Below are 115343 nucleotides of genomic sequence, written 5' to 3' on the forward strand. Positions count from 1 at the left end.
CTGCTTCTGACCGCTCGGATAATTCGCTTCAATCGCTGCCCTGTACGCCTTCTTATATGTCTCAAGCGCGCTGGTGTAATCCTGATTCTGGAAGTGGATATCACCTTCCTTTATGACTTCTGTCAGCTTGGCGACCGCCTCACTTCGCTCGATTCGCGCCTGAATATCCTCTACCTTGAACGGCTTGTACTTCTCCGCCTCACCCAGCGCTTTTGTATAACTGTCCAGTGCCATATCGAAGCTGCCGTCCTTCACGTATTCGTCCCCATCCGTCATGGCTTGGGCCACGCGCTGCTTGTTGCGAAGCAGTTGGAAATGCAGCTTGTCCTTCAGCTTGCTGGCCGCGTTCTTCGCTTCACTGTAAGCCTTAAGCGCCTTGGGGTAATCGCTGGCGGATGCGTATTCGTCACCCTCCTGCTCAAACTCGGTCATCTGCACGACCGTCTCGGCCAATTTAGCCGCCTGTCTAGCCTTCGCATACCAGATGCCTCCCCCGGCGATCACCATGGTGAGCAGCAGTATTGCGATGCGTATGATCCATTTCTTCCGGTTTTTGGGCTTCTCGATAAACGTCTTATTAGCGTAAACAGCGGCTGCAGTATAATTGTTCACCGTCTGCTGCTGCTTGCTGAGGACAATGTCCTCCAGCGTATCCGTCAAGCTGTCGGGATCACTCGATTCCGCCAGTGCATCGAGCATTTCCGGCAGCTCGACCTCTTCCCAAATTCCCGGTGTGCACAGAAGAAGCACATCTCCATCCGAAAGCGGAGTTTTATTTGAAATATAGGGTTCAAAACGATCTGGCCGCCCCATATAACTCAACAAATTTCCTCGCTCCTCATGGCCGGAAAATCCTTCCTCGGACACCCTTCCGTCCTCCAGAAGCAACTGCGCCAGGCTCTGATCTTTGGAACGCAAATTCAGCCGACCGCCGCGAAAATGGTATAATCGCGCATGGCCACAGGTCGCCCACACCATCCGCGTATAATTCGTCACAACAACGAGCACGCTGGCTTTAAGCCGGACTCTGCGGCTTTCAAACTTCAACCACTCATGAGCTGTCTCCAAATCCTGCCGGATTTTTCTCCGTGACAAGGATGGCTTCTCCATAAAATTCTCCAGGATGACACTGACTGCCATTTTTGCGCTATGTGCCTCTCGATCCGTATCGAGACCATCCGCAATAACGTAGCAAGCCATGTCCTCAAGCTCCACGAAGGCAAAATAATCTCTGTTGTCGATATACGAACCCGCTTCGGAGACAAATGCGGTCTTGAAATCGCTGTTCTCCTTTCTCATGTGTTCCTCCGTTTCCCCCGACCTGCTGCGAGAATAATGATGTGTTAATCCATTTGCAAAATAATGACCGTTGCATTGTCCTGATGCTTGTAACTCTTGCGCTCAATCAAGCTGATCATCTCTTCCGCGGCATCCTGCGGCGGCAAGCCCCGCATCAATATCTGCTCCATCTCTACCTCGGTCAGCGCATCATAAACCCCGTCACTGCACAGAATGATCGTGTCATTTGCTTGCAAGGATACCGGATCGCCAACCTCCATGCTTTTAAAACCGCCATATCCCAAATAGTTAACCAACTGGTTGCGATTCGGATTCTCCTTGGCTTCCTCCTTGCTGATTTCGCCGGATAGATACTTTTCCTCCAGCACCGTCTCCAGGGTATGCTTGGAATTGATCGGAATAAATTCGCCATCCCTAAACAGAATAATCATGCTGTCTCCAACCGCAGCCCAATGCAGTAATCCTCCGGACACGATGCCCACGACGAGCGTCGTTCCTCCGGTTTCCCCGCCAAGCTGCTCCAGGATTGCCCGGTTGCTGATCAGTGCCGCTTTGTGAAAATACTCGGGAATATCCGCCGGATCGTCCACCTTTAAGTACTCTCTCGAGAACACCGTAACGGCCAGCGTACTAGCCATTCGTCCATGCGACAACCCGCTAATGCCGTCGGCTATCACAGCCATCGTACCGATTTTCGTTGTCGAGCTTGAGAAGTAATCATCCTGCTCTTCCCGCTTGCCGATCGTCTGGGCATTCCCAATTTTGTTCGTTTCAATAATGTCTGGAATATACAGAAGTTCGCTATTCTCGGGCGTAGTTTCTACAGCGGGGCTCGTACGCAGCTTTTGCCGCATAACAAGCAATACGGCGACGGTGATCAGTGCAGCCGCAACGATTCCGTACGATTCGAAAAAACTCAAATCCTCCATCGTTACCATCCGTTCTTAACTGTTATCCCACTCAAAATGGGGTCCGCATAAAGGCACGAATACAAATTTACTGCGCCCGAGCTGGATTAAATCATAGGCGTTAAGCTCAGCCGGCGTGTATACCGCTTCGTTGTTGTGATAAGCAAGCCCTGAGGCATCGCCCGGCAGCAAATAAAAATTTCGCTTCTTCGGATCGTAGACGATCACGGCATGATTGCGTCTGGACACCGCGTTATCCCCGATAAGCCGAATCTGCATTTCCTCCGCGCGGCCGATGAAATTTTTCTCAGCCATAATACGGTAATCCTGTCCCATCTGCGGGCCCTCGACACATACCAACCAGCCGGTTACCGGCTGAATTCCCGTCGTCTCCCCCAGATAAGGCATCGTCTTCTCTTCCATATCCTCCGCGACCTGGGGTCTGCGTGATTCGTTCCGCGAAGGCTGCTCTAGCGTCGTATTGCAATATGGACAAGTGTTGCCATGCTTTCTCGTACTGAACATGTGTCCATTCAGGCATCTCGTCAAGCTCATCTTCGATTCAATCCCCCATTTGTAGGTAAGTGTGTTCTCCGTTATTTCACTAACAATCGCGTATTAGCAATAAAGATCATATCCCCTGTACCAATCTCTACAGGCTCTTCGACAACAAGCCGATTCGCTTCGCTGCGTCCTGCTTTACGGATACCTGTCCCGCTGTGGGAATCCGCATCTTCAATGAACCACTGATCGCCAACACGATTCAGGACAGCATGCTCGGAGCTGACAAGCGACGCATACTCGCAGTCCGACAAATCTATGTCAACCTCGCCGCGCTGCGTGTTTTTTCCGATCAGGACTGAGGTTTCTCCCTTGACGTACCATTCCTTCACGCGCTCTCCGTCATCATCGAGCAGCACGATTTTCACGACAGCTTCCCTCGCTACCTGTGGTTTATCGTTGGAACGACCACTGGTCCAAATCAACACGCCTGCAATCACGGCCGATGCCGCGACGATGGACATTTGCAATGTATAATGCAAAGGACGGAGCAGGGCATACAGCACCATACCGGCTAATATTCCGTATATCAACAGATCAATAAGTGTAATCCATTTGTGGTTCTCCGGCTTCAAGTCGCTCCCCCCGTCAATGTATGTAGGCAATATCGGTTATTTTTTATAGCCAAAAAATTGATTGAACATCGCTGAAGTATCCAGCGGATTCTTATCGTTTGCTTCCTTATCCTGCGAATCTGACCGCCCCTTGGGCGACGACATGCCAAAAAACTGCTCGAATTGCTTGTGTATCTCAGCTGGATCAAAGCCTTCCGACTCCACCTTCGCCGACGATGTGCCAGACGATTTCCGTCCGCCCTGTCCTGCCTGCGACCTGCCATTTTGCTGCCCTGAGGATGGATTGGCACTAGTCTGCCTCTCGTCGTAAGCTGCACGAAGCTGCTCATCGCTTAAGGTCTCGTAAGCCTCGACAATCAGCTTGAACTTGGCTTCCGCTTCTGCATTCCCGGGATTGACGTCCGGATGATAACGCTTGGCCAGCCTGCGATAGGCTTGCCGAACCTCGGCTGTCGTGGACTGCCTAGAAACTCCGAGCTCTGTGTAGTAATCGGTACCATTCAACGCGATTTCCCCGCTTTCGCTTATGCCTTTATCGGCCTGATCAAAGAGCACCTGACTTTCTTTCGTGCTTTTTCCCACTGTCGGCAGGTTGTCACTACTGCAGCCTTTCTTATCTCAAGTGGGCGTTCGCACAAGGTATAGTAAATCTCAAGGGGCCTGGCCCCTTGAGATTACTTGCTGCCCTGGTACTATGAGTGCAATGAATTAATTGCTTGCGTCGTAACCGCCGTTAAGCTTAGCCAACTCGGTTTTGTCTTTCTTCTGCTTCACGTACAGCTCGAAAGTACCTACACCTTCGGTGTCGCCGAATGTTTCTTTGTAATCCACCACAAAAGCGTTAGGGAATGTAATTTCCCGAACCACTTGATCCGCTGCGATCACTTCAAGCGTCAGCTTACGGTAGCAATCCGCCTTTTCTGCAGGAACCAAAGACCACAGCGCCAGCTTCAGCGTGTCATCCGCTTTGTCACCGTCCGTGGCAGTGATGATTTTACCGCTGATTTTCAATGTGGAACCAACATCAGTTGATCTAGCATTTGAATCATCCGGTGTATCCGTGTCATAAACCACTTTCTGAATGTTGTCCAATCCGAGCTCGATCGTTTCGGCTCCTTCTACCTTCAATCTGAATCCCATACGTAAATCCTCCTTAGCATAAGTGAAATTATTTGTTCGGGCAGATGTTCTTGCCCAAAATTTATGTAACGAGACGAACCGTTGAAGGATCGTCTCCCACATACAGATTAAGTTGATGCTTCAGCACCGAGAAGGTTGAATGAAGCTAGGGACTGAGGAGCGGAGCGTAGGCAAAACCTACGTGAGCACCGGAAGTTTCGGCTGAATTCAATATTCGATGCCGAGTATTCCCTCAGTTCCCGCTTCGTGATCAAAAGTTGTTTTTTGAATTTCCCCTCTTAGGCTTTGACTGGACTGGTGCCTTTGGTAATCATAACTTCCAAATTCTTCACATTGCCGTTATAGATCAGATCAATGTGACACAGGTTGTTCTTCTCGTCGATCACATAATTCATGTCATCGCCGTCATGAATAATTGAATTTATGAAACCGCGCTTGGCCAGCCACATGCTCTTCTGGCTGCTCGGATTGTTACTGAAAAATTTAATGATGTTCTCATGCTTGAAGTCGGCCGTCTGGAAGCGAAGAATCCGCTCTATGTATGTGCTGACCAGTGTTTTGTAAATGGAATCGAACCCGTCCTCCGACGCAGCTAGGCTTCTCGCCTTGTACACCGTAATCCGGCGGATATCCTTGCCTTGCAGCTGAGCGTTCTCCGAGGAGAAAATAAAGCCGAAGTTCTTCCGGTTAATCGAATCCTTGATCGTATTCGTAAATCCGGTAATTTCCTTCGCCATCGTCGTGACCGCCCGCAGGCTGTTCTCGCCAGCTTCAATGTCAAAACGAACGCCAGGGAACTCTTTGCTCGTGTTCTTGAAGGATTCCTTCAAGTACTCCGGACATTGATAGGCTGAGACGATACCCGCAGCCACATACGAGGCCCCAACATAAACACCCTCGATCCAGAGCTTGAGTATGTCTTCCTTTTCCTTGGAGAGCTGGGCTCCATTCTCGGTCTGAACCATGCGGCTATCGATGATTACGCCCGACTTTTCCTTCGGAATGACCGTAAAGTTCGGAATACATGGAATTGCATATTCACTGTACTCTTTACGGAGGAGCGGCGTGCATTTATCGATGTATTTATCGATTCCTGCAGTAGCCATATTGTTGAACGTCGTCTCTTCTCCCGATTCGAAGCTGAAGAAGATTTGCACCTTGAAGTCTTTGACAACCTGCATGAGCATCGACAAGGATTCCATGGTGTTGCCGTCCTGCTTGGCAATTTTCTCGTTACCCTTGAAGCGCTCGCGGGTTACCTTCACCTTGCCGGCACTCTCCAGCTCTACGGAAGGGACGATGCCGAACCAGATCGTATCCGAGAAATCATTCTTGGAGTTGACCGTGTTCAAATAAGTCTCCAAACGAGGGATATTGGCGCTTTTCACGATCATGTCCAGCTTCGTATTCGTCACGAGCAGCGAAGGTGCCATCCCTTTGTTCTTGACGGCATATTGATCAAAAAACATTTTGACGCCGAGAATTTTCTCCACCAGCGGCTTCACGGTTTTGACAAAATCATCCTTGGCCGTTTTGTAGAATTCCAAATACGTGTTGTAGTTCTGTACCTCTGTCTCAAGATTCACTTCCGTGCTTACCGCCGGCAGCGGACTAAAGGTTCGTACAACCAAATCCTTAACATAACCGGATGGAGTTTCCGTGATGGAGTTGTAATCGTCTTCGAAGACAACTGCCAAACCATTGGAGCTGTTCTCGTCCAGCAGCACGAGTTCCGTGCTGTCCCCCTTCGGAGCCTCGATGATTTTTAACTCCCCGCTCTCCCCGATCGTCAGCATCCCGATTTGCACCGCTTCGGAATCGCTTTCCTCGTTGGAGCTGCCGAGCAGCAGACGCGTCTTAATATCCTCGATCGCCAGTGGAAGCATAGCCATCACGTTGTTGTAATTGGCACTCGCCTCTTCGAACATCGCGTTCAGTTTGTCGCCCATATCCAGCTTTTTCGGATCCTCGTCATCCAGCTTCTCGTATTGTCCGTACATGTAATGGATTTCCTTACGAACCTGACGAATGTCATCCATGACCTTCTTCGGCGAAATCATGTCGAGCAAATGCTCAAACTTGAAATCGACGTTCGTCATTCCCTGGCTGCGTTTCGTGTCGATCAGTGTGAACAGCATTTTCAAGAAATCATTGTGTTGATCAATCCGGATTTCGGAAATCGCCTCCTCGGCGATTCCATCGGGCTTCTTCAGCATGTAGACGACTTTTTGGTTAGCCGCATTGAAAAATGAGTACACCGTCGGCGAGAACTTGTCCAAAAATTCATCGAAGTTTCGCACTAAAAGCTGGCTATTGATCTCCTTGATTTTGTCGTCGCTCAGACTATCAATGCCTTTAACATCGCCCACAATGGTGATCAGGTCCAGCTTCTCGGGATTGATCTCTTCGAACAGCATCGTTCGATTGGTCTGATTGATAATATCCATTGTCGTTATTCCTCCTCCCGTTTCTAAAAAGCGCAGCCGGCCTGATGAAGACCCCGGATTCTTTCCCATGCCGGACGCTTGCACTACTTATTTTTTCGACGATATCCGACTATTGTACGGGATACCTGGGTCGTATGACCGGGACGAGTTTCACTGTACCCGGGTCTCGAGGGTAATATTAAACATCGCTCCTATCAATTGTCAATATCTTGAATTGATGATGAATATAGGGACTTAAGAACCTTTCATTCATTCACATGAGGAAAATATATCCAATCAAAGACCTATTTTTTGGAATAATATACAATAAACAAGGCCCAATTCCGATATAAGTTTGAATATACATATTTGAGCGACTATTTCCGCTCTATTCCAATACTATATAGTACATAAGGCGGGTATCGGTAAATGAAGAAAAAAAGGCAAAAACAGACTCCAGGCACTTTTTTATTCACTAGGACTTTTATCCTGATTTTTGTTTTCATGTTTTTTACGACAAATTTTCACAATCCATTCCCTGTTTCTGCAAATTCCTTACAAAAAAATCACACCGATGCTTTTGATGCGGTCTTTGTTCTGGATACAAGCTATTCTATGAATCATGCTGACCCTAACAAAATGGCGAACGAAGTGATTCATATGTTCATGGACATGAGTGAAGCGAGCCGGACGAGAATCGGCTTTGTAGCCTACAATCATCAAATTGTGGATTCCAAACCGCTAACCTCCATTTCGGTAGCGGCTAATAAGACAGAGCTCAAACAAAAAATAGCCGGACTCCGCAGAAGCGGATATACCGATTTAGGATTAGGACTAAACACAGGCGGGAACTTGATCTCATCCAAGTCGTCTGAAGGAGAGGGCAGTGGACGTAAGCCGTTCGTCATTCTTCTTTCTGACGGAGAAACAGATTTTGGGCCAGCTTCCCGGTCTCAACGAACTGCTGCCGATTCAGCTAAGGACGTAGACAAAGCTATTTCAAAAGCGAAGAAGGATGGATACCCGATCTACACGATCGGACTGAACCACGACGGCACCGTCAATCCTGAGGAATTGGAGCGCATCGCGAATGAAACTGGCGGCGCCTCATATATGACCAGCAGTGCTGACGATTTGCCTGAAATTTTCAACCGGATATTCGCGACGCAAATGAGATCCGTGCTGCTTCCGGTAGCTGGCGTTACGGCGACGGGGCAGCTGCAAGAGGTACAAGTCGACATTCCCAATTCAAGTATGGGAGAAGCCAACATTATTTTGCTTTCCGAGCATCCACTCAAGGAGACGCAGCTTTTCTACAGCTCAGAGAATATACGTATGTTCAAGTCAGGGAGCTACACGCTGATCAAGGTATCTCAGCCCAAGAAAGGCACGGCCAAGCTTAAATTTAGGGGCACATCAGGGGATCTTGTAAAAATAAATTTGCTCGGAAGCTATGAGCTGGAAGCCAAAGCGGCAATCACGAGCAAAGCCGCCATCAAGGGTCAGCCTACGGGTATCGAGGCTTATCTCATCCATCCGGCTACAAATGAGCAATTAATGGAGCAGGAAGTGTATCAGTCTCTGCAAGGACAGCTTGTCGTGACGAATCTGGAGACGAATAAGGAAGTTGTTGTAGATATGAAGAACGAGGGCACACGCTTTTATGCGGAATACATCTTTTCCACCTCAGGTAAATACACATGGCAGGTAAAAATGGATGGTCCGAGCTTCTATCGGCACAGTATCGTCCAAGATCAGAATATTGTGAATATAGCGCCCTCCGTCCACGGCAGAGAACAACTAGAGGTCATCAAAGAAGATGGTCAAGTCGTACTGGACATGAACGATTTATTCCTTGATGAGAACGGGGATGATTTAACTTACACCATGAACAGCGGCCACAAGCCAAATAAAATGCTGACCCCTGAGCTTAAGAACGGGGAACTGCTTTTGTCTCCGCTTCAAACGGGGCAGACCCAAATTACGGTAACTGCTGCCGATTCGGAAGGCGGCTCGGCTACGGCGATATTAACCGTTAACGTCAAATCGAAATACACGGTGCTTAAATGGTCTATCGCCGGAGGAATTGTTCTTCTTGCCATTGCCGCCGGTTTATTTATGTGGCTGCGTCCGAAGCCGGGCTTTGCCGGCAAGCTGGAAGGATATTTTCTGGCAACGGCCAGCGGCAGTGAAGTGCCGGTCAAATCATGGCCGCTCACCTCTTTTGGGGGACGTAAGGTAAGTCTGCTGGAGCTGTTCGTGAGCCTTGATGTACATGAGCCGCTTCCGGAAGCGCAACAAATTGTATTCACCCCGGGCAAAGACGGTAAGCTGATCGTAAAGAACACATCACGTTGCTCACTTGTTCGCAACCGTACGCCGCTGCCGATGAATAAAAAAGAAATCCTCGAATATAATGACAAATTGTACATTACATTCGAGGACGGTATAACTGAAATCGAGCTGCGTTACAAGGCCATTAAGCCGGCTACAAATATTTTTATCCGGAACGAATCCACCGGCGAGCAGACGGGCTAGTCACATATTCCATCGTAATCGCAGCCTTGAACCATTTAAGAGAAGAACAGCGTTTGTCCGGCTCAACGATCAAGCCGCGTCGGATGGCTCGGGACAGAAACGGCCAACGGCGCTTCAACCCCGTGCCCATCGGCTCCAGCCGATCATCGAACAATCGCTTGCGAACATCTGTGGGCGCCGTGCCGCGGCAGCAATAATACAACAATGCAGCCAAGCTGTATATATCGCTTACCGGCCCTTGACGAGATTGTTCGGAATAAAGCTCGAGTGGCGAATACCCGGCTGTTGTCAGAATCGGGTAGCCGCCGCTGCCGTCAAAACGAATGGCTGAACCGAAATCGAGCAGCTTTGCGCGCCTCTGGTGATCAATGATAATATTGCCCGGCTTTAAGTCACGATGAATGATTCCTTGCTTATGCAGATGTTCCAGCGTCTCAATCAAGGGAAGCATTGTCTTGTACAGAAAGCCGGGCTCAACTCTATCTGGACGTCCCTCAATCATTTCTGCCAATGTAACCCCTTCTATAAACTCCATAACAATATAGACGGTCTCATTTTGTTCAAATTGACCCATAAAGCGGACAATACCGGGATGCTCACAGTCCTTCAAAATCTTTCCTTCATTAATAAATGCATTCCTTAAAGCTTCATACTTATCATCCGGCACTCCCGATAACCGGCGTACAGAGCTGCCATCTTTCCCTCTACGTACTAACGATTTAGGGAAGAACTCCTTGATCACGAACTTCATATCCTTCTCTTCGCATCTGACCGCGTATACGATGGCCAGTTCGCTTGCAGAAATCTTACTGCGAACCCGGTAAGTCAGTGACGATCCTGACTCCCTGCTGTACAATCTATAATTGCGGCGCAGTCCATTCCCCTCGTTTTCCATCATTGCTTTACTCACTGTCAACCTCCACGAACGTTTTAAAGAAGAACCTGGTTGTTATGTTTTTTGCGATAATATCAAACAACCTATATATGTAATATCCTCATCTTACCAATTTCTCAACAAATTGACCATGCATGATCTGATATATGTTCTCTCAAAATATCCCCCTCACCGACGAGTAAATATATTGAATTCTTCTTGCGCCCTCAAGGGTTTGAGTCAATATTCCGGGTGCGAAAGTTGAGTAACAATATACTCGTTATTTTTTCTCTTGAAAAACTCATAATTCCAAGTATAATACTTGGTATAAAGATAATTAGGAGTTTGCTAAGGGGGCTTTCAACTTGGATCCATGCGATAAAGAACCGACATCTCTGACCCTTGATGATTATCTGGATCTTCTCAGCTTGGCTATACGCTTGGAAGATCGGAAGTGGCAAGCGGACATTGTTCGTACACTTCGCCACATGCAGGAACCTCAGGGCGAGAAACAAGCGAAGTCGGAGGAATGCACGGAACATGAGCTGTGGCAATGCATGAACCAAATCAATGACCGCATGTTTGCCCTTTACAATGAACTGAAAGCAACGGATGATAAAGATAAACAGCGGAAGCTGCTCGACCAGATGTGGGAACTTAAAATTGCCCGGGTTGAGGTTTTCCGCAAAATACGCTCGATATATTAATAACAAACAAAGACGATAACTCCTTCTGGAGTATCGTCTTTGTTTGTTGTTGATGACCTTTCGCTATGATAAATCCAAATAATAATACGCAAATTCTTCATCCTGCACATACCCTGCGGATGCATACAATTGCTGAGCAGTCACGTTATGAAGCTGCGTGGACAGAGTCAGCCCCTTAGCTCCGGTCTGAAGGGCGTGCGCTTGGGCTTGATGGAGCAGTTTCCTTCCGATACCAAGTCCGCGATATTCGGAATCCACGTATAGATCATTCAAGATCCACAACCTGGACATCGATAGCGATGAGAAGGACGGATATAACTGCAGAAAGCCAGCCGTGACCAGGGTTCCCCCACTATTGTAATCCGCTAAATACATAACGGAATCGCCTCGAGTCAGTCTCTCCCTGATATATTCCTCGGCCCCGTTTAAATCATCTTCTCGCTTATAGAATTGACGATACTGATTAAACAGAGAGGCTGCCTTATCCAAATCCTTCAGCTCTGCTTGATATATATGAATCTCTGCTTTCAAATCACGCACATCCTTTACATCATACGTTATTCCAAGTTTACTGGATGCCGGTCAAGGTTTGGAATGCAGAAAACCACGAATGGTTTGCACGCAACTTCATTCTCAGGCAGCCAGGATGCTATTGCCCTTGGTGATACAGCGCCCTGTATTCCTCCTCCAGCATGCTCATTATTATAGAGTCATGGTAACGATGCTGGTAGTACAATGCGTCTCGCTGAACCCCTTCACGCTTGAAGCCCACTTTCTCATAAGCCTTGATGGCACGCTCGTTATAATCAAACACCTGCAGCTCGATCCGGTGAAGATGAAGGATTCCGAAGGCGTATTCAAGCAAGAGCTTGATGGCTTCCGGTCCGTACCCCTTGCCGAGATGCTCGCCCTTATCAAGGGCGATGCGAATATTCGCATTCCGGTTAACGTAATCGATATCCTGCAGCGCGATATCGCCAATAATCTGATCGCTATCCGATAAAGCGATTAGCAGCAGGATGGTGTCGTGATTACCGGATTTCTCCTCGATATACCGACGTACCTCTTCCAGCGTAAAAGCCCGCTTCGTCCCGGTCAGCCGCCGCATTTCCGGATTAAACAGCATTTGAAAATACTCTGCGGTATCCTCTTCTCCAAAGGGACGCAAGTAGATCCGCTCGCCTTCAAGAAACCGTACCGGCTTCGTATTTGTTATAGATGAGTTCATGTCGATTGTAACCTCCCGTTTCCTCTGGAACTAAAAATCCCTTATACTATATCAAGAAATTGACCATATCCAAATACGCAGATTCGAATATTTATAAAGGACAGATGAGATGAAACAGGTTCCGGTAAATCAAACAGAAATCACATTATTGCTGGATGATTCCAGCGTTCCCCTGTATGTACAATTGTATCGATATATGAAACAACAGATATCCGCCGGGCATTGGCTTCATGCAAGCCGTCTCCCATCGGTTCGAAGGCTTGCCGAGCTGCTTGGCATTAGCACCACCCCCATTGAAATGGCTTATCAGCAGCTGCTTGCTGAAGGCTTTATTGCGAGCAAGCCACGGAGCGGATATTTTGTGCAATGGCTAGCCGATGTTCCTTTTGCGCTTCCCGTGGAATCGGCTTATCCCAAGGGACCTATACTCAAACGACACCATTACTTTAAATATGACTTTCATATGTCCAAAAATGAATACGAATACTTCCCGATGACCGAGTGGAGAAAAGCCTATAACCGTTGCTTGCAGGAAAACAGCACGGCCAACATGCTGTTCTATGGGGATCCGCAGGGTGAAGAAGGGCTGCGTTGCCAGATTGCCGACTATGCCAAACATTTTCGCGGGGTAGCCTGTACGCCTGAACAGGTGATTATCGGCTCTGATCCTTTCCCTCTGCTTGATTTGATCAGCAGACTGCTTCTTCCTTACGGAAAGTCCATCGCTGTTGAGAACCCTTGTTATCCACAGCAGCCGGAGGTTTTCCGGCAGAAGGGGTATGATGTCATTCCAATCCCCGTGCTGGAGGATGGGATCAGTCAGCATGAATTGCAGAGCAGCGGGGCAGCATTCGTAACCGTCTCCCCCTCCCACCAGTTCCCCACCGGCGTCATTATGCCCATCTCCCGCAGGTTGGCGCTGCTGCAATGGGCACAAGAAACTGGAGGTTTTATTATTGAAGATGACGCTGACGGTGAGTTCCGATACTATGGAAGACCGATTCCGAGCCTCCAAGGGCTGATGCCCGACAGTCGTGTAATATACCTGGGCGGATTCTCGCAGGTACTGTCCCCTGCGCTTGGAGTCCAATATATGATATTGCCGAAGGTTCTGCTGCCGGATTATCACCGATTAAAGTTCCAGCTCTTTCTCGACTGTACGGCCTCTAAGCTGAATCAGATGACACTGGAGCGCTTTTTGCGGGAGGGCTATGTTGAACGACATTTGCGAAAAATGAGGATGATACTTCGTAGGAAGCATGATCGCCTGATCGGTTCTATTCAACGTCACTTTGGTGAACATGCTCAAATATCGGGTACAGGCTCCGGGTTTCACCTCATGCTTCATCTCAACCATCCGTTATCCGAAGAGGATCTGCAAACGTTAGCCGAAGCAAGGGGAATCCGCGTAAGCTCCGCTGCTTATACGCGAATGCTTCCTGCCAATGAGCAAAGCGAATCGGATCGTAGATCATTCATTCTTGGCTTCGGCGGATTAAAAGAAGATGAGATTGAAGCAGGCATAGAGCGGCTTGCTGACTGTTGGCTGGGAGCGGTCTCCCTCTAAATATCATAACAACATGAAAAAAAGCTGTCCTCTCATTTACCAAAAGGGACAGCTTTTTGATATGTTAGTCTGTATGCCCTTAAAGGCAAACTATAAATCATCCATTAACGTATCAGCACTTAAACTGCACGACCGACAATGACCAAGTCCCGCTTGATGCCGTCAAGCTCCGCAACCCCGGGGAGAAGCCCCCATTGATCAAAGCCAAACTTCTTCAACAGCTTAAGGCTTGGTTCATTATGGCCAAATACAAATCCGACCAGATTACTGACGTGAAGGCGCGGACACTCCTCGATTGCCTTCTGAATCAATATACTGCCGGCACCAATGCCGCGATATTTCTCGTTTACGTATATGCTGATCTCAGCTGTGCCGTTATAGGCCGGACGACCATAAAAGGATTGAAAGCTCATCCATGCAACCATCCCGTCATCGGACCGCATGACCCACAACGGACGAAAATCGTTGCTGTGCTCTTCAAACCACTCTATACGGCTCTCCACCGTAACCGGCTCCAGATCGGCGGTTACTTTTCTGCCTGAGATCGTCGAATTGTAAATGTCCACAATAGCCGGCAAATCCTCTTTGACGGCATAATCGATACGGTATTGTTGCGTCACGATGTCCTACCTCCGAATAGATGCGTAATCTTTTTGTACGAGATCTATTGTACAAGAGGAAGCGGAAAAACGCTTCTTTTTTTTCAAGCGGCATTAATTCACGAAAGTGTTGCGCACTCGCTTGGAACGGATAAAATAAGGAATCCAGATACAGGCGTATAAAATGGACCGGGTAACTTCACGCATGAATGTCCCATTATCCCCCTGAGCCAGGATTTCGATTTGGCTGACTGCGACATAGTCCACTATGCTGGTCAGCAGACTAAATAAAATATAACCGATCATCAATTTGGGAAACGCCCTTTTTTTGCGATACAGCAAAAATAAAGCAAAGACTAATGCAATAACAAACACCACATTAACCACGGTCTCAAAAAGGATTAGCTGGACAAGCGAACGATTATAAGCAGGTGACCCCTTATCGGTAAACATACTCCATATCTCCGGCTCAAACACCGGGAAAATATGATTAAACAGCAAGTATGTGATCGTGATCAATGAAAAATAAATGGAGATCTGGACCAAAACCAGCCAGCCTCCGAGCCCTTCAACACTCGGCTTTAAGAAATATTGAGGTGCCTGGCCTTGTGCTGAAGCAGTGTTACTCTCCTGAACTTGATTCGGATCCATTCGAGTGTAATTCCTCCCATATAGCATGTAATTTTTTACTCCAAAACATTATATAGGAAGATCAAGCCCATAATAAAGGAAAACTTTACTTACGCGATTGAACGCGATACCCTAACATTAATGGTATGACAACCGTCTTCGGGTGAAGAAAGGAATGAACAGGATGAACGAACGACTGCAAAGTTTGCAACAATCCATGAATACACAAGGCTGGGATCATGTCCTTGTGACAGACCCCAAGCATGTTTACTATTTGACGGGATTTGCGAGTGATCCCCATGAGCGTTTTCTGGGCCTGCTCCTCTCCTCAGTGAATGATCCGGTGCTGATTGTACCCGCATTGGATGCAGACGCAGCCGCGGCCGCTTCAACGGTTAAGCATATTGTAACGCATCAGGATACCGATAATCCGTATCTCTTGCTGAAGCAGCAGTTTCAAGGCGCAGCCGGTACGCTGGCCGTTGAGAAGGATCAGCTCACCGTATCCCGTTATGAACAGCTGCAGCAGCATGTGAACGCGAACCGGATCGAGGATGTTGGCGCTGTACTCCGGGAGCTCCGAATTCGAAAGTCGGCCGATGAAGTGAAGATCATCAAACATGCAGTGAGACTGGTTGAAGATGTGCTGACGCAAGGCCTGGCCCATGTAAAAATCGGCGTCACCGAGATTGAGGTTGTGGCAGAGCTGGAGTACTTAATGAAAAAAATGGGTGCGGATGCTCCGTCCTTCGCCACAATGGTATTATCCGGCCCCAATACCGCCTTGCCTCACGGTGTTCCCGGTACGCGCCGGATTGAAGCAGGAGATCTGCTCATGTTCGATTTGGGAGTGTATGCGGGTGGTTATGCTTCGGATATTACCCGTACCTTTGCCGTAGGCGAGCTGAAGCCTGAAGCCGTCAACATCTATGATACGGTTCTTGCAGCGAACCTGGCCGGTATTCAGACCGTAAAACCCGGCGTAACCTATGGCTCGATTGACCAAGCGGCTCGCAAAGTGATTGATGACGCAGGATACGGACAGGCATTTGTACATCGCTTGGGTCACGGGCTTGGCATGGATGTCCACGAATATCCATCCATCCACGGTTTGAACCAGGATATTTTGCAGCCTGGGGCGGTATTCACGATCGAGCCCGGCATTTATCTGCAAGGCGTAGGCGGCGTACGAATCGAGGACGATGTGATCGTAACCGAGGATGGCGTCGAGGTGCTCACCTCCTTCCCGAAAGAACTGACCATCATCGGATAAGCAATTTTCAGCATGAGAAAAAAAGCCCGGATTACCGTTTCACTCACGGTATTCGGGCTTTCTCTATGTACCAGAAAAGAGCCATCCTCGGCAGAAACAATGCCTGCGCAAGATGGCTCTCATGGATACGTTCTTATGCCTGAACCATATCCAGTTCAATATTGTCGTCGTTGTACACGTCTTTGTCCACTTCATTCATGACTTTCCCGGTAATCACACCGGCTGTCATGGAGTCATTCACGTTCAGTGCCGTCCGTCCCATATCGATCAGCGGCTCGACGGAAATTAACAGACCCGCCAAGGCAACCGGGAGGTTCATCGTTGAGAGCACGATGAGCGATGCGAAGGTAGCTCCGCCTCCGACACCCGCCACGCCGAAGGAACTGATCATAACGACCACGATCAGGGTAAGGATGAACGACCATGAGGTCGGGTCCACGCCGGCTGTCGGCGCAATCATGACGGCCAGCATGGCAGGATAAATGCCCGCGCAGCCGTTCTGCCCAATCGTGGCGCCAAACGATGCCGAGAGGTTCGCGATGCCTTCCGAAACGCCCAGCTTTTTGTTCTGGGTCTGCACGTTAAGCGGGATCGTGGCCGCGCTGGAGCGCGAGGTGAAGGCAAAGGTCAGCGTCGGGAATACCTTCTTCACATATTTGAGCGGGTTAAACCCGAATATCGCCAGCAGCACCAGATGGATAATGAACATGACGATCAAAGCCACGTACGAAGCAAGGACGAAATCGATCAGATTCATGATCACCGCAAGATCGGTCGTGGCGATCGTTTTGGCCATGAGTGCCAGAATCCCATAAGGCGTCAGACGAAGCACCAGCGTCACGATGCGCATAACTACGCCGTAGACCGCAGAGATCATGTTGCGGAACGTTTCCGCCTGCTCTTTGTTTTTTCGGTCCAACCCGAGAACGGCGATCCCGACGAATGCCGAGAAAATGACGACCGCAATCGTCGAAGTTCTTCGTGCTCCCGTCATGTCGGCAAACGGATTGCTCGGAATGAAATCCAGGATCTGCTGCGGCAGCGTACGGCCCTCAACATCCCCGAGCCGTTCTTGCAGCAGTGCACCTTGCTGCTCCTCCGCTGCACCGCCTTGGATATTGACGGCGGACAAATCGAAGGCCAACGCGGTCGTAATTCCGACAGCAGCGGCTACGGCTGTCGTCAGAAGCAGCACCGTAATGATAAGCCCGCTCATTTTGCCCAGATTCTTTCCGCCCTTCAGCTTCATGATGGCCGATATGATCGACACCATGATCAGCGGAATGACCATCATTTGCAGCAGCCTAACGTAGCCGTAACCTATCAGATTAAACCAATCGGTGGATTTCACCACCACATCGGAGGTCGAAGTATAGATGAGCTGCAGTGCCACTCCGAACAACACACCCAGTCCGAGTCCAGCAAACACGCGCTTGGTAAACGAGTAATGCTTTCTTTGCATCCAGTACAAAATACCGACCAGCAGAATCAGAACAAGGACATTGATGATAACCCAAAGCGTTTCCATCCTAATGATTCCTCCCATTCTTTAGATAAGGATATAGGTGCTCCATCCTCATGTCATAAGTGCGCTAGTATGTATTCATATCCATTACAGCCCACTCTAAACATATCATTACCCGATTGAGAAAATCCCTGCCCAAAATCGTTGTGTTCTCATCGATGCGGATTATGTCGACTATGTTGATCGGATTACAACCGATATTGCTCTACTATCATATCATGTAAACTTCAAAAGGAGAACCACAAATATTAACACAACCGTTTCAATCAGTTCATTGAGGGCCCCGTAAGTATCCCCCGTCAGTCCTCCAAGTCTTCGGGTCATCCGTTCTGCCGTTAAACTGCCAGCGGCCCAGGCTATGAATGGTATGACAAGGATTCCTCCGATTCCAATCATCCCAAGATTAGTCTCGCCTGCCGTGATCCATAGCAAACCTACAATAACTAGCGTTAACAGGACAGCCATTACGCCTGCCAGCGATCTCCTGCCGGCGGTCAATCCATGAAATAGAGCGGCAAGCCCCTCACTTCCCCGTGCCATCGGCCAGCGATACATCGCATGGACCATAAACCAGCGGCTCCAAACCGGAGCGAGCACCAGCAGCCATACCTCTTGTTTCCATGCCCCGGCTGACAAATCCCATATAGACATGATCAAGGAAGCTTTCAAAAGGAGCAGCAGCATACACGCCATGACCCCCATTGCACCTACACGGCTATCCTTCATGATTTCCAGCATCTTCTCACGCGACCGATGGCTAAGCAGCGCATCAGCACTATCCATCCAACCATCGAGGTGCAGCCCTCCCGTCAGCGCAACCCATACAACCAGCAGGATGACGGCAGCGGGAAAGGAAGGCAGCACAAAGCTTACGCCCAGTCCCAATCCGGCAACGATCATACCAATAACCGCACCCACCAATGGATAAAAAACGACGCTCCGTTGTTGCACTTCCGGCGTAAAAGGAATTTCCCTCCGCACCGGCAGCCTCGATAGAAATTGAAAAGCGGCCGCAGCCGCTTCGATTATCTTGCTCATATGAGATACTCCTTGCTCTTGATTTCCATCGGAATTCCCGCAGTCACCAAAAATACTTCATCACATATCTGAGCCAGTCTCTGATTCATGATCCCTGCCCAGTCGCGATATATTCGGCCTAGCGGATATTCCGGAACAATCCCCGACCCCACTTCATTTGTTACCAGAATGACCGTTCCCGGATAACCCTGTACCGCTCTTGCGAGCCTGCCGATTTGAAGTCCCAGCCGTTCTTCCATTGCAGCACTTCCTTCAGGCTCAGCTTGCAGCAGTACATTCGTAAGCCACAGTGTCAGGCAGTCCACTACCACCGCAGGAGCATTAGGTTGCGATTGGCCCAGCGTATCCAGCAGTTCCGGGAGGGCGACAGGCTCCTCGACCGTCTCCCAACCGTAGGCCGAATCATGCCGACGGTCTTGATGAATTCGGATCCGTTCCCTCATCTCATCGTCATAGGCTTGCGCAGTCGCCACATACGTTCCGGACTCCGAGCGCTTCATGCACAACTTCTCCGCGAATGAGCTCTTTCCGCTTCTGGCCCCACCCGTGACCAACACGCTTCCACGATGGTTCATACGGCCCCTCCGCTGATTCCGGCGCTCTCAAACGTCGCCATCTCATGCATGATCCGGCACGCCGCCTCGACCAGATGCAGGCACAGTACTCCGCCTGTACCCTCGCCAAGACGCATGTCCATTTGCAGCATCGGATGCAGCCCCAGCTCTTTCAACAGAAGCACATGCGCCTGTTCATGCGAAACATGAGAGGCAATCATATAGGAGAGGGCGTCCGGGCAGATGCATTTGGCAACCAGCGCCGCCGCACTGGATATGAAGCCGTCAATGATAACGGGACAACCGTGGGCAGCCGCACCCAGGATAAGTCCAGCCAACCCGCCGATCTCATATCCTCCAACTTTGGCGAGCACGTCGATGGGATCATCGGCATGAGGTCTATTAACTTGTATAGCCTGTTCCACAACTCGAATCTTATGTAGCAGCCGTTCATCGGTTACGCCCGTTCCCCTTCCCACGACTTCAGATGGCTGATTGCCGGACAGAACGGAGAATATCGCTGCACTCGGTGTCGTGTTCCCAATGCCCATCTCTCCGGTCACGAACATTTGCGTTCCTTGCGACACCAACTCGGCTGCTACCTCTGCACCGGTTACAATAGACTGCAGTGCCGCTGCCTTTGTCATCGCGGGCCCTTTGGCCATATTGGCAGTTCCTCTGCCAACGTTCCGCGACTTCAGCTTCTCATCCTTCAGCTCGATCGCGACACCGATGTCCACACAATGCACGTCCGCCCCCGCCTGACGCGCCAGCACATTCACAGCCGCCCCTCCATTCAGGAAGTTCATGACCATCTGGGGCGTTACCTCAGCCGGAAATGCACTGACTCCTTCTTCACAGACTCCATGATCACCAGCCATGACAACGACGGATTTTTTGGTGAACGACGGCTTCACATTCCCTGTAATTCCCGCTAATTGGATCGCTAGCGCCTCCAGCTTACCCAGACTGCCCGGAGGCTTCGTCAGCGTGTCCAAATAAGCGGCTGTTTCGTTCTGAACCTCGACATTCAGCGGTTTAATGTTAGCAATGATGTGATTTAAACGATTAACGATTGTATCCGTCAATGAAACGACCTCCTTGTATCTTGTTCCTAAATCTTACATCCTAAAGCGGAATATGCGGCAACATCGGTCAGGACCACGTGCTATTCGCCGTTAACAGCACCTGCGGAGCACCATTCTCGGGATGGGCCACAATCGAGGGCTCCACCCGGAAAATTTGACGTATATACGCCGCTGTCAAAACTTCTTCCGGCTTGCCAACCCCGGCGATCTTTCCCTGATCAAGCACCAGCAGTTTATCGCAAAATTGAGCCGCCAGATTCAAATCATGCAGTACGCTGATCACCGTAATCCCGGACGAGTTCCGCCACTCCGCCACCATATCCATGAACTGAAGCTGATAGTGGATATCCAGATAGGTCGTCGGTTCATCCAGCATCAGCAGCGAAGGCTCCTGGACCATTACCTTGCCAAGCGCGACACGCTGGCGTTGACCGCCGCTTAACTCGGTAAGCCGCCGTTCTTCCAGACCATTCAGATCCAGCTTTCGGATAATGGCCTCAATGAGCGGGGCTGCATCCTTATCTTCACGGCCAAGCCAGTTCAGGAAGGGGAACCTTCCCATCTCCAACACTTCCCGGACGGTAAAATCGGTAGGATCAAGCCCTTCCTGCTGAAGCACCGCCACGATCCGGGCCAGCGTCTTACGAGTATAGTGTGCAAGCGCCTTGCCCCGAAGCGTCACACTTCCTTGCGTAGGATTCTCCACACCGGATAACAGCTGCATGAGGGTGGATTTACCGCTTCCGTTCGGACCGATGATCCCCCACCATTCCCCTTCGGCAATGTGAAGGTCCACGCCTTCAAGAATCGGCACCTTGCCATATGCTTTGCCAAGTCCTTGAGCTGTAATCATGATAGACCCTCCCTGCGCCGTTTTTTGTTCCGGTATAGCAAATACGCAAAGAATGGAGCGCCTATGAATGCCGTAACCACACCAAGCGGTATTTCCGTTGGTGCCAGTACGGACCGTGCCGCCGTATCGCACCAGACCATGAATATCGCGCCGCCCAGAGCCGACAGTGGAACAATGACGCGGTAATCGGAGCCGGTGATCAGCCGGATCATATGCGGTACCACAAGTCCCACGAATCCAATCACGCCGGATACCGACACGGCTGCGGCGGCGAGCAGGGTAGCAACGATGAGCACGCTGGTCTTCAACCGATCCACATTCAAGCCCATATGGGCGGCCTGCCGTTCCCCCAGCGACAAAATATTAAGCGCCCGCGACCTGCTCCATAAGTAGATAAAACCTGCGATAAAATACGGGAAAAGGATGGCCGTATACGACCATCCACGCATGCTCAGGCTCCCCATCGTCCAGTACAGGATCTGGTTTACCGTATCTTTGGACATGACCGTCAGAAAGGAAACGACGGCGCCCAGAAACGACTGCATCACCACGCCGGACAGAATGAGCCCGTGGATCGGCAGTTTTCCTTGATCCCTCGCCAGCAGCAGAACCGCCCATAAGGTGCCTGCTCCGGTCAGAAACGCTACAAGCGGCAGCGTGTAACCTCCGGCAAAGGAATATTCCATCCCGAAAAAAATCAGGGATGCTGCGCCAAGCGCAGCACCCGAGGATACACCAAGCGTAAACGGATCCGCCAGCGGATTGCGCAATACCCCTTGAAAGGCGGCTCCGGCGACGGCCAGGGAGGCTCCTACGAGCATCCCCAGCAATATGCGCGGCAATCTCACCTTCATTAGGATTTGCTCGGATGAAGCTTCCCAGCTCGGAACGATGGAATCGCCGATTCCCGGCAGCCGGTGCAGCAGCATCGCCCCAATCTCTCTCACAGGCAGGTGCACGGAGCCGATTCCGAGACTGACAACCAAGGTTAACAGTAATAGGATGATGCCGGCCGCACCGAATCCTGCAAGTTTTTTACTCATGGATTCATCAGTTCCGGATAAACGGCCTTCGCCACTTCCACCAACCCTTGCGTCACACGGGGACCAGGACGGCTGAGCAGGTTCGCATCCACGGATATGACCTGATCGTTCTTGATGGCTTCGATCTGATCCCAGCCGCCGCGCTCCTTAATCAGCTGATCCAATGTTTTCTTGGTTGCTTCATCAACCACATCGTCCGTGTACAGAATGACGTCGGGGTTCGCAGCAATAATATTTTCCTCACTGATTTCGAACCAGCCTTCCGCATCGCCGGCTGCGTTGACGCCGCCAGCTAAGGTGATGATCTCATCCATAAACTCACCCTTGCCGACGGTCCATCCCGGAGAGAATTCCACATACACTTTCTTCTTGTCTTCATCCTTCACGGCTTTCACGGCTTCCGTAACGGTAGCCAATTCCTGCTTCATCTGATCCACGACCGCTTTCGCCTCCGCTTGACGGTCCGTAATTTGTCCGATCAGTTCGATGTTCTCCATCACGGCATCAATGGTTTTCGGATCATTGACGAACAGGGTAACGCCAAGCTCACGCAATTTCTCGGCATTCTGAGCATTCATCGAAGCCGCAAATACCACATCGGCATCGGCTGCAATAATAGCCTCTTCATTCACTTGGAACCCGCCCAATTTAGGCTTGGATTTGGCTGCTTCCGGATAATCGTCATTATCGGACACGCCAACGATTTCCTCATCCAGGCCCAAAGCGAACAGTTTTTCCGTCTCGGACGGTGTCAGGGATGCAATTTTGGCCGGAGCTTTCTCAAACGTCATTTCAACCCCGGTTGAATCCTTAACGGTCAGCGGATACGTCGTTTTAAGCTCTTCGCCGGAACCCGCCGGCGCTTCGTTATTCTGCTCTTCCTGCTGTGCAGGCTGCGTGGTATCCTTCGGCGCCGCTTCTTTGTCTCCACAGCCAATCAAGGCCAGAGCCATCAGTATGGCTACTAGAAGTACGGACCATGTTTTGTTTAATGCTTTCATCTCTTGAAATCCCCCTATGCATAATTGAGAACCTGGCGCTTTCGAGTTTACATTCCTTCAACCGATCCTTACCGGGAGAAAAACATCAATCGTCATACTCCAAAGAAAAGCAAAAATCCCTGACTCCTCGTAAACAAGGACTCAGGGATTACGTTTTAACATAAGGACATCTGGATAACCGTTCACAGATAGCGCCTTAAACTTCCGCCCACACATGCTGCATGGGTCCGGCAAACGTAATCCTCTCCTCGAAGGACCGTCATTCATTCGCCGAGGGCAGGTCTCCTGACTTGCAGGCTGTAACGACTTCTCCGCCTTCCCAAGCGCTATGGCTCAGTGGCATATGAAGAAGTCCCTGCTTCACAGTGGCGGGACCGTGCCGGACTTGCACCGGCTTCCCTATTAACCCGGCAGAAGGCAACAACGCCTTCTATCCGGGACCCTCGCAAATAATATGAATTTATGTATGTTAGGCCAAGCATGGTTTCTCTGCCCAAAATTATAGGCGATAAACCTTCCTCTTACAACCGAAAGAATCGGTCATTTCAAATGCCTTATGATACGGATTTATCCCGTTATCGCCCATTCCGCACCGATATCATACGATTTCATTTATTCGCTTAACCGCACGCCTTCCCAGCGGTCTCCATCCCATGTCAATTGCAGCTTGAGCTCCTCGCCCGGTGACACTTGCGTTTCCCAGAATTCCGTATGCGGAAGGGTAGCTGCCGCGATCTGCCGGATGACGCCCCCATGGGTGACCACAAGCACATCCAACTCGGCCCTCTGTGTCCCACAACCATAACCGGCTGCCTCTGCCTCTGCCTCTGCCTCTGCCTCTGCCTCTGCCTCTGCCTCTGCCTCTGCCTCTGCCTCTGCCTCTGCCTCTGCCTCTGCCTCTGCCTCTGCCTCTGCCTCTGCCTCTGCCTCTGCCTCTGCCTCTGCCTGCACAAGGGTATCCGGATCTTCCTCCACATGCAACAGTTCCTTCAAATCCAAATACAATCCGGTCAAGAATGCCTGAATCCGGGAACAGAACGCTTCCCAGCTCTCCCCATTTGGCGGCGCAACTTCTGCGGGGTTATCAATCCAGCGCCGATAGGAGATATCCGACTTCAAGTCCTCGTAGGTGTTCCCCTCCCAATCCCCGAAATCGAGCTCACGCAGCCGCGGATCATACTCGACACCTGGAATAAACCTGCCCGGATCTTCATCATCAGGAATAGCGGACTTTGTTGAATCCGGTAAGATAACATTCAGCGTCTGCCTGCATCGAAGGAGATCACTGCAATAGATCCGGACGAACTGCTTGGTACAAAACCTTTCCCGCAGCGGGAGGAGCTGCTGTCTTCCTTCCACCAGAATCCCCTGATCCTCGTGACCGAGATAACGGCGCTCCTCGTTCCACAACGTGCGGCCATGACGGACCAAATGCAGGGTAATCCTCATATCCATAAGCTTCCTCCTGCTGCGGCCACAAGTCCAAGCACCACGGTACCCAGTAACGTAAACAATACCGATACGCCCAGCAGCAGACGATTTGTCACCTGAATATCCTCCGCTTCAAGCGGTCGTTCGGGATCCCCCATGTAAGCCCGGAACGAGATCACGCCTTGATAGGAATTCTCGCCTCCCAGACGAATGCCCAGCGCACCAGCTACGGCCGATTCCGGGAAGCCGCTATTCGGACTGGGGTGCTTTCGCGCATCCCTTCTGACCATCTTGATCGCTTTTTTCCATTGCAGCGAAAACATCGCAGCCACTATGGTCAACAGTCCTGCGGTCAGGCGTGCCGGTATCCAGTTGGCGATATCGTCCAGCCTTGCGGATGCCCAGCCGATATGCTGGTATTTGTCGTTTTTATAACCGACCATGGAGTCGAGCGTGTTCACGGCCCGGTAGGCCATCGCCAGCGGCGCTCCCCCGATCAGGGCAAAAAACAGCGGAGCAATGACCGCATCCACGATATTCTCCGCAACCGTCTCCACCGTTCCCCGTACGATCTCCGGCTCATCCAGATGGCCGGTGTCTCGCCCGACAACCATGCTGAGCGCGCGCCTGGCCTCCGTGATATGGTCGGAGCGAAGATGGCCGTAGACCTCCAATCCTGCTTCACGCAGTCCCTTGATGGCAATCGTAGTCGCAATAAGCACGATCTCCACTCCCCACGCAAGCCAAGGATGAATCGCTGCACATAACAAGAGGAGCAGCCACGCCAGCACGAAGGAGCCACCGGCCACGATCACCGGCAGCAGAATGCCCGCCCACTTCAGGCTCTGAGCGGAAGTCGCCCAATGGCGTATCCAGCCTTCAACCCGGCGGATGGCTTTCCCCATGCCAATGACGGGATGGGGGAGCCATCTCGGATCTCCAATCAGCAGGTCCAGTACGAGCGCTGCCCAAATGACCCACACGACGGTCATATCCGGTCCTCTCTTTCGGAGACAATGCTTTCCGTAACACTCTCGTAGACAAGGCGGCCGATCATGCCGCCCAGATCGGTTGCAGTTCCGGCATAATGGTGGTTCACGCCATACGCTGCATTGCCGCTGACCCCAAGGACCATCGCGTCCGTCGTCGTTCCGGTCGCGACGGCTCCGGTTTCATGATCCTTCACGCCCAGATCATGTAGCGCCGCGGCTTTCGCTTCCGTCGCCGTCAGCATGGCGTTCACCATACAAGCCGGCGTCATCATCCCATCCACCATCAGCATGATATTAATCGTGCCCGGCTGGTAAGCGGCAAAGGTCGTACGGCTCGACCCAGCGCGGGCTGCATTGCCCACGCCGGCGGTGGTGCAGCACAGGATGGAAGCCTGTTCACTCCGCTCTTCCCGGATGGAAGCATATTTCAGTTTTACAGCCGTCATCAATCCAGCTGTAGATTCAGCCGGATAACCGTGAACAGCTATAAAGTTAGACATATCGTTCACGGGGTCGCTGCAATCATAATGCTTGTCCACATAACGATTCACGATATGATCCAAGCTTACGAATCCGCCGCCGTATATGGCGCTGCTATTGGACTCAGCTGGCTCCGGAAGCGATATCCGGATATGAGGCTGTTCCAGCTCTGATTCGAGGGACACCACCGCTCCCGGCCACGCATTCGAACGATGTAGGTGATTCTTGCCTTTCAGAAAAGGTACTGCCATGTTTCTCTCTCCCTGCTCTCTATGATCTAAATCTGCTTGATCCCGAGCTTCATTGGTATGTGACGTTTAATACCCTTAAGTTGCGTCTTCAGAAGAAATGCCAAGAACCTCCGCCATAATGGCAAGCAGCCTGTCGTTATCCGCGGCATGTTTAACGGCTAGCCGGATATGACGCTCACCAAGGCCCGGGTACATGGCGCAGCTGCGGACAAGCACGCCGCGTCTTCCCATCTCCGACTGAAACATCTCGGCACGCCATGGCCGCGGAAGCTCCATGAGTAGAAAATTAGCCTCGCCCGGCGTAACCTCCAGCCCCAATGCTCGTAAACCATGTATGAGCTTCTGACGCTCTGCGCGAATCAATTGCAGCGTATTCTGCTCGTAGTCCCTGCCGCTGCCAAGACAAGCCTCGCCCGCAAGCAGCGCCAGTCCATTGACACTCCACGTCACCTGCTTGCCTGCCATCTTGCGTATCACATCGGGATGCGCGGCCGTATACCCGAGCCGCAGGCCCGGAATCGCATAAAACTTGGTCATCGATCTGACAATCACGGTTCGAGGATAGTCATGAAGCTCTGGCATCAGGGTCTGTCTGTCTCCCAGCGGAATAAAGTCGATAAAGGCTTCATCCAGCACCAGCCAGGTCCCTTCTTGCTCTGCGCATGCCGCTATTTCGCGGATATCCTCAAGGCTGTACTGAACCCCATTTGGATTGTTGGGCTGTCCCAAAAACACGAGATCCGTGCAAGCTATCAGCTCCATCACATCCGCCTTGTCTGCTCGCCAGTCCCTCTCCGGATGTCCGCACACGGAGCGGATGTCCGAACCAAATTTTAAGGACAACTCCCGGTATTCGGAAAAACACGGGTCAACCACGCCCACAGTCCCTGGCGATAGCCCCATCAACAACAGCGCCATGCACTCTGCCGCTCCGTTGCCGACAAGGATTCGCCGGGGATCGGTGCCTAGCTCTGCTGCGAGCAGCTCCTTGAACTTGCGGTGTCCCGGATCCGGATAACGAATGACCGCACTCATTCCCTCTTGTAAGGCCGTAATAACTCCTTGCGGCGGTCCAAGCGGATTAATATTGGCGCTGTAATCCAGGAAAGCCGAGGCTTGCCTTCCGAATGCGGCAGCGGCCGTCTCCACGTCCCCTCCATGGCCGTACACCTCGATCAAGGGTTGTTTTTTGTCGTTCATAAGGGCTCCTCCTGTTCCATGCCCTGGACTCTTGCAAGTCCTGCCGTTATGTAATGCCATCATTATGTCGCTACTGTCCCTGACTCGTCAACATGGAATCCTTTGTCTCTGTCTTAAAATTGGTTTACAATAGTCTGGAAGCACCACATTTTGAATTGTGACGACGGAGGATACTATGCTATTTATCGATAATCAGGGGATCCACGATCCATCCATTAATCTAGCGATTGAAGAATATGCCTTGAAGCACTTGTCCATGGATGAGAGCTACCTTCTCTTTTATATCAACAAGCCTTCCATTATTATCGGAAAGCATCAGAATACGATCGAAGAGATCAACCAGGAATACGTTCGTGACAACAACATTCAGGTTGTACGCCGGTTGTCCGGGGGCGGAGCCGTATACCATGATCTCGGCAACCTGAATTTCAGCTTCATTACGAAGGATGACGGCCAGTCCTTCCACAACTTCCTGAAGTTCACGCAGCCGGTCATCGACTTCCTGCAAAAGATGGGTGTACCCGCCGAGCTGAGCGGCCGGAATGACCTGCAGGTCGGCGAGAAGAAAATTTCGGGGAACGCGCAGTTCTCGACGCGGGGACGCATGTTCAGCCACGGCACGCTCATGTTCGATCTGAACCTGGATGATGTACAAGCCTCGCTGAATGCCAATCCGGAAAAATTCAAATCCAAGAGCACCAAATCCGTCCGCAGCCGCGTGGCGAATATTAAGGAGCTGCTTGGTACGGATATGACCATTGAACAGTTCCGTGCCGAGCTGCTTCGCTCGATTTTCGGTATGGAGCCGGATCAAGTACCGCAATATGTCCTTCAGGAGAAGGACTGGGAGATCATCAACCAGATTTCAAAGGAACGCTATCAGAATTGGGATTGGAACTATGGACTCTCCCCTGAGAGCAATGTGAAGCATGCCAAGAAGTTCCCGGTGGGCATTATTGATATCCGCATGGACATCCGTGAAGGACATATCGGAGAGATCAAGATTTACGGCGACTTCTTCGGCGTCGGCGATGTCGCTGATATCGAGAACCTGCTTCGCGGCAAACGGTATGAAGAAACTGCTGTGCGCACAGCGCTATCCGGCATCAACGTCAAGCATTACTTCGGCAACCTTGAGCTCGACGATTTGATCGGCTTGATTTTTCTTGAGGAATAGAGCCGGCTCGTATTAAATAAGCCTCCCGCCCGTATGCTGCATGCATAAGGGTGAGAGGCTTTTCATTTCAAACAGGTATACCTCGGATCAAGATGAGGCCATAAACACATACCAAACAAGGACCAGTGTTAACACGATACATACATTCTCTACCGTGCGTCCCCATTTGCTTCCGGTGCTCATGATTTTCAGTTTAATTCTCCATTTGAACGGAGGAAGCGGACGGATTCCGCGATTGGTCAATGCATCTGCAAGCAAATGGATGGAGTAGGATAAACCGCCGGCAAACCATAAGCTTTCCCCGCCGATCTTGCCCTGCGATGCAAAATACAGCAGGCCCGTCCATCCGGCAGCGGCATAGACGGTATGGGTTAACCCCCGGTGGGTCACCAAGGAGCCTGCAATGAGCACGCTGCCTGCAATTGTGTTCCATGGGCTGAAGCCCTGCCCGAAGGAGATCAGTCCGAGACCGATCAGGAACATGACGATATGGCGCAGGGTCCGGCTTGGCAGGTACGAAACAACCCCGATCAGCCCGGCCAGGGCGATGTTCCATGGGGCATACTCCTTGCCGTAGAAGACAACGAAGATGGCTGCGCCAATCATCGCTAGCTGGAGGATTCGCAGCAGCCCGGAAGGAATGGCTTTGCGGACCAGCAGGGAGTTGGGCTCGTCGATGTCGGGAAGCAGTGCGCTAACCAAAGCCACTGCGGCAGCCGGCAACGTGACAGGCACTTCGCTCATGCCCATGACGGATAACGTAACCCCTGTGCTAATAATCAAATGAGCTCTGCCCATCATGATGACAATCTTCCTTTCTAAGCTCAATGCTGACTATGGGATCGATGGAGTTGCCGGTCTTCACGTCCGATAACCCAGGGTCATGAGAATATACGTTCGGTTCATTAGTATAGCAAAATCATCCTCTTTTTGTCTACCCCTTCCACTTTGGTTAGGCTTAAAAATGGTTGTCCGATTCTCTGATATGGGATACAATTTGATCACTTGCCCCAAGGTTACGACCGGGGACGAATGTACGGGAATCTCATCAGGAGTTTCACATCTTCAAGAAAGGATGACTTCCGAGTGAATCGCTCACGAATTGCCGATCTCAGCCTGCTTCTGGTGGCCATGATGTGGGGATCTACGTTCCTCATCGTTCAGCATGCGGTCCGCGTGCTCCCGCCGATGGCCTTCAATTCGGTCCGCTTTTTGGGAGCGGCCCTGCTCCTTGTATTGATCATTACCCTCTTTTACCGGAGCCAGTGGAAGCTAATATCCGGCAAAATGCTGCTGCATGCTTGCCTGCTAGGTCTTTTTTTATTTATAGGGTATGCCTTTCAAACCGCGGGCCTTCTGTACACAACCACGTCCAATACAGGCTTTATTACCGGCTTGTCCGTCGTGCTGGTCCCTTTCATATCCTATGCCCTGTTAAAGCACTCCATCTCCAGATTCACCTGGATCAGTGCCTTGCTTGCGGCAGCGGGTCTGTATCTGCTTACCTTCACCGGTTCCGGCATGAGCTTGAATAAGGGGGATTTGCTCGTATTCGTTTGCGCCATCGGTTTTGCGCTCCATATTGGTTATACGGGCGTTTATGCCGGTCGATACCCTGCTTTGCTGCTGGCGGCGCTCCAGATGGCTGTCGTGGGAGTATTTAGCTTAGCGGCATCTGCACTAACCGAACATGTCGGCAATGTGACCGACCTGATGGAGAAGCTGACCCAGCCGAACGTGCTGTGGGCACTGGCTATATCCATCGGACCTACCAGCGCATTCGCCTTCTGGATCCAAACCGTCTGTCAAAAATATACGACGCCATCCAGGGTGGCCATCATCTATGCAACGGAGCCGGTATTCGCCGCGCTGACCGGAATCCTGTTCGCGGGAGAGCGGCTTACGCTCATCGGCGGCATCGGTTGTCTGTGCATTTTGGCGGGAATGGTGATTGCGGAATTGAAGTCTGCGCCACAGAAGGTACAATAGAGTTAAAGACAGAGACAGAAACAAAAGGAGAGATACCCATGACAACTTACAAATTGATGGCCATCGACATTGACGACACCTTGATCAATGACGATAAAGAAGTAACCCCCGGCGTCCAGCAGGCGCTTGAGCAAGCCGTAGCCCACGGTGTCGTTGTGACACTGGCAACCGGACGTGCCTATGCGTCTGCTCAAGCAATTGCGCGTCAAACCGGACTCAATGTTCCTATTATCACCTACCAAGGTGCCTTAATTAAAAATCTGCTCGACGAGAAGGTTCTCTACGAACGCTTCGTTCCCGTCGACGCTGCTGTGAAGCTGTATGAATACTGCGTAGAGCATAATCTCCATCTGCAAACCTACATCGATGACAAGCTGTATGCCCGTGAAGAGAATCAGAAGCTGATCGATTACTGCGCCCTGAACCGGACGCCGTATTATATCGAGCCTGATTTTATGAAGATGGTTCAGAAACAGACCCCGAAAATGCTCATCATTGACGATCCCGACTATCTGGATGAACTGATCCCTGTATTCCGTGAGCTGCTGGGCGATGACATGCATATTACCAAATCCAAACCGCATTTTCTGGAGTTCATGCATAAGGAAGGCACTAAGGGACATGCCCTCACCTTCCTTGCAGATCATTTCGGCTGCGATCTCAAGGAGACCATCGCTGTCGGCGACTCCTGGAACGATCACGAGATGCTGGAAGCCGCCGGTCTAGGCGTCGCCATGGGCAATGCGATCGAGCCGCTTAAAGCGATTGCCGATTACGTTACGCTCGGGAATAACGAGGACGGCGTGAAACATGTCATTGAAAAATTCGTGCTCAACCAAGGTTAATATACGGGACAAATAGATCTACACAAACAAGCCTCCATGATATCCATGGGGGCTTGTTTGTGTCCATAAAAAACGCAGCCATTGCGTTCCCTAACCGGTCACCTGGGGCGGCGCAAAGGCCTTGCGCCTGTCCGTTATTCCCGGTCCGGGTTAAACGTTAAAATCGGCTTCAGAAGTGCCGCATCGTTAAACTCCAGCAGGCCTACCTCCATGCACAGCTCCATCAATTTATGAATGCCGTTGAATTGCTGCAGATTCCGCTTATGAATGACGGATAACGCTTCGCGAACCATTTTTTGTGCCTGCTCAATGCTCTGATGCTCCACGGCCTGAATAATCTCCTTGATACTCTCCAAGAAATATACAGTCCGCCTTAGCGAGCGAATCAGCAAAATCTGCCTCACTTGCGACGGGGTGTACAGCCGGTATCCATTCTCGGGGTTTCGATCCGGAGTGATCAAACCTTCCTTCTCCCAGTGACGGATGGCGGACGACTCCACGTTGGTCAGCTCGGCGACCTCGCCGATCGTCATATGGGCTTTGAGCTTTTTGTCCTTGATGATGTTAAGCTCGGGATTCTCAAGCAACGCAAGCGTTTCATCCGCAATGTTTTTTTCCTGCAAAAGTTTGACTTGCTCCCCATTCACGACCCAGAGGGCTTCATCCATCTCCCTCTTCTGAATGTGGCGAATCACATCATAAGTCACCGCGTAACCAAAGCCCGGAAACATGGCGCGCAGACAACGGAAGTAGGCCATATGCATTTGCGTGTATAAACGGTAGCCTTTCTCGTTCCGGGCAGGAGGGGGTACCACTCCCCAAGCTTCATAATGCCTTAAAGCACTCGTGCTGATGTGCAGCTCTTTGGCGATATCTTTCGGCTTGTAGTAATGCATGCCGTTCCCTCCCCAATCACGATTGAGAACCTACTTTACCAGAATCGCAAGCCATTGGCAAACCTTAAATTAAAACATTAAAGTGCTATGAGAAGGCCTGCGGGATAACACCGTTGACTTGGTTAGATTCGCTACAAGACATCTTCTCACTTGCATCAATGTTGTATATTGAGTGGTGTAGAGACGAGTTGAACTTATTCTTAACAGCGGGAGGCTGATTATGATGAACGTGCACATAACCGAGGATGTTCCACAGAATAAAGAATACATGGATCTTAGAGTAGATGCAGGACTGCCTGAGGTTGAGATTTCGGCCATAGAGACAGCGCTAAACCGCAGCGTGCTGTCCCTTCTGGCCAGAGACGGCCATGACCGGCTGATCGGGATGGGAAGGGTCGTAGGTGACGGCACTTTCTATTTTCAACTGGTGGATATTATGGTTGCGGCCTCTCACCTTGATCAGGGGGTTGAAGAGATGATTGTGTCCGAGCTGCTCTCCCGCCTGGAAAAAATAGCGCCAAGCGGAGCCGAGGTCACTGTCATCACGGACGTGCCCGGAATCAAGCTGTACCAACAGGCCGGCTTCAAGCTGCTGTACCCTGATCGATACGGCATGGCCAGGTCTGTGTAAGAGAGCGGCGCCTTCAAACCTGTGTAAGGCATCCCCACTGGGCTGCGTAATCGCTTCCGCTACATTTTCACGCCCCTAGTCACAAGAACTCATAATTTTCTTCACTTGCTCAGCTTTACTGTCATCCCCGCGATCGCCACACGGACTCCCTCTGGAAGAGGCAGCTCATTCCGAACGTCGACGTCGTGCGACATATGGGTATACACCGTTTGGCGAGGCTTCACCTCGGCGAGCAGCTCTGCCGCTTCCTTCATGTCATAAACGGAGCGCGTCTCGAATTTGGCAGTTTCATGAACAAAGCTCGTTCCCAGCACCAGGAGATCCACGTCCTTCAGCGGTTCCTTTTCCGCAGGGCTCAGATTAATCGAGTCTGAATTGTATACCCATGTGTACCCTTCCTTCAGGAACCGGTATGCGTAGGAGTACCCGTTCTGTCCATGGTTTACTTTCCAGCAGGAAATCTCCCAGCCGCCAAGCGTCATCCCATCGTCCACGGCCGTCATCTCTATCTGACGTGGAAGCCATGGATACTGGCGTACAATCTGCTCCAGCACCTCGGCAGGGGCGTATAACCGACCTTTTTCCCTCTGCCATCTGCAGGCATCACTCCATTCCGGAAGACCGCCGATATGATCAAAATGGGCGTGCGTAATCAGCATATCACTCATCTTCCGCTTTCTTAGCCCCTCCATCATAGAGCGCCAATCCGGGCCGCAGTCGATCATGAAAGTCGTTTCTTCGCCCCCCACCATCACGGCAGAGCGCAAACGCCGATTGATTCCCGTATTCCGAGCTTCCGTGCATACCTCGCAATCGCAATATACCCGCGGAACGCCCATGGCATCTCCCGTTCCCAAAAAAGTCAATGTATCCCCGCTCACATGACATCCCCCATTTGTGTTATCGATTCGTTCTTGGTTACGCAAACCTTGTCCCTATATTGTATAAGCGCACGAAGAAAAAACAAAGACCGCCCGGATCATCCCGAACGGTCTTTCGTCATTCCTGCCTAACGATACGGTATCATAGCCATTCACTAAGCAAAAGAGGGCTTATTATCGTCAACAGCTCCACTGATGACCTTGACGTATTTCTTATCTACACCTTCCACGGAAGGACCAACATATACACTGCTCTTGCTTGAGCGTCTGACCGAGCGCTTCCGGGTTTTCAGCGTACTCATCATCGGTACGGGTCCCCGAACCACCCAGCTGCTGCTATTGGCGGACCCCTGCGGATGACCTGACGTTCTCTTCTTCTCATTCCTGCTCACGACGAATCCCCTCCAACTAAATGCCTGATGGTACGAAGCAGCTCACGATTCTGTTCTACAACCTCCGCGAGATCTTCATCCGTAAGAATCTCATGTCCCGTAAAATGCACGGACAATACATGATTTACACCTAAAGGATAGCAGAACACATACACCTGCGCAACTTCCTCTTCGTGATAAAATGCCCATTTCCCACTATTATAGACATCTATCACGTAAATCGACTGGTTACTTGGCGAATGTTCCTTATTCCCATCGAACGGGAAATACCGTCCTCTACCTACATTACCCCCAATTTGGGCAATGCCTTCATCTCTTCGGCCCCAGAACGCGGCGCCGGTCACCCTGAAGTCCCCTGCAGCCGGTGGGAGCAAGGAGTTTCGGACAGCTTCACTCAGTGCATGATATTTTTCAGCTTCATCAAGCACATGCACATTTCGGTTATATTCCCAGAAAAAATGCAGCACACTTTGCTTGCGCTTCAGCTCCGCATCCTTCTGCTCAATCACGGTGCTCGGGTTGTTGTAGAACCCTTCGGTTTCGATCGCACTCAGAATATGCCCGCAAGCGACATCGACGGCCGATTTGTAATCGTCATCGCTTCGCAGTTCGTATTCGAGCAGCGTTATGCCCTGCAAGTCGGAGAGTAGATGGTATTCCTTAACGATAACATCTTGAACGGAACTGCTGTCTGCTTCCACTTGATCCGGGATGATGCAGTACACCCTTCGTCGCCCGAGCCTTCCCCAATACAGCCCCATTTCGAACAACGTGTTATCGCGGGTAACAAATACATGTTTGCCTCGAATGAGGGCCACATCATCCGGAGAAAAGACGAACACACCAAAATCACTGGACGCCAGCTGCTTCTCCAAAGCTTCCATCGTATACATGTTCGCCCCGAACGTCCCGCCGTACCAAGGTGTCACTTGAGCGGATCGTTTGAGCTGTTCGTGGATCGCCCGTGCATACTTGATGGCCTCTCTGGAAGAACCTATGAATAAATTCGGCTTCGGTATGGTCATAGGCACATCCTATTCTCCCTTTGTTATACATTTTAGTCTTATTCGACCATTATAACAAAGTTGCCTATTTTTGGGTGAAAATTATGGCAGGCGCATGTTGGTATAGTATATGCTAAGGTCTCAAAACAGACCCCATAAATAACCATGTGCCTGTGTCCCGATCTTCAATGGCAAAGAAAAAAGGGCGGTCAACATTCATGACGATCGGCTCGGTAAGCTGAACGGCTCCTGTCTCAACCATAACCGCTGTAATCGCGGCGGCCTCCGTGCCCTTCTCACTGACATCCACCACCGTTTTGTGTTTTACCTTTTCAATCCAAAATTTCTCTCCATCGTCTGCCATGGCGCTAAAATCAGCTGCATCCCTGTCGAATGCCTGAATCATTCCCAGGCTTTGAAGCGCATCCGGCAGCTCGAAGGTCTGTTCCACCTTAAATTTGGGCAGCCCAAGCTGGATGGTCTCATGCGAGAAATCGTCTTTCCAGGCGGACGCATCCTTCCACAACTGCTGCTGCAGCTCATCCATAGATGAGGTTTCCTTTGGCAGGATGACCAGCATGTGCATTCGGCCATCTCCATAAGGAATGCGGATGGCCTGCCAGGACGCCCCTTCTTTGTAACTGTATCGTGCTTCCCGCTTCATCATCGGAATTTTTTGCGTGGTGCCGTCAGAAAGCGTGAATTCTTCCTCTACGGTATTCGCCGGATCAAATTCATCCATCCACCCGCCGTTAAAATAAATGGCATTGATCAGAACCGCAACGCCGCCCGGAGGTTTATCATATATCGAAGGGATCATGCCGCTGGTCTTGTCGTTTACCCACTGGTTTATAGCATCCATGGCATCGGCATGCATCAAGTTGGCCTCCTTAACTTCAGCACGATAGCTATCCTTAACGGTCTGCAAATACGGCTTCTTCATCTCAAGTCCTTGCTGGTGCCACACGGAATTGGCCACGTTCAGCACGACCCCGCCCCCGTTCTCCAGCAATGATCGCAGCTGGCGGTTCCCATCGTTTATATCCGCATCATTCATGCCCTTCCAGCCAAGCATATCGGACATCTCGGCCGCCGTATCGCCGGCTGTGCCGTTATAGGCAAGTGCCAAAGCTTGCGTGATGCTGTATGGAGAAATAATCAGATTACCGTTCTTGTACTCAGGGCTATTCGATAATGCCTGGTGCAAACGTAAACCAAAATCATTCTGCGCTTTCACCATGCCGGTATCTACCTTGCCCAATACCTCTTTGCGTTCCTGAGCCGACAATTCCTTCACTTTGGGCTCCTTATGCACAATTGCTTGCGGTTCCCCTGACTGGATCCCGCTGCCCTGAGCGCAAGCGGTAAGCCCAATAAGCAAGCACAGGCCTGTGAGTACCTTTCTTTTTCGCATAACCTTGTCCCCCTTCAATGTCAGATTCTTTATCTGCTATTGACGGAATGACACCACCTAATGTTTCATATAAAGGATCATTTATCCAAATTCAGTTGGCAATCAACTTTATCACCGTTACAATGTAGAGAACTCGCACCGTACTTAAGGCATATACAGAATACAGAGCGAAAGGAGTTTCTACATATGCAAAAAATTCGTCTTGAAGGCAGCAAAGTTACGCTAAGATCCAGAAAACCCGAGGATACCCCAGTTTTATATAATTTGATCTATGGCAATGAGAATCCGGAATGGAAAAAATACGACGCTCCCTATTTCCCGCTCAAGCAGATTTCCTATGAAATTTTTGAAACGCAGTGGAACGCCGACTTCGAAACCGATCAATTTCCGAATGACCTGCTCATCGAAGCCGAGGGAAAAACGATTGGCATCGTCACGTTTTATTGGGAGCATGAAACCTCACGCTGGCTGGAAGCCGGAATCCTGATTTACGATCCGAGCCATTGGAGCGGTGGCTACGGTACGGAAGCACTGTCGCTCTGGATTGAATGCCTGTTTCAAAATCTCACCATCGCCCGTGTCGGCATCACCACCTGGTCCGGCAATCCGAGAATGATGCGCTGCGCGGAGAAGGTTGGCATGCAGCTTGAAGGCCGCATGCGGAAGTGCCGGTATTACGAGGGCGTCTACTACGATTCCATTCGTATGGGCATTCTGCGAGAAGAATGGGAAGCGCAGAAAGCGCGCGTGTAGGGCAAGATGTACTGCGCAATTCGTATACGTGGAATATTTGCAGCGCATGAGGCGTTATTCAGACGATTGCTAATGTTCTATAAATACCAAGAAAGCGAGCCGGCCAGGAGATCCTGGACGGCTCGCTTTCTCTCTTTTTGATTGACGGGTCATTACGAAACGCAACCCATACACACTATCCCTCATGAACCCATCCAATCGCTCCGTTTGCCATCAAGCATCATAACCCGGCCAGTACCTGATACCAGACTCCACGCTTGGAATACAGCGTCTCGCGCACCTCATCCCATCCACCCAGATACTCGATATCAAATAGCCCCGGCGGGTTGAAAAACCGATCCTTCGTTCGTTCAAACACCGATTCTTCAACCGGACGGAACCCATATTTCACGAAGATGTTCTGCGCCTCCGGTGTGCGCAAGTACTCCACAAAAGCGGTCGATACATCCTGAGTGCCGTGCTTTTCAGCAAAACGTTTGACGACTGCAGCCGGATTCTCGATCAGCATCGTATGCTGCGGCACAACGACATCATACTGGACGCCTTGGGCAATCCGGGCAAGCAGCTCGTTCTCATACGTTACGATCACATCTCCGACCCCGTATTCAAAAGCCGCCATGGAAGCCCGCCCGCTTTTATCGAGCGACTCCACATTGCGGTGAACCGCTTCAAGAAAAGCTTTCGCTTCGGCAGGATCACGCTTTCCGTTCTCTTCCGATTGTTTCAGCCCCGCGCCGTAGATCGCGTTAATGTCCCACTGGGCGCCGCCCGAGGTCTTCGGGTTCGGATACAGCACCTTGACGTCCGATCGGGTCAGATCGTTGAAATCCCGTATCCCTTTCGGATTTCCCTCGCGCGTGCCGAGAACGACAATCGAACGTGTCACCATGCCGTTATACGGCTGAGATTTCCATTCGGGGTCCACAAGCCCTTCCTTGACCAGCTTGTCGACATCCCCTTCCATGGCAAGCAGCGTGACGTCGGCCTCGAATCCGCCCGTGATGGCACGAGCTTGTGTTCCTGAAGCCTCGTAGGATTCCTGAAACCGAATGGTTTCTCCCGTCTGTTCCTTCCACTGCGCTTGAAAAGCAGGAATGATCTCGGACAGGGCGTCTCTGGCCACGCTGTACGCGCCCAGAACGATCGTTCTCTCTCCGGTTGGGGATGTCACTTCCTCGCTATCAGGCTGATCGCTGACGCATCCTGCCATGAAAAAACTGAAGAGAAGCGCCATGCCAACCAGCAGGAATGAGGTACGTTTCATATTCAAGATCCGCATGAATGAATCCACTTCCCTTCGGATATTTTGAACCATCAGATCATAATTGGCATCGGGTCGACCTTCAGTCGATTCTCCTCGATCCAGCTGTGCTCTTCATTAAAGAGATAAGCCCGGTGAACGAGGACGCGGACCTCTTGGCCCGGATACAGCGTTTCCTTCTCCAGTGAACGGTAGGTGATCAGCTTATGTCCCTTAACCTCCACCTCCACCAGCCATTCGCTGCCGCGGAAATGCAGATGACGAACGATCCCCGTCTCCGTTGCAGACAGCACGCTGAAATCATGCTTGCTTCCAATCTCGATATATTCCGGGCGAATCAGCGCACGCGTCGCATTCTTGTTCGCCGCTGCCTCAAATCCCTTCAGCTCGGCCGCGCTCGAAATCACGGTGGATTCCCCTATGAATGAAGCGACAAACGGCGTCTTCGGCTCCTTGTAAATATCCCAAGGCGTTCCCTTCTGCTCAACGCGCCCCTGATTAATAATCATAATTTCGTCGGCGACTTCAATCGCCTCATCCTGGTCATGCGTAACAAAAATCGATGTAATGCCGACCCGCTCGATCAGCTCGCGAAGCCAGGAGCGCAGCTCCTGACGGATCTTCGCATCGATGGCAGCGAACGGTTCATCCAATAAGAGCAGCTGCGGTTCGGGCGCCAGCGCTCTGGCAAAGGCTACACGCTGACGCTGTCCGCCCGATAACTGGTGCGGATAGCGGCTCTCGAAGCCTTTTAAACCGGTCAGCTCCACCAATTCCATCACCCGGTCCTTGATGATGGCTTTGGGAGTCTTCTTCACCTTCAAACCGAAAGCGATGTTATCAAACACGGTCATATGTTTAAACAAGGCATAGTTCTGGAACACAAAGCCGATTCCGCGCTCTTGCGGCGGCAGATCATTGACTACTTGGCCATGAAAGGAGATTTGTCCGGAGTCCGGATTCTCAAGCCCGGCCAGCATGCGCAGGATGGACGTTTTACCGCCTCCGCTGGGCCCCAGAAGTCCGATCAGATGTCCCTTCTCAATCTCAAAGCTGACATCTTTGACGGCATGAAACGTACCGAAATGCTTGTTCAGATCGCGAACTTCCACATGCATATCAATGCACATCCTTTCTTTTTTTGGCCCATTCCATCAGCAGCAAAAGTCCTACCGAGAAGGCAGCCAATACCAATGCGACGCCATTCGCCGCAGCCACGTTAAAATTCTCCACATCCTGATATACGAGCGTCGTCGCCGTCTGAGTTTTGTTCATGATGTTACCGGACACCACCAGCACGGCACCAAACTCACCCAATGAACGGGCTACCGTGAGCACCAGGCCATATACGACAGCCCAACGGATGGAAGGCCACGTTACTTTCCGGAACGTTGTCCATTCGTAAGCCCCTAGCGTCGCTGCTGCTTGTTCCTGATCATTTCCAATTTCCTGCAGGACAGGCATGACTTCGCGAACCATGAGCGGAAACGTGACGAAGAGTGTCGCGATCACCATGCCCGGGAAAGCATAAACCACCTTAAACCCGATCCCTTCAAAAAAACCGCCGATGATGCTGTCGGGTCCGAGCAGCAGTACAATCATCAAACCGCCGATAACCGGCGATACAGCGTAGGGCAGATCGACAATGCTGTTCAGGATGCCTTTGATCTTTCGGCTGAGCCAATTCGCCCGTACCAGGTACAACGCCATCATGATGCCAAATAACGCATTAAAGAACGTAACGAATACCACAATAAGACCCGTCATCATCAGGGCATGCAAGGCTTCCGGCCTGAACAGACCTTCGGCAAACCCGCTCAGCCCTTTATCAAACGCACCGATCGCAATTCGGGACAGGGGGATGATTAGCAGAATGATAAATACGGCGTACGTAAGTCCGATCCACAGACGTCTCAAACTCGTCTCCCCCTCTGCTGAACGGCATTGATCACCCAGAGGATGATGAAAGAGAGGGTAAGGAGCAGAATCGATACCGCAGCTGCTCCAGCAGGATTATCGCTCTCGACCTCACCAAAAATAAAAACCGATGCAATCAGCGTTCTTCCCGGAATGTTGCCGGCCACCAAGACAACGGCCCCGAATTCGGCCAATGCCCTTGAGAATGCCAGCATCCCTCCGCTGATAATCCCCGGCAGCATCGACGGCAGGATCACTTTAAAAAAGGTTCTCGTCCTGGAAGCCCCCATCGTATAGGCCGCTTCTTCCTCCAGCGGGTCAAGCTCCTCCAGCAGCGGCTGAACCGCCCGGATGACAAACGGAAACGTGACAAACATCATCGCTATCACAATCGCGGGCTGGTGGAACACAATTTCAAAACCCAATTTCTCTGCCAAACCACCGAGAAAGCTCCCGGGTCCCAGCAGCAGCAATATCATCAGACCGCCTACGGCTGTCGGCAGCGCAAAGGGCAGGTCGACCAGACTGTTCAGCAGCGTCCTTCCCGGAAACTTATATCGTATAAGCACCCATGCAATCATCGTTCCGATAAGCACGTTGATGAAAGTAGAGATGACGCCCAGCTTGATGGTAAGCAGCACAGCCTTCCACGCGATCGGATCCATAATGCTCTCCGTAAAATGACTCCATCCTGCAGAGAATGATTGCACATATACCCCAAAGATCGGCAGGACGATCAAGGCAAGAAAATAAAGCAGTACGGTACTTCGAAACCCCCAAGTCCAACCTTTATGACGAATCCATGTTGTCATATCGTATCCCTCCCGCCTCCGGATGGCATTCCGGTCGACACTTTCACAAACCATCTTTATATTTCCTATTTGTATACTTGGTTTTCTTTACACATACTTTACCAAAAGCTGAATCCCATCGTCAATCCATCTTTTGCACTTTATCGGGTAAAATAATAGAAATGGTAAGAAAAACGTCTGTCGACGTACTTTCTCAGTAGACAGACCGCATTTAGCGGAAGTTTTTCTTGCGAGATAAGGATGCTAAGCCTCGGATGTTTATACTTTCTTATCTCTTAAAAAATGAGGAGGTATGGTACATGCTGTATACCGGTGAATTGGATACGCAAGGTCGCGATGAGATGAGGGATATTACAAGGGAGATCCACTCCTACGTAAAACAAAGCGGGGTCCAGCAAGGAACGGTCCTGATCTTTTGTCCGCATACGACGGCGGGGATTGCCATCAATGAGAACGCGGATCCCGATGTGAAGCGGGACGTCCTGATGTCGCTCGATGAGGTCTATCCTTGGAATCATCCCAAGTATCGCCATGCGGAGGGCAACACCGCTTCCCACCTTAAATCGATCACCTGCGGCCCTTCCCAGACCGTGATCATTCAGAACGGGCACCTGCTCCTCGGACGTTGGCAGGGCATTTATTTCTGTGAATTTGATGGTCCGAGGCAGCGCCAATATCATGTGAAGATCATGGAAGGATGATCCCTTAAATAAGATTTTATGTTGACGCCAGCACATGTATAACAACACAAAAAGCAGACAGGCACATGCTAGGGGGCGTGGACCTGTCTGTATTTTATTCATTAGGTGAGTGACGTTTCAACGCTAGATCGTTGTAACGGATTGAAGTATCAAACTACACGTCTTGGCAACATTTCAAAATCAGACCCTGCTGTATAGACTCCGGCATAACACTTTGATATGGGTAAGAGCGGCTGGTTTGATCTCATCAAAACCAATTCTGTCCTGAATATAATACGATATAAATCCATGCAGCGACAAAAACAAAGTCAGCGGAACGGTTCGCCGTTCTTCCTCACTGTAATTCTCCTCAAGCAAATACTGACGGACCAGCATAGCAAACATTTCAAAACAGCGTCCCTGCTCAGAGCGACAGTAGGACAGCAGTTCTTCGTCCCGAATCATGAACATGATTTCGTATTGGTAAGGATTATCCAGACCGAAACGAACGAATTCCAGCATCAGCTGCTCCAGCTTCGATACGCCGTCACAGGGAGACTTTCCTGAGATTTCCAACAGCAAATCATTTAGATCATTAAAGTCCTTCATGACAATGGCGTAGAAAAGCTCCGCCTTTTCCTTAAAATGATAATACAAGGAGCCATGGCTGTAACCCAGATGCTGCCCGATGCTTCGCATCGATATGGCCCTGTATCCTTTGGTTATGAACAAATGCCTGGCTGCTTCCAGTATCCGCTCTCTCGACAACTCGCGTTCTACTGCTCTTCTTGCCATATTATTTTATTCCCCTTCAATAAAATAAAGCCGCTCTCCCTCTGTGATCAAGGACTGCCCCTGTGTCAAATCCACCATCCAAGTCATAAAGCTCTCCGCATCACCATCGAGCGGCAAGCAGGTCAAGGTCACCGTGTCGGCAAAGTTTGTCTCTCCCATACGAACGCCCCGGTTACGAAGCTCGTTCTCCACCTTACCCAGCCAGGTATAATCCAGCTCCACGAAAATCTCCCGGTGCAGAACCCTTGTAATCGGTTCGCCTGACTCAATCGCAGCCACGGCTCCGTCGGTGTACGCCCGGATCAATCCGCCCGCACCCAGCATAATGCCGCCAAAATAACGCGTGACCACAATGGCTACATTCTTCCGCCCCTGATTGCGGATCACCTCGAGAATCGGCTTACCCGCCGTTCCGCTCGGTTCCCCGTCATCCGATTGCTTCTGAATCTCATCCCGCTCTCCGATCATATAAGCAGAACAATTATGGGTAGCATTCCAATGTTTTTTCTTGATCTCTTCAATAAAAGCGACGGCTTCCTCTTCGGTTTCAACTGGCATTACGTGCCCGATGAAACGCGATTTCTTGATGACGATCTCTTTGGAGCCCGTCTGACGTACCGTTTTGTAACGATCCAGCATGAAACTACAACCACCTCTATATTGCCAAGAAAGCAGTCCACGGCAATGATATGCCAGCGGACTGCTTCCTTCAGCGTCTTACGTCTAATCTAATGAAAGTGTCAGGTTATTCGGAAAGTCTAGCTTCCAATTCGGCCTTCTCTTTCTCATACCCAGGTTTGCCGAGCAATGCGAACATATTTTTCTTGTACGCCTCTACGCCCGGTTGGTCAAACGGGTTGACACCCAACAGATAGCCGCTGATACCGCAGGCCTTTTCGAAAAAGTATACCAGATATCCGAACGAATAGGGAGTGAAATCTGGAATTGTCACAATCAAATTCGGAACTTGTCCGTCTGTATGGGCCAGCATGGTGCCTTGGAAGGCCTTTTTGTTGACAAAATCCAATGTTTTCCCGGTCAGGAAGTTCAATCCGTCCAGATCATCCGGATCCGATTCAATCGTAATATGCTCGGATACGTTCTCAACCTGAATGACCGTCTCGAAGATGTTGCGGCTGCCTTCCTGGATGAATTGACCCATGGAGTGCAGATCGGTAGAGAAATCGACGGATGCCGGGTAGATCCCCTTGTAATCCTTGCCTTCGCTCTCGCCGTAAAGCTGCTTCCACCACTCCGATACAAAATGCAGGGAAGGCTCGTAGTTCACGAGGATCTCGATGCCTTTGCCTTTACGGTAAAGCGCGTTACGAACCGCCGCATATTGGTATGCCTCGTTCTCGGCTACGTTCGGGCTGCTGTATTCCTTGGATGCGTCAGCCGCGCCTTGCATCATTTCTTCAATGTTGATGCCTGCCGTAGCAATCGGAAGCAGACCCACCGCTGTCAGCACGGAATAACGTCCGCCCACATCGTCAGGGATGATAAAGGACTCGTAGCCTTCCTCGGAAGCCAGCTTCTTGAGGGCGCCCTTCGCTTGATCTGTCGTAGCGTAAATACGTTTGCGAGCTTCTTCCTTGCCGTATTTCTTCTCCAGTTCCGCACGGAAAATACGGAATGCGATAGCCGGCTCCGTCGTTGTGCCGGATTTGGAGATGACGTTGACGGAGAAGTCTTTGCCTTCAATCAATTGAAGCAGGTGGGTCACATAAGTGGAGCTGATGTTGTTGCCCGCAAAATAGATTTCCGGTGTCTTGCGCTGGTCCTTCGACAGCTCATTATAGAACGAATGCGACAGCATTTCGATGGCCGCGCGTGCCCCGAGGTAGGAGCCACCGATTCCGATAACGATCAGAACGTCCGAATCGCTTTGGATTTTGGCAGCCGCTTTCTGGATGCGCGAGAATTCTTCTTTATCATACTGCGTCGGCAGGTCGATCCAGCCCAGATAATCGGAGCCGGCTCCCGTACCGTTATGTAACTGTTCATGAGCTGTGCGGATCGGCTCAGCGAAATAATCAACTTCGTGCTGATTAACAAAAGTCAGTGCTTTACTGTAATCAAACTTGATTTTTTTAGACATGCCTTAAAACCTCCTGTGAATTTAGAAATAGGATACTTTAATTTAATAACGACCGCAAGTTTCACGGGCCAACTGTCATCTATTCTTCATGCGTGGATCTCCTTACCGCTTCCATTCCTCACAAACGCTGGCTTCGTTTCGGGAACCCATGCTAAGATAGAGTGGATCAGGAATCCATAATCGAAGGTGATATAGCTATGAAAAAAATCGGGTTTATCGGACTGGGCACCATGGGCGCTCCCATGGCCTCCAATCTGCTGAAGCAGGACTACGATGTGACCGTGTATAACCGCACCCACGAAAAATGCCGTCCGCTCGCCGAACAGGGAGCCTCCATTTCGGAGACGCCTCGTGAAGCGGCTGAAGGACAAGATCTTGTTATTACGATGGTAAGCAACGACCAATCCATCCGCGATGTATTCTACGGAGAGAACGGTCTGCTTGGCTCCCTGAAGAGCGGGATGACCGTCATTGACTGCAGTACGATCTCCGAGAGCCTTGTCAAGGAGATTGCTTCCGCCGTATCCGGTCTCGGCGCTTCCTTCCTGGATGCCCCGGTAACCGGCAGCAAGCCTGCAGCGATTGATGGAACCTTGGTCTTCATGGTTGGCGGCGATGCCGCGGTCATCGAAGCCCATGCAGACGTATTTGACACCCTGGGCAAAAAAGTCATCCACATGGGACCTAACGGAAGCGGCGCTGTCGCGAAGCTTGCGCATAATACCATTGTGGGCATTAACAATCTGGCGCTTGCCGAAGGCTTCGCCATCGCCGCGAAGTCGGGCATTCCCGCTGACAACTTCCTGGAGCTCGTGCAGTTGGGATCAGCTGGCAGCAAAGCGGCAGAGCTGAAGGGACGCAAAATTATCGAGGGCGATTTCAGCAACCAGTTCTCGCTTGCGCTCATGCTCAAGGACCTTAAGCTGGCCTCTTCACTCACCGATGGCATCGGAATGCCTTCCCCGATGCTGAATCTGGCAAAGAGCCTGTTTCAAGCCGGTGCCAGCGAAGGCTATGGCGAAGAGGATCTTTCCGCTGTCGTGAAATGCTATGAAGCCTGGATCGGCCAGAAAATCGGCGAACAGCAGCCATAATACCAGCTAAACCATGCTTTACCTTACACTGGCCTCCTTTATACTGGTTCCGGATTATCCGGACCAGGAGAAGGAGCCAGTTTTTTTGGTCTTTTCATGTTTTTACTTCCAGAAGAAACTTTTTGCATTTTATTTCGTCTACTATGCGAAGGGAGGAAATACAACATGAAATGGACCAAAGGTTTAAAAGCAGTGACAGCCGCTGCCCTATTAACCACTGTACTATCTTCGGTAACAGCTGTATCACCGGCTTCTGCCGCAGCCAAACCAACCGCTTCGATTAACAATGTGACCGCTAGCGGTGAAGTGCTGATTAAGCAGGGCTCCACCTTTGTTACCCTAACCGATCTCAAGCCTCTGGGTAACTATGTCATGAAGTACGACAACAGCAAGAAACAGGTGACGATTCAGGGTGACCACCGAACGGTGATTCTCACGGCGGGTAGCACCCGCATGGAAGTGAACGGAGTTCAGAAGACGCTGCCTGCAGCCCCGCTGCTCCATAAAGGCAAGACCATGATTCCCCTGAGGGCCGTAGCCCAAGCTTTTGATGCCGACATCGACTGGAATGGTTCTCTAAAGACGGCTTATATCAATAAAGCAGATGCCGTTATGCTTGCTGACTTAAAGAGCTCCGATCTGGCCACCGCCCGGAATGCTGCAGCCAAGCTGCCTTATTCATCCCAACTGCAGAAACCTGAGCTGGAAATGCTCCCTGTGGAAATGCAAGGCGTGAATTATTATTTTCCAAAAGGCAACTCCAATCGCTTCTTCCTGGTCGATAACGACATCGCTGAATATTACGAGATCCAGGGTGGCGTCAAATACTTGAAATGGCAAGGCAAGCTGGACTACTCCGCCAAAGCGGCTGCGAATCAGAACCTGTTCTTCCTGCCCCCGATTCAAGCAGAGATCGGTAAGCAGCCGGATGCCAGGAACTGGACTGTAGCCGAATTCGCATTCCGTTATCCTTCCGGCGTCACCAGCTACAAACTGCTCGACCGCGGCAAGGAATGGGGCGAAGGATACGTAGAGCTTGATAACCACTCACCAGGCTACAAAGGCGAGATCGTGCCGATTCCGGAAGAATGAATCCATTATAACAACCACCGTTAACGGCATGCGTTGATATCTGGCATTGACAATAAGGGTTCAAAGCCAACGGCTTTGAGCCTTTTTGTTGTGCATTTACGGACACGAAATCACATCAGCATTTAATTTATTACATGGTCGGATAAGAGCAGCAATAATCCGTAACGGTGCGGATTTCCAGCTTAAAGCTTGAATTGCCCGGAACGTTAAAGGTCGCGGCCCCTTGAATCTCTAACCACTCCTGCTCACCGGGCAGCAGGACACGCAAATCGCCCGACAAAATTTCCATAATCTCAGGGCCATCCGTGCCGAATTCATAGCTTCCCGGAAGCATGATGCCGAGCGTTACCTTCTCGCCACTGTCCAGCAGCACCGTACGGCTGGTTACCTTCCCCTCATAGTAAACGTTGGCTGCCTTTGTAACGGTAGCATTCTTAAATTGTGTCATCGACAAACTCTCCTCCTCCAACATCGTTATGGCTTGATATATGGACGGCACCCGCATGATGCGGGTGCCGGAAAATCAATATGGGGTTAGATCCGCCTGGATTACAGCAAGCCTTTTACGCGGCTAACCACATTCTCAACGGTAAATCCGTACTCGGCAATGACACGGTCGCCAGGAGCCGAAGCGCCAAATGTGTTGATGCCCAGGATGTCGCCTTTGTCTCCGACATAACGCTCCCATCCGAACGGATGAGCCATTTCAATAGCCAGACGGGCTTTTACGTCAGGAAGCAGCACGGAATCTTTGTATGCCTGATCCTGGCTGTCGAACAGATCCCAGCTCGGCATGCTGATGACGCGTACATCGATGCCTTCTTCAGCCAATGCTGCTTGCGCTTTAACGGCAAGCTGAACCTCAGAACCCGTTGCAATGATTTGAGCTTGCACGTTGCCATCCTTCGCATCGGCAACAACATAAGCGCCGCGTTTGATGCCTTCACGTGCATGATCCACCGTACCTGGAAGAATCGGCAGATTCTGACGTGTCAACACCAAAGCTACCGGACGGTCGGTGTTCTCAACCGCATAAGCCCATGCCGCGGAAGTTTCGTTAGCATCCGCAGGACGGATCACCGTCAGGCCTGGAATAATGCGCAGGGAAGCCAATTGTTCAATTGGTTCATGCGTAGGGCCGTCTTCACCGACAGCGATACTGTCATGAGTCAGCACATACGTAACCGGCAGCTTCATGATCGCAGCCAAACGTACAGCCGGACGCAGATAATCCGTAAATACGAAGAACGTACCGCCGAAAATCTTCAGTCCGCCATGGAGGGCGATACCGTTCATGGCACCGGCCATTGCGAATTCACGAACACCATAGTACACGTTACGGCCTTCGTAGCTGTTCGCTGTGAAAGAGGCCAGGTCGTTCAAGTGAGTCATTGTGGAGCTTTCCAGGTCAGCCGATCCGCCGAGCAGCTGCGGTACGCCTGCAGTCAACCCGTTCAGCGCTTTACCGGAAGCTACGCGGGTGGAAACCGCTTTGTCATCCGCGCTGTATTTCGGAAGGTCTTTGTCCCATCCTGAAGCCAGTTCACCGGATTCGCCGCGCTCGAATTGCGCTGCCAGTTCCGGGTAAGCTTCTTTGTATTTCGCAAACTGATCAACCCAAGCTTGATAAGCCGCAATACCGCGCTCTTTCACTTTGCCGAAATGCTCGCGCACTTCCTCAGGCACATAGAAGTCCTCTTCATATACCCAATTATAGAAATCCTTGGTCAGCTTCGCTTCATCAGCTCCAAGCGGAGAACCGTGCGTACCGCCATGGCCGCCTTTACCTTGTTTGTTCGGGCTGCCGTAACCAATGACGGTCTTCACTTCGATCAGCGTCGGACGGTTCGTATCGGCTTTCGCTTCCTCGATCGCTTTCTCGATCGCAGGCAAATCGTTGCCGTCTTCTACGCGCAGCACTTGCCAGCCATAAGCATCAAAGCGCTTCGCTACGTTCTCGGAGAATGCCAGGCTGAGCTCGCCGTCAAGGGAGATATCGTTGGAATCGTACAACATGATCAATTTGCCAAGCTTCAAATGACCTGCCAGGGAAGCTGCCTCGGAAGCCACGCCCTCCATCATGTCACCGTCGCCGCAAATCGCATACGTATAGTGATCAACCACATTGAAGCTGTCTTTATTGTAAGTCGCGCCCAAATGAGCTTCAGCCATTGCCATACCTACAGCCATGGCCACGCCTTGTCCAAGCGGACCTGTCGTTGCATCAACGCCGGCCGTGTGGCCGAATTCCGGGTGACCCGGGGTTTTGCTTCCCCATTGACGGAACTGCTTCAGATCCTCAATGGACAAGTCATAACCGCTCAGGTGAAGCAGACTGTAGAGCAGCATGGAGCCATGTCCTGCAGACAAGACAAAACGGTCGCGGTTAATCCACGCCGGCTGGTCCGGGTTATGGTTCATCGTCTTCGCGAACAGTTGGTAGCCCATAGGTGCAGACCCCATCGGCATGCCCGGATGACCGGAGTTGGCTTTTTCGATCGCGTCGATCGCCAATGTCCGGATCGTTGCGATGGACAGGTTGTCGATCGTTTGGTTATGTTCAGTTGTCATGATTCGTCCTCCTCAAATCTTTTCCATAGTAAGCTTCGAAAATGAAGGCTTCTTACGTCCCGCCAGCCCCAATCCACATAGTATCAGAGCAGTTAGGAATGTTGAGAATATCATTTTGACTCTTATTGTATCACCACACGTCTTTCATTTCCATAACGTAATTGTCAAAGTTGTGTAAAGGCCGTCAGGGAGAGCGACATCCCCCTTGCATTATTTCCCTTAATAGTCCGGTTATAACCGGATTCGACATCCGTTAAACGATTTTATGGACTTCGGCGGTATGGAAAAAGTTACTTCACTCGACAAATGAAAAAGCTTCGGCCTAAGCTGCACATTAGACAGCTTAGGCCGAAGCGTGAGGCCGCACATCAGCGCGTGCCGCGTTTTTTGGCTTTGAGGAGGCGATCCATGGAGGAGCCTCCTTCCGGAGCCGGCCCGGTTCTCTCGGGCCGTCCTTGGCCGTCCCCCTGCGCCTGCGGCGGCGGGGGAGGCGGCGCGGCCGGCTTCGCCTGGGCCGGCCGCTCTTCCCGCAACGGGGCATCCGCCCGCTGCGAATCGCGCGCCTCCGGCGGGGCCTTGCGGCCCCCTGCCGGAGCTGCGCCGGGTGCCGGGGCGGGGTTCCCGCCCCCGGCACCGTGGCCCGCGCCGCTGTGCTCGCGCGCGGGCGGGGCCTGCGGCGGCTTCGCGGAGCTGCCGCCGTAGAAATCGGCGGCGCGGGCTTTGCGCGCCGCCAGCCGCTCGAGGCCGGCGTCACGCGCGGCCTCGCCGACAGGTGCCGGCCGCCTGCGGAGCAGGGCGGCCAGCCTAGCGCCGATGGCGCCCCATGGCAGAGCCAGGCGCCGCACGGCGATGTCGGCGACCCACAGCAGCAGGGCCGCCGCCAGCAGCGGATAGCTCCAATCATGGAGATTCATCCGCGAGGTTGCCTGCCGGTCAAACACTTCGGCCGGGTTGTCCCAGGATAACACGCGGCCTCCGGTCGCCTCGGCCAGCCGCTTCATGGCTTCCTCGCCGCTGCCGGAGGACAACCGGTATTCCGGCGAATACGGCACCACAAAACCGGTGCCTGGCACGGCCTGCAGCGCTTCTTCCCCGCTGGCATCCTCAAGAGACAGGAGGAATGCCCCGGGCTTCGTGACATTGACGAGCCCGGTATAACGGCCGGGAGCTTCCTGGATAAGCTCCACCGTCTGCTCGCCAGCTTCATCGTCCCCGATCACCGCATTCAGCTTCTCCGGCGGATTCTCGCCCTCTGCCATAACTTGGAGCTTGACTTGGTTGCCGGCCGTCTCGGTAGTCACTTCATAGGGCGACGACGTAAACTGAGGGAACGTCCACTTCACGATTTCAGTCAACATGTTGGCAAAGCCGGACCACGATACCCATTCCTTGGACCACTTTCCGCTTAAATCGCTCGTCCATGCCACCGTTCGACCGGATCCGTATTGCCAGCGCGACAGGATCGGGTCCGGCTCCGGACTGGACAGAACCGTCTGGGCGGAAGACTTCGGCGTTGTCGCTACATAACCATATAGCGCCGGTACGCCCTGCTGGAATAGACTCGCCCAATCGCCCGCATTCTGAACAGCCGGGATAAAGGGTTTATCCACGATATAGGATTTGGCCAGCATCACGGCCTCCCTGCTGAATACCGCCGGCAGTGTCGTTTCATCCTCAACGAAGTAATAACGGCCTTTAGCCGCATCCGCCAAGGATTGAAGAAGGTTCGTATCGGCATCCATCCCGACCGCCACCGAAGACATCGTAATTTTGTTCTCCACCATCGTATCGGTCAGATCCTGATAACCGGAATTCATGGCCGATTGTCCGTCGGTCATCAGAATGATATGTCTGCGCTGGGCGTTAATCTTCAGCATTTCTTCAAGTGCGGAGGAAACGGCAGGATAGATGTTGGTTCCTCCGGCGCTCGGAATCGACTGGATGCTGCTGAGCACCTCTTCCTTGTCCCCGAGCTTCTGCGGCGGAACAACCCACCACGGCTGATCGTCAAAGGCGACGACGCCGACCGTATCCTTGGCTCTCAGCAGCTCAACCGTGCGCATGGCCGATTCTTTGGCCAATTCGATCTTATTGCCATCCATGCTCCCCGAACGGTCAATGACGAGGATGAGACCAAGCGATGGAATCTCCCGTTTGCCTTCCAGCTCCATCGAGACCGGCAGTGCTTTTTCAATCGGGGTTTTAAAATACCCGCCCATCCCAAAGCTGTCCTCGCCGCCCGCCATCATAAACCCGATGCCGAAGCTTCGGACCGCCTGCTCGATCAGCTCCATCTGCTTGCCGCCGACGTCACTGCCCGAGACGTTATTAAAGATGATGCTGTCGTACACGGCATACTTCGCCGCTTCCAGCGGAAGCAGCTCTGGCTGAATCACTTCGGTGCCGATCATTCCGGACTCCAGTGCTGCCGTGATATTACCTGACGTTCCCGGGGTTCCTTCAACGATCAGTACGTTCGGCGGACCTTCCACCCGGGAAAAATCAAACGCTGCATTATTGGCGGATGCCTCATCCCCATCCATGAAGATTTCGGCACGGTAACGGTGAAGTCCCGGGCTCTTAGCCAGGCCTTTTACGGCATACCGGTTCTCGCCCGGGGTTACGTCGACGCGTTCCCGGCCGATCTCACGGTTGTCCTCGTAAATGCGCAATTCACCGGAGGTCTTAAACGTGCTGCGGATCATAACCTCCACATAGAAAGACTCCGCTTGATACAGCTTATCCGGTACCTTTAGTTCCTCCACCGCAACGTCACGGATAGCCTGCTTCGGAGTTGGAAGCACATCAACCGCAATGCCCCGGTCCTTCAGCAGCCTTCCGGCCGCTGCCATGCTGCCCACATTCTCTTCCCCGTCCGAGATCAACACAATTCTGGAATCGCTGTTGCCCTCGAACAGGCTCCCTGCAAGCTGAAGACCGGACTCCAGCCCCGTAAACTGCTGCTCCAGCAGCGCATTTAAAGAGGCTCCTGCATTCTCCGTAGAAGATAATCGCCGTTCCACAGCGCCCTCAAGACCTGTAGAAACAACAGCGGTGCCATCCTTCTCGCCTTTTGCCGCAAGGGAATCGTTAATCCAATTCGTGATCCGGGCCGAATCCCCCATACTGTCGGAACGGTCCGCCAAGTACACCACCTGTTTATCCCGCAAGACGGTATAACCGTGCAGACCCGAAATCATAAGAATCAATAACAGAATGACGCAGGTTCTAAAGAATAAGGCCAATTTCTTGCGAAAACCGCTGAGCCGAAAATCCGATTTGTATGCGTAATAGAGAAAGACTCCTGCCGGGATCAACAGCAGCAAAAACCATGGTTGGCTAAATTGAACGCCCACGCTGGTACACCCCCCATTCCGCTACGATCACAGCCAGTGCCAAGGCCGCCAGCCATGGCATTAACGAACCGGCATCCCTTGCCGTCTCACTGTGCCCAGACGTCCCGGCACGTTCACCAGCTGCCGTATCCGAGTTCGGTGACGTTTGACTCACGACCGGGCCCTGATCGTTGCTCCAATCTGCCTCGTACGGGTCTGCCGTTACTGCCAGCCAAAACTTAAGCTTCTCACCCGCTTCATTCTGCTGTTCAAAAGCGTACAGCCCCGGATATTCCGGTACGAGCTGTACCGGCGATATCCCTTGCTCGTTCCGGAGGGCTTCCGCAGCAGGAAGGCCGTCAACAAGAGCAAGACCACTCTTAGGTACCCATTTTGCCGCTACCGTATCCGCCGCAATCGGTATATCCGCTTGCGCGCCCGCCATATATCGGCCAAGGCCGCTCCCCTTGCCCGAGGTCATCCACTCCAGTGCATTGCTAACCATGACCGGGAATTCCGGCGATAACGGAAGATCGCTATCCTGAAGCAGGAAATTAAACGACAATCGCGGTCGCCCGTTTTCGCTTCCCGCATAGACGATGGGTTGATCCCCCAGCTTGACCACAGGTTCGCCCCAAGCAGGGGCCTGATCCACCAGCGTACCGAAATAGACGCCCGATAAGGTTACATAGGCGGTCACCGGATGCTTCGCAAGCACGGCGCGTCCTCCTTGGCTTCCAACTTTGGTGCCTTCTCCGCCGATCGTCCAGAGCGGCGTTTTGGCGGCCAGCTCCGCCCACTTCCCTTGCTTGAACCCTTCCGGCATGCTCCCGTCTATGACGAGCAGATCAAATTCGCCATCAGGTACGGGCGGTACATCCGATGCTGTGCCATTATCCGTATTTTGATCCGTGCCTGGATCCTCACCCGTCTTGTCTTCGGAGCCATCCCAGGCAACCCGGGTGACTTCGGCTCCGCTTAGCTGCAAGGCCTTCTCCAGAAACAAATTGCCCGAAGTCAGCAGAAGTACGCGCGAAGATCCGTGACCCAATCCGAATGCAAAGGAATAATTGTCTGCCGCATACCCGTCATCCTGGGATAACTCAAGCCGATACACCTCCGCAAACGGGAGATCGGCAAAAGATTCGGTTAATTTCTTCCCCGGCGTAAGATTCAACACCTTGCTGGCCAGCAGCTGTTCATCCCCGTAAAGATTCACTTCGGTCGACATCGCTTCCTTGGCATTCGTGCTGAGGACAGCGACCGCCGCATAGGATGAACCTGTTTCACCTTTGAGTGAAATGCCGAATTGGTCGATGGAAACGTTAAGAGGGTGCTCCCCCTGTACCTTCTCTACGGATACTGGAACCTGAAACGATATGGGAGCCGTATCCTGCTTCCAGTAGCTATCTGTAAAAATAACGACTTCTGCATCATGTTCTTCCCGTGTCAGAGCGGAAGCGAGCGATAAGGTTTCCCTGTAGGATGCCTGGCCGTAATAGGGCCGCAACCCATCCACGGCCTTATCGATGGCCGCGCGGTCGCTTTCATGGGAGACCAGCGTCGTGGGACTTGCTCCCACAGACAGAAGGGTGATCTCGCTCCGTCTCCCTTGGTCCTTCACGTACTCCTTAATTCGTTCCTGCATCATTTGTAGCCTGGATGTGGCTTCGCCTTCTGCCGAAGGCTGAATCTGCGCGCTCATGCTGCCCGAGGTATCGGCAACGATGACCACATGGGCGCTGCCTCCGCCAGACACCTGCATAAAGGGCTGCATCAGTGCGAAGACCATCAGCGCAGCAGCAAACAGCTGGAGCCACAGCAGAAGCCGGTTCTGCAGCTTCTGCCACGGCCTGTTAGCCTCCAGGTTCCGAAGCACCCGCTCCCACAGCAAGTGGCTGGGAACGGTTGTATCCACATATTTTCGTTTGAACATATACATAAGCACGATAGCCGGCAGCGTTAAACCGAACCATAGGCTCAGCCAAGATTGAATCCCCAACGTGTCCCCTCCTTACTCCCGTGGACCCTGACTAACACGACTTGGTTGTTTTCTCAAAGCATCGGATGAAGGCTCGTCCATCTTTTCCTATTTGAATGAGTTCTCTTCTTATTTGTTCTAAAGATCACAGACAGATGCTCGTGAAGCCTGCATTTCATAGCGTGTCTATTTACCGGTCTTACCCTGTCTACAAGCTTCCCAAAGCGTATGAAGTCCGGCAGATGCTTGGAACACTGCGTCCTGTATGGGGCTTGCCTTATCCAGTAACCAGACCTGCTCCTGCCAGTACCCCGAACATCGCGTCCGTAAGCGGCATGTCCGCCGGAATGAGCACGTAAGACATGCCCCGCTCCGCGCACACGCGGGACAGCATCGTCCGATACCGCTCCAGCTCCTCTTTGTAAGCATCGAGCACTTTACCCGTCAACGCTACTTCCTTGCCGCTCATCGTTTCGCTGTCGACCAATCGCAAATCGCCGGTCAATTTAGGCTCTAGTTCTTCCCTCGACAAAACATGCACCAGCACCACTTCCTGCCCGGTGCCGGACAAAAGGGATAGCGCCCTGAACAATTCCTCCTCGCCGCCCGCCAGCCAAAAATCCGAGAACACCCAGGTCATCCCCGGCTGCCGAGGGAGTGCGCCAGGAACCGCAAGCGCGGCGCCCAAACTTCCCTCACCTCCCGTTTCTGCCCCTTGCAGGAACGAAAACAGGCGATGGGCCGAGCCCTTTCCTCTCATGATCGGAAGACGAGCATGAATCGAACGGCTGTAACAGGCGACCTGCAGCCTGTCGTAGGAGGACAATGCCATGTAGCCGATGCTTGCGGCGAGTTGACGTGCGAGCAGCCATTTCAGGCTTCCCTTCGTTCCTGCCGGATCCGCAGCGGATAGTCCGGATGACGATGACATGACAGCCCCCATCGATGCGGAGCAATCCACGAATAGGCTGACTGTCAGCTCCTGTTCGTCCATGAATTGACGCACGAACGCTTTTCCCGTACGAGAATAAACGCCCCAGTCAAACCTGCGGACATCATCCCCGGGCGAATACACTCGGTAATCGGCGAACTCGAGGGATGATCCGAGCCGGCGGGATCGTCTCTTTCCCTGCAGCGTTCCGGCAACCCGTCGCTTGGCATCAAGACTCAATCGCTCCAGGCGCGGAAGCCATTCCGGAGGAAGCAGGTGCCCGGCCCCGCTCACGCGGACACCTCCAGCGCTTGCAGAACCTCCTGAATGACATGGTCTGTTGTAATGCCAAGCGCCTGCCCCTCGAAATTCAGGAACAAACGGTGACGCAGCGCAGATAAAGCCACGGCGCGAATATCCCCTGTCGATACATGCATCCGCCCGCTGCACAAGGCCCGAACTTTGCTCACCGAGATGATGGACTGAATGCCCCGCGGTCCGGAACCGTACTGGACGTATTTCCGTACCGCCTCCGGTGCCGCAGCCTCCTCCGGATGCGTCATCATAAGCAGACGAACCGCATAGTCCAGAATCTCCTCGGCAACAAGCACTTCCTTGGCTCCATGCTGGATTTCCAGCAGCTCTTCCCCCGTCATTTGCCGTTCCACCTGGAATTCGTGGGAGGACGTCGTCCGCTTTACGATTTCCTTCAGTTCATCCGCACTCGGATACGATACTTCGATCTTTAGCAGAAAGCGGTCAAGCTGCGCCTCCGGCAAGGGATACGTCCCCTCGTTTTCCAATGGGTTTTGCGTCGCCAGAACAAAGAAAGGTTTTGGCAGCTGATGGGTTACCCCGCCCACCGTGACGGTCTTCTCCTGCATGGCCTCCAGCAATGCACTCTGGGTTTTGGGCGTGGCCCGGTTAATCTCGTCGGCCAGCACGATGCTGCTGAACAGCGGACCCTTTTGAAAGGTCATTCCGGTGTCTCCATGCTGCCCGAACGACAAGATGTTGGTGCCCGTTATATCGCTCGGCATCAAATCCGGCGTGAACTGAATACGGGAAAAGGACAATTCCAACGCTTCCGACACCGTGCGAACGAGCATCGTTTTACCGAGACCCGGAATCCCCTCCAGGAGGGCGTGCCCTCCTGCAAAGATACACCAGAGCATCTGCTCCACAACATCCTGCTGCCCGACAATCACCTTGCCAATATGTTCCCGCAGGCCTGATATTTTCTCCATCCATTCCTGTGGTCTCACTGCAATATCCGACATGGACGAAACCTCCATCTTCTTGGTAAAGTTCAAATACTCATTCTATATAAGTTGAACTAAAGATTCTTAGCCTGAGCATCACTACGAATGCGGATTATTCTTCCGATCGCTGATATGAACGAGAACTGTCAAATAGCAGTTTGTAACTCCCTTGTTTTTCCCAATCCCCCTTTATACAAGAGAGGGTGTAAAAACTGAACTAGAAGGCAAAAGCTATCAACGGTGAGCAGTCTGATATCCGCGGGTTTTGTATACCGCATGTTTTCTCTCCGTCTGCAGAGAGTGCACCACGAACTGTTGTCGTGCGTCGTTTCCTTTGGAGGGATGGCACATAGCGATGGACGTGGATTCTCTCTTACGGCTTTTCCCTTTGCCTTCTAACTCAGTTTTTCATCTTCCACCTGTTTTTTTGGGGAACGGGATCACCTTGAATCAACCATTCTCACAATACGACTAGATTCCAATAGGAATGGTGATCACCTATTTATCCTTTTCTCTTCAAGTTCTCGGGCAATCGACCAAATAAATCCACTTAGTTCACGCGCCACGGCCACAACTGCTTTGCCACTAGGCTTACCCTTTGACAGCATTTTCGTGTATTTTCGATGTAGTCGATGCTGTGCCTTCCAGGATATGGCCTGAATTTCAGGAGATTTTCCTTGTTGACGTTTCTTTAACTCTCCTTGTAGCGCAGGTTTATAGCGGTAACTCCAAGCGGATTCGACCAATAAACGACGAAGGTGCGTATTCCCCGATTTCGTAATGTTTCCCTGCCATCGGCTTTGGCCACTTGAGTATTCCCTCGGCACCAAACCTGTGTACCCCATGAAAGCCTTCGCATTACCAAACCGGGTAAATGAACACACTTCCGCTACGATTCCTGTTGCTGTCGTTTCAGCTACTCCACGTAAGGTTTGAAGGGCTTGTATTAAGGGGGCGTGGTGCCCTTCCGTGGCTTCTTCGTGAATGGCTGCTTCCAAACGCTTCAGACGTTCTTCATTTTCATCCATCTGATGCAGCATTTCCTGCAGAACCAAACGTTGAGAAGCGGACTCGAATGGAATACGTCCTAACCATAACCGGTATTTAGCCGTCCAGCGGCGAAGTGGCTCTTTAGGTGCAATCTGATGACGAAGGAGAAACTTCCCGATCCGCTGCCGGATTCGAGCTCGGTCTTCCTTAACATCTTCACGCATTCGTACCAAATCACGAAGCGCTTCTTCCTCTGGAGTAGGTACATGCACACGTGTTAATTCACCTGCTCGAAGTAATTGTGCCAGACGCATCGAATCCCTACGATCCGTTTTTACCCGTTCTCCTGGACGACTAGGCATAAGTGATGGGGCGATAACAATGCAGTCATATCCATGTGCAGTTAGCAAACGAACTAAAGGATATCCTGTTGGACCTGCCTCGTAACAAACGCTTAATTCATTGGGTTGGCCTAACTTCCTCAATACTTTCAAGATGTGATACTCGGTATGAGGAATCGTGCCCAAATACCGAGCGCCTTCTCTTCCTGGATCTGCTACAGATACAGCAATATTTTCCTTCGACACGTCTAAGCCTACGTATTTTATGGTATCCTTCATAGTACAGACTCTCCTTTGCAATTTAGCTCTGATTTTGGTTTTGGTTTAGCTTCTACTACACCATTATTCCCAAAATTAACCTAAGATGTTGCAATTACGGGGAGTCTGTCTCGTTCATGATAACTGTTGCCCCCACATTTCTTCTATACATCCATATCATGGTTAAAATCCGGTGAGAAAGGCGACCACTTCGTTTCTCCAGAATAATTCCGCCTTCTCCGTTGAAGTTCATCTTTTCTTTAGTTCAATCTATATAGCTTCCGTTATTGGCTCTTCGATCCTTTACGGATTCGGATTGATTTGTATGAAATATTCTTCAACCAACCCTTGCATCTGGTCAGGCAGTTGATTGCGATCTAATGTTTTACGCGCTTCGGTCTCATAATCGCGGTACACTTCCTCATAAGGCCTAGACATGCCCGGAACGGTCGGCGAAACGCCGCCCTTCTGAATATCACCGCCACTGCCCTTGATCTCGCCGGAATCGTTCTGCACATTGCCGCTGCCTTTGTAATCCCGAGGGATCGTCACAAGCTCGCGACCGCCAGAGCCAAAGCCGGCTCCGCTGCCGGTCCCGCTTCCCGATCCTCCGCTGCCACCTGAGCCGGAGCCTGCTCCTGATCCGGAGCCGCTCCCCGAACCGGACCCACTGCCGGCGCCTTGACCTTCACCGGCTCCGGAGCCGCCTTCCCCGGAGCTTCCCTCCGAGCCTTCGCCTTCTTCTCCCGAGTCTCCCCCAGATCCCGCCTGCGCCAACGCCTCGGCACTGCCGCCGTTACTCCAGGCATCGGATACCGACATCCCGGCAGCCGTCATCTGATCGGCCAAGCTCAGTCCTTGCGAAGCAAGGGAGGACGCCAGCGAAGCGGCGGATTGCGACTGACTATCCGACGCGGCTTTGGCTTGCGCCGCTTTAGCCAGCTCCTCGGCCAACTGCTGGAGCGCTTCTTCCAGCTCCTTCGGCAGCTGGCCTTCCTTCAGCGAGTCCGCTGCTTTCTTGAGCTCTTGCTCCAGCTTCCCGTCCTCCAGCTGCTTGGCAGCTTCCTCAGCCAACTTTTTCAAAGCATCGGACAGCTCGTTCTTCTCTTCTTGGGACATCTTTTTCACCTGCTCGGTGAGTTTCTTCATTTCCTGCTTGAGCTCATCGGCCATGCCTTCGGCAAGCTTTTTCCCCACCTGGGACAACGCCTTCTGCTGCTGCATTTTTTGGGCAAGCTCAGACAATGCCTTCGCTTTTTCCTCCTGCTGTTTCGCTATTTTTTCAAGCTCTTTCATGGCTTCTTCCAGCTTCTCCAGCGCTTCCTCGGGACGCTTCTCACGGTCCAGCGCTTTTTTCAAAGCATCCAGCTTCTCCTGCAGCTTCTTCCTGTCGGCAGGATCGAGCGTTTCTTTTGGGAGCTCCTCCGCAAGCTTTTCGGTTTTGGCTGCCTGCTCCTTCATCCAGCTCTGCGCCTCTTTTGCCGCTTCCACCTTCTTGTCCATCGGGTTCGGAACAAAAACAAGGATGAGCACGGCAGCCAGCGAAGCACCACAGATCAAGAGATGTCTTTTACGACTAGGGTAAGGAAGACGCTCCGGCAATTGCTCCGCAAAACGTGCACCATAGCGTTCCGCCTGCTCACGCTGCCATTTAGCGGCCTGCGATTCCTGTTCTTTGAACGATAGTGCCGTGACCATCATGTCGCTTCGCTCTGCTCCGTCCGGAACATGATCCATCGCTGAAGCGGCCTCTTCGATCGGAACCCGGTGCAGCCATCCCCATAACAAGCCTACGAAACCTGTTCCGACAGGAACGGCCACGGATGCGACGGGAAGCCAGGCAATGGGTACAAATCTCCCCAGCACCAGGAGCAGCAGCAGCGCGGCAAACCCTGCCATCAGTCCGTATAAAACATATGTTATGACGCGAAATCGCTGCAGCCGCCGTCTCGCAGCTTCGATAAAACGCATGATGTTGTCCATTGCTCTTCCTCCTTACCGTACTCTTATGCTTTAAGGTTACGCTTCATCCCGCGTCATTTCCGGTACTTGCGGGAGCTGTGACTCGTCCTTATCCTTACGTTTCCGCCTTGCGATAGGACGTATTTTCCGTATGGCAACCCACAGGGCAAGAACAATCACAACCGAATACACGATGAAGAATTCCAGCCACAATTCAATGGGGGCCTTACTGTTCAAACTTCCGCCGTGCAGCAGGAACACTTCCTTGGAGAACGACGGGTTGAACAAACTCATCATCGCTCCGCCGGGATTCAGACCCAGCAAATATCCGACCCATGAATAACTGCCCGGTGTAGGCGTTATCCCGCTTTGATACATATTCCGCTGTTCAATCCCCATGAAGAACAGATACAGCAGGCCTGTGACAAGGAATATAATAAGTCCCGCACCGTAGGCGACAATAATCGCGACGATGGTTCTTTTGAATAAAGTCGAGAACATCACGCCAAGCGAACCGAGCAGCAGCATCACGAATAAATAAAAAACAAAAACGGATATGAGCTGTTTCGGCGAAATCCCTCCATACAGGAAAACAATGCTGTATATCGGCAGGGTGGCCAGCACGATCAGTGTCATGAAGCTGAGTGCCGACACCAGCTTGCTCAGCACAATCGTGGCTGAGCTCTGCTGCGTCGTCAGCAGCATGCTCAGCGTTTGCTTCTCCCGCTCGCTGCTGATGACGCCGGCGGTAAGAGCAGGTGCCATGAACGCGATGAGGACAAGCTGAGCAAAACTCAGCACATAGAACATCATTTGGCTCATCTGCGGATCGAATCGCTGAGGTCCCCGCTGTCCCAAATATAAGAAGAGGTAAATGAAGCCCATCGCAACAGCTCCGAGCGCCAACACATAAAATAACACCGACAGCATAGAACGCGTAGAACGCATCCGCAGCCGAAATTCCTTGTCAATGACCGGATTAATTAGCTTTCTGCTCCAATTCATTCGCGGGGTCCCCCTTTGGTAATTTCGAGGAATACATCCTCCAGATTGCTCTGTGCTTCCTGAAACGAGACAATCGGAATTTCCCAGGAGACCACCTGCCGCAGCAGAGCGCTTTGCTGCGCATCATCCCCGCCGTAATGAACATGGACACCGGTGTTATCTGTTAATACCGACGAGACAAAGGGTTCGTCCCGCAGCTTCTCGGCCAGTTCCTCTTCACGCTCGAGCGTGCGGATATGGATGACTTTTTTCACGCGGAGACGGCTCTGAATATCAGCCACCTTACCTTGGGCAACCATCTCGCCGTGTTCAATCACGCCGATTTCATCCACCATCTCCGCCAGCTCAGGCAAAATATGCGACGAGATGATGATCGTCTTGCCCATAAGCTTCAATTCCTTCAAGATTTCACGCATCTCGATCCGCGCCCGCGGATCCAGCCCCGAAGCCGGCTCATCCAGAATTAATACGTCCGGATCATGCACCAGACACCGGGCAAGGCATAAACGCTGCTTCATGCCGCGCGAGAGACTGTCGACGTACGTATCTGCTTTGTCGCTCAGGTTGACGAGCTCCAGGAGCTGCGGAATGAGCTGCTCCCGCTCGGCGCGCGGAATGCCGTAACTTGCCCCGTAAAAATGCAAATATTCGGTAGATTTCAGCTGGTCATACACGCCAAAGAAATCGGGCATGTAGCCGATCCGCTTGCGGACCTCTTTGGGATGCTGGGTCACGTCAAAGCCGCCGACTTTGGCAACGCCCGAGGTTGGCAGCATCAGGGTGGCCAATATGGACATCGTCGTGGATTTGCCTGCTCCGTTCGGGCCGACAAATCCAAATACCGTCCCTTTTTCGATATGAAGACTGATGTCCTTCAACGCATGGAACGTTCCGTATTTTTTACTGAGGTTTCTAATCTCGATCATGGAGTGGCCTCCCCCTTCACAGACAGCTCAGGCATCATAAAGTTGGTCTGATCCTTGGCGGTGATCATGAAACGGATCCGATTTCCCACGATATACTGCTCCGTATTTTTGGTAATGGTATGCACATTGTTCACGTCTGTAACAGGCTCCCATTCGCTCTTCTTCGAGTTCCAGATCTCCATCATAACGTTGTTGTTGAATTTGGTGCCTCTCATGGACAATTCCGAATACTTCACGTTGCCTTCCGATATTAACGGGAATTCGGCGATCAAGCTGCCCTGTCCCATTTCGACCCCATGAGGGTAAACCCCATACATCGGCGCATTCACCTGCGATATCTCGGGAGACAGGAACCCGTAAGGAATGTTGATCTCCCCGTTCAGTCCCCAATCCATCTCCACGGGCTGTATCCAGAAATTGAGCTGATCACTCTCTACCTCAGCGCCTTTCAGCGTATAATTCGTCAAATGATCCTTGCTCCATCCCAAAATGTAAGCATCCCTGTTGACCATTCTGTTGGAATATCCGTATTGGGACAAAATATCGCGCTCACGCTGTTTCGGATCATTCTGCGAATAAGGGTACAGCATCCCGGATAAGTCACCGCCCGTATACTTGATGATTTGTTTCGGGTCCTCAGGAACGGCAGCCGCCTCTCCCTTCTTAATATCTCCCAGCTTATAGGCTTTGCCTCCAATAACCAGTGCAACCTCGGTCAAATCGTTAATCGTGTCATTGGTGACCTTACCGTTTAATTCTCCTTTGGCATCCAGCTTCAAATCCATGCCGAGGCGCCCCATCTCCTCGGTTCCTTGACGGTCCACCCATACCTTGGCTAATGACCATTGGGACATGTCGCGAAGCTCCAGCGTCGTGGACGCCTGCTCCATTCGGACAAAATTTTTATTCTCGCTCATTCCCCCAAACGTGTTCCGGGACTGCCCCGTTCTCAAATACGTATTCTCCGGAAATTCCAAGGCATAGTTCCCGCTTCGAGGCGTGAAGAATGCGGAAGCCGTCGATTTAACCGCATCCCCCTGACCGTTTAGTTCAATCAAGTTGATAGTGTGTGCGAGTTCCCGCGTCTTGTCCGATGAACCGGCCACGTAAACGGAACCGCTCGCGATGACGGCAATGATCGGGATCAAGAACCAAGCCCATTCCCGTTTGTCCGCCTTTTTCAAGATGTAGTAGAGCAGCGGCGCAACGACGACCGCATAAATAATGAGCATCCACAACAGCAGCGTGAAGGAAGGCATCTTCAGTGATGGAAAATACTCCAGAACGTAATTCAAATTGTCCATAAGCGAATTGTAATACATACCATTCTGCGCACCCATCATGGGAAGGTTATTGCGCAGTATCGATGCCCAAGCATCCGGATGGCCTGCCCATGAACTCACCGGTTCCATAGCCAGATCATAGGCCGCATATTGAACACTTCCTTGGCCATAGGTCTTCGAAGCAAACAAAGGTTGTCCATCCGCTTCAATCCCGATTTGGGCGCCTTCCACTGCTTTTGCTGTAGAAATGGTAAATGCCCCATCCAGTTTCAGCGGTTTCCCGCCAAGCTTCTCCAGCTCCGCCAGCGAGTTAACGGTGGTGGTGCCATTCGCAACAACCGGCGTTATGTCGGCAAACGGTGCCGCTGTTTTGGTATATCCCGCGCCTCCGGCCAGAATCAGGGTGCCGCCGCCATTTACCCAATCCGTAATCGCCTTGAGCTTCAGCTCTGACAGCGTATCGGAAGCAAAATTGTTAATAACGATAACGTCCAGTCCGTTCAGCAGCATTCCATCCGATGGAACGCTGGCGTTCTTAAGCGGGAACACATTCACGCTGTTGCCTTTGCCGTTAAGGACATTCATGAAATTCATCGTATCCGGATCATCCGATAACACCGCAATAAGTGCGCCTTGATAAGGAGAAGCCTGCACGTAATTTTTACCTGTGGCAAACGGAATCTGCTTCCCCTTGGTATAAGATCCTTCATAGAAGAGGATCTGGTTATTATCTTTATTCAGCATGGCCCCTGGAATGCCGATCACGACTTCCTTCGGCGTATCCTTCGGCAGGTCCACCTGCTGGACGTAGGAAGTTTGATATCCGAAGCCATTGTAGTTCTGAATCTGCACGACCACGTCACCGGATATATCCCGGTCACTGGTTAAGGTCAGTTTGAGCGGATTCCATTTATCATGTTTAATCTTGCCTTGATAACCCATTTCGGATTGAATGCCAATCTTCGCTCCGTCGGCGTAGACGTTTCCGGACGGAATCGACAAGGATAACGTGGCAACAATCAGCAGCGCCACCATCGGCAGCAACATCCACGTTTTTTTTGTATAAAACGACAACTGATGATTCCCCTCTCCACATATAAATTGCTTTCACATGAAAAATGACACATATGTTCAGAAGACGTATGTAAAGGTTCTCTTCACAAGTTCAACTATATTGACGAGTCGAATTCATGAAAAGTTTGACGTTTCCTTCCATAAAGAGATATATTGGCCTGTATTTTCAGCATCCCAGAGGTTTTTGGTGTTTTTTACCAAGTTGGTTATAAATAAAAATCCCACTCCAATAAGAGGAGCGGGATCAAGGGGTAATCCATTGCAGCGTTAAAGTGTTGGGCTGCTCCATTGTACTATCTATGATGAATCGTCCGAATACAGCCTCATATTCTTACATGAATCTCAGGCACAGGCCCGGTTACTCTGGCATGGCTCGCCATTGTGTTCGTGCTGTTTCCGAACCTGCTGGCTGTCTTCCTGTCTGGTCATACGTACGCTTGCAAATCTTTTGCAAACCGTTAGTTGAATACAACCGTTTTATTGTTATGCACCAGAATCCGATCCTCGACATGCCATTTGACGGCTCTTGCAAGCACCACGCGTTCGATGGTACGGCCAATACGCTTCAACTCGTTGACATCGTCCCGGTGGCTAACGCGCTGCACATCCTGCTCAATAATCGGTCCGCCATCCAGCTCTTCGGTTACATAATGGGCGGTTGCTCCGATAATTTTCACCCCGCGGTTATAAGCTTGCGCATAAGGCTTGCCGCCGACAAAGGCCGGAAGGAAGGAATGGTGAATATTGATAATCCGGTTCCGGTAATGTTCGATAAAGGTTGGCGAAATAATCTGCATGTAACGCGCTAGGATAATCACGTCGATGTCATCGCCGATCACATCCAGCTGACGTTGCTCCGCTTGAGGCTTCGTATCCGCCGTAACCGGAATGTGGTGATACGGAATACCGAACGATTCTACGTACTCCTTCATATCCAGGTGGTTACTTACCACCAGTGCGATATCCGCATCCAGATCGCCAGCCTGCCATTGCCACAACAGCTCTACAAGGCAGTGATCTTCTTTTGAAACAAAAATCGCCAGTCGTTTCTTACGGACCGCATGATAGATATTCCATTCCATATGGAATTGATCGGCAACTTCCTGGAAGGACTCCTCCAGCTTGGGAAGCTTCGTATTCAAATCCTCCAGATCAAATTCAACCCGCATAAAAAACATGCCGCCGGCCGGATCCATCGTATATTGGTCAGACTGAACGATGTTCGCGCCATGCTGGTACAGAAACTGGGAGACCGCTGCCACAATTCCCGGTCCATCCGGACAAGAGATCAGCATACGGGCACGATTAGGGTACTGACCTGCCACAGACGGCAGATCCTTCTTGATGTGAATTTCCATGAGACTCGGTGATCCTCCTTTTAAATCTGCAATTAACATGAACGGCACCTCTCAAGAAAAACAAACCGCAACATGCGGAAGTTTTCTTGAGAATGCCTTAGTACTCTTAATATAAAGCCATTTAATGAAGCTTATGATGTCAAGGAAACACCGGACAACCAAGCGATCAGCCGTTGATTGATCTGCTCCTCCGAAAGGTCGGACAGCAGGCCTGCTGCCATGACCATATCATACAGACGCTCCATGGGTTCGCGAGGATCCGCCTTTTTGGCTTTGGCATCATTCTTCAGAAGTGTCCAGGTATCCAGCACGAACGAACGGGATTCAATGCCTTCCTTCGCAAAGAAAGCACTCAGCTCTTCTACTTGCTGAGCAAAAGTTGGCCCGAAACGGCCTTCCACATCCCCACGCAGAAGCGCAATCTCGATCTCATACATCGGACGCTGCGTCTTCGGATCTTTACCGATCCACGGCGTCTCCAGAATGAACGGTCTGCCCTGGAGCTTCTCATGATGAACCACTCTTTGAATGGCTTCATAACCGATCCATCCGGTTCCAATCGGCGTATGACGGTCTTTACCCGCTCCACGCGGATTCTTGCTGTCGTTCACGTGCACAACCGTTAACCGGTCGAGTCCGATCAGCTTGTCGAACTGCTCCAGCACGCCGTCCAGATCATTTACGATATCATAACCCGCATCATGAATATGGCAGGTGTCGAGGCAGATGGCCAAACGGTCATTGTACTTCACCTTATCAATAATGGAAGCAATTTCTTCAAAACTGCGTCCCATCTCAGTGCCTTTGCCGGCCATCGTCTCCAGCGCAATCTTCACTTCGGTCTCATCCGTACCGCCGAGCACTTCATTGAGGCCTTCGGCAATTCGGTCGATGCCGTATTCCGCGTCCTTATCGGTATATGCACCCGGATGGAGAACGATATTCTTCACGCCGACCGCATGCGTGCGGCGAATCTCCTCTTGCAGAAAGCTCACCGCCAGCTCAAACGTGTTGGGCTTGTACGATCCAAGGTTGATAATGTACGGCGCATGAACCACAATCTCATCAATCCCACTTTCCTGCATAGCGGCTCTGCCTTCTTCGATAAACATGGAATCGATCGGCTTACGGCGCGTGTTTTGCGGTGCGCCGGTATATATCATGAACGAGCTTGAGCCATATGATGTAGCTTCAGCCGTCGCAGTCAGCAATCCCTTGTCCGAAAACGACACGTGGGAACCAATTTTCAACATGCTGTATCCCCCTTTTTTAACACACAATTACACCTATTTTAGCTTGTATATCGAAATAAATCTAGAAATGCGTTATAATTCTCATGAAAGTGTCATGTGACAATAATCATTGAGGTGATATACAAATGAAGAGCACAGGGGCCGTCATGGGCTATTTGTCGTCCAGTGCGCCGCCGTCATGGTTCATGAACTCCATTGCCTTCTGGGGATGGGTCATGCTTGGGCTTATGGGCATCGGCGGATTTTTCATGTTCCGCAAGTTTCTAAAGGTACTGCCGAAGGCTGACGGTAAATCTAAGCTTGACTGGCAGAACTACTGGGTGGAGAAGAGCCGCCCGCTCTGGAACGAAGACTCCAAGGCCTTTCTGGGTGAGCTTGTAATGCCGGTTCCTGGCCCGTTCCGGGATATCGCCAAACACTCCATTGCAGCCGAAATCGGCAAAATCGCCGTCGAATCCGGCGCAACCGAAGTCACCCGGGATCACTGCATCAAAGGTTACATCGTGGCTACGCCGAAGCGGGATTACAAATTTTTAATGAACTTCCTGCACAAGAAAGGCATTGATTATACGCCTTACGAACACCTGATTAATAAATAGAAGTCTGTTGAGTTTAATTGACCGGACAGGCTTACAAAAAAAGAGAAACAAAGCCCAGCCAGCCCGTGGTGCATGGCGGTTGAATTCCGCACATGCCCCACGGGCTGGTTTGTTCCACATCAGGATGTAATCCGAACCGCAGGTATCATGCCATTATTGTACTAATTTGAAGACGGAAAGATGCGGCGTTCCGCCTGCCCCATCCTTATCCCTCCAAACAGAGCCGGATTAGATCGTCCACATGAGCGGTAGCCAAGCATTCCACCGTGTCGGCGGCCCCGTAATAGATTTTCACTTCTCCATCCTCCTCCAGCACCATGCCGCCGGGGAAAATGACATCATTGCGGAAGCCCCCATCCGTCTCGTACAGTGCCTCAGGCGCAAGCAGGGGCGATGCGCTCATACCAAGGATCTTCTTCGGATTGTCAAGATCGAGCAGCATAATGCCGGCAGTATACCGTTTCTTCCAGGTCGGCTCCCAGCCGTTCTTCCCTCTAGCGGAATCAATATCCACCGCATGGAACGTAGTGAGCCAGCCCTTTTCTGTCTTCACCGGCGGTGCGGCCGGACCGATCTTGTCATTGGCGAACGGCACCTGCTCCACCGCCAGCAGGAGCTCGGAACGGCCCCAATAGATCAGATCCGGCGACTCCGAGATCCAGGTGTCGAACCGGTCCACTCCGCCGCGGCTATACACCGTGAACGGCCGTTCCAGCCGGACGTAGTTGCCGTTGATCCGCTCCGGAAACAGCACCATATTTCGCAAGTCTGGCGTTGACATGCTCAATACCTCAAAGGATTCAAAATCGTCCGTTACTGCGATACCTCCCCGGATGCCGTGCCGCGTATCTACCGCGAAGCACATGTAGCAGCGGCCGTCAATGACCGTCAGACGCGGATCATAGGCGCGAAGAATCTCTTCGTCGCGCAGCTTGAAGATCGGCTTTGGCCCCGCTGTCCAGTGAATACCATCGTCGCTGAAGGCGATGCCGAGATCTGTCGTATGATGCGGATCAATGATCTGCTTCTCCAGCGAGCCATAGTCATTGCGGAATACCATGATGTAGCGGCCGTTAAACTTAACGACGCCTGCATTGAAGACAAGTGCGGTGGGATACGGTACACGTGCTGCGTCCAACACGGGGTTGGCGGGATGGCGGCGAATGAACGGGCTGGACGCCAGCGTTCCGATGTTGGGCATATTCGTGGTTTTCATCTATTAATATCCTCCTAGTAAGCTGGAAAGTACAATTTCCGGGTTATCATGTGGCCTATTGCGGATTCGCATTCACCCATATGTTTCTAAACAAGAAGCCCATGTCTTGCGAAAGGATAGTCGATCGTAATCCGTCCTGCCTGACAATCGCTAAGACCGCTGTAAAGATCAGCCTTGCCGTCCGGGCGCATGACAATGCCTGAAGAAAAGACACAGTCAACCAAATACGGTGCCTTGGCAGGCCCCACCGGGTAGCAGGAACGACTTCCGATCAGATGAAGGTCAGATGACTCTCGGGTGGTTGGATCGAAGACGAAGGCCATGTTCAGGTACACCTTCAATTCCCCTCCGCTCTCATCCTTATCCTGGTAGCAAATGTGGCCAATGATGCCGATTTTCCCACTGTCGAGAAGATAAGCTTGATTGACGCCTCCCCATTCGCCTTTCCCGAAAATGCCGTGAATGTACGGTGCGTTCTCGATGACGTCCGCAGTCAAATCTTCCAGTCTGTCAACGACCGTAAAGCCGATCATGGATTCGCTCCCATATTTACCTGTCATCTCGGCACTCCGCGGACGCGAGAAGACGCCGATCTTGCCGTCAGACAAAGGAACAAGACGAATATCCTTCATTTTGTTAGGTCCGGTAGTAAAGTAGTACAAATTATGGAGGTCGGTGCCCCGAAAGAAATAGCCGAAAAATGTGCTGTATCTTCCACTCTGATATTGCACATGAGTCCCGCCCATGACAAGCTCATCACCGATTTCACTGATGTAAGGGTCCTCCAGAGTATAGATCATGCTATCTTCCACCACGCTCCATTCATCCTGTCCCGTTTCCTCGAACAGGCGGACCCAAGAGCGGGCCCATTCCTCGCGACGTTCTACCCGCCCGAACAAATAGCACTTCCCATCCCGTTTGAATGGAATCGAAATATTGTAGACATCAAAACCATCCACGCCATGAAATTTCAAGGTTGCACTTTCATAGATCATTTTTGTCGCTTCAAATTCAATTCGTTGCTTCTGCAAGGTCAAAATTCCTCCACACCTTCCTTTTGTTTTTCAACTCGTTTATTTAAGTGAAGCTTGATACTCCTGGAATTGCTTCTGGTATTCAGCAACCACTTTATCCAGACCGGCTTTCCTCATTTTTTCTAGTGCAGCCGGGAAGGCCTTATCGTATTCTTGGACACCCATATAAATCGGAGTGATGCTTGCCGAAGCTTCCGACAAAATATTGGTGTATTCAGCCCTTACATTCGTCGGGTCAAAAATAAAGTTCGCCGCGATACTATTGATTGCATTCGGATTTGGCTCAAACAAGACTTTGTTGTTATCTGGAATGCTGTTCTCCAAGTCAAATCGCATGAAGTTTACGTTGCCGTTTTGCGAATCAGAACCTCTAAACCCCGGATTATTATTGTTATTCGGATCTTTGATCGGCTTAAAGCCCGTCTCACCGTCCTTGGTGTAGTGCTTGCCTTCAATGCCATATTGTACAAGATCATAATTTTCCTGACTTGCCAGCATCCAATCCATGAATTTGACGGCCGCTTCCGGATTTTTGCTATTTACCGGTACGGCATTTCCGTTCTTGAAGGTGAGCGGACGCATATATTCTTTCTCCGGGTTAAACCATACAACGCCGATATCGTTTACAGTGGCTTCTGGATTGTACTTCTTGAGCCCGTTCAAGCTTCCGCCAGTTCCCAAACGGACGAACCATTCACCGCTGTCGAGTTGTGCATCTACCTGCTCCTGCTTCATGACCAGGATATCGGGATTGGTAATACCCTTTGTGTACAGCTCGCGCATGAAAGACGCATCTTTCTTGAACTCTTCGGTCTCAATCCAAGACTTGACCTCACCGCTTTGATTCACATAAAAGAACTTATCCCTCACGGTAAACGGGAACGTGTCATAAGTCCTGTGCAGGATGGACGTATGCAGGTAGATCGGGTCAAAGTCAGCGCGAGTGCCAAGATAGGGCTTATTGCTTCCCTTCCAGTTCTTCATGACAATCTCCCAAGCGCTGATCAATTCAGCTGGAGTCGTCGGCTCTTCGAGATTATTCTCAGCGAGAATGTCACGACGAATATTGAATTGACCTTCACTCGCCATTTCAACCCAATAAGAGGGAACGGCATAATACTTGCCATCGATTTTAGCTCCGTCGAAGATATCATCAGGAATATATTTCTTCAGATTTTCTCCATGCTTTTCGATCGCATCCGTGATATCTGCCAGTGCACCGCGGTTATAGTAGCTCGAGAACGGCGTGCGGTCCTGCATGACGTGGAACAGGTCGAAATCTTCCCCAGTGGACAGCATTAAGTTCAGTTTCTGATCCCACGCATCCCACGGTATATATATTTTTTCCACCTCAACGCCGACACCGTCCGCAGCCAGCTTCTCATTGACCTTTTGGAACACTTCCTTGTAGTCTTTCGGCTCTGTGCCTGGAACTAAATATTTGATTTTGACCGTATTGGCAGGCTTGTCATTATTCTCTGAATTGGAGACTGAAGAATTGTCTCCCTTACCGCATCCAATTAAAGTCGAAAGCACAAGAACCACAGCCAATAGAAACACACCATACTTTTTCATATTAAATATTGACCTCCTTCTATAAAGTGCTTAATTTATGTTAACCCCGAAGGGGAGTATATCAGCCTTTGACAGAACCAATAACCAGGCCTTTCACGAAGTACTTTTGCAAATACGGATAGAGTAAGACGATCGGCCCGATCGTCACGATCGCTGTTGCCATCTTGACCGATTCTGAAGGAAGCGTGATGTCGCTTGTTCCGGCCAGCATCGTCATCTCGTTCAGCATGCTGATCTCCGATTGCATTTGCAGTAGCATAAATTGCAGCGGGTACAAATCCTTGCTGTCAATCAACATGATTGCATTCCACCAATTGTTCCAGTAATCAAGTCCGTAGAATAGCGCAATCGTCGCCAATACCGGTTTGCATAAAGGAAGATAGATCCGGAAGGCAATCGTAATATCGCTGGCCCCGTCTATGTTTGCCGACTCTCGCAGCGAGTCGGGAATCCCGCTCATGAAATTCCGCACAAGGAAGAGGTTGAACGGGCTGAACAGCAGCGACGGAATGATCAAAGCGAAGATGTTATTGGTCAATCCAAGCGACCGATTCATCAGATACCAGGGAACAATTCCCGCGGAAAAAATCATGGTAATAAAGAAATAGAGCGCCATTGGATTGCGGTATTTCACATTTTTGTTCGCCAACGTATAGCCAGCCATGGACGTAATCAGAATCGCCAGCACCGTACCAACAATTGTGACGAAGATGGAAATACCGTAGCTCTGCATGACCTGGGAACCCCCTGTAAAGATTAGCTTATAGGCATACAAAGAGAACTCCTCCGGGAAAAGGCTGTATCCGTTCTTCAATATGGCATCCTCATCCGTGACCGAGATCATTAAAACCAGAAGCATTGGAAGCAAACAAAGCGCCGAATAAACCGTAATGAGAGCATACATAATCGTCTTGCTGAATGAAAACGTCTTCACTTCTATACCTCCTAAAACCATTCTTCGGGAATCTATCGCCGAAACCGGATTCTAATACAACGCGCCATCTTTAAAAAATTTGCGGGTAATGGAATTCGTGCCGAAGACTAAGATAAACCCGATGACGGACTGGAACAATCCGACAGCCATAGCTTCGGAAGGGTCGCCAATCTGACGCAAAGAGCGGAATACATACGTATCAATGATATCCGTGGTCGAATACAAGGTGCCATTGTCGCCAATCAAGGCGTAGATCATCCCGAAATCGCCGTACATGATTTTGCCGACCGAGAGCAGCATCAGTATAACCACCGTAGGCATCATCAACGGAATCGTAATGCGCATGCACATCTGCCACCGGTTAGCCCCGTCAATCTCGGCAGCTTCATACAAAGTCTCATCAATCCCAGTGATGGTAGCCAGATAAATAATGGCGCTCATCCCTGCTCCCTTCCACACATGCATGATGGTAAGAATAGCCGGCCATACCTGCGGCTCGGTGTACCAGTTGACCGAGACGAGGCCAAGCTGGTTCAGCAATTTGTTCACGATCCCCATATCCATAGAAAAAAACGCATACAGCACATAGCTGATGACGATCCAGGAAATGAAGTTCGGAAACAACATCATGGATTGGCTGATTTTGACGAACAGCTTCTTGCGCAGCTCGTTCAGGATCAGTGAGATGGCCAGTGCCGTCAGCGTTCCAAAGACAATAAAGAGCAAATTTAGAAAGATTGTGTTAAAGGTGACCGTAAACGCCTTGCTCGACCCGAAAAAGAACTCGAAGTTCTTTAATCCTACCCACTCGCTATGAAATATGCCCTTTGTATAATTGAATCGTTGGAAAGCAATCAGTATATACGGATACGTCATATACCCGAAAATAAACGTGTAAACCATCGCCGGAAGGACCAGCAAGTAAGATGTTCCATTCCTACGGATATCAGAAAACATGCCGAATGCCGGTCGCTGTCTCTTTTCCAATTTCTTATCCTCCTTCTTTGCAGTGTACATTTTGGGGCTGCGTTGACGCTTGCTCTAACTCTATAGCAGCGGGTCAGCGTTTCCAATTTCAAATACCGGACATCGCTTTCACGATTCGATTAAAGGGCTTTCACATTTCGAATTGATTTTCATTGCACAAGAATGGAAATTATTGATATAAAGCACAAGCCTTTCAAATTATCGAAACGGCTTTCATTTTTGCGAGAAGGAGTACCTTTTTAGCCAGATATGTCCTATAGTGAAGAGGTTATATTAACGGCATTGGGAGGAATTCTTCATGCGGAACACCATGAATCGGCTTGTTCGATACAAGGCGTTTCAAAAACTTACAATTTCATATTTCCTGCTCGTTCTACTAACCGTCAGCCTGCTGTCCGGCGTCCTCTTCCTTCTCTTCTCCAAAAGCGCCGTCAAGGAGATCGACCGCAATTCCAAAGCCATGTTATCCCAAATCACTTACGCCTCGGAGGTCGTCTATAACCAAGTCATGACAATCGGCAATGCGCTGCTCATCCAGCCGGAGATCACCTCATTCCTGAATGACAAGTTGGAGGACAAGACGAACAATTATCGGATATTCCAACAAATGAACCAGATTATAAGTGTTTATCCTTATATTTACAGTGCCGGGATCTACCGGCCTTCTACGGGAACAGCCGTCGATACTGCCGGGCTTCCATTCGACTCCTCGCTCATCACCCTTAGCGCGGAGCGGTACATGGAATTCTATCCACGTAGCTTGACCGTTGCCGACCGCAACAACGATGCGCCGCTTCAGCTCCTGACCTTTCTGCTGTACCCGGATTTTTCATTTAAGACCTCCGACAACCCGCTTATCTATATCAATGTGGAAGAAAAGTCGATTCTGACGACGATCCGCAAAATCAGCAAAACGGATTCCGCCAACAACGTTTTTGTCATCAACAAAGAGGGCAAAGTGCTCTCCCATACCGATTCAAGTTTATTTCTGAAAGATTGGTCCGAGGAACAGTATGTGCAGCAAATTCTAAATCAGGACAAGGAAGAGAACAGCTTCACAACAAATATTCTAAATAAAAAGCATCTGATCACCTATGTGAAGTCGGAAAAAATGGACTGGTATTTTGTAAGCGTTTCCCCCTACTCCGGACTCATCTCCAACATTGACCGTCTCCGCAACGTTACGCTGCTTGTGACAGCCGGAATTGTACTGACAGGTCTGCTGATCTCTATTTTTCTGACCAAGAGCATTTATAGACCGTTATCGACGCTGTTTGAAAGGATCATGCCGGACACGGATTCTCCAGTCTCCGATTCGCCGTTCATAGATGAATATAAGATGATGACCGAGGTTTTCCATTCGTTGGAGGAACGTGAAAAATCGATGCAATTCGTGATCAACCGCTCTTCCCGAACGATTCGTGAGCATTACTTACTTTCGTTACTCTGGGGTCATCCGCTGGAACATTCTGTTCCGAGCGAATTAATTCGGGATATCGACAAGAAAGTATCGGGGCCTTATTTTTGCGTGCTTGTATTCAAAATCAATGCGCTGGAACCGACAAGAGGGAGGATGGAGACGGAACAGCAGCCGCTGCTGCTCTTCGCTCTAGGCAATATTGCAAAAGAGATGCTGGAGCCTATCGGAGCATGTGATTACCTGTTTATGGGGGGAAATGAAGCCGTCGCAATCCTTCAGTGTACGAACAACCAACAGCCTGAGGAGCTCGAGGCTGCCTTGGGCAATATTCAGAGTTTTCTGAACCGTTACTTCAAGGTGACGGTATCCATTGGCATAGGGGATATAAGTTACGGCAGGAAAAATATTTCTTTCTCCTATACTTCGGCGCAGCAGTATGTTAAATACCGGCTAATCTACGGGAAGGAATCGATCCTGGATGCCGTAACAACACGGCCTCATATGATGACGGCCTTAAGTTATCCCAGCGCCTTCGAGAAGAAGCTAATCGATGCTGTGCAGTCCGGGAAGCCGGAAGCAATCCGGGATGCAATCGGACAATTCGTGGAACAGATCTCTAACGGTTCAATCAATCAGGTCATTACATACAGCACCCAGCTCATGCTATCCTTACTTAAACACTTTGACTATTTGCAACATGTGCCAGATTCCAATTTCAACGAGTATCTGGATGCGGTGACCGAAATTGAATCCGCCGAACATCTGACGGAAATCAAGGAAACTTTCAATCGCTATTGTTTTAATATCTGCACATTAATCGAAGAGAAGAATCTCTGGATGAATGCCCAGAAGCACAATGTTATCATTGAAAAAGTGCAGAATTACATCCAGGAACATTATGCCGAGCCAAACTTATCTCTGGAGCTGGTGTCCAACATTGCCGGCCTGTCGCCAAGCTATTTGGGTAAGCTCTTCAAAAAAGCAACCCGTCAATCGTTCAGTGAATACCTGAATCACACCAGGCTGGAGAAAGCTAGGGATTTGCTTGCTTCCACCCATGAGACTGCAGCCAAAATCAGTGAATCGGTCGGAATGTACAATATCACTTACTTCTCCACTCTATTCAAGAAAAAATACGGCCTAACTCCTTCCGTCTTCCGCGAGCAGGAGGCGATAAGAGGCAATGAAAGGGCTGGAGAATAAACAAATTAGAGCTTTCGGTTTGCGAGAAAAACTGGTGTTGTGGCTAAATTTCCAGCTCCAGCTATGACAGTGACCTCAATGAGTAGAGTGCTGTTCTCAAGGTACAATACAAAAAGAATTCATTTTTACCTATAGATGATTCTACACAAAAAAGCATCGACTACCCGCCATACCAGCATCGCTGGACGAGTTACTCTTGTTGAAGCTTATAAAGTCCCTTCCGGGATTGTCCGTCTGGGCTTCTGGCAGGGGCTATTTACCTTAGCCAGTTAAATTAAATAGATACACCATTATCCCTACAAGCAAAGGTCCTATCACTAAAAACCCGAATATCAGGGCAATAACTTTTAGAGTTCCTGATATTCCTTTTGACGAGTTCAAGGTGTCTAGTTTATTATTGATTTCTTTTAGCTCTTTCAATATTTCTCTATTTAGATCTTCAGACACATCAAAGTCCTCCTTATACACATGAATCAAAAAACACAAGATGTTTTTAATAAATCGTTAACATATACAAAGCTAGTCATGTATAGTAATCGGTACATTTTACCATAATCATCATACCAGATGTTTTTTATGGATCTAGTAAAAATAAAAAACCAAAGGCCCCTTTAAAAATTAGGGTACGCCTTTGGTTTTCTGCAATAATTCGAATTCTCTCTAAACTCATAGAATAATAGCTTCGCAAATCTTACTTCTACTATAATAATCCCGTATTAATATAACCCCCGACGTAGGGTGAAACTCCATCCGGCAATAATAAAGGCATCCCCCTCCATCAGGGGGTATTCTTTATAAGGCACCATGGATTCTCCCTTCAACATCGTACCGTTTCTGGAACCCAGATCCTTCAGGACGTATCCACCGCTTTCGCGCGAAAGCTCCACATGCGCCCGTGAAGTCCCCACACCCTGAGCGACGAATTGGGCTACATCGGGAGACCTGCCGATGATGAAATGGGGCTGATGCAGTTCAATCCGCTGCGGGACGGCTGCATTCGGTTCATTTAACTCAAGATAGTCCCTGGCTGAAAGTTGTCCGGCCGGACGAGCGGCAGTATCCGGACTTAACAGCACGGTAGCTCCCCCACCACCAGAGGACGAAAGCACCTCCGTCCGTTGGGACAGCTTGGCATAATAATCCCCTTCTTCCCCAAAAGAATCTCTTTCCCCGGCGTTAGGCGAACGCGAAAAAGCCTGGTCCCGCAAAGACTGTACGGTAGATCCCGCTGAAGGGTGATCCCGCTCAAGGTTAAATGGTGATTTAGGAACCTGCCATCTCCAATGCTCCTTCCCCTCACCAAGCTCTGCTTCTGCTGCTTTCCCTGAATCTGCTGCCTGATTTCCTGTAAGAAGACCGGATAAGGGATCTGCCTCAAAACGCGGGACGGACTTCCACTTGGCATGCTCCTGCGGACTCAGCTCTGTGGATTCAAACACGGGCAGTGAACCGGACCAATCCTCCGCTCTCCGTGAGAGCAGCCGGAGTTTGCCCGTGTAGCCGAGCCAAGCGATCACGGCAAGCAGAATCGTAATCCCTACCGATAGCCCCAGCATCAGCGGACCCGGTTGATTCATGTACAACATTCTCCAAGCTCCCGCTGCGGCGAGCAAACATCCTAGCAAAATATAGGTCCGAACCGGCGAAGATTTGCCATGCTCCGCTTCATCAAGACTTGAATCATCTGTGCCAGATGACCACGCGGGAAGACCTGATGGGATTCGACCGGCGTGAGAATTACCTTCTTCGTTTCGGCCGCTTTTCCCAAACATCTCGTTGGTACGTTCCGTCAGGCTTCGAATTAAACTCTGTTTATCCGTGTTGCCGTCATTCTCCGTCTGCAATGCCGCACTCCGGCTGTGAGCCGGCTCTGCAAATGAGAAGGCAGGCCTGGAGACGCTGCTGTTTGAGGGATTATCGGTATAGGGCAATCTTTCATTCACATGTGCAGCCACTGCCATCTTCGCTTGCGTTCCTGCTTGATCGCTTTCACCATCTTCTCCTGCAAGCAGTTCAATGACAAGCCGCTTAAGTCCCGGCAAACTGAAGCTCTGTTCACTGCAGAAGGTCATCAATGCTTGTATCCCCCCTCCTTTCAGCTCCGAGACCGATAAGAGAAGCCTTGTCATAAGCTCCTTAAGCGTTACAGGGAGACGGTTACTGCTTGTCTCATTAACGGCAAGGGGAACATTAGTTAAATATAATGTGCCAAGATGCAGGGAGCCTTCAACAAACAGAAAATCCTCATGAAGTATGTAATTCTCGGGTTGAAGCATATACAGCCTGCTGTCCTCCAATGCGGAAGCGATCTGCAGCAGCAGCCCATAGTACTCGGTCAACGTCATGCGCTCGCTCTTCAATGCCTGAGACAGCATCTTTTTGCCGGTGATATCATATTCCAACGTTACTTTGTAATCGACTTCTTTCATATGCAGCTTCAAAAAGTGCGGGATTCTCGAAGAACGGATCATGCCCAATGATTCCACCAGTCATCTTATTGTTCCTGGACTATTCATCTAATGGCTTTAACATTGCTATCAAGACACTAAGTGTACTAACGATTATCACATGTGTTTTTGGATTGATCCGGCATAGAGAATTGAAATAAGCGGTTCATATTCATATTGACTCACACAGGGCCCTAGGATGCTGCCTAAGGGCTTTATTTGTTTTCAACCGCCAACTTTGGCGGGTCATGTTAAAGGTCTCGTCGATTGGATGACAGCCCTACGAATGGAGTGATTACTAATCACGTCATATCTGGGTGTCACTTGGTGACATTCCATTAGACCTTCTGAATCAAAAGGTCAGGAATCTACAATAGTTCAGACATGGTGAATCGCCATATCCGAAAACTCTCAAGGAGATGTATTGAACACACACCCTTTCAGTAGCCCTCAAGTTGACGGTAACTGAAATTCAGATTTGGTATAATCCCAAAACCGAAATCAGTTTAACCATATACAAATTACGGACAGATGTACATCTCATGAGTATAATTTTGCACGACCATTGGTCGCCTTGAAAGATGTTGCAGAAGCAATCGGTGAATCCAAATTTGGATTTTCCAAAGTCACGATTCGTTACAATAGCGTTGGACACATCGTCCAACAACAAAAAAAGAACCAGGACTTTAAGTGTTGATCCTCTTCAATGTTACAACAGCAATGTAATACATTTAAGGAATTAGAAATTGAGTCAAGCCTATTAAAAATTGTACAAGCCATATGACAACGATGGTAATAAGGACAATTTTGATTATCCTCCATTTTTTTTCTTGGGAAGCCACTCGTTTCTCTAAATTACTTAATCGTTGTTCATGATCCATAATAGCATTCCTCCTTTGTTATACAATATTAAACTACCACCTAGATTATGCAAGGTGGCAGTTTAATATTTTTATAGAAAATAGAATCTCATAGAAAGCGTGAATTATCTTATGTCGTCCATCTCATAGAAAATGATTGAGGTCTTGAAATAATTTCTTCGCCAATGCCGCCTCCACCAATTATTGATAGAGTTCTAACTCCCTTGATAATTATTTGTGCTGTTCGTCCGTTAACATTGGCAGTTGCATTAGTCGCAGCCCGATCATGCTGCCAAGAGTTGCCAGGGTGGAAACCCAATAGTGAGCTTGAGCTGTCAGTAACACTGACTATGTTCCAGTTGCCAGCACTATCATGTCTGTTAAAACTCACAGTAGCTGAAATCCAAGAAAGGTTTGCACCCGCAGCCAGTCCATCTCCCCAAACTGTCTGTGTAACGCTATCAGTTACAATAGCCATAGGACTAATCTGATTAGATGATCCTTCAAAAGTTTGATTAGATGCAATAGTTTGATTATTGTTATCAGAATAATATGTCAGTAAAGCTGCATATTCATCTAAATCATTTACAATTATTGCTCCGTTATCATATTGCATAGTGCTGGCTCTTCCGGTTTTCACTGGTGTAAATCCTGTATCTTTCAAAATATCTTCTTTTGATTGATACTTCCCTTTTGCAGCTTCAAAATACTCAGCTGGTATAACATCACGAACAGAGATTGTGTCTACCTCAGCAGGAACAATTACATCATTGATACTGGTAGATGAAACTTGGCTAGGACTAGCACTAGCACTAGCAACACCTAAAGAAGTGAACAACATTGCACTGGATAACAATAAAACTGCACTTTTCTTTAGCATACAAAATCCTCCTAATTTGTTAATATAATGGATACAATTAAAACGTTACCATAAATAATGGAATATTGTCTATTATTCTAGCAATTTATGTAACAAAAACAAATAATAGCTGGTAAATATGTAATAAAATTATAATTACAAAAATAAGTAATATGACGATTACGGAAAGAGTTTAAAACAGATGGTTTAAATAATACTGTTAATGAACGGAAAATCACTCCTTACAAATTATCTAAAGATACAGGAGAACGAATAGGCACCATATACAAACTTGTAAATAATCAAGACTTGAACAGTGTACGGATACCAGCGTCATTAATTGTCAACTTATGTAGTTATCTTGATGTCACTCCAAACGATTTGTTCGAAGTCAGAGTTAATAGCAGTGACGATGTATAAGGTAGTCTTACACTGGAACGACGACTAAGTAAAAAAGACTCCCCAGTTGTGGAGAGTCTTTTTTACTTTACAACTTATTTCATATACGAAATCTACATTTCATCACTATTTAAAGCCTTGTTAAGCTTTATCTTTCTCCATGCATCCTCAACCGTGTTATTAATTAATCGAGAGTTAACATTAGACAAGTCAAAGTTACTTCCCGAGCGAAGCAAATCATAAACAAACCCTCTTCGAGAAGGGGAGTTTGTACATTTTTTAAAGTCATTGTTATCGATTAAAAAATCATAAAGTTTATTTAGTTTAACTTCAGAATCCGATTTTTTTCTATTGTAATTTTCTTCTTTTGCTTCCTCAATTTCCTCGTTGTGTTCTACAAACAGCATTTCCAGAAAATCATCCTTGTCTTCAAAAAGTAACATTGAATTTCTATGATGGTAAGTATAAATAATACCCTCGTTTTGAAAGTACAAACTTATAACCTGTTCTTTACCGACATGTTTCTCAAGTTGCTTTAAAGCGTTATTATAGTCTTTAATTTTTTCTTTGATTTGCTTATTGCTGTTAACGTACTCAAGATTATAGTTTAAATCCTCATCGGTGATTAAATTATTCTCGATTTCACTCTCATCCAATATATTCAGATCGTATAAAACTACATTGACTCCTAAATCATTCAATAATGCGCAAAAGGTGCCATAATCATAAATAACAACATCTTCTCGCTCACAATATACTTTGTAACTATTTATGCTATGTGATTCAAAAAATCCGGTTATATCTTTGAAAGACAAATAGTCCATTACAATCTCCCTTTTAATCAACCTTGCATTTCATTATAAATACACTACCAAAGTTCCATAACTTGTCCATACTCTTTAACTTCAGGATACATCTTGTCAATCGTAGATGCACCCAATACAGATTTTATTAAATGCTCTTCTGGCTTAAACTTAGGTGCGTCAACCGTTATCTGAGTTACCCTATGGTCCCCACTCATAATGCCAATCGTTACAGTCTTTGCTCCTTTTATATCATCCTGTTGAAGAAAATCATATGCCTGAGTAAATACATGTTGTGTCGCTAAACCTGGTTTTACAGAGTCTTTCATATGTACCACTAGATCAATATGCTCCGTTATATCTCTCGAATCGGTTACATCTACTTTCATAGCGTAAGCAAAAACAGAGGTATCTATTAAGGATTCATCTTCTTCACTATCTATAATGGTGAGTGCTTCTTCCTCCGTGCTTTCTTCGTCGTTTCGTATGCCTTCTTCTTGCTCATTGGATTTTGTCTCACTCTGATCGTCTTGAGACTCGACATTCGCAACAACTGTTTCATTAGTAGTTTCGCTCGGTGCTGCTGAAGGAGACGCCTCATTAGAACAAGCCTGTAAAACCAAAGTAAAAGCAAAAAGAGATGCAACTAAAGTAATCTTTGTTTTCATTATGGTACTTCCCCCATATGTTTCTTTCTAAGTAAAACATGCCTTTTATCAAAAAATCTTTATTCCTTCTAAAAGCTTTGTTTTTATTTCCTCTGAAACGAACGAAAATACAGAGGTATGTAATTCAGATGCTTGCTTTTGTATGTGTGCTTTTTGGTCATCACTGAGGCAATAATTATACTTTTTTATCAATCTTTCAATTTTAGATCTCCTTGCGATGAACTCCTCTTCCGATTGGCTTTTGATTTTAAGAAAGTCAACCCAATCTAGGCTTTGCCTTTGATTGTTACACTGCTTACATGATAATGCGATATTCCCCCAAGCATGCAATCCAGCATGGTCCTTGTTCATGGGAACCAAGTGATCTTTATCCCACTGTTTGTTGTTAAGATTCTCATTACAATAACAACATTTATATTCAAAAAACAGTATAAGATCAAATTTGCTTTTGTTATCACTAAAAGGCTTGAATCCCCTTGTTAAATCATACTGCTTCCCTATTTCTCTTAGCAACTTTCGCACTGCTTGACTTGCAGCTTGTGACGGGGATGACACTCTGTCTCACTTCCCTTTGAAGTAGCCATTTTAACTGAATTTATTTTCTGGTAATCCTATTTGCTCTTTTCTTCTTAACTTCTGTGCTAGTGCTAAATAAATAACTATCGCCTTCATGGGACCACGGCTTATCATTATCAATACTAAAATTAACAGTGTCCCAGCAACGTTCAGGGATTAATTCGGAACATCTTTCTTGAACATAGGCAGCCGCTTCTTTAATACTGGTAAATTCCTTAAAGAGGATTTTGTTTTTGTATAGTCTCACGTTGTAACCCATTAATTTCACTCCTAGGTAAAACAGTCATTTGATTAAGTTACTATCTTTTTGAAGTGAAAAGTCGTTTATGTTGCGTCGAATATAAGTGGTTTAGTCGAGAATTTTTTTTTATATATCTCGAAATAGTCTGTGTGACTTTAGAATGCAATTCCCCATCCGCTTCTAGGATAAAATAATCTTTATTTACTTCCAGCAATTTGATTTGAAATTTTTTATTGGTGTAACGTTTTATCGCCTCTTCAATTTCGTTCTTATCGTCTTCAGTAAAGCTCAGTGTAGGATTAAAAATATATAACTTATAACTCTGAATCATTCTCTATCCCACCTTATAAAAATAGTTATTTGATCAACTGAGTACTGGATCTAAAACTACAATACCATCAATCTCCTCAAGAAGTTGCGAATTTGCATTTTTCATAAATCGTTTATATGATGTTCCTTTACTTAATAAGACAACAACATCAGAAAGTTTAAATGTCATATCTCCCTTCACTCTCCACTCTCTTTCATGTGTCCAATCTGTTATATTCTCTGCATTTCCAAGATGAAAATCAACAATACGCCACCATTCTTCTTCAGGAAGGAACTTCTTAGCTTTTATCGAAGATTCATATATGACAGGTCTGCCGCCCTTATGGAAAATTGTTTTCTTTTTAAATCCAATTCCGACAGGTTGGTAACGAATTTTCCCACCAAGATCTTCCCTATAGTTTTGCTCATAGAGAGTATTTTGACAGAGAGCATGCACAGGCACATCCTGAAAGCATACTGCTGGACTGTCACCAACAATAAATCCCGAATCGGTAGTACTTCCAATAAGCTTCTTGTCATTCAAAATTTTAAGTAGTACTTCACTTGCTGACATTGTTTTTGTTTTCTTCGTTAGATGAAAGACATAAGTGCTCATATCTGAACGATGTCGCATCCTATGTCTCCACTGATCTATTGAATAACCCACTTTTTTATCACTCTTTTCTTATGAAATAAACCTTTCATAATGATGAGTACCTGTTACTGGTCATTTTCATCTCCTGATCAAATGTACGTTTTATCATCTTTTATTCGAATAAAGCTTTCTTTGTGACTTCCACCAATAAAGCCTTTGCCATTTCAAAAGGTAAACTTAGAAAGTCCATTCCTTTCTTCTTAGCTATTTCTTTCGCCTTATTGACAACAACCTCATTTCTAGCTGCATCAAGGAAATCGTGGCCTTTCCAAGTCATATTTTTAACATAGATTACATACGGATTGAGGGTTCCTTTAGCTTCAACGTAACCAGCATCTTTTAAAATTTTCACTTGGTATTGTACCATCTCTCGTTCTTCTTCTGTTTCGTACCCCTCAATTTCTACCACAATGTTGTTAGTTGCCGTATTATGTTCTTCAATATACTTTAAGACCTTGATAATTAAGTCCATATCGCGCTTCATTTGAACACCCCTTTCTTTTAAAATATTTGTTTTATTTTCTTTTGAATAAAACAATTGATGAGTTTTTGTTCTCATTCTTTAAATACTCCCCATTGTATCGATAAGTGTACACATACATCTTCCCATCTACAAATGTGCATTTATGAGGATTACCTCTATCAGTGATCTTAATCTGGTCTTCTCTTGGATAAACATTTACTTCATTAAGCATCTTAAACAAAAAAGGCTTTATTTCAGTCAGTAGGTCCATGAATTTTTACCTTCCGTTAAAAGATTCGTTTTATCGCTTTCTAGGATTATCATTATTGATTAGTTCCTCTACAGTCCATCTCTCATGCGGGTTGTAAGTTCGCCCTGGTTTAATACATACTTGCTCAATTAAGTCCGTTAATTGGAATCCATGTCTAAGCTTATGCAGCCCTAACTGCCTCCTACATTCAGCTATCCCGCCTCTTCTCATGCCTTTAATTACATGAATAAAGTCACCGTCAGCCAAAATGTAGTCCCCTGAATTGCGTTCTCCAGTGATTGTAGGTATATTCATAAAAAACACCATCCTTAATTAGGGCAACTACATCAACCCAAATCCTTCTACAATTTTTGATAATTCTTTCGGACATTCAATTTGAATAATTTTCTCAGAATTGACCCATAATCGAATAACTCCTAATTTATCTAGAGATAGAGATACGTCGTTGATTATTTTTCGTATTCTAGAAATATCGGGATTAGCTAGTGCCAAAAAGGTCGTATCAGACTTAGAATCGAGCTGCTTCATAAGATAATATATCTGAGCACTCGCATGTACTTTTAACTGTCCACTATGGAACACATTCTCTGTTTGATTGTTTCTTCTAGATCCTTTTGACTCAATAATTAATGAGTAGCCATTCAATTCAGCATGTACATCAAATCCCTGTTCTTTGTCTATGGCTATTCTTAATATGTTGGCTCCTCTTTTTTTAAGGTACTCAGCAACTGCTAGGTTTACTTCATTCTCGGTCATTGAGAAGGTGTCCGGACTTTTACTTATCGGGATAGGCATACAACTCAACTCCAAGGATTTATTTCTTATGAAAGGCTAATTTTATCTGTTGTTCGATTGTTCATAATCATTAATTCTTGTAATAATATAATCAAAAAGCATGATACATCTTATTGAATTGACTTTATAGCCATATGTTTATCTGCTCCATGCAGAATTGCATGCCGACTCAGTGGATATTCTATATCTTTGCCATGTTCAAATGAACTAAGAACGTGGGACAAATAAAACAATAGAATATGTTCATCAAAACTAAGAATGCTGGTTTCGTTTAGTAGAGTTTTTGCAGTTTCTTTGATTTTATTTTGAGATATATAATCACTACCATCGCACCTCTCAGCAATTATTCCTTCAAGTTGAGGTAGTAATGTAGAAATAGCAGCATAATATCTTGAATCATTATGGGACAGTATAGCTTCTTCGAGAATTGGCATTCGATCAGAGAGCCAATTCATCTTCCTCCAGTCAGTTTTCATTTCTTGAATTACTTCACAAGTGAAAAAATCCTCAACAAATTCAGTAATTAGGGCAGATGTTTCTTGAAGAGTATGATTCTTCGCATGAAGTCCAATTTCTTTCATTTTTCTAGTGTCAATATAATCATGCGGTGGAAAGCCGCTATCATACATTGCCTTCTTAAAACTAGCAATACCCTTCTCAGTTTCTTCATTAAAAATGTAAGACTGAGGCTTAACCAAGGTAGCTTCTTCAATGGCCTTCTGTAGACGATGATATGTACCTGTGTAGTCTGTTGTGTTTTTGATTGTGATTATTGCATCTTGTATGTAGTCAAACGGTTTAAAATTTTGGAAGGTTTCATTATTTTCTTTCATTTGTATTCCTCCTAATGTTCTTTATAAAAGACTCATTTTAAAGCATTAAGCTTTTCAATTGCATATTGATCGGCTATCACTTCGAAGGGATGTTCGCGATATTTTTTATGAAACAGGGTTAAATTGTTAAAAAATTCATCCGACCCCTGCTCAGACATTTTAATTAGTTTCTCTAACTCACCCAATTCTAGTTTTGACATTTCAGCATTGTAGTCTGAATTAAATTCATTTCCACTTAAACCTCTCGATGCATATCTTGTCTGAAAATCAAACCAATGACCTAATTCATGTAAAATGGAAAAAACGGCATATAATTCAGGATCAATAGGTTCATTATTGGCGAGAAGATGGTTTCTCCGCAATAAATTTTCAACTCCAGAAAGTATGCATGGATCATCTGGTATAGCTTGATGCAAAACCGTAATTGAGTCTTCTACTGCAATTTCCGGAATAACGATGCCAGCTTTATAGTTTCCTTTTCCTTCAGGCCAGAAAGCAGGAGTTGGTTGCCTTTTTGCGTTTATTAAAGTGGAGACTGGGATTTCTTGATAGAAGATGCCATCGGGTATTATCAATCTTGCAATATCTATTAACATCATATGTTTAACGCTCCCATTCTTGATGAAAGAATTGTTTTATTACCATCTATGTAATGTCGTTATTTTCACGACAACACTTCGTTGATACGCCGCTCGGAAAATATCCACTCCGGTGGAATCAAGTCATCAGGGTATTGTGCCTTAGTCCACACCTTGTTTTCCCTTAGCACGGTATCTCCAGTGCCATTGCGCGCTTTTTTCATTAAATCAGCTACTTCAGACGGTGTTGCTATATAAACTCTGGGCATCTCATTAATTTGGACACCTTTGAATTGAACAAGGCTAAATATAGTTTTCTTAGAGTGCTTGAGTAGCCATGAATCAATTGCCTCATGATAACTAACACTTTCACTCTTGTATCCTTGAGTTAGTCCCCAACCACCATCTCTACTTCCTTTTACCGATACTTTTATAATGCTTTCTCCTTTTGATACCATTAAGTCATACTCTGGTTGGTTTGCTCCATACTGAACAGAGACATCAAATCCAATTCTTGCAAATAAAAAAGCCGTAATGGACTCGGCTGCAACTGATACATGCCATGAATTAACCAATATTGCTGTCACTCTCCTTTTGATAAAAGTATTATTTCACAGCACGTGTAGCTTCCCATATCTTTTTCACGGCTCCTTATTTTTCTGGACAAGTTGACAATAGGTCAGAGATCCAAGCATAGGTCTCAGATCCATTTTATATCCTATTTATCCCTAATAGGTCATCTACAGACATATTGTGTAGTTTTGAAAGTGAAATTATTGCTTCAAAATTAGGCTCTCTTAATCCAGTCTCATAGTCATCCTGCTGACATTAAGGTATTCAGCAACCTGCTCACCCGTTAAGCCTTTCTTCTTTCGATAGTAACGAAGTTTAACACCAATTTTTTGGGCATTGGTCATTTCTTTAGGTTGCTCACTTGCATCTATCTTCATTTCCATTGGTTCGATATCATCATTAGACGTATCAAGTGTAGCGCCTTTGGCTTTTTCTGCAATAATTCTGAATTTTTCTCTAAACCCATTAAAAATGATTTCTGTTTCTTCTTTGGATGCTCCCCAAAGATCCCAATATTGCAATGCAAATTCTTTAAATAAAACCGCTTCATTAATTGTCGCTACTCCAAGTATTTCTGCCATAAGGGCAGGTGACTTTATTTGTTTCATTATATCCTTATAAATTTCACTAAGTCTTTCAACAGCAAATTCTCCTTTAAGCTCTTGGGAATAACTCATATCCGGTATAACTGCCATTATTTCAAATCTATTAGCTTCCTTATTATTAGATACAATCTTATTATCTTCTAAAAACATAATTTGAATCATTTCTATACCAGTAAGTATTTCCCCTTGAATATTGGCTTCGGTAGCCAAGTCTTCTCCTACTATTTAATCCCATATAAATATAAACCCCTGCGCAGGATAAACGACCATCCGGCATTAATAAAGATCTCCCCCATCGTAGGGTATTCTTTATAAGGGACCATGGACTCCCCTTTAACACCGTACCGTTTCTCGAACCCAGATCCTTCAGGACGTACCACCGTTTACACTACGAAAGCTCGAGCCGGTAAAGTCCCTACGCCCTGAATATAGAGGAGATCTTAGCCAGTTAAATTAAATAGATACACCATTATCCCTACAAGCAAAGGTCCTATCACTAAAAACCCGAATATCAGGGCAATAACTTTTAGAGTTCCTGATATTCCTTTTGACGAGTTCAAGGTGTCTAGTTTATTATTGATTTCTTTTAGCTCTTTCAATATTTCTCTATTTAGATCTTCAGACACATCAAAGTCCTCCTTATACATATGAACAAAAAACAAGATGTTTTTTCAATTAATCGTTAACATATACAAAGTTATTAGTTAATCGGTACATTTTACCATAATCATCATACCAGATGTTTCTATATATCTAGTAAAAATAAAAAAACCAAAAGCCCCTCAAAAAATTAGGGTACACCTTTGGTTCTCTGCAATAATCCGAATTTTCTCTAAGCTTCATAGAATAATAGCTTCGCAAATCCTACTTCTACAATAATAACCCCGTATTAATATAAACCCCTGCGCAAGGTAAACTCCCATCCCGCAATAATAAAGACATCCCCCTCCATCAGAGGGTATTCTTTATAAGGCACCATGGACTCCCCCTTCAACATCGTGCCATTTCTCGAACCCAGATCCTTCAGTACGTAACCTCCGCCTTCACGCGAAAGTTCGACATGTGCCCGTGAAGTCCCCACTCCCTGTGCGACGAATTGGGCTACGTCAGGGGACCGGCCGATAATGAAATGGGGCTGATGCAGTTCAATCCGCTGCGGGGTAACTGCATTCGGTTCGTTTAGCTCGAGGTAAGCACCTGCTGAATGTTGCACGCCTGGACGGGCTGCGGCATCCGGACTTAGCAGCACGGTAGCCCCCCCGCCTCCAGGGAACGAAAGCACCTCCGTCCGTTGGGCCAACTGGGCATAATAATCCCCCTCCTCCCCATATGGATCCGCAGTCGCAGCTGCTGCCTCAGATGAACGCGAATAAGCATGGCCCTGTGGAGACTGTGCAGGATATCCCGCTGAATGGTGATCTCTCTCGGAGTTAACTGGAGATTTAGGGACCCGCCATCTCCAGTTCTCTTTTCCCTCCTCAAGCTCTGCTTCTGCTTTTCCGGCGTCTGTTTCCGAGTTATCCCCAAGAAGCCCCGATAAAGGATCCGCCTGAAAACGTGGGACGGACTTCCACTTGGAATGCTCCTGCGGGCTAAGCTCTGTTGACTCGAACATGGGCAGGGAACCGGACCAATCGCCGGATCTCCGTGATAGCAGCTGAAGTTTACCTGTCCAGCCAAGCCAGGTTACTGCAGCAAGCAGAACCGTAATCCCTACCGACAACCCCAGCATCAGTGAAGTAGGCTGATTCATGTACAGCAATCTCCAAGCTCCCGTTGCGGCGAGTAAACATCCTAACAAAATATAGGTGCGAACCGGCGAGGCTTTGCCATTGTCCGAAGCTTCTGAATTTGTATCATCTGTATCAGGGAGCCACGCAGGATTAGAACCCAAAGGGCTTCGATCCACGTGAGAATTCATTTCCTCGCTCTTGCCCCTCTTCCCAAACATCTCATTCGTACGTTCCGCCAGACCTCGGATTAAACTCTGTTTATCCGTGTGGGTGTCACTCTCTGCCTGCGGCACTGCTGTCCGCCCGCGAGCCGGTTCTGTAAATGCGAATGCAGGCTTGGAGCCCATGTTGCTTGATTGACTACCGGTATAGAGCGATCCTTGATTCAAACCTGAAGACACTGCTGCATTTGCTTGAGTTACAGCACGATGGTCTTCACCCTCTCCTGCTAACAGGTCGACCACAAGCTTCTTAAGTCCCGGCAGATTAAAGCTCTGTTCACTGCAGAATGACATCAGTGCCTGTATCCCTCCCCCTTTTAGCTCCGTCACCGATGCGAGCAACCTTGTCATTAGCTCCTTGAGCATAACCGGAAGACGAGTGCCGCTTGCTTCGGTAACTGCAACGGGAACATACGTTAAATATAAAGTGCCAAGATCCAGGGAACCTTCAATAAACAGATAATCCTCATGAAGTATGTAATTCTCCGGCTGAAGCATATACAACTTGCTGTCGTCCAGGGCAGTGACGATCTGCAACAGCAATCCAAAATATTCGGTCAGCGTCATTCGCTCGCTCTTTAACGCTTGAGACAGCATTTTTTTGCCGGTGATATCATACTCCAGCGTTACCTTATAATCGACTTCTTTCATATGCAGCTTCAAGAAATGAGGGATTCTCGAAGAACGGATCATTCCAAGCTGTACATGATTAAGTTCTGATGATTGGATTCCTTCAGCCCGGTCCAGCACCATAATGGTTCCACCATTCTGCATAAAATCCGCCTTTAATCCGAGCATAAGCTCCCCCCTCCTACAAGTGCAGTACCACATACGTGCTGATTACACCAGGAAGGACAGCAATCATAAAGGGGAATCGCAAGTGTTCCTCCTGGTTATTGCGCCATGGCAACCAGCTCTTCATAACAAAAACGCCGGCGATACTGCCAACGACATTGCGTATTCGCTTCATCGTTTCCCGCCGCCAGAGCAGGATGAGCAAACCGATGACACCGGCAAAAATTACAGAATACATGATGCCCTGCAAGGTAAACCATAAACCGGTCCAGGCACCAATCCCCCCAAACAGCTTAACGTCACCCGCTCCCACAGCCCCTATAAAATACATGATCAACAAGATAAGAAACCCTGCTCCAAGACCCTGCAAAGAAAAGAACAGCCCCTCCCCCCCGTCCAGAACGCCGTAATAGACAGGACCGGAGAGCATAGCAGAAACGGTTAAAACATTCGGTATTTTCATGGAACGAAGATCTGTAATGAATGCCGCGATCAGATAAACGGCACAAACACCAAAAGCAACGGCCATACTACATCAAAACTCCCTTGCTTAAACTATTCACTGGAATAGCCTTGATAAGATTTTAACTATGGATGAACAACGAATGCTTCTTTAGAATGACTCTCTTAAAAACCTATTTGAAACACTTCTCTGAAACGCTTCTTAGGGAACACTTCATTTCGGACTCTTGCTATCAAGCCTCAAGAACCTGACCGTGCCACCACCGTAAACGGAACCTCAATTCGCTGTCCGTCTGCTGTCTCAACGACAAACAGCCACGTTCCAGGCGTTGTATTAAAGCCTACGTTCCATTCCCACTCGATATAGCCGTTACCGTCCGCGGTCTCCCAGCCCAAATATTTAGCTGTGCTCTGACCGCTCTTATAATAGACTGACAGTTGGGCACTGCTTCCCGGCTCTACTTTCACTTTTACCTTAGCCTGCTTGCTAGCAACGGCCGGATTCGGCTTCTCCAACAGCTCGATAGCCCCGTTCGTCCCCGAGCCATCCCCTGAACCCGTCCCTCCTTCGCCGGTGTCGCCAATCCATAATCTCTCCTGAGCCTTTGCCTGCAGCACGATGCGTTTGTTCAAGAAAGGAACCCGGATCGGAAGCGCGTAATTCACCTCAATGCCGAAATAGGGACTCGCCCCGCTCTTCAAATTCGGAATGTGAACATTGGACACATGGATTCGATCATAGTCCAGAAGATTATCAGGCATAAATGGCTTCAGCATCGGCTTGACCACGGGATCGAGTACGGCTTCCACGGTTTGGTTCTTAAGCTGCTGCAGCGGCTCCTCGCCTGACGCTACAGCTTGCGTTATCCATTCATTAACAGGAGAAGGAAGAGAGTCGCTGTAATTCGAAACCCAATCAGAAAGTGACAATTTGGGAATCTCCCAATGGGATGTGCTTGGTGAGCCTTCTCCTGTTCCACTACCATCGGCATTGGCCTGCACGGCTAGCGAGACGGGATACATATGAGCCGCTACGGTTTTGACCGTATCCGAAACGGTACTCTGGAGTGCTGTCGATATCAACGTCATTTGCACGATATAAATGAGAAAAATGACAAAAAACATAAACATCGGCAGCACAAGTGCAGCTTCCACCACCATGCTTCCTTGTTCCGATGACGCTTTACCTTTATGGAGAGGTTTCTGTATTACCGATAATCGTTTCATTCAAGTACCCCTAATCCTAATAGGAAAAATCCGCCTTGCGCTTTACCATGTAACGACTTCCCTGAACTTCGTCCCCATCGCTTCCAAATACAACGCCGATCGCTTTCGTCACCCCTGGAAGAAACCATAAACGCATGGCCGTCTTGACCTCTCCTGATGCGTAGGTAAATCGCTCCGCAGGATTGGTGCCAGTATTCAATCGAATCAACGCCAACATGCGCGATAGCTTCTTCTCGTTATTGCTGTGAATAAACAGAAATATTCGTAAATGATCCCTGTAAGTCAGCTCAACGGGGACATACTTGGATAGCTGAACGCTCCCCTTCTGACACAACTGGATCATATCCTCAATGGCCTTCTCAATCCCATACAGAATCGCTGCCGCCAAAATCGCCAACGGATTCCCCAATTTACTATTCACAATGAATCCTTCCATCGTCCGGATCGCGAGTCTGGAACCAAAGATCTCTGCATAGGCCGCCGAGATATTCCCGGCGGGGTTATGAAATCCGTATAGAATGTACTCCACTTCCTGGTTCCCAATGGCGAATTCCTGGATGACATCCCCGCCCGTGTTGGAACCATCAACCATTCCGGTTAATTTCCCAATATCAAAATGCTGATAATAATGAACGGCGTACTCATTTTGAAACAGTTCATCCCTGACACCGCCCAGCACGTTCCCCATAAATCCAAATATACCGTCCATATTATCCATTGCTTGTTTACCGGCATCATACGGATCATCGTCCATAGGCTTTCCCTTATTCATGTTGTCCGCTTCAGCATTAAATTGAAGGCTTTCGTCATAGTACTGCTGGAGTTCACGGAACTCATCCATAATAGCCTGATGTTGTCCATTCAACCCGTTAATCGCCTCAATGACTTTGGAGGCCTGCTTCAGCTTCTGACTGGCCTGCTTCTCCATCGCCTTCCGTTCCTTATCGGATGTGCGGAACTGTTCCAATGACGCCTGCTGCCGATCTATAATATTTCCACTGCCTGATACTCCATAATTAGACACAAAACTTTGTAATATGCGACTAGCTTCAAGCACCGTCCCCTTCATTCCCTCTCCCCCCAGCGAAGACTGAAGAGTGGTGACCGCTCGGGCAACCTGTTGGTATCGACTCTCCTGGCTATCAATCTCTTGCCGGAAGCCGTTCAAGAACTCATCGCTGTGAATTAATTTGTCAGCTTGCTTCCGTATGGATTGAATCATCTCCGCTTCTGCCCCGGATGAATCGTTAGACCCTGGTGTTACATCATTCGTGACCTGATCATATCCCCTATTAGATGAACGGTTCTCGGAATCCTTGATGACCTGCTTCATCTCTTCATTCAGATTCCTTGCTTCCTCCCATAATTGATGCGCATCCGAGAGCAGCTTGTCATTCTCCTTCTGAACTCGGCTGGCCTCCCTCGAAATCTGTGAGCCAATGGAAGAAATTCCGCTCCGGTAAGCCATGAGCAGCAGCGTATACTGTTGTTCCTTAGGAGGCCTGTCCGCATCTTCCTGTTGTTTAGCCTTATAATCCTCGTATTGCGATGCCACATCAGCGGCGGTATACATACTGCCCCCCAGCGAAGTGTCGGAGATCGATTGTCCCGGCGGATCCATAACAAGCTTCGAAAGCCGGATTGCATGCTCCCCTGCTTTTCGCTGCTTTGCCAGCATTTCATCCAGCGCCGCTTCCCGCTTGTCATACAATTTGCGAAGCTTCTTAAGGACATCTACCGTATTGGAAGCTTCCTTCATGGACTGCGATAACGGTTTGAACTTGCCCACTAATTCCAAAGTGAAATCAATCGGCGCTTTATACTTCATATCCTCGATAATCTGCCGGTTGAATATGTCATAAGTCCCCAGCGGACGCTGCAGCTCAAGACCCGAACTATCGAGCTCCATTGCCATTAACCGGAATGCATCGCTACGTTCTCCCGAATTCATGCTGTCATTCAGCACATTGCCCATAATGAGATCGCCGCTGGTGTCTCCAAGGGCATATAATCCATATTCCTTCTGCAGCTGCGGATCATAGGAGGACATCACGGAGCGTACGGCTGCTCTTGTCAGCCTCTCACTTTGCACCTTCATGGCCGCGATACGCGAGAAATCAATGAATATGGCTACAAACATAAATACGGCTGCCAGGGCGATAATCAAAAAAACAGATACAGATCCATCGGACGATCGGCCCACCTCTCTCCTTTTCCGACTAGACCGCGCTTTCCCATGCTTCGTCATGACTATCGCGAACCTCCGAACTTTTGTAGAACTTCTCCTGCGGCAGCCTTATCCGTTCCATTTCTCCCGCCTTGAAACTTCGATCCGTAATATCGCATTAGATCCACCGTGCGAATAAATTCAACAGGATCCACCACGATCGATTGTGCGCTGACCTTGATCTGTCCTCCATCGTCCAATATTCGACTCAATGGTGTCAGAGATACCTGCTCATTTAACGAAGTCGTCACCTTTCGAATGAGCAGCTGATTCGAATAACGCATCTCTCCCGCCATGCTAGCGGGCACAGCCGTACCGCCCTTGGACATTTTGAGTTCGGGCAGCTTCCCACTGCCTTTTTCGCCGTGCGGCAATTGTATCGACTTCGTGCCGTCTCCACCGGCCAAACCAAATAGACTTCCTAGAACATGATCATCCGTTAACCGCCAATATAACGAATCATATTGTCCCTGTTCTACGGATCCCGTAGCTGCAAACTTGTGGCTGTTGTCCCAGCTATACGCGGTCCTTTCGGAAGCCGCGGCCGATGCCTGAACCAGCATCGACTTCTGGTAGATATACAAGCATAGGAACAGAAGCAATACCGTCACCATCAGTACGATGGGAAGAACCAGGGAAGCTTCCACCGTGAAGCTCCCTGTCTCGTCCTTCCATCTTCTCGGCAGCCGTTTATTCAAGGAACTCTTTACTCTTGTTATTCACGTTTTTAAACAAGTTGTTCACCAAAGCCGTAATCTGATCTTTAAATATAAGCGCGATAATCAAAATAACGACTAGGATCAGGATCATCTCCAGCGTTCCGATCCCTTTCTCATCCTTCCAAAAAGCTTTCATCCCATTCTTTGCCATGCTTAACATCATATTTCATACACCGGTCCCTTCTACATGTTCATCATCATAAATGCAGGCGCTCCGAGCAAAACAATCACGATCATGAAAATGACCACCATTGGCAGCACCAGCTTTGAGGAGGCCTGCTCGCCCCTTGTTCTTGCAATGGCCTTGCGCTTCTCCCACAGCACGCGGGACAAATCCCGCAGTGCCAGGACAAAGTCATTCCCGCCACGCCTAAAATTAAGCAGGACGGTTGTTGTAAATATCGATACCTCCTGAACGCCGCACCGTTTATTGAACTGCTCGAAGGCTTGCTGGAACGGATGGCCTCCCTCCCATTCAAGCACCATTCTCTTCAGCTCAGCATACAGGGGATGGTTCGCGTCCTTGTTCCGTTCCACGCAATGAATGATCGCCCGCTGCACCGTCTCGCCGGCGCCAACAAGCAGCACAATCTTGTTCAGAAGCTCCGGCAGCTCCATCACGATATCCTGCTCACGCAGCGTGACCTTTTTATGGAGATCCTTTACCAAAGCGACGGGCAGCAATGCACCCAATCCCAATCCGGCCAGAAGTCCGATGACATCCCCCAACAGCAATGTCCACAGGCAGCCACCGATCAAAATAAGCCATGTATACGCAAGTGCCTCGGCCATAAACAATAATGTCATTTCTGTGCTGTGCCGCAAGCCATGGATCTTCTGAACGGAGCCCTGCATTCGATAAAATATAATCGGCAGGCGCATCGGAACCTTCCCTCGCTCGAGCAGAAACAACAGAGGCGGTGCTAACCGCTGCAGCCTAAGACCTTCCATTGGCACTTTGCCAAGACGATGGTACCGTTCGCCGCACGTTTGATTCAGCACCACCCAACCACCCACAAGCAGAACCATCAGCGCGCCGGATATCCATGTCAGCATGCCCGCCTCACCTCCTTACACCTTGATATTCATCATTTTGGTGATCCATAAGAAACAGCCTCCTAGAGCCGCCAGTGCAAAAGTAGAGATTATGATCCCCGATCCGCTATACATGGACTCCATATAATCGGGAGATGTCATATTCATGAACAACAGCAGGAGGAAAGGAGCCGCAAGAAGCGCCTTGGATTCAAACCGCTTCTGGGCGATCATGACGGATATCTCCTGCTGAATATCCAGCTTTTCTCCGATAACAGAAGAGGTTCTGCGCACGACTTCAACCAGATCACCGCCTGTTCGTTTGCAAGTCGAGAAGACATCGGCAAAGTTCGTCAGATCCTCCATCCCCGCCCTACGTGCAAAATCCTGCAAAGCTGTTTCAATAGGCTCGCCGTACTCCAAACGGGACACAATGACTTTGAGTTCGAAGATCAGATCGCTGTTGCCCCCGGGATCCAGCAGCAGCAAGTCCTGAACGGCGTCCCTGAACCCATTCTCTACGGAGCGGCCAGCCGACAGAGATGAGGACAAGGAATACAGGGCTTGCTTGAAGTGAAGATTCAGCGTCTTGCGCCTGATTTCCAACATAAACCGTCGCCAAAATTTAGGGACCGTCAGACCTCCCGTTCCAAGCAGCAGCGACAAAATCAGATTGTGATAAAACAGATAACCGATGAAGAAAAACAAAAGGCCGCCAAGGATGACACATGCTGTTCTCTGTCTCAGCGAGAGATGATAGACGCCGTAATCCGGGAGAGTGTTGGTTCGAGTAGGCGCAGCATGCTCACGCTTTCCAGCCCCCTTACTCCTCTTGATCACCCGCTCACCTTGATCCTCTTCCGGAGTCAATACAGCACCGCCAGATTGCTTCATGACGTCACCTCCATCATCTTCTGCAGCGGCCAAGCCGTAATCCCGGCCATATGAAGCTTGTCCGCCGATTGAAGCGGGTTACCGCAAGGTTCAAGACACCCAATCACCCGGCCGCTTGATTCGCCCGTCTCGCGGAACCGGTACAGTGGATTCAGCAGCACCTCGCCGCCGCTCATTCCGATCACTTCGCTAATCTCAGTTACGCGCCGCGATCGATCTCTAAGCCGGGATAAATGAACGAAAATATCAATCGCCGAGCTAATCTGCTGACGGACTACGCTGATCGGAAGATCCGCACCGCTCAGCACCATCGTTTCCAAACGGCTGATCATGTCCTGCGTGCTGTTGGCGTGCCCCGTCGACAGACTTCCGTCATGCCCAGTATTCATGGCCTGCAGCATATCCAGCGCCTCGCTTCCCCGTACCTCGCCCACCACGATCCGATTGGGGCGCATCCGCAGCGAGGAACGAATCAGATCGCGTATCGCGATTTCCCCCCGGCCTTCCGTGTTGGCATTCCGGGTCTCCAGCGACACGAGATTCGGAACCGTCACGATCTTCAATTCCGCCGAATCCTCAATCGTGATGACACGCTCATCAGGCGGAATATACTGCGATAATGCATTCAGGAAAGTCGTCTTCCCCGAACCTGTCCCTCCGCCTATAAAAATATTGTATTTACCCTTGACCAATATCCGAAGCTGCTCCGCTGCCTCCTCTGTTAGCGCGCCCCTTCCAACCAGATCATCCATCGTCATCGGCGATTCCGGAAACTTACGGATCGTCATGGTCGGCCCTTTCAGCGCTATTGGAGGCAGTACAATATTTACCCGCGAGCCATCCTTCAATCTGGCGTCAACGATGGGCGTTGATTCATTCACCACCCGGTTTACCGTACCGACAATGCTCTGAATGATATCCTCCAGGCGGCTCTGCGATTCGAATTGGAGCGGCAGCTTCTTCACCTCGCCATCCTGCTCTATGAATATATCCTGGTGGCTGTTAATCATAATTTCCGTAATTCGAGGATTATCCACTAATGGTTGAAGCACATCCAACCCGCGAAAAGAATCAAATACCCTGCGCACCAGCCTTCGCTTCTCAGCGGCTGTCAGCTCCATTAGTTCGCGTCTTCTCCACACCAGTTCCTCGATGCGGGCCATCAATTCCGAATTGTTAATGCTCGCACTCATATCAAGCTCGGAACGAACCTGGTCACGAACCGACTTGAACGGATCCTCCATCATCACTGCTCACCACCCGCTTGCACTGGTGTGATACTCGAGCCCTCCAGCAGCTGCTGGCAGAGCTTCAATACTTCTCGCTGATAGATGGGTGAGGACAACAGCAGTTCTTCCCGATGGAGCTGTTTCCATGAAGGAATATAAGGCAGTACGCTGTCTATGCTTATATCCTTGCGGGGGAATCCGTTAACAAGTTGTCCTGTATATCGATTGACAATGAATCGGCTCCGCTTCTTCAAGTTTCCGAAAAGCGTGGAATCCTTGAGCTCCAATTGATCCATCCATATACCGCTCTTATACATACTCATTAGATCATCCAGTAAAATCCAGAATAGCACTCCGGCCTGTTCAAGAACCGCCTGCATTCGTTCCTCCATGTATCCCTCGGTATCCACGACAATGGCATCATATTGATTACACGATACGAGGGAAGCCAGCAGCAAAGCGGTGTCCTCCATGGTCATCTCCGTGATTTCCTTTACATTGAAGCTGGGCTCAAAGGAATCGCACTTCAGGCCATGATGTCGGATGATATAAGGGGTTATCGACAACTCGGTCCACGAAGCCGATTCTTGTGAGGCCTTAATGTCATACAACAATCTAGAAAAGCTGCCCTCCATGCCCACCGAACCGGAAGGAAATAATGCACTGCTGTTCACCGTCTCCAAATTAAGATAGAACACCTTCAATCCCAGCACGCCCAGCTGCTTCGCCATGTTCATGGCTATCGTTGACTTTCCGCTCCCGCTCAGGGGAGATACGATGCCAATCACCGAGGTTGTTCCGACATTCAGTTTCTCCAGCGCCCCACCGCTTCGCTTACAGTGGGTGATGATGACTTCCATCAACTGAGGCAGCGGTTGATACTTGAATGTACTGTTGCCCCCCTCTACGAGAGAAGATGATGAATGGCCTTCACTTAGAAGCAGCCAAGGAACCGAAGTCTCCCCCCGGCTGAGCCAACCCTCCAGCATTTCCGTATCCCCCGCGACCAGATTCGGCACTTCCCCCACTTCCATATAATGTAGAAATGAATCGGTGCGGGTAAATGCGGTCACCTGAAGAACCGATCCGTAAGAACTTCCATGCAAATAACTCAGCAGCGGTTCAACATACCGGGAATCCTGCACTGCCAGCACAAGTCGGGCCGGTATCATAAAGCCAATCCCTCTTTTCTGTAACAACGCCAAAAAAGCACCGTCAAAGGCCGCAATATGCGGTCAATGAACGGTGCTTCCGTTGTCTGTTATAATTTGACATTAGAATATCACAGTTGCAGCAGAACGGCAAGATTTTATTTTTTATATACAGATAGCCCTTAATCACTATTGTCAAAACAAGGATAAATGTCCTACTATATAGGCTTAGAACGAGTGTTCTCTATATAGAAACTTCTTATATAGAATTAACATATATAAACTCCTAAACCATCAAAACCAATACTTCCAAGCTTGGAGAGTGACACCTATGAACAAACGTATATTAGCCGCGTTTCTAACCGCCCTGCTGTTATTATCCGGCTGCAGCCAGCCGCTGATGTCCCCTGCGACATCAAACAATGAAACCGCAACAACCGTTAAATCCGAAGCCAAGTCAAACACCAGCACGACGAATTCCAAACAAACGACCTATCCAACCGATGATCTGAATCTTCCGCGGGTAGCCGTGGAACTGGTTAAAGCCGTTGACGGAGACACCATCAGCGTAATGTTCGAAGGCAAAAAGGAGAACGTTCGGATGCTCCTGGTCGACACGCCCGAGACGAGTCATCCGAAGCTGGGCGTACAACCATTCGGGCCCGAGGCCAAGGCTTTTACGAAGGATCTGGTGGAACAAGCCGATCAACTTGAATTGGAATTTGATATCGGTCCGAACCGCGATAAATACTCCAGGCTTCTTGCGTATGTATATGCCGACGGAAAAATGGTCCAGGAATCGCTGCTTGAAGAAGGACTCGCCCGCGTGGCCTATATCTACCCGCCCAACACCCGCTATGTAGACAAATTTGATGACTTGCAGCGGATTAGCCGGGACAAGGCGCTTGGCATATGGAGCGTAGAGAACTATGCCCAGGAAGACGGCTTCCATCCGGAGGAGCAGGACGACGCCAACAACAAGAACAACAGCAGCCGCAATGGCACAACAGCAACCCAATCCCCGAAAGAGAACAGCCAAAAGTCAAAGCAAGGCTGCGACATCAAAGGCAACATCAACTCGAAGGGTGAAAAAATCTACCACACACCGGAATCTCCATACTATGAGCGCACGAAGCAGGAGCAGTGGTTCTGCAGCGAGGCAGAAGCCGTCCAGGCCGGTTTCCGGGCCCCGAAGTAAAATCATCTGATATATGAAATGAACGCTCATGTTCATCTTATATAAATTTTAGCCGTAAATAAAAAGGAGCCACCAGCCATGGGGAAAAAGAAACCTCCAGCAAGCAAACCAAATGAAAGTCAACCGCCAAATCCAAGCTCTGCCGCATGGTACAAAATCGTATGGAGATGGCACTTCTATGCCGGCATCATCTTCGCTCCCTTTCTGATCATCCTGGCTATCACCGGCTCCGTTTACTTATTTAAGCCTCAGATTGAACAAGCGCTATATCGGGACTACTACACGGTAACCCCTCAGGTTGAACGGGTAACGCCCAGCAAGCTGGTCGGACAAGTTAAAGAGCTCTACCCTGACGCTACGATCACGAAATACCGCCCAGGCGAGTCGGACTCCCGCTCTACAGAGATTAGTTTGACCTCAGGGGGCGAATCCATGACCGTCTTCATGGACCCCTATACGGGAGAAAAGATTGGCGAGCTGAAAGACAAAGACCGCATCATGGACAAAATCGAGGAGTTCCACGGCGAGCTGATGGTCGGGACCGTGGGGGACCGGATCGTGGAGCTTGCCGCCTGCTGGGCGATCGTGTTGATCATGACCGGGGTGTATTTGTGGTTTCCGAAAAATAAAAACAAAAACAAAAACAAAAGCAAAAAGAAAAGAAGCCTCGCGGGCATCCTGTACCCGCGTCTGGGCAAGGGCAAGCAGATTCTTCGTAGAGACCTGCACGCCGTTCCTGCATTCTGGATTGCCGCAGGCATGTTGTTTCTTATTATGACCGGGTTGCCCTGGTCAGGCCTGTGGGGCAGCAATTTTCAAACCATGGCGACTAATACCGGTGCCGGTTATCCGCCGTCCATCTGGTCGGGTAGTGCGCCATCCTCCCATGTCATGCAGACCAAGGAAGTGGCCGAAGTACCTTGGGCCGCCGAGAATCTCGCAGTTCCCAATTCGACCATCTCTGACTTTACCCCGCTTCCTATCGAAGATGTGATGTATGTGGCCCGAAGTGAGGGGATCCATCCAAGCTACACCATCAGCATCCCGCAGCAAGCGGACGGGGTGTACACATTGTCGGCCTATCCACCCAAAGCACAAGACGAGGCTACCATGCATATCGACCAGTACAGCGGCGCGGTGTTGGCGGATTATCGCTATGATCATTACGGAATCGTCGGCAAAGCCGTTGCCCTTGGCATTACGCTGCATAAAGGAACCCAGTTCGGTATCGTCAACCAAATCTTCAGTTTGCTTATATGCATAGGAATCATTTTTATTGCGGTAAGCGGTTTGTACTTGTGGTGGAAGCGTAAACCGGATCATGGACTGGGGGCACCAAAAGCGCCCGAGGTAGATGCCAAAAAAATGAGGCTGTTTCTTCTGCTGCTCATCGCTTTGGGGATCCTATTCCCGCTTGTGGGCTTGTCGCTCATCATCGTGTGGATCATCGATTATGTCATCGTTCGGAGGGTACCGGCGATCAAGACATTTCTGAATGCCTGATTCGGTAATATACTCAAACTACAATAAGGGGTGGCGGTTTCATGATCATGAAAAGCCGATTTATATTATCCGTTCTGCTATCGGTCCTGCTGCTGAGCGCTTGCTCGGCCAGTCCCGATGCAGCCAACCGGTATGAAAAAGAAATCCCGCTGATCGCCGAGGTGAACATTCCGGATGCATTATCCGTACATCAACCGGAGACCATCGAGATTATCCTTATCCAGGATGGCAAAAGAGTACCCGGTGCGGATTTTGTCCACTATGAGCTGTGGAGCCATGACGGCTCCCTGCGGGATCCCATGACGGATGCGGTAGAGGTCGGTGACGGCATATATACGGTAACCAAAACCTTCGATAAAGAGGGGCTGTATTTTTTCAAGCTGCACAGCGGCAACAACGGTTCCATCATCATTCCCCAGAAACCGTTCGCCGTCGGCAAACTGTCCGAGGAAGAGCTTGCCTATCTGCAAGCGGGTACCCCTACATTTCAAGAAGGTACGACAGAACATCATCATTAATACAAGATCGCATTAGGACAAAAACCGGCGCCGAATCTCCGGCGTCGGAACCATGCATTCAGTGGATTGTCCGAACCACCGGTAACGGTTCTTCGCCACCCAGCGGTACACCAGGTTCCGTAAAAAAGGGGGAATCAGAATCAGAATGTACGACAGCGGCCAAGGAAAACGAAGACGTCGTGCAATCCGAAGAGCGGCCGTCGACCTTGTGTAATACTTCCCCTGTTCAATCAGAACCATCGTTTCCGTAGTATCTCCACTAAGCCCTCCCTGCCTCAACAGCTCCTGCCCAATCTCGGATTGTAGCGAAGCAAAGCGAAAGGCACCCCCAGGATCTCTCTTGATAATGAACTGCGTCAGACCCTGGCACAAATGGCACACACCGTCAATCAGCACAATGGCATATTCCTCATGATTTTCCGTTGCACGATCCTTCATATCTCTTCGCTCCCTTCCCTACCCATAAACAAGAAAAAACGCAGGAGCCCTCTCCTACGCTTGATCAAGTACGCTTATTGGTTTATTACTCAGCAGCTTTGTTCAGCCACTCGCCGTCTTTCATCTGCTGGTCGAATTCGTTTGAGAATTTCTCCATGCATTTGCATATGAAATCCTTACGACAAACCGGGCAAGGTACTTTCCCAAGTCGGCTAAGCGCAGTCAGTTTCCATTCCGGGAAGCGGTTATAGAATACGCGAATATCCGTTCCGTCAGCCGTGTGGATAATGAATTCGTAAAGCCCTTCTTTTTCATTGCTTCCAGCTGTGGTCACATTTGCAATCTGCGGTCTGTATGGCATGTTCATCACCCGTTTATTTTATTTAAATTCCCTATGACTGGTTTGTACTTTCTGGTACTTAGTCATATTAAAGAATTTTAGGGGTGATGTCAACCGAAGAACACATCCAGGATCGAGCCAAGCTGCCCCCTCTTTTTACCTTCTAATATATCCGGGTTGAACACTTCCACATATCCGCAGTTCGTGCAGGAAACAAATAGGAAATGATTGTGCTGAATATCAAACATCTTACTCAGCCCGGCCCCAGACATCGAGACCTCTTTCGTCTGGCAGTGATTTCCTCCACATTTGCTGCATACAAACCGTTCCTCTATCATTTGTTCAATACGCATGTTAAGCGCCCCTTTCCATTTCATAGCTTTAACTGAAATACGGCGTATCATGTAAAAAGTTTCATATTCAGCATCATAAGTCGACAAAAAAAGATGACCCTCCATTGTCAGAGAGCCACCCGAATTCCTTCCTTTATGGTCAGCTTACGCTTAACTCCACGTCGATGTTGCCCCGGGTTGCTTTGGAATACGGACAAAACGCGTGCGCTTTCTTCGCGAGATCCTCCGCCTGGCTTCGTTCGATACCCGGCATTTCGATCTTTAGCTTCACTGCAAGCTTAAAGCCGTCAGCGCCTTCGTCCTTTCCGATCATCACCTGGGAGTGTATCACAACGTCCTTGAGCTCGACGCCCTCTTTACGGGCGATATTAGCCAGAGCGCTTTCGTAACAGGCGCCATAGCCGGCCGCAAACAGCTGCTCCGGATTGGTTCCGTTACCGCCCGGTCCTCCAAGCTCCTTCGGCATGCTTAATTTGTGATTAAGAACCCCATCCGTAGATTCAACAGAGCCTTCACGCCCTCCAATGACTTTTACATCTGCTGTGTATAATGGTTTCATGCTCGTTCATCTCCTTCATGCCCTATTATGGTCTCTACATGTATTCTTTAAACTTGCAGCACAAATTGAAACGATAAATAGGGCAACTCGCAAAAGAAACAGCATATTCCCAGCTCGGGAAAGGCAAACAAAAAAGCTGTTTATCAAAGGAAGAATTCCTCTTGATAAACAGCTTCTTCATAAAGTATGCGGTAGAGAGGACTCGAACCTCCACGGGTATACACCCACTACCCCCTCAAGATAGCGTGTCTGCCATTCCACCACTACCGCATGTTATAAGGGATGTTCTGTAGCGAACATTCCCTATTATACTGTTCCATCATACAAAAGTAAAGAACCAAATTATGGGTCATTGGCTTAGGCGCAAGAGCAGCTAGTTCTAGTCGTTTCGCTTTTCCTTCCGGTAGGCTGAAAACTCAATATATTCACGGATAAACTCCTTCTCATTCTCTGCCAATCCGGACATTAAGGGAAGATCGGAAGATTCCGAGTCCACTCCATACTCCCCACGCGCTTCCCTGACTCGGGTAGGGTTGCCCTTGCCAATAATCAACCAATCCAAGCTTACGGAAAAGAATGCTGCAATCTCAATTAATTTATTCGTGCTCGGCGTTGTTTTCCCCCTCTTCCAATCACCAAAATTTCCTGTGCTGATCCCGAGGGTTTCACAAAACGCCTTCTTGGTCATGCCTCGGCTTTCTATGAGATGTTCGATTCGTTGGTAAATAGACTGCATCAAACAACCGCCTTCCTAATTCTCTTTGAAAGAAAATTACTTATGTACGTATTTTTCTCTTGCAAAACCACTTAATTAAGTGTATAATCAGCATATATTGCCTAAATTATACCATAGTACTCATGGAACGTTGTATCTTTTAGTCATGAGTCTATTTAGTATGAGGAGCGAGTCATTTGCCCTACGATACCATGATCACATCCTGGAATAATGCGGTTCATTCCTTGAATAAAGGACTGATGATCCTTACCCCGGATGGCATCATAGACAAAATTAACGATCCACTCATTACCATGGCTGAAAGATATGGTGTTTCCGCTGAGTTTGGGTGGGAGGGGGCATCTTTTTTTAATATCGCTTCCCAGCCCTTGAGTTTGGCTTCATTTGATCATTTTTTCCATGAGTTGGATGTGCCCTCCGTAAGAGATGTTATGCTGGGTAAGCTGTCTGATTACTCCTTTGAATATGCGGTGCAATGGAACGGCCAAGAGATTTGGGTTTTATGTGAGGTACTGCCGCTGCTTATCAACAAGAACAGCCGTGTTCACGGAGCTATGATATTATTTACGGATATTACGAAGTTCAAACGCAAGGAACTGCTGCTGGAACAAGCGCTGGCTCACAGCTTTCCCCTTCCCGGGCATATTCCGATCTGCGCCGTATGCAAATATGTTCACCACGGGCAAGAGTGGGAACCTGTGGAGAGCTATTTGGAGAGCCGCCTCCCTATTGAATTCACCCACGATATCTGTCCGGGTTGCATTCGCAGATTATACCCGAAGTACTCTTCCATCCTTGATGATCCGGAATTACTGGATTAACTCTCTGCCTACATGCAACAACACTGAATAAGCAGCTTCATTATCCGGCTTTAGGATATGAAGCTGCTTATTTATGCTTAAGGCATCATTCTCATATTACGCGTTTACAAAACGAAGCAGAGGGCTTATCAGAGCTGGCAGCACCGAGACGTGGCCTTCTCCCTCAATTTCATGAAACGTAGTCTCCAGCACCTCATTATGCCCTTTGAGGAATGCATAGAGTTCCCTGGCGTCTTGCACCATGGACGGCTTCTCCTCGGCTCCCACGTACAGACGCAGCTCTTTGCGCTGTCCACTCTGCTGTAAACGGGTTTTTCCTTCTTCCCATCGTTTGTACAGCACATAGTTCTTCCACCACACCGAGGGACAGGCCGCAATATACCGCGAAAAAGCTTCCGGTCTGGTGAATAAGGTATACAAGGTAAAAAAACCACCGAGCGAGTGCCCGAACAGCGCCTGCTTTGAACGGTTCACCGCGTATTGACGCTCTACGGCCGGCTTCAGCTGAAACTCGATAAACGTAAGGAATGCTTCAACGCCGCCTGTTTTCGGCCAATCCAATCCGTTAGGACGGACCGGCAGTTCATGGTCTTCAGCATATTCAGTAAAGTTATAAAAACGCTCGCTGCTCACAATGGGACTGTCGCTGTTAAAGCCGATACCAACAATAAGCGCCGAGGGAATGCCACGGGGCGTCCGGGATTGCACTCGGATTGCCTCCGCAAGCGATCCAAAGGTCGCATTGGCATCCAGCGAATATAACACAGGATAACCTCCTTCGGGTGGCGGTCCCATCGGTTCGGCAATAAAAATACGGTATTCACGGCCTGTGACGTCGGATTGCATGGACCATGTCACCGTTCCCGGTATACAAAACAAAGAATCCTTTTCAGGGTTATTGTTATGGTCATCGCGGTTATCGCGCTCTTCATCCTTTTCGTGTTTTTCGTGATGATCCTTACCTTCATGCTGAGAACGCGCCATCTCGGATTCTTGGTCATCTTCTTCCTTGACGAACAACCACCGCAGCGCATCCGGAAATCTTCTAGCCATAAAAATGGGATCATGGGTTCCATCAGGATCTACCGCCAGCTGGATCCGCTCGGGGTTCACCCCTTGTTCGATCCAGAACCGATGGGCCTCGACGTTATTCGAAAACATATGTTTCTGCGCATTTTCCTTGTACGCACCTTCCAACTGTCCAACAGACATATACACCCTCAGTCCGGCAGGCAATTCTCCCTGCTGTCTGATGTAATCAATAACCCCCCCATACCATAACGAAGCCGACAGCATCCCGATCCGTCCAAAGGTCTCGGCACGCCAATATCCCGCGAACATCGAGATCAAACCGCCAAATGAACCGCCAATGATTGCGGTATGCTCGGGTGCTGCGAGCGTACGATACTGTCTGTCTATGTATGCCTTGATGACATCCGCAACCTCATCGACATAAGCTCTGCCCTCCCCGCCGAAAGGCGGATTGCCCTCCAGCAGCGGCTCAGCCGGCCAAGGCGTATACTCACGATTCCGGTTCGTAGACGATATGCCGACCAGGATGACCTCGACCAGTTGGCCTGCTGCAAACAGATGATTCAGATAGTTGAGGCAGTCCGTAAACATATCTCCTTGATCCTGTACATAGGCAACAGGATAGGAACGGTCCGACTCATGATAAGAAGGAGGTAAATACAGTGTGAGTTCCCTGTCCTCAACCACCAGCTGTTGATAACGATTCATGTGATCCTCCCAAAAGCTGCTTTTTATTTTCTCATGCGAATTAATAGATAGACAAAATACGGAACCCCGATGACGGACACCACAATGCCTGCAGCCAGCTCGGCCGGAGCGAATATCGTTCTGCCGATGAAATCGCCTATGACCACAATCGCCATACCTGCTATACCGCTGATCGGGATGATATGCCTGTGCCGCAGCCCAACCAGCTGCCTCGCCAGATGCGGAGCGATTAGACCGACAAACCCAATGCTGCCGGATACGGCAACGCTCGCACTGACCAAACCGATGCTGCATAGAAGCAATACCTTTTTCTCACGCTCGACGGATACCCCGACACTCTTCACGCTTTCCTCGCTCAGCTGGAACAAGTCGAGCACTTGAGAGCGGAGCCAAATGATAGGCGGCAGCATAATGAGCCAAGGAAGCATCGTGACCACGAACTTCCAGTTGGCGCTGTGAAGGCTGCCGGCCAGCCAAGCTACGGCCATCTCGTAATCCGATGGATTCATTTTCAGCGAGAGGAACATCGTAATAGCCCCGAAGCCGGAGGCAATCGCTATTCCCACAAGAATTAGCCGCTGCGGATCCAGCTTTCCGTTTTCTCTCGCGAACATAAATATGGCCGTAGTCGCCGCCAAGCCGCCAGCGATACCGAACATCGGCATCATCATAACCCCGAGCCAGCCGGTCATCGTGATCTGTCCTTGCAGCAAGAACATAAACAACACAACCGCCATGCCTGCACCTGCATTGATGCCGAGAATGCCCGGATCCGCGAGTCCGTTGCGGGTAACCCCCTGGATAACGGCACCGGCCATACCCAGCGCAAATCCGACGAGAGCGCCAAGCACAATACGCGGCAACCTGAATTCAAACACGACGAGATCAAAATCGGAATTGGGACTCAGCCGCAGCAGTGTCTGAAATACTTCCTTTATGGACATATCAAACGTTCCGTTAGTCAGACTCAAATATACGGCAGTCAATACAACCAAGATTCCTCCAGTAAGAACAATCGGGAATCGATAGTAGGTGTTACGCACGCTGAGCCCCTCCCCTCGTCTTGATCAAATAAAGGAAGAAAGGAACGCCGATCAACGAAGTAATAACACCCACTGGCGTCTCAAACGGGTAATTTACAAAGCGTGCGAGAATATCGCATAATGCAAGAAACATGCCGCCAAGCACGCCCGACACCGGTACGATCCATCGATAATCCGAGCCGGACAGGAAACGGGCAATATGAGGAATAATTAAACCTACAAAAGCAACCTTACCCGCCAGCGCAACAGATACGCCGGTCAGAATAACAACAGCCAGCATCGCAAGGGCTTTGATCAGCCATGTATTCACACCGAGCCCCTTGGCCGTTTCGTCCCCGAGCGACAGCAGCGTGATCGATTTGGACAAAACGACGGCAAGGCATAAACCAACGATAGCAAACGGAATGCTCAGTTTGATCAGTTCCGGGTCCATTGCGTGCAATCGGGCATTGTACCAGAAGCTGATATTTTGCGATATTTGAAAATAGGCCGCCAATGCCTCCGCGGTACCGCTAAGAAACGTCCCAATCACGGTTCCGAGTATAGCCAGTCGAACCGGGCTGAGTCCGCCAGGAATAAGCCATGCCAAGCCGAACACGACGGCTGCTCCGATGGCGGAGCCGATCAACGAACTGACAATGTACATATTGGAGCTGGCGTTCGGGATAAATACCATGAACAGTGTCACCGCGAACACCGAACCGTCGGATACCCCCATGATGGATGGGGACGCCAAATAGTTCCTTGTCATTCCTTGCATTAACGCACCTGATACCGCGAGAAAAGCGCCGATGAGCATTGCGCCGACGACTCTTGGCAATCGAGAACTCACAATGATCTGATGATCGATGTTCTCCGAATCAAAAGCAAAGATGGAATCCCAAACGGTATCCATCGTAATATTCTTGGCTCCATACAGGATGGAGGCCGCTATGAGCAATAAACAGACTGCCGGGGCCATCGCAAGGATGACAGCCGGCAGTGATTTTTTGAACCTCATGAACAACACGCCTTATAGGTTTATACTGAAATGTTTGATATTACTTTGTCAGGCTTTCGACCGCAGCTTTCAGAAACTCGATTTTGCTGTACGCAGTTCCGCCTTGAGCGAGTGGATCCACCACGTTGACAAAAGCGGTGCCGTTCTTGAATGCATTCAAGTTCTTCATGATTGGATCATTCTGCAGTTCTTCCAAAGCATTTGGCGTATCTTTATTCTCATCTGGCGAGAATTGGACAAATACGTAATCCGGATTCATCTCTGCAATCTTCTCTTTCGAGATCAGTTCCTGTGCTTTGGCTGCGGCTACTTCAGCCGGTACTTCAATCCCCAAATCCTCATACAATACCGGGTTAAAGAACACCCCTGCCGGATAGATGTACATCTCACCTGCACGAATCCGAAGCGCCAGAACTTTCTTGTCCTTCAGGCTATCTCCAATCGTCGCTTTGACTTTTTCCAAGTCCTCTTTATATTTCGCGATTTCCTGTTCCGCTTGTTCCTGTTTGCCGCTTAACTCGCCGAGCAATTTCAGGTTGCTTTCCCAGTTGGTCGAGATATGGGAGTACGGAATCGTAGGAGCAATTTTGTTCAACTGTTCAATGACTTCAGGCTTGGCTTTGGACGATGCCAAAATCACATCCGGCTTCAAAGACAGGATCGTTTCGAAATTCGGCTCCATTTTCTCACCAACCGACTGGGCGTCCTTCGTGATCGACTCAAACATCGGCGGGAATTTACCCGAGAAAGTGATGGCTCCAACCGGATTCACTTCCAACACAATGGCATCCTCCATGGCTTCAACGGCACCCGTAATGACGATGCGCTCCGTTTTGGCCGGAAGCGTATATTCCTGATCGAGGTATTTTACAACTTTAGTATCGGACGATGTGGGGGTCGCTTCTTCTTTCGCAGCGTTATCCTCCCCGGCTGTATTCGTGCTTTCTGCTGCATTATTCGTGCTTGCTCCGTCTGTATCTTTAGCCTCGTTACCTCCACCGCAAGCGGACAGTACCAACGCAAATGCCAGCAATAACCCCAAAACCCATTTCATTCGTTTCATCTCTCTCCTAATACCCCTTCCATGATCTATGATCACTCGAATAATTGATAATGATTATCATTATTGATCATAGTATAGGATTTGCTCTCTTAGTTCCATGGACAAATAACCGGATTCCTCATGGACAATTTCCGGAAAACAACCGAAAGGCCTCTTCCGCCATCTGCTCCATCGCAATGGGAGAGTATTCGCGCCAAGGGTAAGAGGATACTGGATGGAACGTTCCTTCTCGCACCGCGGGAATGGTCATCCACTCCGGCGTTGCCTGCAGTTTCCTCCAATTCGCCAGCGTTTCCGAATCCTGACGGATCAAGAGCAGGATATGGTCTGCGCGGCTCTCCTTGATCTGCTCAATCGTTAAACATCCTTCATCCTCCCAATCCATAGGCATAGCCGGCTGAAAATTGAAATAATCAAATAATAGTTCCTTCATGCCCGGATGGTTGTAAGCCATCAGTTCATCCTGATGCAGGCGTGCGGTCAAAAGCGTGCGTGCATCCATCATTTCAGTGGGGAGCTTCTCACGGTAAGTCGATATTTTATGATGAAACGTTTCAATCCATCGCTCTGCTTCAGGCAGCTTGTTCAGCAATTTAGCGAGACCTAGCAGATTAAACTGCCACCCTTCCTGCTCTGCCGGCATTTCGTAGAGGGGGGCAATCAGCCGAAGCTGTTCCTTCTCCCAATCCTCCACCCCCTGTGCGCAGACGATGAGCTCCGGACGTGCCGAGGCCAGCTTCTCCAGATTGGCATATTTGTTATGATTCTGGCGGTATGCATCCAGATGGACCGGGATATCCGGCCCAAGAAGGTTATAGTAATGCTGTGACCACTTCGGATGAAGCGGAGCCGCATACGGCGTGAAATCCAGCGGCATGGTGTAACCCAGGAGGGCTGTGGAGCCGTACATCGCCAGTTTATTTTTCCTTGTCTTCATATACACCGAGGGAGAGATCCCGAATGCCTTCTTGAACTTGCGGCTAAAATAAAATTCATCCTTATACCCCACCATATGCGCCACTTCACGCAGCAAAGAATCGGAGCCCAGCATCAGCTGCTTCGCCTTGTTCAAACGGACATGGGCCAAATAATCCATTGCGCTGCACCCATACGTCTTCTTATATACTTCTACAAAATATTTAGGACTTAACTCGGAGAGATTCGCCAATTGTTCAATCGTTAAATCTTCATCATAATGTTCCTCGATATATTCCTTCACCCGCTCCAGCGCTTGCCGCTTATCATTCTTGGAGTATGGGCTGCATTCGGCAATCATTGTATATAGCAGCTCTTGAAAATCCAACTGAACCCTCCACTGCTTCATGGGCTCCTTGCTGTGAAAATCCTTATACATCGACCGACAGACGAGATTCAAGCGGTCCGGAGAGCTAATGACAAAGATGCCATCATAGGGCATGAGAGTGGCGCCGTCCACCTCATGCAATCGACCGCAGCCTGAGACACCTTCCATGAAACTAAAATGAAGTATTGCAACCGAAGCTTGCTCGTGTTCCTCAGAACTCTTGAGATCGGCACTCGTAATTCCGAAAGTAGACCCTGCTGCACAAAAATAAACACATCCCTTATTCATACGGGTGATTTGCTCTGCCTGTTGTAAACAGGTTTCTCCGCTCAGCGGGATGATCAGGGCTGGCTGCACTGCCAACTGCTGCTCCAAGGAGAGCTCATGCCCATGAACAATATCCATATTCCATAAACCGGCCATAAGCCCGCTGTATTCACGTGAATCTTTTTTGCTACTGCTATTCGTCGATAGGTTTACCATATGTACAGACCCCAACCTTAAATGAGAATGGTTATCATTATCATATAATTATCACACACCGTCCCAAAAGTCCAGCACGATCTTCTCTTCTCCACCTTATCGCATGACGATGGAAGGCAAAAAGAAAGCAGCCACGCGCTCCCTGTCAGGGAGTCGTAGCTGCTGCTTTTCAAATCGTATGGATGAGGCGGATCTTTCGCATGTGAGCAATTCAGTCCCCTTCAAGGGAGGGAAACTTTATCTCAAATCCACCGGATTGTCATTAGTTCCCCCGCTGGCGCTGCCTAGCTCTCGCCTCGCCGCCTTTGCGGCCCGCTTCTTCGCGGCTCATCTTGCCATCCCCGTTGCTGTCGCTGCCGCTTCTGGCTTCGCCGCCCTGCTGCCCAATCTCTTGATAGAACTCACGTCCGTGGGAATCCGAGGTAGCCTCGCCGCCTTTGCGTCCGATGTCCTCATAGAATTCTCTGCCATGAGAGTCGGAAGTCGCTTCCCCGCCCTTCTGGCCGATTTCCTGATAAAATTCCTTATCATGAGAGTTTGACGTGGATTCTCCGCCTTTTTTACCGATATCCTGATAAAAGTCTTTGTCATGGGAACGGGAAGTTGCTTCGCCGCCCTTCCGTCCGATTTCTTGGTAGAATTCTTTGTCATGTTTGTTCGCAGTTGCTTCTCCACCTAAACGTCCTGCTTCTTCACGGCTCATCTTTCCATTGTTGTTATTAGCCATTCTGAATCACTCCTTATAGGTAATTTGAAGTTGTTGCTCGTCCACGTTATGATATTAAACTTCTGACCAGAGATGAAACACCCGTTTTGCATAAACGCGCACTGAAAATCGATGAAAACCGTGATGAATCCTATGTAAACCTTGATATAAGAAAAACGTCTATCGACGTACATTCTAGAGAAGACAGACCGCGTTTAGATGTTGTTTTTCTTTCGATATCAGGTAGGCCATGCTTCGAAGTTTATACTTTCTGATATCTTAAACGCAAAAAAAAGCCCCGCACAAAGTGCGGAGCCTTTTCTTAATGTTCGTATGCGGTAGAGAGGACTCGAACCTCCACGGGTATACACCCACTACCCCCTCAAGATAGCGTGTCTGCCATTCCACCACTACCGCATAATATAAGGGATACATCATTTCGTTACTTCATAAAAATGGTGAGCCATGAAGGGCTCGAACCTTCGACACCCTGATTAAAAGTCAGGTGCTCTACCAACTGAGCTAATGGCTCTCGATGACAATCGTGCAGCTGCCATATAAGAAAGTGGTGTCCCGTAGAACCGACGGGGTTCTCATCCCGAGGTTATATAGAAAGTGGTGACCCGTAGGGGATTCGAACCCCTGTTACCTCCGTGAAAGGGAGGTGTCTTAACCCCTTGACCAACGGGCCACTTTAACCACGTCGCCGTGACGACAAGATTGAGTATAGCATAATTTCAAAAATGCTGGCAAGCTTTTTTTTCGTAAATTTTAATATTTATTTTCGGAGCTTTTTCGGCTTATAAATCAGCCTAAAAAATCCGGCGTTAACTTCTCTTCTTGAACGCGATTTCCTTCGAGTCCCACATGATATGCATGTGCATTTTTCCTTGAGCTT

111 protein-coding genes, 4 tRNA genes and 1 riboswitch (2 of these 116 cut by a window edge) are annotated in these 115343 nt (G+C 49.3%); of the genes, 19 read left to right on the plus strand and 96 right to left on the minus strand.

Annotated elements, in window-relative coordinates:
* The 7 genes from MKY48_RS27040 to MKY48_RS27070 form a co-directional block, all read right to left on the minus strand.
* Positions 1-1299, minus strand: the 5' portion of a protein-coding gene (locus MKY48_RS27040) for a serine/threonine protein phosphatase (protein ID WP_339291700.1). It extends 630 nt beyond the left edge of the window; 1299 of the gene's 1929 nt are visible here — the first part of the coding sequence; the start codon lies at positions 1297-1299; the stop codon falls past the left edge of the window.
* A 44-nt stretch (positions 1300-1343) separates the two neighbouring features.
* On the minus strand, positions 1344-2228 hold the full coding sequence (locus MKY48_RS27045) for a protein phosphatase 2C domain-containing protein (protein ID WP_339291701.1): 885 nt from the start codon (positions 2226-2228) through the stop codon (positions 1344-1346).
* 15 nt (positions 2229-2243) lie between these two features.
* Positions 2244-2762 (minus strand): FHA domain-containing protein, encoded by a 519-nt coding sequence (locus MKY48_RS27050; protein ID WP_076324588.1) that lies wholly within the window; start codon positions 2760-2762, stop codon positions 2244-2246.
* A gap of 41 nt (positions 2763-2803) precedes the next feature.
* Complete coding sequence (locus MKY48_RS27055; protein ID WP_339267609.1) at positions 2804-3343, minus strand: FHA domain-containing protein; 540 nt, start codon at positions 3341-3343, stop codon at positions 2804-2806.
* A 36-nt stretch (positions 3344-3379) separates the two neighbouring features.
* Positions 3380-3925 carry a DnaJ domain-containing protein gene (locus tag MKY48_RS27060; RefSeq protein WP_339267611.1) on the minus strand — a complete coding sequence of 182 codons (546 nt, stop codon included), beginning with the start codon at positions 3923-3925 and terminating at the stop codon, positions 3380-3382.
* 126 nt (positions 3926-4051) lie between these two features.
* Positions 4052-4483, minus strand: coding sequence for a membrane-associated protease 1 (locus MKY48_RS27065; protein ID WP_339267612.1), 432 nt, complete (start codon positions 4481-4483; stop codon positions 4052-4054).
* 278 nt (positions 4484-4761) lie between these two features.
* Entirely contained in the window at positions 4762-6930 is a 2169-nt protein-coding gene (locus MKY48_RS27070; RefSeq protein ID WP_339267613.1) for a transcriptional regulator, read from the minus strand.
* A gap of 594 nt (positions 6931-7524) precedes the next feature.
* Here MKY48_RS27070 and MKY48_RS27075 point away from each other — a divergent pair.
* Positions 7525-9447, plus strand: a complete 1923-nt coding sequence (locus tag MKY48_RS27075) for a VWA domain-containing protein (protein WP_339291702.1) — start codon at positions 7525-7527, stop codon at positions 9445-9447.
* On the opposite strand, the gene MKY48_RS27080 is transcribed toward MKY48_RS27075, so the two are convergent.
* Positions 9410-10357, minus strand: coding sequence for a serine/threonine-protein kinase (locus MKY48_RS27080; RefSeq protein ID WP_339267617.1), 948 nt, complete (start codon positions 10355-10357; stop codon positions 9410-9412). The two genes, MKY48_RS27075 and MKY48_RS27080, sit on opposite strands and share 38 nt — an antisense overlap.
* Before the next feature lie 329 nt (positions 10358-10686).
* Here MKY48_RS27080 and MKY48_RS27085 point away from each other — a divergent pair, with 329 nt between their 5' ends.
* Positions 10687-11028 carry a hypothetical protein gene (locus MKY48_RS27085; protein WP_098748625.1) on the plus strand — a complete coding sequence of 114 codons (342 nt, stop codon included), beginning with the start codon at positions 10687-10689 and terminating at the stop codon, positions 11026-11028.
* Positions 11029-11091: 63 nt separating this feature from the next.
* Here MKY48_RS27085 and MKY48_RS27090 read toward each other — a convergent pair whose 3' ends face one another.
* Together MKY48_RS27090 and MKY48_RS27095 are read right to left on the minus strand one after the other, a co-directional pair.
* Positions 11092-11568 carry a GNAT family N-acetyltransferase gene (locus MKY48_RS27090; protein WP_339291703.1) on the minus strand — a complete coding sequence of 159 codons (477 nt, stop codon included), beginning with the start codon at positions 11566-11568 and terminating at the stop codon, positions 11092-11094.
* 109 nt (positions 11569-11677) lie between these two features.
* Positions 11678-12256: a GNAT family protein gene (locus tag MKY48_RS27095; protein WP_339291704.1), complete on the minus strand. Its 579-nt coding sequence runs from the start codon at positions 12254-12256 to the stop codon at positions 11678-11680.
* Positions 12257-12365: 109 nt separating this feature from the next.
* Between MKY48_RS27095 and MKY48_RS27100 the strand changes: the two genes are divergently transcribed.
* Positions 12366-13823 (plus strand): PLP-dependent aminotransferase family protein, encoded by a 1458-nt coding sequence (locus tag MKY48_RS27100; RefSeq protein WP_339291705.1) that lies wholly within the window; start codon positions 12366-12368, stop codon positions 13821-13823.
* A gap of 119 nt (positions 13824-13942) precedes the next feature.
* Here MKY48_RS27100 and MKY48_RS27105 read toward each other — a convergent pair whose 3' ends face one another.
* Positions 13943-14443, minus strand: a complete 501-nt coding sequence (locus MKY48_RS27105) for an N-acetyltransferase family protein (RefSeq protein WP_339267624.1) — start codon at positions 14441-14443, stop codon at positions 13943-13945.
* A gap of 93 nt (positions 14444-14536) precedes the next feature.
* Positions 14537-15073: a DUF2569 domain-containing protein gene (locus MKY48_RS27110; RefSeq protein ID WP_339291706.1), complete on the minus strand. Its 537-nt coding sequence runs from the start codon at positions 15071-15073 to the stop codon at positions 14537-14539.
* 163 nt (positions 15074-15236) lie between these two features.
* Here MKY48_RS27110 and MKY48_RS27115 point away from each other — a divergent pair, with 163 nt between their 5' ends.
* Positions 15237-16325 (plus strand): Xaa-Pro peptidase family protein, encoded by a 1089-nt coding sequence (locus MKY48_RS27115; protein ID WP_339293560.1) that lies wholly within the window; start codon positions 15237-15239, stop codon positions 16323-16325.
* Positions 16326-16458: 133 nt separating this feature from the next.
* On the opposite strand, the gene MKY48_RS27120 is transcribed toward MKY48_RS27115, so the two are convergent.
* The 11 genes from MKY48_RS27120 to cobD form a co-directional block, all read right to left on the minus strand.
* Complete coding sequence (locus tag MKY48_RS27120) at positions 16459-17853, minus strand: L-cystine transporter (RefSeq protein WP_076324600.1); 1395 nt, start codon at positions 17851-17853, stop codon at positions 16459-16461.
* A gap of 213 nt (positions 17854-18066) precedes the next feature.
* On the minus strand, positions 18067-18888 hold the full coding sequence (gene cobS, locus MKY48_RS27125; RefSeq protein ID WP_076324601.1) for an adenosylcobinamide-GDP ribazoletransferase: 822 nt from the start codon (positions 18886-18888) through the stop codon (positions 18067-18069).
* Positions 18885-19463, minus strand: coding sequence for a bifunctional adenosylcobinamide kinase/adenosylcobinamide-phosphate guanylyltransferase (gene cobU / locus MKY48_RS27130; RefSeq protein ID WP_076324602.1), 579 nt, complete (start codon positions 19461-19463; stop codon positions 18885-18887). Before cobU ends, cobS begins: the two co-directional genes overlap by 4 nt.
* Positions 19460-20530, minus strand: a complete 1071-nt coding sequence (gene cobT / locus MKY48_RS27135; protein WP_076324603.1) for a nicotinate-nucleotide--dimethylbenzimidazole phosphoribosyltransferase — start codon at positions 20528-20530, stop codon at positions 19460-19462. Before cobT ends, cobU begins: the two co-directional genes overlap by 4 nt.
* A gap of 67 nt (positions 20531-20597) precedes the next feature.
* Complete coding sequence (locus MKY48_RS27140; protein ID WP_076324604.1) at positions 20598-21383, minus strand: ABC transporter ATP-binding protein; 786 nt, start codon at positions 21381-21383, stop codon at positions 20598-20600.
* A complete protein-coding gene (locus MKY48_RS27145) occupies positions 21380-22426 on the minus strand; it encodes an iron ABC transporter permease (RefSeq protein ID WP_339291707.1) in 1047 nt (348 codons plus the stop codon). Before MKY48_RS27145 ends, MKY48_RS27140 begins: the two co-directional genes overlap by 4 nt.
* The gene (locus MKY48_RS27150; protein ID WP_339291708.1) at positions 22423-23427 is read right to left on the minus strand and encodes an ABC transporter substrate-binding protein; all 1005 of its coding nucleotides are present in this window, start codon (positions 23425-23427) and stop codon (positions 22423-22425) included. Before MKY48_RS27150 ends, MKY48_RS27145 begins: the two co-directional genes overlap by 4 nt.
* A gap of 257 nt (positions 23428-23684) precedes the next feature.
* Positions 23685-23887: riboswitch (cobalamin riboswitch) on the minus strand.
* Between the two features lie 152 nt (positions 23888-24039).
* A complete protein-coding gene (locus MKY48_RS27155) occupies positions 24040-24882 on the minus strand; it encodes a histidine phosphatase family protein (RefSeq protein WP_339291709.1) in 843 nt (280 codons plus the stop codon).
* Complete coding sequence (gene cbiB, locus MKY48_RS27160; RefSeq protein WP_339291710.1) at positions 24873-25850, minus strand: adenosylcobinamide-phosphate synthase CbiB; 978 nt, start codon at positions 25848-25850, stop codon at positions 24873-24875. The genes MKY48_RS27155 and cbiB overlap by 10 nt, the downstream gene beginning before the upstream one ends.
* Positions 25847-26581: an adenosylcobinamide amidohydrolase gene (locus tag MKY48_RS27165; protein ID WP_339291711.1), complete on the minus strand. Its 735-nt coding sequence runs from the start codon at positions 26579-26581 to the stop codon at positions 25847-25849. Before MKY48_RS27165 ends, cbiB begins: the two co-directional genes overlap by 4 nt.
* A 75-nt stretch (positions 26582-26656) precedes the next feature.
* The gene (gene cobD / locus MKY48_RS27170; protein ID WP_339291712.1) at positions 26657-27781 is read right to left on the minus strand and encodes a threonine-phosphate decarboxylase CobD; all 1125 of its coding nucleotides are present in this window, start codon (positions 27779-27781) and stop codon (positions 26657-26659) included.
* Positions 27782-27956: 175 nt separating this feature from the next.
* Between cobD and MKY48_RS27175 the strand changes: the two genes are divergently transcribed.
* Complete coding sequence (locus tag MKY48_RS27175) at positions 27957-28958, plus strand: lipoate--protein ligase (RefSeq protein WP_215163392.1); 1002 nt, start codon at positions 27957-27959, stop codon at positions 28956-28958.
* 87 nt (positions 28959-29045) lie between these two features.
* On the opposite strand, the gene MKY48_RS27180 is transcribed toward MKY48_RS27175, so the two are convergent.
* On the minus strand, positions 29046-29759 hold the full coding sequence (locus MKY48_RS27180) for a metal-dependent hydrolase (RefSeq protein ID WP_076324612.1): 714 nt from the start codon (positions 29757-29759) through the stop codon (positions 29046-29048).
* 285 nt (positions 29760-30044) lie between these two features.
* On the opposite strand from MKY48_RS27180, the gene MKY48_RS27185 reads away from it, so the two are divergent.
* On the plus strand, positions 30045-30947 hold the full coding sequence (locus MKY48_RS27185) for a DMT family transporter (RefSeq protein WP_339291713.1): 903 nt from the start codon (positions 30045-30047) through the stop codon (positions 30945-30947).
* A 38-nt stretch (positions 30948-30985) separates the two neighbouring features.
* Positions 30986-31792: a Cof-type HAD-IIB family hydrolase gene (locus tag MKY48_RS27190; protein ID WP_215163395.1), complete on the plus strand. Its 807-nt coding sequence runs from the start codon at positions 30986-30988 to the stop codon at positions 31790-31792.
* 134 nt (positions 31793-31926) lie between these two features.
* Here the strand turns inward: MKY48_RS27190 and MKY48_RS27195 are convergent, their stop codons facing one another.
* Complete coding sequence (locus tag MKY48_RS27195) at positions 31927-32688, minus strand: TioE family transcriptional regulator (RefSeq protein ID WP_339267646.1); 762 nt, start codon at positions 32686-32688, stop codon at positions 31927-31929.
* A gap of 220 nt (positions 32689-32908) precedes the next feature.
* On the opposite strand from MKY48_RS27195, the gene MKY48_RS27200 reads away from it, so the two are divergent.
* The gene (locus tag MKY48_RS27200; RefSeq protein ID WP_339291714.1) at positions 32909-33319 is read left to right on the plus strand and encodes a GNAT family N-acetyltransferase; all 411 of its coding nucleotides are present in this window, start codon (positions 32909-32911) and stop codon (positions 33317-33319) included.
* Between the two features lie 101 nt (positions 33320-33420).
* On the opposite strand, the gene MKY48_RS27205 is transcribed toward MKY48_RS27200, so the two are convergent.
* The 4 genes from MKY48_RS27205 to MKY48_RS27220 form a co-directional block, all read right to left on the minus strand.
* The gene (locus MKY48_RS27205) at positions 33421-34200 is read right to left on the minus strand and encodes an MBL fold metallo-hydrolase (protein ID WP_339291715.1); all 780 of its coding nucleotides are present in this window, start codon (positions 34198-34200) and stop codon (positions 33421-33423) included.
* A gap of 155 nt (positions 34201-34355) precedes the next feature.
* A complete protein-coding gene (locus MKY48_RS27210) occupies positions 34356-34592 on the minus strand; it encodes a hypothetical protein (protein ID WP_339267651.1) in 237 nt (78 codons plus the stop codon).
* Complete coding sequence (locus MKY48_RS27215; protein ID WP_339293561.1) at positions 34589-35617, minus strand: nucleotide-binding protein; 1029 nt, start codon at positions 35615-35617, stop codon at positions 34589-34591. The genes MKY48_RS27210 and MKY48_RS27215 overlap by 4 nt, the downstream gene beginning before the upstream one ends.
* Positions 35618-35729: 112 nt before the next feature.
* Entirely contained in the window at positions 35730-37010 is a 1281-nt protein-coding gene (locus tag MKY48_RS27220) for a serpin family protein (protein WP_339267653.1), read from the minus strand.
* 186 nt (positions 37011-37196) lie between these two features.
* Between MKY48_RS27220 and MKY48_RS27225 the strand changes: the two genes are divergently transcribed.
* Positions 37197-37763 (plus strand): GNAT family protein, encoded by a 567-nt coding sequence (locus MKY48_RS27225; RefSeq protein ID WP_339291716.1) that lies wholly within the window; start codon positions 37197-37199, stop codon positions 37761-37763.
* Positions 37764-37983: 220 nt separating this feature from the next.
* Here MKY48_RS27225 and MKY48_RS27230 read toward each other — a convergent pair whose 3' ends face one another.
* Genes MKY48_RS27230 through cysT form a run of 4 tightly spaced genes read right to left on the minus strand, consistent with a single transcriptional unit; the run spans position 37984 to position 41753 of the window.
* Entirely contained in the window at positions 37984-39042 is a 1059-nt protein-coding gene (locus tag MKY48_RS27230) for a sulfate ABC transporter substrate-binding protein (protein WP_339291717.1), read from the minus strand.
* 35 nt (positions 39043-39077) lie between these two features.
* A complete protein-coding gene (gene cysA, locus MKY48_RS27235) occupies positions 39078-40142 on the minus strand; it encodes a sulfate ABC transporter ATP-binding protein (RefSeq protein ID WP_071222619.1) in 1065 nt (354 codons plus the stop codon).
* Position 40143: 1 nt separating this feature from the next.
* Positions 40144-40941, minus strand: a complete 798-nt coding sequence (locus tag MKY48_RS27240; protein WP_071222618.1) for a sulfate ABC transporter permease subunit — start codon at positions 40939-40941, stop codon at positions 40144-40146.
* Positions 40938-41753 carry a sulfate ABC transporter permease subunit CysT gene (gene cysT, locus MKY48_RS27245; protein WP_071222617.1) on the minus strand — a complete coding sequence of 272 codons (816 nt, stop codon included), beginning with the start codon at positions 41751-41753 and terminating at the stop codon, positions 40938-40940. The genes MKY48_RS27240 and cysT overlap by 4 nt, the downstream gene beginning before the upstream one ends.
* 299 nt (positions 41754-42052) lie before the next feature.
* On the opposite strand from cysT, the gene MKY48_RS27250 reads away from it, so the two are divergent.
* Positions 42053-42454 (plus strand): secondary thiamine-phosphate synthase enzyme YjbQ, encoded by a 402-nt coding sequence (locus tag MKY48_RS27250; protein ID WP_339291718.1) that lies wholly within the window; start codon positions 42053-42055, stop codon positions 42452-42454.
* 180 nt (positions 42455-42634) lie between these two features.
* On the opposite strand, the gene MKY48_RS27255 is transcribed toward MKY48_RS27250, so the two are convergent.
* From MKY48_RS27255 to MKY48_RS27265, 3 genes are all read right to left on the minus strand, one after another.
* Complete coding sequence (locus MKY48_RS27255) at positions 42635-43228, minus strand: TetR/AcrR family transcriptional regulator (RefSeq protein ID WP_339291719.1); 594 nt, start codon at positions 43226-43228, stop codon at positions 42635-42637.
* 6 nt (positions 43229-43234) lie between these two features.
* Positions 43235-43867 (minus strand): YigZ family protein, encoded by a 633-nt coding sequence (locus MKY48_RS27260; protein ID WP_076324628.1) that lies wholly within the window; start codon positions 43865-43867, stop codon positions 43235-43237.
* A 106-nt stretch (positions 43868-43973) separates the two neighbouring features.
* Positions 43974-45329 carry a glucose-6-phosphate isomerase gene (locus MKY48_RS27265; protein WP_098748659.1) on the minus strand — a complete coding sequence of 452 codons (1356 nt, stop codon included), beginning with the start codon at positions 45327-45329 and terminating at the stop codon, positions 43974-43976.
* A gap of 197 nt (positions 45330-45526) precedes the next feature.
* Between MKY48_RS27265 and MKY48_RS27270 the strand changes: the two genes are divergently transcribed.
* A complete protein-coding gene (locus tag MKY48_RS27270) occupies positions 45527-46423 on the plus strand; it encodes an NAD(P)-dependent oxidoreductase (protein ID WP_339267663.1) in 897 nt (298 codons plus the stop codon).
* A gap of 165 nt (positions 46424-46588) precedes the next feature.
* Positions 46589-47515 carry a copper amine oxidase N-terminal domain-containing protein gene (locus MKY48_RS27275; protein WP_076324631.1) on the plus strand — a complete coding sequence of 309 codons (927 nt, stop codon included), beginning with the start codon at positions 46589-46591 and terminating at the stop codon, positions 47513-47515.
* Between the two features lie 130 nt (positions 47516-47645).
* Here MKY48_RS27275 and MKY48_RS27280 read toward each other — a convergent pair whose 3' ends face one another.
* The 13 genes from MKY48_RS27280 to MKY48_RS27340 all read right to left on the minus strand — a co-directional run bounded on the left by MKY48_RS27280 (position 47646) and on the right by MKY48_RS27340 (position 68045).
* The gene (locus MKY48_RS27280) at positions 47646-47963 is read right to left on the minus strand and encodes a pyrimidine/purine nucleoside phosphorylase (RefSeq protein WP_339267666.1); all 318 of its coding nucleotides are present in this window, start codon (positions 47961-47963) and stop codon (positions 47646-47648) included.
* Between the two features lie 101 nt (positions 47964-48064).
* Entirely contained in the window at positions 48065-50086 is a 2022-nt protein-coding gene (gene tkt, locus MKY48_RS27285; protein WP_339267668.1) for a transketolase, read from the minus strand.
* A gap of 368 nt (positions 50087-50454) precedes the next feature.
* Positions 50455-53442, minus strand: coding sequence for a VWA domain-containing protein (locus tag MKY48_RS27290; RefSeq protein ID WP_339291720.1), 2988 nt, complete (start codon positions 53440-53442; stop codon positions 50455-50457).
* Positions 53426-55423, minus strand: a complete 1998-nt coding sequence (locus tag MKY48_RS27295; protein WP_339267672.1) for a BatA and WFA domain-containing protein — start codon at positions 55421-55423, stop codon at positions 53426-53428. Before MKY48_RS27295 ends, MKY48_RS27290 begins: the two co-directional genes overlap by 17 nt.
* A gap of 256 nt (positions 55424-55679) precedes the next feature.
* Positions 55680-56627: a DUF58 domain-containing protein gene (locus MKY48_RS27300; RefSeq protein WP_339267674.1), complete on the minus strand. Its 948-nt coding sequence runs from the start codon at positions 56625-56627 to the stop codon at positions 55680-55682.
* Positions 56624-57613, minus strand: coding sequence for a MoxR family ATPase (locus MKY48_RS27305; RefSeq protein ID WP_339267675.1), 990 nt, complete (start codon positions 57611-57613; stop codon positions 56624-56626). Before MKY48_RS27305 ends, MKY48_RS27300 begins: the two co-directional genes overlap by 4 nt.
* 476 nt (positions 57614-58089) lie before the next feature.
* Entirely contained in the window at positions 58090-59205 is a 1116-nt protein-coding gene (locus MKY48_RS27310) for an IS110 family transposase (protein WP_339267677.1), read from the minus strand.
* 282 nt (positions 59206-59487) lie between these two features.
* Positions 59488-61167 carry a phage tail tape measure protein gene (locus MKY48_RS27315; protein WP_339267678.1) on the minus strand — a complete coding sequence of 560 codons (1680 nt, stop codon included), beginning with the start codon at positions 61165-61167 and terminating at the stop codon, positions 59488-59490.
* Positions 61168-61203: 36 nt separating this feature from the next.
* On the minus strand, positions 61204-62151 hold the full coding sequence (locus MKY48_RS27320) for an ABC transporter permease (protein WP_339267680.1): 948 nt from the start codon (positions 62149-62151) through the stop codon (positions 61204-61206).
* Positions 62148-63077: an ABC transporter ATP-binding protein gene (locus MKY48_RS27325; RefSeq protein ID WP_076324640.1), complete on the minus strand. Its 930-nt coding sequence runs from the start codon at positions 63075-63077 to the stop codon at positions 62148-62150. The genes MKY48_RS27320 and MKY48_RS27325 overlap by 4 nt, the downstream gene beginning before the upstream one ends.
* On the minus strand, positions 63074-65434 hold the full coding sequence (locus tag MKY48_RS27330) for a hypothetical protein (protein ID WP_339267682.1): 2361 nt from the start codon (positions 65432-65434) through the stop codon (positions 63074-63076). Before MKY48_RS27330 ends, MKY48_RS27325 begins: the two co-directional genes overlap by 4 nt.
* A gap of 458 nt (positions 65435-65892) precedes the next feature.
* Complete coding sequence (gene purU, locus MKY48_RS27335) at positions 65893-66792, minus strand: formyltetrahydrofolate deformylase (RefSeq protein ID WP_339267684.1); 900 nt, start codon at positions 66790-66792, stop codon at positions 65893-65895.
* A gap of 131 nt (positions 66793-66923) precedes the next feature.
* On the minus strand, positions 66924-68045 hold the full coding sequence (locus MKY48_RS27340; RefSeq protein WP_339267686.1) for a deoxyribonuclease IV: 1122 nt from the start codon (positions 68043-68045) through the stop codon (positions 66924-66926).
* 125 nt (positions 68046-68170) lie between these two features.
* On the opposite strand from MKY48_RS27340, the gene MKY48_RS27345 reads away from it, so the two are divergent.
* Entirely contained in the window at positions 68171-68644 is a 474-nt protein-coding gene (locus MKY48_RS27345) for a DUF2621 domain-containing protein (protein ID WP_339267687.1), read from the plus strand.
* A gap of 205 nt (positions 68645-68849) precedes the next feature.
* Here MKY48_RS27345 and MKY48_RS27350 read toward each other — a convergent pair whose 3' ends face one another.
* The 5 genes from MKY48_RS27350 to MKY48_RS27370 form a co-directional block, all read right to left on the minus strand.
* Positions 68850-69860, minus strand: a complete 1011-nt coding sequence (locus MKY48_RS27350; protein WP_339267689.1) for a glycoside hydrolase family 130 protein — start codon at positions 69858-69860, stop codon at positions 68850-68852.
* 86 nt (positions 69861-69946) lie between these two features.
* Entirely contained in the window at positions 69947-70891 is a 945-nt protein-coding gene (locus MKY48_RS27355; protein WP_339267691.1) for a DUF1861 family protein, read from the minus strand.
* Positions 70892-70933: 42 nt separating this feature from the next.
* Positions 70934-72469 (minus strand): extracellular solute-binding protein, encoded by a 1536-nt coding sequence (locus MKY48_RS27360; protein ID WP_339267693.1) that lies wholly within the window; start codon positions 72467-72469, stop codon positions 70934-70936.
* 61 nt (positions 72470-72530) lie between these two features.
* Complete coding sequence (locus MKY48_RS27365) at positions 72531-73403, minus strand: carbohydrate ABC transporter permease (protein ID WP_326114269.1); 873 nt, start codon at positions 73401-73403, stop codon at positions 72531-72533.
* A 51-nt stretch (positions 73404-73454) separates the two neighbouring features.
* The gene (locus tag MKY48_RS27370; protein ID WP_339273681.1) at positions 73455-74360 is read right to left on the minus strand and encodes an ABC transporter permease subunit; all 906 of its coding nucleotides are present in this window, start codon (positions 74358-74360) and stop codon (positions 73455-73457) included.
* Between the two features lie 328 nt (positions 74361-74688).
* Between MKY48_RS27370 and MKY48_RS27375 the strand changes: the two genes are divergently transcribed.
* Complete coding sequence (locus MKY48_RS27375; RefSeq protein WP_339267696.1) at positions 74689-77013, plus strand: helix-turn-helix domain-containing protein; 2325 nt, start codon at positions 74689-74691, stop codon at positions 77011-77013.
* Between the two features lie 261 nt (positions 77014-77274).
* Here MKY48_RS27375 and MKY48_RS27380 read toward each other — a convergent pair whose 3' ends face one another.
* The 4 genes from MKY48_RS27380 to MKY48_RS27395 all read right to left on the minus strand — a co-directional run bounded on the left by MKY48_RS27380 (position 77275) and on the right by MKY48_RS27395 (position 81200).
* Complete coding sequence (locus MKY48_RS27380) at positions 77275-77460, minus strand: hypothetical protein (RefSeq protein WP_076324645.1); 186 nt, start codon at positions 77458-77460, stop codon at positions 77275-77277.
* A gap of 269 nt (positions 77461-77729) precedes the next feature.
* Positions 77730-79484, minus strand: coding sequence for a DUF6382 domain-containing protein (locus MKY48_RS27385; protein ID WP_339267697.1), 1755 nt, complete (start codon positions 79482-79484; stop codon positions 77730-77732).
* A 707-nt stretch (positions 79485-80191) separates the two neighbouring features.
* Positions 80192-80341, minus strand: a complete 150-nt coding sequence (locus tag MKY48_RS27390; protein WP_339267699.1) for a hypothetical protein — start codon at positions 80339-80341, stop codon at positions 80192-80194.
* 109 nt (positions 80342-80450) lie between these two features.
* A complete protein-coding gene (locus tag MKY48_RS27395) occupies positions 80451-81200 on the minus strand; it encodes a hypothetical protein (protein ID WP_339267701.1) in 750 nt (249 codons plus the stop codon).
* 213 nt (positions 81201-81413) lie between these two features.
* Between MKY48_RS27395 and MKY48_RS27400 the strand changes: the two genes are divergently transcribed.
* Positions 81414-81599, plus strand: coding sequence for a helix-turn-helix transcriptional regulator (locus MKY48_RS27400; protein ID WP_339273683.1), 186 nt, complete (start codon positions 81414-81416; stop codon positions 81597-81599).
* Between the two features lie 92 nt (positions 81600-81691).
* Here MKY48_RS27400 and MKY48_RS27405 read toward each other — a convergent pair whose 3' ends face one another.
* From MKY48_RS27405 to MKY48_RS27510, 22 genes are all read right to left on the minus strand, one after another.
* Complete coding sequence (locus MKY48_RS27405; protein WP_339267703.1) at positions 81692-82402, minus strand: hypothetical protein; 711 nt, start codon at positions 82400-82402, stop codon at positions 81692-81694.
* A 44-nt stretch (positions 82403-82446) separates the two neighbouring features.
* Entirely contained in the window at positions 82447-83049 is a 603-nt protein-coding gene (locus MKY48_RS27410; protein WP_339267704.1) for a hypothetical protein, read from the minus strand.
* Positions 83050-83097: 48 nt separating this feature from the next.
* Positions 83098-83604: an HNH endonuclease signature motif containing protein gene (locus MKY48_RS27415; RefSeq protein WP_339267706.1), complete on the minus strand. Its 507-nt coding sequence runs from the start codon at positions 83602-83604 to the stop codon at positions 83098-83100.
* A gap of 40 nt (positions 83605-83644) precedes the next feature.
* Complete coding sequence (locus tag MKY48_RS27420) at positions 83645-83884, minus strand: hypothetical protein (RefSeq protein WP_339267708.1); 240 nt, start codon at positions 83882-83884, stop codon at positions 83645-83647.
* Between the two features lie 346 nt (positions 83885-84230).
* Positions 84231-84809, minus strand: coding sequence for a DUF2971 domain-containing protein (locus MKY48_RS27425; protein WP_339267710.1), 579 nt, complete (start codon positions 84807-84809; stop codon positions 84231-84233).
* Between the two features lie 133 nt (positions 84810-84942).
* Complete coding sequence (locus MKY48_RS27430) at positions 84943-85389, minus strand: DUF2513 domain-containing protein (RefSeq protein WP_339267712.1); 447 nt, start codon at positions 85387-85389, stop codon at positions 84943-84945.
* A 496-nt stretch (positions 85390-85885) separates the two neighbouring features.
* Positions 85886-86359, minus strand: a complete 474-nt coding sequence (locus tag MKY48_RS27435; protein WP_339267714.1) for a hypothetical protein — start codon at positions 86357-86359, stop codon at positions 85886-85888.
* 110 nt (positions 86360-86469) lie between these two features.
* On the minus strand, positions 86470-87192 hold the full coding sequence (locus MKY48_RS27440) for a hypothetical protein (RefSeq protein WP_339267716.1): 723 nt from the start codon (positions 87190-87192) through the stop codon (positions 86470-86472).
* Positions 87193-87224: 32 nt separating this feature from the next.
* The gene (locus MKY48_RS27445; RefSeq protein ID WP_339267718.1) at positions 87225-87791 is read right to left on the minus strand and encodes a hypothetical protein; all 567 of its coding nucleotides are present in this window, start codon (positions 87789-87791) and stop codon (positions 87225-87227) included.
* 65 nt (positions 87792-87856) lie between these two features.
* Positions 87857-88345 (minus strand): hypothetical protein, encoded by a 489-nt coding sequence (locus MKY48_RS27450; protein WP_339267720.1) that lies wholly within the window; start codon positions 88343-88345, stop codon positions 87857-87859.
* A gap of 222 nt (positions 88346-88567) precedes the next feature.
* Positions 88568-89158, minus strand: a complete 591-nt coding sequence (locus tag MKY48_RS27455; RefSeq protein ID WP_339267722.1) for a helix-turn-helix transcriptional regulator — start codon at positions 89156-89158, stop codon at positions 88568-88570.
* A 230-nt stretch (positions 89159-89388) separates the two neighbouring features.
* A complete protein-coding gene (locus MKY48_RS27460) occupies positions 89389-89574 on the minus strand; it encodes a hypothetical protein (protein ID WP_076324645.1) in 186 nt (61 codons plus the stop codon).
* A 263-nt stretch (positions 89575-89837) separates the two neighbouring features.
* Positions 89838-91700, minus strand: coding sequence for a DUF6382 domain-containing protein (locus MKY48_RS27465; RefSeq protein ID WP_339291721.1), 1863 nt, complete (start codon positions 91698-91700; stop codon positions 89838-89840).
* Between the two features lie 13 nt (positions 91701-91713).
* A complete protein-coding gene (locus tag MKY48_RS27470; RefSeq protein WP_339291722.1) occupies positions 91714-92226 on the minus strand; it encodes an A24 family peptidase in 513 nt (170 codons plus the stop codon).
* 173 nt (positions 92227-92399) lie between these two features.
* Positions 92400-93386 carry a TadE family protein gene (locus tag MKY48_RS27475; RefSeq protein ID WP_339291723.1) on the minus strand — a complete coding sequence of 329 codons (987 nt, stop codon included), beginning with the start codon at positions 93384-93386 and terminating at the stop codon, positions 92400-92402.
* A gap of 16 nt (positions 93387-93402) precedes the next feature.
* Entirely contained in the window at positions 93403-95634 is a 2232-nt protein-coding gene (locus tag MKY48_RS27480) for a hypothetical protein (RefSeq protein ID WP_339291724.1), read from the minus strand.
* 2 nt (positions 95635-95636) lie between these two features.
* A complete protein-coding gene (locus MKY48_RS27485) occupies positions 95637-96311 on the minus strand; it encodes a TadE family protein (protein ID WP_339291725.1) in 675 nt (224 codons plus the stop codon).
* Positions 96304-96495, minus strand: a complete 192-nt coding sequence (locus tag MKY48_RS27490) for a Flp1 family type IVb pilin (protein ID WP_076324651.1) — start codon at positions 96493-96495, stop codon at positions 96304-96306. The genes MKY48_RS27485 and MKY48_RS27490 overlap by 8 nt, the downstream gene beginning before the upstream one ends.
* A gap of 20 nt (positions 96496-96515) precedes the next feature.
* A complete protein-coding gene (locus MKY48_RS27495; RefSeq protein WP_076324652.1) occupies positions 96516-97388 on the minus strand; it encodes a type II secretion system F family protein in 873 nt (290 codons plus the stop codon).
* 15 nt (positions 97389-97403) lie between these two features.
* Positions 97404-98261, minus strand: coding sequence for a type II secretion system F family protein (locus MKY48_RS27500; protein WP_339291726.1), 858 nt, complete (start codon positions 98259-98261; stop codon positions 97404-97406).
* Positions 98258-99508: an ATPase, T2SS/T4P/T4SS family gene (locus MKY48_RS27505; protein WP_339291727.1), complete on the minus strand. Its 1251-nt coding sequence runs from the start codon at positions 99506-99508 to the stop codon at positions 98258-98260. The genes MKY48_RS27500 and MKY48_RS27505 overlap by 4 nt, the downstream gene beginning before the upstream one ends.
* Positions 99508-100662, minus strand: a complete 1155-nt coding sequence (locus tag MKY48_RS27510; protein WP_339291728.1) for a hypothetical protein — start codon at positions 100660-100662, stop codon at positions 99508-99510. Before MKY48_RS27510 ends, MKY48_RS27505 begins: the two co-directional genes overlap by 1 nt.
* Positions 100663-100972: 310 nt before the next feature.
* Between MKY48_RS27510 and MKY48_RS27515 the strand changes: the two genes are divergently transcribed.
* The 3 genes from MKY48_RS27515 (at position 100973) to MKY48_RS27525 (ending at position 103860) form a co-directional block, all read left to right on the plus strand.
* Positions 100973-101839, plus strand: a complete 867-nt coding sequence (locus tag MKY48_RS27515) for a thermonuclease family protein (RefSeq protein WP_339291729.1) — start codon at positions 100973-100975, stop codon at positions 101837-101839.
* A 78-nt stretch (positions 101840-101917) separates the two neighbouring features.
* Positions 101918-103342, plus strand: coding sequence for a PepSY domain-containing protein (locus MKY48_RS27520; protein WP_339291730.1), 1425 nt, complete (start codon positions 101918-101920; stop codon positions 103340-103342).
* Positions 103343-103383: 41 nt separating this feature from the next.
* On the plus strand, positions 103384-103860 hold the full coding sequence (locus tag MKY48_RS27525; protein WP_339291731.1) for a FixH family protein: 477 nt from the start codon (positions 103384-103386) through the stop codon (positions 103858-103860).
* A gap of 12 nt (positions 103861-103872) precedes the next feature.
* Here MKY48_RS27525 and MKY48_RS27530 read toward each other — a convergent pair whose 3' ends face one another.
* The 6 genes from MKY48_RS27530 to MKY48_RS27555 form a co-directional block, all read right to left on the minus strand.
* A complete protein-coding gene (locus MKY48_RS27530; protein WP_339267746.1) occupies positions 103873-104298 on the minus strand; it encodes a thiol-disulfide oxidoreductase DCC family protein in 426 nt (141 codons plus the stop codon).
* A gap of 85 nt (positions 104299-104383) precedes the next feature.
* Positions 104384-104659: a hypothetical protein gene (locus MKY48_RS27535; protein WP_076324660.1), complete on the minus strand. Its 276-nt coding sequence runs from the start codon at positions 104657-104659 to the stop codon at positions 104384-104386.
* A gap of 89 nt (positions 104660-104748) precedes the next feature.
* Positions 104749-104991 carry a zinc ribbon domain-containing protein gene (locus MKY48_RS27540; RefSeq protein ID WP_006212369.1) on the minus strand — a complete coding sequence of 81 codons (243 nt, stop codon included), beginning with the start codon at positions 104989-104991 and terminating at the stop codon, positions 104749-104751.
* A 139-nt stretch (positions 104992-105130) separates the two neighbouring features.
* Positions 105131-105550, minus strand: a complete 420-nt coding sequence (locus MKY48_RS27545) for an Ohr family peroxiredoxin (protein WP_076324661.1) — start codon at positions 105548-105550, stop codon at positions 105131-105133.
* A 187-nt stretch (positions 105551-105737) separates the two neighbouring features.
* Positions 105738-105820, minus strand: a tRNA-Leu gene (locus MKY48_RS27550).
* 109 nt (positions 105821-105929) lie between these two features.
* Positions 105930-106286 (minus strand): helix-turn-helix transcriptional regulator, encoded by a 357-nt coding sequence (locus MKY48_RS27555; protein WP_076324662.1) that lies wholly within the window; start codon positions 106284-106286, stop codon positions 105930-105932.
* A gap of 176 nt (positions 106287-106462) precedes the next feature.
* On the opposite strand from MKY48_RS27555, the gene MKY48_RS27560 reads away from it, so the two are divergent.
* Complete coding sequence (locus tag MKY48_RS27560) at positions 106463-107107, plus strand: PAS domain-containing protein (protein WP_339291732.1); 645 nt, start codon at positions 106463-106465, stop codon at positions 107105-107107.
* A gap of 96 nt (positions 107108-107203) precedes the next feature.
* Here MKY48_RS27560 and MKY48_RS27565 read toward each other — a convergent pair whose 3' ends face one another.
* The 10 genes from MKY48_RS27565 to MKY48_RS27610 all read right to left on the minus strand — a co-directional run.
* The gene (locus MKY48_RS27565) at positions 107204-108847 is read right to left on the minus strand and encodes an alpha/beta hydrolase-fold protein (protein WP_339291733.1); all 1644 of its coding nucleotides are present in this window, start codon (positions 108845-108847) and stop codon (positions 107204-107206) included.
* 23 nt (positions 108848-108870) lie between these two features.
* Positions 108871-109890, minus strand: a complete 1020-nt coding sequence (locus tag MKY48_RS27570) for an iron ABC transporter permease (RefSeq protein ID WP_339291734.1) — start codon at positions 109888-109890, stop codon at positions 108871-108873.
* Positions 109883-110890 (minus strand): iron ABC transporter permease, encoded by a 1008-nt coding sequence (locus MKY48_RS27575; protein WP_339291735.1) that lies wholly within the window; start codon positions 110888-110890, stop codon positions 109883-109885. Before MKY48_RS27575 ends, MKY48_RS27570 begins: the two co-directional genes overlap by 8 nt.
* A gap of 40 nt (positions 110891-110930) precedes the next feature.
* The gene (locus tag MKY48_RS27580) at positions 110931-111953 is read right to left on the minus strand and encodes an ABC transporter substrate-binding protein (RefSeq protein WP_076324667.1); all 1023 of its coding nucleotides are present in this window, start codon (positions 111951-111953) and stop codon (positions 110931-110933) included.
* 118 nt (positions 111954-112071) lie between these two features.
* Complete coding sequence (locus MKY48_RS27585; protein WP_339291736.1) at positions 112072-113739, minus strand: AraC family transcriptional regulator; 1668 nt, start codon at positions 113737-113739, stop codon at positions 112072-112074.
* Between the two features lie 262 nt (positions 113740-114001).
* Positions 114002-114466: a general stress protein gene (locus MKY48_RS27590; protein ID WP_076324669.1), complete on the minus strand. Its 465-nt coding sequence runs from the start codon at positions 114464-114466 to the stop codon at positions 114002-114004.
* A 313-nt stretch (positions 114467-114779) separates the two neighbouring features.
* A tRNA-Leu gene (locus tag MKY48_RS27595) sits at positions 114780-114862 on the minus strand.
* Positions 114863-114901: 39 nt separating this feature from the next.
* Positions 114902-114977 (minus strand) — tRNA-Lys (locus tag MKY48_RS27600).
* An 84-nt stretch (positions 114978-115061) separates the two neighbouring features.
* Positions 115062-115136: transfer RNA gene (locus MKY48_RS27605), tRNA-Glu, on the minus strand.
* Positions 115137-115252: 116 nt separating this feature from the next.
* Positions 115253-115343, minus strand: the end of a protein-coding gene (locus tag MKY48_RS27610) for a peptidase E (protein ID WP_339291737.1). Its footprint extends 605 nt past the window's final position; only the last 91 of its 696 coding nucleotides appear in the window; the start codon falls outside the window, past its right edge; the stop codon is at positions 115253-115255.

The organism is Paenibacillus sp. FSL W8-0187 (genome assembly GCF_037969755.1).
Lineage (GTDB): Bacteria > Bacillota > Bacilli > Paenibacillales > Paenibacillaceae > Paenibacillus_AQ.

What these genes read in the sequence shown, in the direction of transcription:
- MKY48_RS27180 (WP_076324612.1), bottom strand. Translation starts at nt 29,759, where the DNA reads ATGATGGGCAGAGCTCATTTGATTATTAGCACAGGGGTTACGTTATCC.
- MKY48_RS27440 (WP_339267716.1), bottom strand. Translation starts at nt 87,192, where the DNA reads ATGAAAGAAAATAATGAAACCTTCCAAAATTTTAAACCGTTTGACTAC.
- MKY48_RS27490 (WP_076324651.1), bottom strand. Translation starts at nt 96,495, where the DNA reads ATGATGTTAAGCATGGCAAAGAATGGGATGAAAGCTTTTTGGAAGGAT.
- cobU (WP_076324602.1), bottom strand. Translation starts at nt 19,463, where the DNA reads ATGAACCATCGTGGAAGCGTGTTGGTCACGGGTGGGGCCAGAAGCGGA.
- MKY48_RS27370 (WP_339273681.1), bottom strand. Translation starts at nt 74,360, where the DNA reads ATGTTTTCTGATATCCGTAGGAATGGAACATCTTACTTGCTGGTCCTT.
- MKY48_RS27345 (WP_339267687.1), top strand. Translation starts at nt 68,171, where the DNA reads ATGAAGAGCACAGGGGCCGTCATGGGCTATTTGTCGTCCAGTGCGCCG.
- purU (WP_339267684.1), bottom strand. Translation starts at nt 66,792, where the DNA reads ATGGAAATTCACATCAAGAAGGATCTGCCGTCTGTGGCAGGTCAGTAC.
- MKY48_RS27360 (WP_339267693.1), bottom strand. Translation starts at nt 72,469, where the DNA reads ATGAAAAAGTATGGTGTGTTTCTATTGGCTGTGGTTCTTGTGCTTTCG.
- MKY48_RS27155 (WP_339291709.1), bottom strand. Translation starts at nt 24,882, where the DNA reads ATGGATATGAGGATTACCCTGCATTTGGTCCGTCATGGCCGCACGTTG.
- MKY48_RS27095 (WP_339291704.1), bottom strand. Translation starts at nt 12,256, where the DNA reads ATGAACTCATCTATAACAAATACGAAGCCGGTACGGTTTCTTGAAGGC.
- MKY48_RS27445 (WP_339267718.1), bottom strand. Translation starts at nt 87,791, where the DNA reads ATGATGTTAATAGATATTGCAAGATTGATAATACCCGATGGCATCTTC.
- MKY48_RS27580 (WP_076324667.1), bottom strand. Translation starts at nt 111,953, where the DNA reads ATGAAACGAATGAAATGGGTTTTGGGGTTATTGCTGGCATTTGCGTTG.
- cbiB (WP_339291710.1), bottom strand. Translation starts at nt 25,850, where the DNA reads ATGACCGTCGTGTGGGTCATTTGGGCAGCGCTCGTACTGGACCTGCTG.
- MKY48_RS27150 (WP_339291708.1), bottom strand. Translation starts at nt 23,427, where the DNA reads ATGAAAGCATTAAACAAAACATGGTCCGTACTTCTAGTAGCCATACTG.
- MKY48_RS27320 (WP_339267680.1), bottom strand. Translation starts at nt 62,151, where the DNA reads ATGAATTGGAGCAGAAAGCTAATTAATCCGGTCATTGACAAGGAATTT.
- MKY48_RS27175 (WP_215163392.1), top strand. Translation starts at nt 27,957, where the DNA reads ATGCTATTTATCGATAATCAGGGGATCCACGATCCATCCATTAATCTA.
- MKY48_RS27250 (WP_339291718.1), top strand. Translation starts at nt 42,053, where the DNA reads ATGCTGTATACCGGTGAATTGGATACGCAAGGTCGCGATGAGATGAGG.
- MKY48_RS27325 (WP_076324640.1), bottom strand. Translation starts at nt 63,077, where the DNA reads ATGATCGAGATTAGAAACCTCAGTAAAAAATACGGAACGTTCCATGCG.
- MKY48_RS27590 (WP_076324669.1), bottom strand. Translation starts at nt 114,466, where the DNA reads ATGGCTAATAACAACAATGGAAAGATGAGCCGTGAAGAAGCAGGACGT.
- MKY48_RS27475 (WP_339291723.1), bottom strand. Translation starts at nt 93,386, where the DNA reads ATGAAACGATTATCGGTAATACAGAAACCTCTCCATAAAGGTAAAGCG.
- MKY48_RS27195 (WP_339267646.1), bottom strand. Translation starts at nt 32,688, where the DNA reads ATGCATTACTACAAGCCGAAAGATATCGCCAAAGAGCTGCACATCAGC.
- MKY48_RS27110 (WP_339291706.1), bottom strand. Translation starts at nt 15,073, where the DNA reads ATGGATCCGAATCAAGTTCAGGAGAGTAACACTGCTTCAGCACAAGGC.
- MKY48_RS27410 (WP_339267704.1), bottom strand. Translation starts at nt 83,049, where the DNA reads ATGAAAACAAAGATTACTTTAGTTGCATCTCTTTTTGCTTTTACTTTG.
- MKY48_RS27260 (WP_076324628.1), bottom strand. Translation starts at nt 43,867, where the DNA reads ATGCTGGATCGTTACAAAACGGTACGTCAGACGGGCTCCAAAGAGATC.
- MKY48_RS27545 (WP_076324661.1), bottom strand. Translation starts at nt 105,550, where the DNA reads ATGAAACCATTATACACAGCAGATGTAAAAGTCATTGGAGGGCGTGAA.
- MKY48_RS27115 (WP_339293560.1), top strand. Translation starts at nt 15,237, where the DNA reads ATGAACGAACGACTGCAAAGTTTGCAACAATCCATGAATACACAAGGC.
- MKY48_RS27500 (WP_339291726.1), bottom strand. Translation starts at nt 98,261, where the DNA reads ATGAAGCAATCTGGCGGTGCTGTATTGACTCCGGAAGAGGATCAAGGT.
- MKY48_RS27190 (WP_215163395.1), top strand. Translation starts at nt 30,986, where the DNA reads ATGACAACTTACAAATTGATGGCCATCGACATTGACGACACCTTGATC.
- MKY48_RS27395 (WP_339267701.1), bottom strand. Translation starts at nt 81,200, where the DNA reads ATGCTAAAGAAAAGTGCAGTTTTATTGTTATCCAGTGCAATGTTGTTC.
- MKY48_RS27145 (WP_339291707.1), bottom strand. Translation starts at nt 22,426, where the DNA reads ATGAGTAAAAAACTTGCAGGATTCGGTGCGGCCGGCATCATCCTATTA.
- MKY48_RS27255 (WP_339291719.1), bottom strand. Translation starts at nt 43,228, where the DNA reads ATGGCAAGAAGAGCAGTAGAACGCGAGTTGTCGAGAGAGCGGATACTG.
- cysT (WP_071222617.1), bottom strand. Translation starts at nt 41,753, where the DNA reads ATGACAACATGGATTCGTCATAAAGGTTGGACTTGGGGGTTTCGAAGT.
- MKY48_RS27435 (WP_339267714.1), bottom strand. Translation starts at nt 86,359, where the DNA reads ATGCCTATCCCGATAAGTAAAAGTCCGGACACCTTCTCAATGACCGAG.
- MKY48_RS27045 (WP_339291701.1), bottom strand. Translation starts at nt 2,228, where the DNA reads ATGGAGGATTTGAGTTTTTTCGAATCGTACGGAATCGTTGCGGCTGCA.
- MKY48_RS27315 (WP_339267678.1), bottom strand. Translation starts at nt 61,167, where the DNA reads ATGGACAACATCATGCGTTTTATCGAAGCTGCGAGACGGCGGCTGCAG.
- MKY48_RS27075 (WP_339291702.1), top strand. Translation starts at nt 7,525, where the DNA reads ATGAATCATGCTGACCCTAACAAAATGGCGAACGAAGTGATTCATATG.
- MKY48_RS27420 (WP_339267708.1), bottom strand. Translation starts at nt 83,884, where the DNA reads ATGGGTTACAACGTGAGACTATACAAAAACAAAATCCTCTTTAAGGAA.
- MKY48_RS27480 (WP_339291724.1), bottom strand. Translation starts at nt 95,634, where the DNA reads ATGACGAAGCATGGGAAAGCGCGGTCTAGTCGGAAAAGGAGAGAGGTG.
- MKY48_RS27220 (WP_339267653.1), bottom strand. Translation starts at nt 37,010, where the DNA reads ATGCGAAAAAGAAAGGTACTCACAGGCCTGTGCTTGCTTATTGGGCTT.
- cobD (WP_339291712.1), bottom strand. Translation starts at nt 27,781, where the DNA reads ATGAACGACAAAAAACAACCCTTGATCGAGGTGTACGGCCATGGAGGG.
- MKY48_RS27350 (WP_339267689.1), bottom strand. Translation starts at nt 69,860, where the DNA reads ATGAAAACCACGAATATGCCCAACATCGGAACGCTGGCGTCCAGCCCG.
- cysA (WP_071222619.1), bottom strand. Translation starts at nt 40,142, where the DNA reads ATGCATGTGGAAGTTCGCGATCTGAACAAGCATTTCGGTACGTTTCAT.
- cobS (WP_076324601.1), bottom strand. Translation starts at nt 18,888, where the DNA reads ATGAGCAAGATAATCGAAGCGGCTGCGGCCGCTTTTCAATTTCTATCG.
- MKY48_RS27525 (WP_339291731.1), top strand. Translation starts at nt 103,384, where the DNA reads ATGATCATGAAAAGCCGATTTATATTATCCGTTCTGCTATCGGTCCTG.
- MKY48_RS27470 (WP_339291722.1), bottom strand. Translation starts at nt 92,226, where the DNA reads ATGGCCGTTGCTTTTGGTGTTTGTGCCGTTTATCTGATCGCGGCATTC.
- MKY48_RS27515 (WP_339291729.1), top strand. Translation starts at nt 100,973, where the DNA reads ATGAACAAACGTATATTAGCCGCGTTTCTAACCGCCCTGCTGTTATTA.
- MKY48_RS27520 (WP_339291730.1), top strand. Translation starts at nt 101,918, where the DNA reads ATGGGGAAAAAGAAACCTCCAGCAAGCAAACCAAATGAAAGTCAACCG.
- MKY48_RS27050 (WP_076324588.1), bottom strand. Translation starts at nt 2,762, where the DNA reads ATGAGCTTGACGAGATGCCTGAATGGACACATGTTCAGTACGAGAAAG.
- tkt (WP_339267668.1), bottom strand. Translation starts at nt 50,086, where the DNA reads ATGACAACTGAACATAACCAAACGATCGACAACCTGTCCATCGCAACG.
- MKY48_RS27340 (WP_339267686.1), bottom strand. Translation starts at nt 68,045, where the DNA reads ATGTTGAAAATTGGTTCCCACGTGTCGTTTTCGGACAAGGGATTGCTG.
- MKY48_RS27510 (WP_339291728.1), bottom strand. Translation starts at nt 100,662, where the DNA reads ATGATACCGGCCCGACTTGTGCTGGCAGTGCAGGATTCCCGGTATGTT.
- MKY48_RS27375 (WP_339267696.1), top strand. Translation starts at nt 74,689, where the DNA reads ATGCGGAACACCATGAATCGGCTTGTTCGATACAAGGCGTTTCAAAAA.
- MKY48_RS27385 (WP_339267697.1), bottom strand. Translation starts at nt 79,484, where the DNA reads ATGATCCGTTCTTCGAGAATCCCGCACTTTTTGAAGCTGCATATGAAA.
- MKY48_RS27585 (WP_339291736.1), bottom strand. Translation starts at nt 113,739, where the DNA reads ATGGTAAACCTATCGACGAATAGCAGTAGCAAAAAAGATTCACGTGAA.
- MKY48_RS27140 (WP_076324604.1), bottom strand. Translation starts at nt 21,383, where the DNA reads ATGATTACAGCTCAAGGACTTGGCAAAGCATATGGCAAGGTGCCGATT.
- MKY48_RS27230 (WP_339291717.1), bottom strand. Translation starts at nt 39,042, where the DNA reads ATGCGGATCTTGAATATGAAACGTACCTCATTCCTGCTGGTTGGCATG.
- MKY48_RS27405 (WP_339267703.1), bottom strand. Translation starts at nt 82,402, where the DNA reads ATGGACTATTTGTCTTTCAAAGATATAACCGGATTTTTTGAATCACAT.
- MKY48_RS27120 (WP_076324600.1), bottom strand. Translation starts at nt 17,853, where the DNA reads ATGGAAACGCTTTGGGTTATCATCAATGTCCTTGTTCTGATTCTGCTG.
- MKY48_RS27425 (WP_339267710.1), bottom strand. Translation starts at nt 84,809, where the DNA reads ATGCGACATCGTTCAGATATGAGCACTTATGTCTTTCATCTAACGAAG.
- MKY48_RS27065 (WP_339267612.1), bottom strand. Translation starts at nt 4,483, where the DNA reads ATGGGATTCAGATTGAAGGTAGAAGGAGCCGAAACGATCGAGCTCGGA.
- MKY48_RS27535 (WP_076324660.1), bottom strand. Translation starts at nt 104,659, where the DNA reads ATGCCATACAGACCGCAGATTGCAAATGTGACCACAGCTGGAAGCAAT.
- MKY48_RS27495 (WP_076324652.1), bottom strand. Translation starts at nt 97,388, where the DNA reads ATGCTGACATGGATATCCGGCGCGCTGATGGTTCTGCTTGTGGGTGGT.
- MKY48_RS27275 (WP_076324631.1), top strand. Translation starts at nt 46,589, where the DNA reads ATGAAATGGACCAAAGGTTTAAAAGCAGTGACAGCCGCTGCCCTATTA.
- MKY48_RS27390 (WP_339267699.1), bottom strand. Translation starts at nt 80,341, where the DNA reads ATGGATCATGAACAACGATTAAGTAATTTAGAGAAACGAGTGGCTTCC.
- MKY48_RS27575 (WP_339291735.1), bottom strand. Translation starts at nt 110,890, where the DNA reads ATGAGGTTCAAAAAATCACTGCCGGCTGTCATCCTTGCGATGGCCCCG.
- MKY48_RS27505 (WP_339291727.1), bottom strand. Translation starts at nt 99,508, where the DNA reads ATGATGGAGGATCCGTTCAAGTCGGTTCGTGACCAGGTTCGTTCCGAG.
- MKY48_RS27540 (WP_006212369.1), bottom strand. Translation starts at nt 104,991, where the DNA reads ATGCGTATTGAACAAATGATAGAGGAACGGTTTGTATGCAGCAAATGT.
- MKY48_RS27310 (WP_339267677.1), bottom strand. Translation starts at nt 59,205, where the DNA reads ATGAAGGATACCATAAAATACGTAGGCTTAGACGTGTCGAAGGAAAAT.
- MKY48_RS27430 (WP_339267712.1), bottom strand. Translation starts at nt 85,389, where the DNA reads ATGAGAACAAAAACTCATCAATTGTTTTATTCAAAAGAAAATAAAACA.
- MKY48_RS27100 (WP_339291705.1), top strand. Translation starts at nt 12,366, where the DNA reads ATGAAACAGGTTCCGGTAAATCAAACAGAAATCACATTATTGCTGGAT.
- MKY48_RS27165 (WP_339291711.1), bottom strand. Translation starts at nt 26,581, where the DNA reads ATGGCAGTACCTTTTCTGAAAGGCAAGAATCACCTACATCGTTCGAAT.
- MKY48_RS27265 (WP_098748659.1), bottom strand. Translation starts at nt 45,329, where the DNA reads ATGTCTAAAAAAATCAAGTTTGATTACAGTAAAGCACTGACTTTTGTT.
- MKY48_RS27200 (WP_339291714.1), top strand. Translation starts at nt 32,909, where the DNA reads ATGATGAACGTGCACATAACCGAGGATGTTCCACAGAATAAAGAATAC.
- MKY48_RS27305 (WP_339267675.1), bottom strand. Translation starts at nt 57,613, where the DNA reads ATGTCGGATATTGCAGTGAGACCACAGGAATGGATGGAGAAAATATCA.
- MKY48_RS27270 (WP_339267663.1), top strand. Translation starts at nt 45,527, where the DNA reads ATGAAAAAAATCGGGTTTATCGGACTGGGCACCATGGGCGCTCCCATG.
- MKY48_RS27225 (WP_339291716.1), top strand. Translation starts at nt 37,197, where the DNA reads ATGCAAAAAATTCGTCTTGAAGGCAGCAAAGTTACGCTAAGATCCAGA.
- MKY48_RS27280 (WP_339267666.1), bottom strand. Translation starts at nt 47,963, where the DNA reads ATGACACAATTTAAGAATGCTACCGTTACAAAGGCAGCCAACGTTTAC.
- MKY48_RS27070 (WP_339267613.1), bottom strand. Translation starts at nt 6,930, where the DNA reads ATGGATATTATCAATCAGACCAATCGAACGATGCTGTTCGAAGAGATC.
- MKY48_RS27565 (WP_339291733.1), bottom strand. Translation starts at nt 108,847, where the DNA reads ATGAATCGTTATCAACAGCTGGTGGTTGAGGACAGGGAACTCACACTG.
- MKY48_RS27530 (WP_339267746.1), bottom strand. Translation starts at nt 104,298, where the DNA reads ATGAAGGATCGTGCAACGGAAAATCATGAGGAATATGCCATTGTGCTG.
- MKY48_RS27465 (WP_339291721.1), bottom strand. Translation starts at nt 91,700, where the DNA reads ATGCTCGGATTAAAGGCGGATTTTATGCAGAATGGTGGAACCATTATG.
- MKY48_RS27555 (WP_076324662.1), bottom strand. Translation starts at nt 106,286, where the DNA reads ATGCAGTCTATTTACCAACGAATCGAACATCTCATAGAAAGCCGAGGC.
- MKY48_RS27215 (WP_339293561.1), bottom strand. Translation starts at nt 35,617, where the DNA reads ATGACCATACCGAAGCCGAATTTATTCATAGGTTCTTCCAGAGAGGCC.